81 protein-coding genes, 2 tRNA genes, 1 pseudogene and 1 riboswitch (1 of these 85 running past the window's edge) are annotated in these 95,382 nt (G+C 57.2%); of the genes and pseudogenes, 58 read left to right on the top strand and 26 right to left on the bottom strand.

The features are described 5' to 3' along the window. The first annotated feature begins 116 nt into the window (after positions 1-116). Entirely contained in the window at positions 117-1,046 is a 930-nt protein-coding gene (gene csb2 / locus BW950_RS08405; protein WP_076488842.1) for a type I-G CRISPR-associated protein Csb2, read from the top strand. Positions 1,047-1,106: 60 nt separating this feature from the next. Further along, positions 1,107-2,990, top strand: coding sequence for a methyl-accepting chemotaxis protein (locus BW950_RS08400; RefSeq protein ID WP_076488841.1), 1,884 nt, complete (start codon positions 1,107-1,109; stop codon positions 2,988-2,990). Here the strand turns inward: BW950_RS08400 and BW950_RS08395 are convergent. Continuing rightward, entirely contained in the window at positions 2,981-4,294 is a 1,314-nt protein-coding gene (locus BW950_RS08395) for a helix-turn-helix transcriptional regulator (protein WP_076488840.1), read from the bottom strand. The genes BW950_RS08400 and BW950_RS08395 overlap by 10 nt on opposite strands. Before the next feature lie 245 nt (positions 4,295-4,539). Here BW950_RS08395 and BW950_RS08385 point away from each other — a divergent pair, with 245 nt between their 5' ends. The 28 genes from BW950_RS08385 to BW950_RS08250 all read left to right on the top strand — a co-directional run bounded on the left by BW950_RS08385 (position 4,540) and on the right by BW950_RS08250 (position 31,395). Continuing rightward, positions 4,540-6,447, top strand: a complete 1,908-nt coding sequence (locus BW950_RS08385; protein WP_076488838.1) for a histidine kinase dimerization/phosphoacceptor domain -containing protein — start codon at positions 4,540-4,542, stop codon at positions 6,445-6,447. 77 nt (positions 6,448-6,524) lie between these two features. After that, on the top strand, positions 6,525-7,967 hold the full coding sequence (locus BW950_RS08380) for a nitronate monooxygenase (RefSeq protein WP_076488837.1): 1,443 nt from the start codon (positions 6,525-6,527) through the stop codon (positions 7,965-7,967). A 19-nt stretch (positions 7,968-7,986) separates the two neighbouring features. Continuing rightward, a complete protein-coding gene (locus tag BW950_RS08375) occupies positions 7,987-8,415 on the top strand; it encodes a hypothetical protein (protein ID WP_234969063.1) in 429 nt (142 codons plus the stop codon). Then, positions 8,412-8,867, top strand: coding sequence for a PTS sugar transporter subunit IIA (locus BW950_RS08370; protein ID WP_076488836.1), 456 nt, complete (start codon positions 8,412-8,414; stop codon positions 8,865-8,867). Before BW950_RS08375 ends, BW950_RS08370 begins: the two co-directional genes overlap by 4 nt. A gap of 10 nt (positions 8,868-8,877) precedes the next feature. Beyond that, positions 8,878-9,390, top strand: coding sequence for a Na+/H+ antiporter subunit E (locus tag BW950_RS08365; RefSeq protein WP_076488835.1), 513 nt, complete (start codon positions 8,878-8,880; stop codon positions 9,388-9,390). A 4-nt stretch (positions 9,391-9,394) separates the two neighbouring features. Beyond that, positions 9,395-9,658: an MrpF/PhaF family protein gene (locus BW950_RS08360; protein ID WP_076488857.1), complete on the top strand. Its 264-nt coding sequence runs from the start codon at positions 9,395-9,397 to the stop codon at positions 9,656-9,658. After that, positions 9,655-9,957: a cation:proton antiporter gene (locus BW950_RS08355; protein ID WP_076488834.1), complete on the top strand. Its 303-nt coding sequence runs from the start codon at positions 9,655-9,657 to the stop codon at positions 9,955-9,957. The genes BW950_RS08360 and BW950_RS08355 overlap by 4 nt, the downstream gene beginning before the upstream one ends. Next, positions 9,954-10,193 (top strand): Na(+)/H(+) antiporter subunit B, encoded by a 240-nt coding sequence (locus BW950_RS08350; RefSeq protein WP_076488833.1) that lies wholly within the window; start codon positions 9,954-9,956, stop codon positions 10,191-10,193. Before BW950_RS08355 ends, BW950_RS08350 begins: the two co-directional genes overlap by 4 nt. Further along, positions 10,190-10,471, top strand: a complete 282-nt coding sequence (mbhE, locus tag BW950_RS08345) for a hydrogen gas-evolving membrane-bound hydrogenase subunit E (RefSeq protein ID WP_076488832.1) — start codon at positions 10,190-10,192, stop codon at positions 10,469-10,471. The genes BW950_RS08350 and mbhE overlap by 4 nt, the downstream gene beginning before the upstream one ends. Then, positions 10,468-10,902: an MnhB domain-containing protein gene (locus BW950_RS08340; protein ID WP_076488831.1), complete on the top strand. Its 435-nt coding sequence runs from the start codon at positions 10,468-10,470 to the stop codon at positions 10,900-10,902. Before mbhE ends, BW950_RS08340 begins: the two co-directional genes overlap by 4 nt. Continuing rightward, positions 10,902-11,318, top strand: a complete 417-nt coding sequence (locus BW950_RS08335; RefSeq protein ID WP_083943860.1) for a sodium:proton antiporter — start codon at positions 10,902-10,904, stop codon at positions 11,316-11,318. Before BW950_RS08340 ends, BW950_RS08335 begins: the two co-directional genes overlap by 1 nt. Then, positions 11,308-12,969 carry a complex I subunit 5 family protein gene (locus tag BW950_RS08330; protein ID WP_076488830.1) on the top strand — a complete coding sequence of 554 codons (1,662 nt, stop codon included), beginning with the start codon at positions 11,308-11,310 and terminating at the stop codon, positions 12,967-12,969. Before BW950_RS08335 ends, BW950_RS08330 begins: the two co-directional genes overlap by 11 nt. 358 nt (positions 12,970-13,327) lie before the next feature. Continuing rightward, positions 13,328-14,671 carry a sn-glycerol-3-phosphate ABC transporter substrate-binding protein UgpB gene (gene ugpB, locus BW950_RS08325; protein ID WP_076488829.1) on the top strand — a complete coding sequence of 448 codons (1,344 nt, stop codon included), beginning with the start codon at positions 13,328-13,330 and terminating at the stop codon, positions 14,669-14,671. Positions 14,672-14,840: 169 nt separating this feature from the next. Beyond that, positions 14,841-15,725 (top strand): sn-glycerol-3-phosphate ABC transporter permease UgpA, encoded by an 885-nt coding sequence (ugpA, locus tag BW950_RS08320; protein ID WP_200796806.1) that lies wholly within the window; start codon positions 14,841-14,843, stop codon positions 15,723-15,725. Positions 15,726-15,736: 11 nt separating this feature from the next. Continuing rightward, the gene (gene ugpE / locus BW950_RS08315; protein WP_076488828.1) at positions 15,737-16,594 is read left to right on the top strand and encodes a sn-glycerol-3-phosphate ABC transporter permease UgpE; all 858 of its coding nucleotides are present in this window, start codon (positions 15,737-15,739) and stop codon (positions 16,592-16,594) included. Between the two features lie 28 nt (positions 16,595-16,622). Then, positions 16,623-17,921, top strand: coding sequence for an MFS transporter (locus BW950_RS08310; protein WP_076488827.1), 1,299 nt, complete (start codon positions 16,623-16,625; stop codon positions 17,919-17,921). Positions 17,922-18,009: 88 nt separating this feature from the next. Further along, positions 18,010-18,981, top strand: coding sequence for an ABC transporter substrate-binding protein (locus BW950_RS08305; protein ID WP_076488826.1), 972 nt, complete (start codon positions 18,010-18,012; stop codon positions 18,979-18,981). Then, positions 18,971-19,567 carry a hypothetical protein gene (locus BW950_RS08300; protein ID WP_143559177.1) on the top strand — a complete coding sequence of 199 codons (597 nt, stop codon included), beginning with the start codon at positions 18,971-18,973 and terminating at the stop codon, positions 19,565-19,567. The genes BW950_RS08305 and BW950_RS08300 overlap by 11 nt, the downstream gene beginning before the upstream one ends. After that, on the top strand, positions 19,564-20,343 hold the full coding sequence (locus BW950_RS08295) for an ABC transporter permease (protein WP_076488824.1): 780 nt from the start codon (positions 19,564-19,566) through the stop codon (positions 20,341-20,343). Before BW950_RS08300 ends, BW950_RS08295 begins: the two co-directional genes overlap by 4 nt. Then, positions 20,340-21,125 (top strand): ABC transporter ATP-binding protein, encoded by a 786-nt coding sequence (locus tag BW950_RS08290; protein ID WP_076488823.1) that lies wholly within the window; start codon positions 20,340-20,342, stop codon positions 21,123-21,125. The genes BW950_RS08295 and BW950_RS08290 overlap by 4 nt, the downstream gene beginning before the upstream one ends. Before the next feature lie 85 nt (positions 21,126-21,210). Further along, positions 21,211-23,127, top strand: coding sequence for a GGDEF domain-containing protein (locus BW950_RS08285; RefSeq protein ID WP_076488822.1), 1,917 nt, complete (start codon positions 21,211-21,213; stop codon positions 23,125-23,127). Then, positions 23,117-23,980 carry a carboxylating nicotinate-nucleotide diphosphorylase gene (nadC, locus tag BW950_RS08280; protein ID WP_076488821.1) on the top strand — a complete coding sequence of 288 codons (864 nt, stop codon included), beginning with the start codon at positions 23,117-23,119 and terminating at the stop codon, positions 23,978-23,980. The genes BW950_RS08285 and nadC overlap by 11 nt, the downstream gene beginning before the upstream one ends. A gap of 63 nt (positions 23,981-24,043) precedes the next feature. Then, positions 24,044-25,114 (top strand): quinolinate synthase NadA, encoded by a 1,071-nt coding sequence (locus BW950_RS08275; RefSeq protein ID WP_159438761.1) that lies wholly within the window; start codon positions 24,044-24,046, stop codon positions 25,112-25,114. An 18-nt stretch (positions 25,115-25,132) separates the two neighbouring features. Continuing rightward, positions 25,133-26,698 carry an L-aspartate oxidase gene (gene nadB / locus BW950_RS08270; protein ID WP_076488820.1) on the top strand — a complete coding sequence of 522 codons (1,566 nt, stop codon included), beginning with the start codon at positions 25,133-25,135 and terminating at the stop codon, positions 26,696-26,698. 74 nt (positions 26,699-26,772) lie between these two features. Further along, entirely contained in the window at positions 26,773-27,972 is a 1,200-nt protein-coding gene (locus BW950_RS08265; protein ID WP_076488819.1) for an ABC transporter substrate-binding protein, read from the top strand. Continuing rightward, positions 27,969-29,657 (top strand): sensor histidine kinase, encoded by a 1,689-nt coding sequence (locus tag BW950_RS08260; RefSeq protein WP_076488818.1) that lies wholly within the window; start codon positions 27,969-27,971, stop codon positions 29,655-29,657. The genes BW950_RS08265 and BW950_RS08260 overlap by 4 nt, the downstream gene beginning before the upstream one ends. Before the next feature lie 140 nt (positions 29,658-29,797). Next, on the top strand, positions 29,798-30,292 hold the full coding sequence (gene purE, locus BW950_RS08255; protein ID WP_076488817.1) for a 5-(carboxyamino)imidazole ribonucleotide mutase: 495 nt from the start codon (positions 29,798-29,800) through the stop codon (positions 30,290-30,292). After that, positions 30,289-31,395, top strand: a complete 1,107-nt coding sequence (locus BW950_RS08250) for a 5-(carboxyamino)imidazole ribonucleotide synthase (protein WP_076488816.1) — start codon at positions 30,289-30,291, stop codon at positions 31,393-31,395. Before purE ends, BW950_RS08250 begins: the two co-directional genes overlap by 4 nt. 120 nt (positions 31,396-31,515) lie before the next feature. On the opposite strand, the gene BW950_RS08245 is transcribed toward BW950_RS08250, so the two are convergent. Together BW950_RS08245 and BW950_RS08240 are read right to left on the bottom strand one after the other, a co-directional pair. After that, complete coding sequence (locus BW950_RS08245; RefSeq protein ID WP_076488815.1) at positions 31,516-33,762, bottom strand: methyl-accepting chemotaxis protein; 2,247 nt, start codon at positions 33,760-33,762, stop codon at positions 31,516-31,518. 80 nt (positions 33,763-33,842) lie between these two features. Beyond that, positions 33,843-35,024 carry a BaiN/RdsA family NAD(P)/FAD-dependent oxidoreductase gene (locus tag BW950_RS08240; RefSeq protein WP_076488814.1) on the bottom strand — a complete coding sequence of 394 codons (1,182 nt, stop codon included), beginning with the start codon at positions 35,022-35,024 and terminating at the stop codon, positions 33,843-33,845. A 144-nt stretch (positions 35,025-35,168) separates the two neighbouring features. On the opposite strand from BW950_RS08240, the gene BW950_RS08235 reads away from it, so the two are divergent. Next, positions 35,169-36,824 (top strand): EAL domain-containing protein, encoded by a 1,656-nt coding sequence (locus BW950_RS08235; RefSeq protein ID WP_076488813.1) that lies wholly within the window; start codon positions 35,169-35,171, stop codon positions 36,822-36,824. On the opposite strand, the gene BW950_RS08230 is transcribed toward BW950_RS08235, so the two are convergent. Next, a complete protein-coding gene (locus tag BW950_RS08230; RefSeq protein ID WP_076488812.1) occupies positions 36,779-38,782 on the bottom strand; it encodes a YgiQ family radical SAM protein in 2,004 nt (667 codons plus the stop codon). The genes BW950_RS08235 and BW950_RS08230 overlap by 46 nt on opposite strands. 76 nt (positions 38,783-38,858) lie before the next feature. Between BW950_RS08230 and BW950_RS08225 the strand changes: the two genes are divergently transcribed. Both BW950_RS08225 and BW950_RS08220 read left to right on the top strand, forming a co-directional pair. Continuing rightward, positions 38,859-40,157 (top strand): L-serine ammonia-lyase, encoded by a 1,299-nt coding sequence (locus BW950_RS08225; RefSeq protein WP_083943858.1) that lies wholly within the window; start codon positions 38,859-38,861, stop codon positions 40,155-40,157. A gap of 177 nt (positions 40,158-40,334) precedes the next feature. Continuing rightward, a pseudogene (locus BW950_RS08220) lies at positions 40,335-42,371 on the top strand (methyl-accepting chemotaxis protein); the annotation flags it as partial. A 21-nt stretch (positions 42,372-42,392) separates the two neighbouring features. Here the strand turns inward: BW950_RS08220 and sppA are convergent. After that, positions 42,393-44,891, bottom strand: coding sequence for a signal peptide peptidase SppA (sppA, locus tag BW950_RS08215; protein WP_076488810.1), 2,499 nt, complete (start codon positions 44,889-44,891; stop codon positions 42,393-42,395). A 137-nt stretch (positions 44,892-45,028) separates the two neighbouring features. On the opposite strand from sppA, the gene trpD reads away from it, so the two are divergent. Next, positions 45,029-46,267, top strand: a complete 1,239-nt coding sequence (gene trpD / locus BW950_RS08210) for an anthranilate phosphoribosyltransferase (protein ID WP_083943857.1) — start codon at positions 45,029-45,031, stop codon at positions 46,265-46,267. Next, positions 46,264-48,369, top strand: coding sequence for a nicotinate-nucleotide--dimethylbenzimidazole phosphoribosyltransferase (cobT, locus tag BW950_RS08205; protein ID WP_076488809.1), 2,106 nt, complete (start codon positions 46,264-46,266; stop codon positions 48,367-48,369). Before trpD ends, cobT begins: the two co-directional genes overlap by 4 nt. 33 nt (positions 48,370-48,402) lie before the next feature. Here cobT and BW950_RS08200 read toward each other — a convergent pair whose 3' ends face one another. Beyond that, positions 48,403-49,299, bottom strand: coding sequence for a GNAT family N-acetyltransferase (locus BW950_RS08200; RefSeq protein WP_083943856.1), 897 nt, complete (start codon positions 49,297-49,299; stop codon positions 48,403-48,405). A 247-nt stretch (positions 49,300-49,546) separates the two neighbouring features. On the opposite strand from BW950_RS08200, the gene BW950_RS08195 reads away from it, so the two are divergent. Then, positions 49,547-50,704: a 1-propanol dehydrogenase PduQ gene (locus tag BW950_RS08195; protein WP_076488807.1), complete on the top strand. Its 1,158-nt coding sequence runs from the start codon at positions 49,547-49,549 to the stop codon at positions 50,702-50,704. Here BW950_RS08195 and BW950_RS08190 read toward each other — a convergent pair. Further along, positions 50,652-52,043 (bottom strand): MATE family efflux transporter, encoded by a 1,392-nt coding sequence (locus BW950_RS08190; RefSeq protein WP_076488806.1) that lies wholly within the window; start codon positions 52,041-52,043, stop codon positions 50,652-50,654. The two genes, BW950_RS08195 and BW950_RS08190, sit on opposite strands and share 53 nt — an antisense overlap. A 111-nt stretch (positions 52,044-52,154) precedes the next feature. On the opposite strand from BW950_RS08190, the gene BW950_RS08185 reads away from it, so the two are divergent. Further along, positions 52,155-52,967, top strand: a complete 813-nt coding sequence (locus BW950_RS08185; RefSeq protein ID WP_076488805.1) for a MerR family transcriptional regulator — start codon at positions 52,155-52,157, stop codon at positions 52,965-52,967. Between the two features lie 56 nt (positions 52,968-53,023). Here the strand turns inward: BW950_RS08185 and BW950_RS08180 are convergent, their stop codons facing one another. Both BW950_RS08180 and BW950_RS08175 read right to left on the bottom strand, forming a co-directional pair. Beyond that, entirely contained in the window at positions 53,024-54,568 is a 1,545-nt protein-coding gene (locus BW950_RS08180; RefSeq protein WP_076488804.1) for a bifunctional metallophosphatase/5'-nucleotidase, read from the bottom strand. A gap of 107 nt (positions 54,569-54,675) precedes the next feature. Next, positions 54,676-56,004: a radical SAM protein gene (locus tag BW950_RS08175; RefSeq protein WP_076488803.1), complete on the bottom strand. Its 1,329-nt coding sequence runs from the start codon at positions 56,002-56,004 to the stop codon at positions 54,676-54,678. A gap of 47 nt (positions 56,005-56,051) precedes the next feature. Between BW950_RS08175 and BW950_RS08170 the strand changes: the two genes are divergently transcribed. Together BW950_RS08170 and BW950_RS08165 are read left to right on the top strand one after the other, a co-directional pair. Next, a complete protein-coding gene (locus BW950_RS08170; RefSeq protein ID WP_076488802.1) occupies positions 56,052-56,906 on the top strand; it encodes an MBL fold metallo-hydrolase in 855 nt (284 codons plus the stop codon). A 152-nt stretch (positions 56,907-57,058) separates the two neighbouring features. Beyond that, on the top strand, positions 57,059-57,502 hold the full coding sequence (locus BW950_RS08165; RefSeq protein ID WP_143559176.1) for a hypothetical protein: 444 nt from the start codon (positions 57,059-57,061) through the stop codon (positions 57,500-57,502). Positions 57,503-57,567: 65 nt separating this feature from the next. On the opposite strand, the gene mgtE is transcribed toward BW950_RS08165, so the two are convergent. The 4 genes from mgtE to BW950_RS08145 form a co-directional block, all read right to left on the bottom strand. Beyond that, positions 57,568-58,950, bottom strand: a complete 1,383-nt coding sequence (mgtE, locus tag BW950_RS08160; RefSeq protein ID WP_076488800.1) for a magnesium transporter — start codon at positions 58,948-58,950, stop codon at positions 57,568-57,570. Positions 58,951-59,051: 101 nt separating this feature from the next. Continuing rightward, entirely contained in the window at positions 59,052-59,735 is a 684-nt protein-coding gene (locus tag BW950_RS08155) for an MgtC/SapB family protein (protein WP_076488799.1), read from the bottom strand. A gap of 323 nt (positions 59,736-60,058) precedes the next feature. Next, positions 60,059-60,238: riboswitch (M-box (ykoK) riboswitch) on the bottom strand. A gap of 101 nt (positions 60,239-60,339) precedes the next feature. Continuing rightward, positions 60,340-61,467: an alanine dehydrogenase gene (ald, locus tag BW950_RS08150; protein ID WP_076488798.1), complete on the bottom strand. Its 1,128-nt coding sequence runs from the start codon at positions 61,465-61,467 to the stop codon at positions 60,340-60,342. A 98-nt stretch (positions 61,468-61,565) separates the two neighbouring features. Then, positions 61,566-61,650 (bottom strand) — tRNA-Leu (locus tag BW950_RS08145). Positions 61,651-61,751: 101 nt separating this feature from the next. On the opposite strand from BW950_RS08145, the gene BW950_RS08140 reads away from it, so the two are divergent. Further along, positions 61,752-62,231, top strand: coding sequence for a peptidylprolyl isomerase (locus tag BW950_RS08140; protein WP_076488797.1), 480 nt, complete (start codon positions 61,752-61,754; stop codon positions 62,229-62,231). A 36-nt stretch (positions 62,232-62,267) separates the two neighbouring features. Here the strand turns inward: BW950_RS08140 and BW950_RS08135 are convergent, their stop codons facing one another. Further along, entirely contained in the window at positions 62,268-64,349 is a 2,082-nt protein-coding gene (locus tag BW950_RS08135) for an ATP-dependent helicase (RefSeq protein WP_076488796.1), read from the bottom strand. A 157-nt stretch (positions 64,350-64,506) separates the two neighbouring features. Here BW950_RS08135 and BW950_RS08130 point away from each other — a divergent pair, with 157 nt between their 5' ends. Next, positions 64,507-65,157 (top strand): ABC transporter ATP-binding protein, encoded by a 651-nt coding sequence (locus BW950_RS08130; protein ID WP_076488852.1) that lies wholly within the window; start codon positions 64,507-64,509, stop codon positions 65,155-65,157. Continuing rightward, positions 65,154-65,987: an ABC transporter permease gene (locus tag BW950_RS08125; protein WP_076488795.1), complete on the top strand. Its 834-nt coding sequence runs from the start codon at positions 65,154-65,156 to the stop codon at positions 65,985-65,987. Before BW950_RS08130 ends, BW950_RS08125 begins: the two co-directional genes overlap by 4 nt. On the opposite strand, the gene BW950_RS08120 is transcribed toward BW950_RS08125, so the two are convergent. Further along, positions 65,933-66,748, bottom strand: a complete 816-nt coding sequence (locus BW950_RS08120; protein WP_076488794.1) for an RsmB/NOP family class I SAM-dependent RNA methyltransferase — start codon at positions 66,746-66,748, stop codon at positions 65,933-65,935. The genes BW950_RS08125 and BW950_RS08120 overlap by 55 nt on opposite strands. Positions 66,749-66,789: 41 nt before the next feature. Between BW950_RS08120 and BW950_RS08115 the strand changes: the two genes are divergently transcribed. The 7 genes from BW950_RS08115 (at position 66,790) to BW950_RS08085 (ending at position 74,553) form a co-directional block, all read left to right on the top strand. Then, a complete protein-coding gene (locus BW950_RS08115) occupies positions 66,790-67,467 on the top strand; it encodes an HAD family hydrolase (protein WP_076488793.1) in 678 nt (225 codons plus the stop codon). Then, the gene (locus BW950_RS08110) at positions 67,467-69,242 is read left to right on the top strand and encodes a phospho-sugar mutase (protein ID WP_076488792.1); all 1,776 of its coding nucleotides are present in this window, start codon (positions 67,467-67,469) and stop codon (positions 69,240-69,242) included. The genes BW950_RS08115 and BW950_RS08110 overlap by 1 nt, the downstream gene beginning before the upstream one ends. Then, positions 69,239-69,811, top strand: coding sequence for a 3'-5' exonuclease (locus tag BW950_RS08105; RefSeq protein ID WP_076488791.1), 573 nt, complete (start codon positions 69,239-69,241; stop codon positions 69,809-69,811). Before BW950_RS08110 ends, BW950_RS08105 begins: the two co-directional genes overlap by 4 nt. A gap of 12 nt (positions 69,812-69,823) precedes the next feature. Beyond that, positions 69,824-70,651 carry an MlaE family ABC transporter permease gene (locus BW950_RS08100; protein WP_234969062.1) on the top strand — a complete coding sequence of 276 codons (828 nt, stop codon included), beginning with the start codon at positions 69,824-69,826 and terminating at the stop codon, positions 70,649-70,651. A 149-nt stretch (positions 70,652-70,800) separates the two neighbouring features. Continuing rightward, complete coding sequence (locus BW950_RS08095; protein ID WP_076488790.1) at positions 70,801-71,592, top strand: ABC transporter ATP-binding protein; 792 nt, start codon at positions 70,801-70,803, stop codon at positions 71,590-71,592. Continuing rightward, a complete protein-coding gene (locus BW950_RS08090) occupies positions 71,577-73,088 on the top strand; it encodes an MlaD family protein (RefSeq protein ID WP_076488789.1) in 1,512 nt (503 codons plus the stop codon). The genes BW950_RS08095 and BW950_RS08090 overlap by 16 nt, the downstream gene beginning before the upstream one ends. 46 nt (positions 73,089-73,134) lie before the next feature. After that, positions 73,135-74,553 (top strand): GGDEF domain-containing protein, encoded by a 1,419-nt coding sequence (locus tag BW950_RS08085; RefSeq protein ID WP_076488788.1) that lies wholly within the window; start codon positions 73,135-73,137, stop codon positions 74,551-74,553. Here BW950_RS08085 and BW950_RS08080 read toward each other — a convergent pair. The 4 genes from BW950_RS08080 to BW950_RS08065 all read right to left on the bottom strand — a co-directional run bounded on the left by BW950_RS08080 (position 74,536) and on the right by BW950_RS08065 (position 76,812). Continuing rightward, on the bottom strand, positions 74,536-75,099 hold the full coding sequence (locus BW950_RS08080; RefSeq protein WP_076488787.1) for a DUF2284 domain-containing protein: 564 nt from the start codon (positions 75,097-75,099) through the stop codon (positions 74,536-74,538). The genes BW950_RS08085 and BW950_RS08080 overlap by 18 nt on opposite strands. A 116-nt stretch (positions 75,100-75,215) precedes the next feature. Continuing rightward, positions 75,216-75,632 carry an FMN-binding protein gene (locus BW950_RS08075; RefSeq protein ID WP_083943853.1) on the bottom strand — a complete coding sequence of 139 codons (417 nt, stop codon included), beginning with the start codon at positions 75,630-75,632 and terminating at the stop codon, positions 75,216-75,218. A 121-nt stretch (positions 75,633-75,753) separates the two neighbouring features. Then, positions 75,754-75,827 (bottom strand) — tRNA-Ile (locus tag BW950_RS08070). Positions 75,828-75,999: 172 nt separating this feature from the next. Next, entirely contained in the window at positions 76,000-76,812 is an 813-nt protein-coding gene (locus BW950_RS08065) for a septal ring lytic transglycosylase RlpA family protein (protein ID WP_076488785.1), read from the bottom strand. A 63-nt stretch (positions 76,813-76,875) separates the two neighbouring features. Between BW950_RS08065 and lysS the strand changes: the two genes are divergently transcribed. Further along, the gene (gene lysS / locus BW950_RS08060) at positions 76,876-78,492 is read left to right on the top strand and encodes a lysine--tRNA ligase (RefSeq protein ID WP_076488850.1); all 1,617 of its coding nucleotides are present in this window, start codon (positions 76,876-76,878) and stop codon (positions 78,490-78,492) included. A 23-nt stretch (positions 78,493-78,515) separates the two neighbouring features. Further along, entirely contained in the window at positions 78,516-80,270 is a 1,755-nt protein-coding gene (locus BW950_RS08055; RefSeq protein WP_076488784.1) for a sensor histidine kinase, read from the top strand. On the opposite strand, the gene BW950_RS08050 is transcribed toward BW950_RS08055, so the two are convergent. Continuing rightward, entirely contained in the window at positions 80,203-81,897 is a 1,695-nt protein-coding gene (locus BW950_RS08050) for a sigma-54 interaction domain-containing protein (protein WP_076488783.1), read from the bottom strand. The genes BW950_RS08055 and BW950_RS08050 overlap by 68 nt on opposite strands. 196 nt (positions 81,898-82,093) lie before the next feature. On the opposite strand from BW950_RS08050, the gene BW950_RS08045 reads away from it, so the two are divergent. The 5 genes from BW950_RS08045 (at position 82,094) to BW950_RS08025 (ending at position 86,582) form a co-directional block, all read left to right on the top strand. After that, positions 82,094-83,197: a sulfate ABC transporter substrate-binding protein gene (locus tag BW950_RS08045; protein WP_076488782.1), complete on the top strand. Its 1,104-nt coding sequence runs from the start codon at positions 82,094-82,096 to the stop codon at positions 83,195-83,197. A gap of 2 nt (positions 83,198-83,199) precedes the next feature. After that, complete coding sequence (gene cysT, locus BW950_RS08040; RefSeq protein WP_076488781.1) at positions 83,200-84,033, top strand: sulfate ABC transporter permease subunit CysT; 834 nt, start codon at positions 83,200-83,202, stop codon at positions 84,031-84,033. 82 nt (positions 84,034-84,115) lie between these two features. Further along, the gene (gene cysW / locus BW950_RS08035) at positions 84,116-84,970 is read left to right on the top strand and encodes a sulfate ABC transporter permease subunit CysW (protein WP_076488780.1); all 855 of its coding nucleotides are present in this window, start codon (positions 84,116-84,118) and stop codon (positions 84,968-84,970) included. Further along, positions 84,960-86,060 carry a sulfate/molybdate ABC transporter ATP-binding protein gene (locus tag BW950_RS08030; RefSeq protein WP_076488779.1) on the top strand — a complete coding sequence of 367 codons (1,101 nt, stop codon included), beginning with the start codon at positions 84,960-84,962 and terminating at the stop codon, positions 86,058-86,060. Before cysW ends, BW950_RS08030 begins: the two co-directional genes overlap by 11 nt. 153 nt (positions 86,061-86,213) lie before the next feature. After that, the gene (locus BW950_RS08025) at positions 86,214-86,582 is read left to right on the top strand and encodes a hypothetical protein (RefSeq protein ID WP_076488778.1); all 369 of its coding nucleotides are present in this window, start codon (positions 86,214-86,216) and stop codon (positions 86,580-86,582) included. An 18-nt stretch (positions 86,583-86,600) separates the two neighbouring features. On the opposite strand, the gene BW950_RS08020 is transcribed toward BW950_RS08025, so the two are convergent. Both BW950_RS08020 and BW950_RS08015 read right to left on the bottom strand, forming a co-directional pair. Further along, entirely contained in the window at positions 86,601-87,029 is a 429-nt protein-coding gene (locus tag BW950_RS08020) for a GNAT family N-acetyltransferase (protein WP_076488777.1), read from the bottom strand. A gap of 4 nt (positions 87,030-87,033) precedes the next feature. Further along, positions 87,034-88,488, bottom strand: a complete 1,455-nt coding sequence (locus tag BW950_RS08015; RefSeq protein WP_076488776.1) for an FAD-dependent oxidoreductase — start codon at positions 88,486-88,488, stop codon at positions 87,034-87,036. Between the two features lie 168 nt (positions 88,489-88,656). Here BW950_RS08015 and BW950_RS08010 point away from each other — a divergent pair, with 168 nt between their 5' ends. Next, positions 88,657-89,979, top strand: a complete 1,323-nt coding sequence (locus BW950_RS08010; RefSeq protein ID WP_076488775.1) for an alpha/beta hydrolase family protein — start codon at positions 88,657-88,659, stop codon at positions 89,977-89,979. Positions 89,980-90,132: 153 nt separating this feature from the next. After that, the gene (locus BW950_RS08005; RefSeq protein WP_076488774.1) at positions 90,133-91,587 is read left to right on the top strand and encodes an MATE family efflux transporter; all 1,455 of its coding nucleotides are present in this window, start codon (positions 90,133-90,135) and stop codon (positions 91,585-91,587) included. A gap of 68 nt (positions 91,588-91,655) precedes the next feature. On the opposite strand, the gene BW950_RS08000 is transcribed toward BW950_RS08005, so the two are convergent. The 4 genes in view from BW950_RS08000 to BW950_RS07985 are tightly spaced (at most 4 nt apart) and all read right to left on the bottom strand, a layout consistent with a single transcriptional unit that may run on beyond the window. Further along, positions 91,656-92,885, bottom strand: a complete 1,230-nt coding sequence (locus tag BW950_RS08000) for a CaiB/BaiF CoA transferase family protein (protein WP_076488773.1) — start codon at positions 92,883-92,885, stop codon at positions 91,656-91,658. Beyond that, positions 92,882-94,054, bottom strand: coding sequence for a YkvI family membrane protein (locus BW950_RS07995; protein WP_076488772.1), 1,173 nt, complete (start codon positions 94,052-94,054; stop codon positions 92,882-92,884). The genes BW950_RS08000 and BW950_RS07995 overlap by 4 nt, the downstream gene beginning before the upstream one ends. Before the next feature lie 2 nt (positions 94,055-94,056). Continuing rightward, complete coding sequence (locus BW950_RS07990) at positions 94,057-95,217, bottom strand: 2-hydroxyacyl-CoA dehydratase subunit D (protein ID WP_076488771.1); 1,161 nt, start codon at positions 95,215-95,217, stop codon at positions 94,057-94,059. 4 nt (positions 95,218-95,221) lie between these two features. Further along, on the bottom strand, positions 95,222-95,382 hold the 3' end of the coding sequence (locus tag BW950_RS07985; protein WP_076488770.1) for a 2-hydroxyacyl-CoA dehydratase subunit D. It continues 1,075 nt past the right edge of the window; 161 of the gene's 1,236 nt are visible here — the last part of the coding sequence; its start codon lies beyond the right edge, outside the window; its stop codon occupies positions 95,222-95,224.

Raw genomic sequence — 95,382 nt, 5'->3', positions numbered from 1 at the left:
GGTTCCGACGAGATCCAGCAGGCCGTGACCGCCGTGGAGCAGATGAGCGGCAAGAACGGTGAGGGCATTGCCCGGGTCAAGGGCATTGTGGACCGCTTTATTGTGGAGTAAGTACTGTGGCTTTTTCGTATCATCCCGAAACACTTCTTGAAAGAGATTCCTCCCGATCCATCGCGGAGGCCCGATTCCCTGGCGGGTTTTCTGTCCCCGAAGAAGCACTCACCATCGAAACTGCGGGCACTGTTTTCTCTCCACGGATAATTTCACTGACCAAGACCTACGGGAAGGATCTTCAATTGTCCCAGACAACCCTTCTTTCCCAGGCGTTGCGGGCAACCCTCATCCCTCTGGCGGAAGAGCGTTCCCAACGGGCCCGGGAACTGGCATCGGGCCATGCAAAAGGCGGAGAGCCTCTGCGGGAGACCCACGTGGCCTACGCTCCTTTATGCGAGCCCCGAGGACGTGCGGGGTCTCTTGCTGTGACTGGCGCTGCCGTGGTGTTGCCCAGGGGGCTCGCTCCGGCGGAGGAAGAGGAACTCCGGCAGATTCTGGATTCTGCAGCTCAGGGGGAACGGGGAATCGTACTGACTCTGGGGAGGCTCGGTCTGTTCGGACTCAAACCTCTCCCGGCAGGTGAAATCTTCCTTTCCTCTGGAGGGGGGAGTGACCGCATTGATGGTATTAGCGAATTTGATGAACCGGAGGATTTCACCGGACCATCCCAGGTTTGGGACAGTATTACCCCCGTTGTAATGGACAGAAGGCAGCGAAACCGCCAGGTGGACGCCGATGAATGGGCTCGAAAGCAAGTGTCGCTGCTCTGTACAAAAATCGGACTCCCCGAGCCGGAGCAGGTTCTTGTCGATTCAGTGCCCTTCCACCCGGGATCGCTTGCGGTAAAGCGGTTTCCCCCAATTCGCCTGAAAGACGGAAGCAGCCGGAGAATGGTTCACGTGCGGTGCGTTTTTCGGAGAATGGTGCAGGGGCCGCTTCTCTTGGGGTCCGGGCGGTTTCGGGGTTACGGGCTGTGCAAGCCCCGGAAGTAATACGCAGTAGAAAGTAGTAATAAATGGCTCGAACAATTCGTTCAGAAGGAGATTGACGTTATGTATCGGTTCAGGTCCCTCCAGGGACGCATGATCGCCTGTTTTGGAGGAGCTGCGGTTCTCCTCCTCTCTCTTATGGGAGGGCTTCTCTTGTGGCAAATGATGAGGATTCAAAGTGAAACTATCCGGGATATGTCCCGGGAAATTGTCTCGGCCCGGGGGGCTGAGACTGGTCGATGGCTTGAAGGGAACATCGACCTGGTTCAGCAGTATTCCCTGCAACCCGTGATTCGCCAGGGAGACCTTGAGGAGATCCGGTCGTACCTGCTGGATCTTCACTATTATCTGCCGGGACACCTTGAAAATCTGAGCTTTGTCGATACTCAGGGAAACCTTATCACCAGCCAGGACGTGAGAGGAAATCTTCTTGATCGAGGATATATTCAGGATATCTATTCCCGAGGGTACCGGTACGCTGTCAGTAACGGCCTGATCAGCAGAAGTACTGGTAACCCCTTTGTGGCCATTGCCCACGAGGTCCGGGATCATCAGGGGGATCTGGTTGGGGCGGTAATCGCTTCGGTTGCCCTCGAAGATCTGAGCGTGATAACCCGGGACATGCACTTTGGTCAGGAAGGGTTTGGCGCGGTTGTGGATGGCCAGGGAATAGTCATCGCCCATCCAGACCCCGACATCGTCATGGAACTTAATGTTATGGACGCTCCCGGATATGTGAACCTGGATCGAGTGGGAGAGAGAATCCTTCAGGGAGACTCGGGGAGAGAAGATTTTGCCCGTCCCGACGGTACCCGGATGCAGGCCATTTTCTCGGCAATTCCCGGATCTTCCAACTGGGGAATGGTTTATCTCCTTCCTTTTCGCGATCTCCACGCGCCGATCTACCGGATGATAGCGGCAATTATACCCCTGGTACTGTTTGCTCTGGTTGGAATCATGGTGGTGGGTCGTCTTCTTGCCGGGTGGGTGGGCAACCATGTCCACGAAGCAGCTGATTTCATGGATCTTCTGGCTTCGGGGGACCTGACCCAGGACGTTGAAGAGCAGGATTTGGCGTTACGTGACGAGATCGGTACGATGGCCCACGCCTTTGACCGGATGAACCGAACCTTGCGGGAAGTGGTGGCGGGAATCCAAAGCTGTTCCCTGAAGGTCTCCTCCGGGAGCGAGGCCCTGCTCGGGATCGGTCAGGACACAGCCCAGGGATCCCGCCAGATGGCGGCCATTGCCGAGCAGTTGTCGCAAGGAGCATCGGAGCAGGCCGCATCGGTGGAGGAGGTTTCAGCCTCGATGGAGCAGATAGCTGCCAATATTCGCCAGAGTTCCGATAACGCCGAAATGACGGAAAAAATTGCTCTGGAATCTGCCCGGAGAGCCCGGGATGGCGGGGTCGCGGTCCAGGCTACGGTGGAAGCCATGAAGCAAATCGCCGAAAGAATTTCTGTTATCGAAGATATCGCACGAGAAACCAATATGCTTTCCCTGAATGCGGCCATAGAAGCTGCCCGGGCAGGGGAGAACGGGAAGGGCTTTGCCGTGGTGGCTTCCCAGGTGAAAAAACTTGCCGAGAACTCGGCCAGTGCGGCCCGGGAGATTCGTACAGTGAGTACCGATTCCGTGGCTACTGCCGAGGGTGCCCGACAGGTTCTGGATGCTATGGTTCCAAACATTCGCCGTACGGCCGATCTGGTGCAGGAAATAAGCTCCTCCAGTAAAGAGATGAGTCAGGGGGCAACTTCGGTGAGCGAGGCCCTGGTTCAGTTGGATCAGATGGTTCAGCAGACAGCCTCGGCCTCGGAAGAAGTGGCTGCTACCAGCGAAGAACAGTCAGGCCAGACCGCTACCTTGGCCTCGGCGGCGCAGGATTTGCAAACCCAGGCGGAGCACCTGAAGGAACTGGTCTCCCGGTTTCGTGTTCATTCATGAGAGGGGCTGGAGTGGTCACTTCGTGACGGACCAGGTGAAACTGCGGATTTTTTTCGAAACTCCGAGGGTGTGCATCCGTAGCAGCTCCTGAAGGTTGCGTTGAAGCAGGATTTTGAACGAAATCCAGACATCCGGGCTATTTCTGTGAGAGGAGTAGCCCCGTGCGAGGAGGAAATAAGTAACCGTCGGGCGTATTCTGCGCGATAGCCGTTCATGTAGTGGGAAAAGCGCTGACCCAGTACGTTGTTTATCGCATGGGAGAGATTGTGGGGGTGGACATCCATCTCCTGGGCCAGATCTCCGGGAGAGAGGGCGGGGTCCAAAAAGGCCAGGGTCCTCCGGATATGCTCGTCGGCCTGGCGGGCAAGCGCCTGAGCTGCAGAGTCGGAAAGGTCGAAATGCTCCTTCGAGTCCTGGGGTGCGTCGGCTGCGGTGGCACCTCCGGTATTATCAGCCTGGCTCGCTTCTTCTGTCTGGGACCGATCCAGCCCTCGTCTTTGGGGAGTTTCTGAAGGAGCCAGGAGTGTTCCGTACCGGATGCCCTGATAGGCCAGGAGATGGATTGCGACAAAGAGAAGCGCTTCGTTCATTCTGCGCGTGAAGAGAATGATCTCCGGCGATGCCCCCAGGATGAAGGCACCGGTCATAAAGGTAAAGATTCCCAGGACCACCGCCACCGCCACAAGGATGTTGCTCAGCCACGACAGTTCCTCTCTGCGGGATGAGGGGGCGCGAAGACCGGCCGTGGGGTTCCAGACGGTCAGGGGGGGACGGGTTGATCGCTGGATAACTGCCAGGGTGCAAATCATGTAAACAAGAAGGTGAACAATCTGAAGGATGATCGCCATCGAGTAGAACTGTGAGATCCACCTTGTCTGTTCCCAGAACAGTATTTTTTCGCCTCCGCTACGCCCCATAAGGGGCACGAGGAGGACCAGGTGTACGTAAAACGGAGTCAGATGCAGGGCTGTTCTGAATCGGGAAGGGGTGGAGTGCCCCAAAAGCGCCCAGGAAAAGCCGAAGATGAGCGGTCCATAGAGCAGGCGGAACGAAAAGGTGAAGGGCAGAAGATGCGGAGCGATCCGGTAGGAAAGACTGTCCTGATACCAGGCCGAGGCGAATCCGGCAGAGAGCGCCAGGAAAAGGGCCAGAAGCCAGGGAGCTGCGTTATAATGGGGAGTTCCCCGGGGATGTTTCCGGTAGGTTTTCCAGGAAAGCAGGCCAAAGATGAGGCAGTTGGTGCTTCCCAGCAGGGAGACAACGCTGAAAGCAATCAAGCCGGGTTGTGTAGCGGGATGTGTCATGGGATAATTCCTGAAGATCGTCCGAAAGAGGTTTCCGGGATGTGTCCGGAGAAGACCGATCGCCTTTCGTTGAGTAGTATTGTGCGGGATATGATGGCGGGAACGTCCAAAACAAGCGTCCTGAATTGTCGGCGCGGACGCCTCCGGAAGGAATATTCGCTTTTCCTGGTCGACAAGGCAGGACATGATCTTTCTGCCGGGTTAATAATGGTCCTCCGTATCAGTTCCATTGTACAGGAGGTTTTGTGATAAAGGGCTGGAACATTCGCTGGATCACCAGCGTTCCTTTCTTCTCGCTCATTGCCCTGGGATTTGTTACTGGCTGGGCGCTCTATCTGGCAGGGTCCCGCGCCGTTGTTCGTGATCTGGTGCAGGAGCTCTCTCGCGAGACAGCGCTCTCCGTAACAAGAGAGCTCTCGTCCTTTCTGGAGTCGGCGCAGAACGTTTCCGAGGTGAATGCAACGTATCTGGAGAACCTTCCCGATGAATGGCCGCTGGAGGAGCAGATTCATGGGGTGTTTCTGGATCAGTTGGAGCGTTGCCCGGCCCTGGCGATTATCTCGGTGGGGTATCTCGACGGCGAATACTACGAAGCGCAACGCCAGTCCGGGGGGGATATCCGCTTCGGCTACGCCGGAGATAGTTCGGGCGGGGTCCTCACCTTCTGGCCGTCCCGGTCTCCTTCGTCTGATTCTGCATCCCCTGTCCCCGGGGCCGCCTCCGGTTCCCTGGGAATCGATCCGGCCCGCTACGATCCGCGAGATCGCCCCTGGTTCCAGGGAGCGCGTGCAGCCGATGGACCGCTCTGGTCCGAGGTGTATCCTCTTTGGTCTGATGGAGATCTGGTGATTACCTCGGCGGTGCCCTTCGGGGGATTTCCCGGAGGGGTGACCTCGGTGGTGGTCACGCTGGGTCAAGTCGGTGCCTATTTGAGCTCCCAGATCGCTCCCGAACGGGGTGTGCTTGTCGTTTTCGACGAGCACCAGAGGGTTGTCGCCGCATCGCGGGATCATGCCGCGCTTCAGCCCCTTTCGGGGAGTGGTGATCCTCTTCTCGAAGAGATCGCGTCCTTCCTGAAAAACGGGAGATTGTTGCAGGAGGGCCGGTCTTCTCCGGGATTGCCTCCTCTGGTGGTGGATGTTCAAGGTGAGCGTCTTCATGGCGCGATTCTTCCTCTGGCCAATCCCTCTCTGAAAGGAAATGATGCCCCCCGCTGGAAGGTTGCCGTTTTTATCCAGGAAGGGTATTTCACCGCTCCGCTGGTCGAGGCAGACCGGTTTGCCCTGTACGTGATGGGGATACTCTTTTGCTTTTTCTTCCTTCTGGCCTTTGCCGTCGCCAAGATAATCACGAGCCCCCTCCAGCGGTTGCAGGTTCTGGCCGAGCAGATGGATCTCCGGAATCCTCTGCCCTCGAAAGAGCTGGAGCAGCTGGGGCTGTTCCGTAACGAGGTGGGCGCGCTGGCACGGAGCCTCCTGGCCATGAGTTCCCGGCTCCATGAAGATTACTCCATAATCAGAACCAGTCTGCACGAAAAGGAGAGTCTCCTCCGTGAGGTCCACCACCGGGTGAAGAATAATTTGCAGATCGTCTCCAGCCTTCTGAGCCTCCAGGCCTCCCGGGCTGATCAGGATGCGGAGCTGCAACAGCTTCTGGAGACCTGTCAAAACCGTCTTCACGTAATGGCCTCGGTTCACGAGATGGCCTGTGGGGCCGAAGATGTCTCTGCCATCGAGATGGAAGAGTACCTCACCAGGGTGGCCGCTTCCTGCGGTGCCTTCCGGCAGGGGGTGGCCTTGGATATCCGGGTTCGGGGGGTCTTTTTGCCTCTGGGGGACGCTCTTCCCTGCGGCTTGATCGCCCATGAGCTGGTGGAAAACGCCTTTCGCTACGCCTTTCCCGGGAAGCGATCAGGGCAGGTCTCCCTCGAGATGTATCGACGTAACGGGAACTGCGTCCTCTCGGTCCGTGATGACGGTGTGGGGATTCCCCCTGAAAAAGCCCCCTCTTTTCCCCGTGAGGGGCTTGGCTTTGCCCTGGTGAACGTCCTGGCTGAGCAGCTCGGTGCGGTTCTGCAGCGGGAGACCGACCAAGGGGTGGCCGTGACAGTCTCCTTCGAGCCATCGTCTTTTTTGTCGGCCGTTGACCGATAAGGATTCTCCCGGTATTATGGGGGCAGTAGTACGAAGACCGCATTTTCGACGATCGCAGAGCGCTGAGGGAGGAAACGATGGAGCATCCAAGGATTATACAGGGCGGCATGGGAGTAGGTGTTTCCGACTGGAGGCTTGCTCGTGCTGTAGCACTTGAGGGGGAAATGGGGGTTGTCTCGGGGACCGCCCTGGACATACTTCTGACCCGTCGGCTTCAGCAGGGAGATCCCGGAGGGCATATGCGGCGCGGTCTTGCGGCCTTTCCCGACCAGGAGGTGGCCCAGCGTATTCTGGCCCGCTATTATCGGGAAGAAGGGACTCCCGATTTCCACCGGTTTGAAAATCCTCCAATGATTACGGTGGAACCCTCTCGTGAGGTAGAGGAACTCCTGGTGGCGGCTAACTTTGTTGAGGTGTATCTTGCAAAGGAAGGGCACTCGGGAGCGGTGGGGGTGAACTTTCTGGAAAAGATCCAGCTGCCCAACCCTGCGGCGATCTATGGCGTTATGCTGGCCGGTGTTGATTACGTTCTTATGGGGGCGGGTATTCCTCTGGAGATACCAGGGTTGCTCGACGCCTACGCCCGGGGCGAGGCAGGCTCGATCACTCTGGCCCTGGAAGGAGCAGAAAAAGGTGAAACGCTCCTGCGCCACTTTGATCCCGCCCGGGTTCTCTCGTCACCTCCTGCACAGTTGAAGCGACCAGCTTTTCTCTCCATCGTTTCTTCGAACGTCCTGGCTCAGACGATGGTCTCCCGGGCTTCGGGAAAGGTGGATGGAATCATTGTGGAAGATCACACGGCAGGGGGGCATAACGCGCCTCCCCGGGGACCCTTGCATCTGACCGACCAGGGAGAGCCCGTCTATGGTCCCAAGGATCAGGTTGATACCCTGCGGATGACAAAAATGGATGTGCCCTTCTGGATGGCCGGGTCCTGTAGCGATGAGAATTCGCTGGAGCGCTCCGAAAAGGCGGGAGCCTGGGGGATTCAGGTGGGGACGCTCTTTGCCTTTTGCCGGGAGTCGGGTTTTCTCCCGGAGCTGAAAAAGAAGTTTCTCCAGGCTGTAGAGGCGGGGAAAATGCGCGTCTTCACCCATCCTGGAGCTTCTCCCACGGGGTATCCCATAAAGATGGCCCTCATGGAGGGGACTATAGCCGAGGAGGCTCTCTTCGCTCAGCGAAAACGGGTCTGCAATCTTGGGCTTCTCCGGCATCTGTACAAGAAAGAAGATGGCGTCATCGGGTATCGCTGTCCTGCCGAGAGTCCTGAGCTCTTTATCCGCAAGGGCGGTGATCCCGAAACACCCCAGGATGCCCGGTGCCTGTGTAACGCCCTCATGGCGGCGGTTGGAGCGGCCATGGAATATGCCGGCGGGTATCTGGAAAAGCCCCTGCTGGTTCCGGGAGAGTACCTGGATTCGTTGCGGGTGCTGATTCGAAAAATTGGTCTGGATTATACCGCTGCCGATGTGATCCGCTTCCTCGATTCGAGCCGGGGTGAGGAGACCTGTTCCTCCTGACCTGCCCCGATGAGGCTCTGTGGCGGGAGTGCCTCCCACAGAGCCTTTGGCGGCGGTAGCAACAAAACCTGATCTTGGCTATGCTTGCTCCGTGAAATTAGTTGTCTTTATCCTGAACAATGAGGATCTTCTGGAGCGAGTTCTGGAGGCCTACGTCGAGGCGGGTATTCAGGGCGCCACAATTCTCGATTCCGAGGGTATGGGGCGCTTTCTCTCCTACGAAGTGCCGCTCTTCGCCGAGTTTCGCCGCTTCATGAAGGGCAATAAACCCTACAACAAGACGATTATCTCGGTTGTCCCCAATGTTGAGGCTATCCCCCGGCTGGAATCGCTCCTGGACCAGGTGGTGGGGGGGCTCTCTTCGGGGGGGACAGGGATATTTTTCACCGTTCCCGTGGACTACGCTGCGGGCCTTATCGATCATTCCCGGGAGGGAACAGAATCATGATGATTTCCTCGCTCCTTGAGGTCCGGACGATTGAGCTTGATTTTGCGAAACGCCGGCGACAGCACATTGTTGAGCGCCTTGTGGAGCTTGTTGCAGGAGTTCACCCTCTGGAGGATCAGGGGCGGCTGGTTCGGGAGATCCTGCAACGGGACAGCGAGGTCAGCACGGCTATCGGCGACGGTGTGGCGATTCCCCACAAGCTGACCCCGCTGGTATCGCAGCCTCAGGTTGCCTTTCTCCAGACCCGAAAGGGGGGGCATTTTTCATCGCCCGATGGAATACCGGTGCGGCTCTTTTTTCTGTTGCTGGCGCCGGAGGGATCTGTGAACGAACATCTGCGGACTCTGAGCAAGCTTGCACGCCTTCTCCATGATGCCCGGTTCAGGGAAGAGCTTCTGGAAGCAACCGTCCCGCAGGCAGTGGTGGAGATGATCCGTTCCCGTGAGGGATAAGTGCTGAGCAATGAGAAGTTCCACAAAATGGGCCGTTGTCCGGGTATGTATTACCACGTGCTATCTCTTTGCAGGGTGGTTGCTTTTTACCGGAAGCCTTGACCGGGAATCGCTTGTTCTGGGCGGACTTTGCTCCTTTCTGGTGGCTCTCTTGACCTTCGACTCCTTCATTGCAGAGACCGAGGTTGCCTGGCGAAGCCTCGTCCCGCGGATGCACTGGGGAATCTGCTATCTTTTGCTGCTTCTCTGGAAGATCTACCAGTCCAGTTTTGTCATGGCCTGGATCATGCTGAGCGGCTCCTTTCGCCCCCGGGTGGTTCATTTCCGGACACGCCTGCGTAGCGATATTGCCCGGGCAATGCTGGCCACATCGATCACCCTGACCCCCGGCACGGTAGCTTTGGAGATGGACGAAGACCACCTGGTGGTGCACTGGATGAGTGCTTCAACCTCGCACAGCCGCCATGCTGGTGTGTTGATCATGGGAGGGTTTGAAAAGCTTTTAAGGCGCTTGTGGGGGTAGCGTGATGGATCCTGTGCGATTTCTGATTTATGTCTTTTCTGCAACCACGGCGCTCTCCATGGTTCGTGTCGTTTTGGGTCCTTCCGTAGCGGACCGGATGGTGGGGCTCACCGTGGTGGCTTCGCAGGTCCTGGGGTTGCTGGTGCTCATCGCCGTTGACCAGGGCCTCACCTTCTATCTCGATGTGGCGCTGGTTTACGATATCTTCGGCTTCATCGGGATTCTTGCGATCACACGCTATGTGGGAAACAGGGAGGAGCAGCCATGATTGTCGCTGGATTAGGCTGGTTCTTTTTCATTCTGGCAGCTTTTTTCGCGATCCTCGGAACGCTGGGAGTTCTTTTCATGCCCGATGTCTACAGCCGCCTTCAAGCGGGTGCTTTGAGTGGAACCACGGCGGTTGTTTCGCTTCTGATCGGCTCAATTTTCTGGGTTGATCCGGGCCCCTTCACAGGGCGGCTTGTGGTGCTTCTCCTCTTTTTCCTCGTTTCGAGCCCCACGGCAACGCATATTATCGGCCGCTACGCCTGGCGGGAGCGCATTATACCCTGGCGGGGGTCGCGATGATCGAACTTCTTCTGACGATCCAGCTGATCCTGTCCCTTCTTGCAGTGACCGCCCGGAAGGAGCTGGTGGGCGTTCTGGCGCTGGGGCTCTTTAGTCTGGTGAGTACCGTTCTGTTTTATTTGATGGACGCTCCCGATGTGGCGCTCACCGAGGCGGCCGTGGGGGCTGGTGTTACCACGTTGATTTTCGTGTGGGTTCTTCGTCATACCAGATCGGTATCAGGGAGGGCTCAATGAGAGAGGTTGCGCGACACCTCCTGGTTCTGACCCTGGTGGGTCTTCTTGGCTGGGTCCTCCTGGGTGCGCTGGTCCCTTCCCCGGGCGAGGAGGCTGTCGGGGCGGGGCGGGCAGGGTTCCTCACGGCCAGCGAAGAAGAAACGGGAGCGATCAATGTGGTGAGTGCCATCTACCTTGCCTTTCGCGCCTACGATACCATGGGTGAGGCGATCGTGCTGATGCTTGCCGTGGCGGGCGTCAGCTTCTTTGCGGGTTCCGGGTCCGGGGGAAAGAAATGAATCGACGAACGGAGCTTCTCGATGTGATTTCCCGAAAACTGGCACCCTTCGTGATGGTCTTCGGGTTGTACCTGATTGCCTACGCTCACCGGTCTCCCGGAGGCGGGTTTCAGGGCGGGGTTGTGATTGCCTCGGCGGTGATCTTGCTGGCCCTGGGCCGGGATATTTACGACGTGGAGCGGCTTTTTCCTCTGAGGGCGCTTCATTTTGTCGAAGTTTTTGCCTTTTTTCTGGTCCTGCTGGTTGCTCTGGGAGGGGTTTTTTTCTGGGGAGGCCTCTTTTCCTATCCCCCGGCGGCCGGTAGCGACCGGTTCTGGCTCCCCCCACGGCTGGTTCTCTCGACGTTGAATGCTCTCATCGGGGTCAAGGTAGGAAGCGGTGTGACCCTTCTGGCTCTTACGCTCTTTGAAGACGACCGGAGGCGTCCCTGATGATTCTGGCAGAGATCTTCCCGGTCAGACTCATCCCGCTCGACGTGGTTTCGGCTGGAGGTCTGGCGTGGTATCTGGCGGGAGCGATCTTTCTGGTAGGGCTGGCGGGGCTCCTTCTTAACCGCCGGGCTGTGACCAAGGTGATCGCCCTGAACGTACTCAATAGCGCTTTGGTGCTCATCTTCATACTTCAGGGAAAACGGGCGGGCCAGGATGCTCCCATTCTTTTTCGGGGAGACGAGATTCCCGTTGACCCTCTGGTGCAGGCTCTGATGCTCACGGCGATTGTGGTGGGGGTCTGTGTTACGGCCCTCCTTCTGGTTCTGATTCAATGTATCTTTGATGCCACGGGAACTACCGATATCCCGAAAATCGAGATGTTTTTCCGCCGGAAGGGGGGGGGTCGTGGGAAGTGATCAGGCACTGCTTTTTCCGGTTCTGCTTCCCCTGGCGGGAGCTGTCCTGGGGCTTCTAGCTGAAACCTGGCACGCCCGGCGGGTGGGGTGGGCCTGTGCCCTGACGGGAATCGCCTCGGGTTTTGCGGTCTTTCTGATCCTGGCGCTCCGGGGCTGGTCTTCGGGCGCGCTCCCTCTGGAGGGGGTGGTCGGGGGCTGGGCTCCGGAGGTGGGTATCCTCCTGATTCTTGATTTTCCGGCGGCTGTCTTTGGGCCTCTATTGTATGGGGTCAGCTTTTTTATTCTCCTTTTTGCTTCCGGAGATCGTTCCCTGGGGTGTCTCTTCGCTGCTGTCTTTTCCATCGCCGTGGCCGGTGTTGGCGGGGTGGTGCTGGCGGGGGACCTCTTTAACATCTTTGTTTTTTTCGAGGTCCTTTCGCTCTGTGCGGTTATTCTCATCGCCTTTCAGGGTCGAGCCAGTGCGATGTACGCGGCCTTCCGCTATCTGGTGGTGGGGGCAGTATCTATCGCCTTTTATCTGTTGGGGCTTTTCTTTCTCTATCGTGCTACGGGCGAGCTGGCGTTGCGTCCTTTGCTGGCGCATATTTCCAGCGCCGGCGAGCTGTCTTCGTCGCTTCGCCTGGGTCTGGCCTGCATGATCGGGAGCGTTGCCATGCGGGTTGCTCTGGTGCCTTTTCATGGCTGGTTGCCCTCGGCTCATGGCGAAGCGCCCACGGCTGTGTCGGCCTTTCTTTCGGGAGTGCTTCTGAAAACGGGGGTGGTGGTTCTCTATCGGTTGCTGTTATTGATCCAGGCTGGCGCCGAGTATCCCCTGGTGCAGGCTTTGCTCTGGATGGGGGTGGTATCGGCCTTTCTGGGGGCCTTTGCGGCCTTTTTTCAAAGCGATGTGAAACGCCTTTTGGCGTATAGTTCCATCTCTCAGTTGGGGTATGTCGCGGCAGCCCTCGCTGCGGGCGCTCTGGGAGCTGCTTTGTTTCATGGTGTAGCCCACGCTCTTTTCAAGAGTCTGCTCTTTCTTCTGGTGGGGCGTCTTGCTGAAGGGTTGGGTACGCACGATTTCAGGATGCTTCGCAGCAAAGGAGGAATGCGGTGCTCCTCCTTTCTGGAGGGGGTGGCTTTTCTTGTTGCCGTGGCAGCCGTTATGGGGTTGCCCGGGTTTAGTGGATTTGCAGGAAAGCAGCTGGTGTTGGCCGGTGTCGCCGCGATAGAAGTTGGTCCCGCTGGAAAGGTGGCATATTGGGTGCTGAAAGCGGCAGCTTTGGGTACGGCGGCCTCCTTTGGGACCCTTTTTTTGCTGATGATCGCTCCTGGGACAAAGGAGCGGGTGGTGCGTGTCTCGCCCCGGGAGCAGATAGCTCTTCTGGTTCTTCTGGCGGGGGTCCTGTTTCAGGGGGTTGTGCGGGTTGATCTTGTTCGCTTGGGATCTTCGCTGGAGGCTTTGGGGTTTCTGATTGCCGGTGGGTTCCTTGTGGCCCTGCGCCAGCATGTTCTTCTGCGCCCGAGCAGGGAGATGACCTCCGGGGAGGGGTGCAGTACTTGCCGTCTTTCGGGGTGTTCCGATTCGTTCGGGCGTCTGGGGCATGCCCTGGGAAGTCTTGATGGGCTTATCCTGGCAATGCTGGCGGGCTTTCTGGTCCTGTTTCACCTCTGATCACGATCTCTTTTTTGTCATTTTTCTCCAGGATCAGATTAGCCTTTTACGTGAAAACCTTTTTTCCTTGACGTCCTGTTATTCCTGATTTAACATTTGATCAAGGAGGCGGCGCTGGTTTTTGATAATTGCCGCCGAAAGGAATAAAAAAGTCCAATGGCAAGCATTTCTTTCCACGGGCAACGAGGGAAGAGGCGGAGAGATGGTTGCTTACAGCGTTTAGTTTCTTAATAGGAAGAAATAAAAACCGCCTGGATTCTCATTTTGCGCTAACAGAAGTGCTTCAAATTAAGGGTATCGATTGCCGGAAAAGGCGTCATGGGGACGTGCTGCCGGAGATTCTGACAAGGAGGAACGCATGATACGAAAGCTGTTGTTTGTTGGTGTTTGTCTTGCAGGTGTGGCTGCCATGGCCTTTGCAGGAGGAGCAAAAGAAGAAGCTCGCCCCGACTATCCGATGGAACTTGAGATGTGGATCGGTCTGGGTGGAGATCTGGGACAGCGTATAGAGGAAATGGCTGCCGATTTTAACAGCCGCCAGGACAAATACGTGATCAACGTGGTGGAGCAGGGCGATTACGAAGAGGCCATGACCAGCGCGATTGCTGCGTACCGTGCGGGTAATCAACCCCACATTCTGCAGGTCTACGAGGTTGGAACCGGCACGTTCATGGGAAGCCGCCAGGTCATCAAGCCTGTCTACGAGCTCATGGCCGATGCAGGTATGCCCATGAACAAGGACGAGTATCTCTCTCAGGTTACCGCTTACTATTCGGACCTGGAAGGAAACATGCTCTCTTTTCCCTTTAACAGTTCCACGCCGATCTTCTACTACAACATCGATGCCTTTCGGGAAGCGGGACTGGATCCTCACGATCCTCCCTCAACCTGGCCGGAAGTAGCCGAAGCAGCCGAAAAGCTGATGGCGACGGGTAACTATTCTGCAGGATTTACCTTCCAGTGGCCTTCGTGGACACAGATGGAAAACTTTTCCGCTTGGCATGATGTTCCCCTTGGAACCAGGGCAAACGGAATGCTCGGGTGGGACGCTGAACTGGTCTTCAACGATGAAGTGCGTGTGCGCCATTTGCAGCAGTTGGTAGACTGGCAGAAAAATGGTGTCTTTCAGTACGGTGGACGCCGTGGTGATGCAACACCGCTTTTCACTTCCGGTGACGTTCCCATGTACATCGCCTCCTCGGCTGCCTACGCAGGGATCGCCCGCACCGCCAATTTCGAGTTCAGCGCCGGCTTTCTCCCCTACTGGCCCGATGTAGCAGGAGCCCCCCAGAACTCCATCATCGGTGGCGGGTCTCTCTGGGTTATGGGCGGTCACAGCGATGCGGAATACCAGGGGATTGCCGAGTTCTTCGCCTACCTGAGTTCTGCCGAGGTTCAGGCCGAATGGCATCAGTTCAGCGGGTATCTTCCCGTGACCTACGCCGCCTGGGAACTTTCTCGGGAGCAGGGGTTTTACGACAAGATCCCCATTCACAACACCGCTATCTCCCAGATCACTCTGAATCCTCCCACGGACAACTCCCGGGGGCTCCGGTTCGGAATGTTTCCCCAGGTTCGCAACGTGATCCTGGACGGGATGGAAGCGGCTCTGACCGGCGAGATGACCGCCCAGCGGGCTCTGGACCAGGCCGTATCACGGGGCAACGCCCTGCTTCGGGAGTTTGAGCGGACCGTCCAATAATCTGAGGCCCGCATTATGATGCCGGGTGAGGCCGCCTTGGGCGCGTGCACCCGGCAAGCGAAGATTCAACACGAGGACGGGTTTCGTCCTACCATTTCTGCGCCGGGGTCCCCAGGACCGTGGGGGCCCCGGCATCTTTATCTCTGAGAGTACGGAGGAATCAATCCCCATGATGGGCAAAAGAGTTATTTTCAAAGAGAAGGGGCTGCCCTACCTGCTCATAGCTCCGGAAGTTATTTTGGTGCTGGCCTTCTTCATATTTCCGGCCGCCCAGGCTTTGTTGCAGTCGGTTTTTCGGGAGGATGCCTTCGGGATCTCCCGGGTTTTTGTCGGGTTTGAAAACTTTCAGCGCGTTTTGTCGGAGCCGCTTTATGTCAGGGCTATCTGGACAACCCTGGGTTTTGCCTTTTCTGTGGCAGCCTCCACTATGGCGATCGCCTTGTTTCTGTCGGCCCTGTCAACGGGAATAGGGAAAAGAGCCATTGTTTACCGGACAGTTATTATTGCCCCCTACGCAGTTGCTCCGCTTGTGGCGGGTGTTATGTGGTTCTTCCTCTTCAGTCCTTCCGTCGGTTTGATATCCTACGGGTTGCGCATGGTTGGAGTCCGCTGGAATCACACGATCATCCCCGGCCAGGCCTTTTTCCTGGTGGTCCTGGCGGCATCATGGCAGAGAATTGCCTACAATTTTCTCTTTTATTTGGGTGGCATGCAGAGCATACCGGACTCGCTCATTGAGAGCGCCGCAATTGATGGTGCTTCGCCGGCAGTGCGGTTCTGGAAGATTACCTTCCCGTTGCTTTCACCCACGACCTTTTTTCTGGTGATCATGAACTTTATCTACACCTTTTTTGAAACCTTTCCGGTCATTCATCAGCTTACGCAGGGAGGGCCCAGCAACGCCACAGCTACCATGGTATACCGGATTTACCGTGACGGTTTCCGTGGCCTTGATTTTGGAGGATCGGCGGCACAGTCGGTGATTCTCATGGCCTTTGTGGTAACCGTGGTTGCCTTGCAGTTCCGCTTTGCGGAACGAAAAGTTGTCTACTAGGAGATGAGGCGATGATTACTGATCCTTTGCGAACAAGGGTGTTCCGGCACACCTTTCTTTTAATTGGTTGTCTGGTGGTAATGTTCCCGATCTACATTACCTTTGTTGCCTCTACGCTGCGGCTGGAAGAGATCTTTCAGCGACCCATGCCCTTTTTCCCGGGGCGGGAGTTGTTCAACAACTACTATAACGCGTTCTTTGTCGGGGGACGGGGATTAGGCGGAGCTCAGGGAATTGGTGCGATGGTTATGGTTCAGAACAGTGCGATCATGGCGCTGGGAATTACCATTTCCAAGATAATTATCTCGCTCCTTTCTTCCTTTGGTATCGTCTTTTTCCGTTTCCCTGGCCGGGGAATCGCCTTCTGGCTGGTGCTCTTTACCCTCATGCTCCCCGTGGAGGTTCGTATTGTACCCACCTACCAGATGGTCTCCGACATGGGCTTGCTCAACAGTTATCCGGGATTGATCATGCCTCTGGCGGTTTCGGCGACAGCTACGTTCCTTTTCCGCCAGTACTTCATGACCATACCCGACGAGCTGATAGAGGCGGCAAAAATGGACGGGGCGAGCCCCATGAGGTTTTTTCGATCCATCCTGGTGCCCATGTCGCGAACTCCCATCGCGACGCTGGTGGTAATTCAGTTCGTCTATGGCTGGAATCAGTATCTCTGGCCTCTGATCGCCACGACGGAGCGGCGTTTCTGGACGCTCATGATCGGACTGAGCCGCATGCTGGCCACGGCCGACCACCAGGCGGATTGGCATATTGTGATGGCTATAACCATCATTGCCATGATTCCCACGATTGTTATCGTTCTGAGTATGCAGAAGCTTTTTGTGAAGGGGTTGACGGAGTCGGAAAAATAGCCCAAGACATTTCCTGGGGCAGGAATCGATGAAGAACAATGATATCAGGGCCGGGGAGATGTCTTCCCGGCGAATGTACCGCCGCTCCCTTGTGATAGGGAGCGGTTTTTTTACAGTGGCTCTCATTGAGCCCATGTACAGTGCCTACATCCCTCTTATGCTTGCCGATTATCTCTCCACATCGGCGTCGGTTGGGGTTGTTCTGAGCCTTCTTAATCTGATCGCTCCCCTGGTGATCCCGCTTTTTTCAACTCTCTCGGATCGCACGGAGACTGTCCTGGGAAAACGCATGCCCTACATTCTCTTCTTTCTTCCCCTGGCGGCACTTTCCCTGGCAGTAGTTCCCCTGGCTGCCCACCGGAGCTTTGCCGTTCTTGTGGGGGCTCTGGCGGCGATGAACTTCTTCCGCCACGCTGCCCGGGGTCCCATTGTCTCGCTTATGCCCGACCTGGTTCCTCCCCGGCATCGATCGCAGTCAAACGGAGTGATCAACATGATGGCGGGGGTGGCGGGTATAACGTCCACGGTGCTTCTGGCCCCTCTCATCGCCGTGGTTGTGATAGTTCCTGGAGTGGGAGCGCTTCGAAGGGTTCTTCCCTTCTGGATCATCGCAGTCCTTATCCTCTTCTCTACGGCCTTCCTCTTCCTGAATGTTAAAGAAAGGAAAGATGCTCTCCCCGGCGATGGACACGCCGATGACGGGCGCCCTGGCGTGAGGGAATCACTTCGGGAGATTCTCGCCTCCGGATCCGGAGGATCCCTGCCGGTTTTCGGGGCGGTGTTGTGCTGGTTTTTTGCCTGGATGCTGGTGGTTCCCTTTCTTACCATGTACGCCAGGGACCATCTGGGCGCAGGGGAGGCTGGCGCAACTCTCTCCTACGGCATGCTTGCGGTCTCGCAAACGCTTTTTGCGATACCCGGGGGAATCCTGGCAGCCCGATGGGGGCGGCGGAGAATGATGACCCTCGCCCTGGTGCTGCTTGTGCTGGTTGGTTTGGGGGCCTGTCTGAACGCCCGGGCGGCTGAAGCGGGATCCGGGGTGGCTCTTTTTATCTTTTGGGGGCTTCTGTTTCTGCTGGGTGCGGCCTGGGTGATTCTGACCACGAACTGTTTGCCCCTGCTCTGGGACATGGGTGGTTCCCGGCGGGTCGGGTTGTATACCGGTCTCTATTACGCAGCCTCCCAGACAGCCCTTGTCGCGGGGCCTGCGGCAGGGGGGGGCTTGGTGGATAATGCGGGGTTCCAGGGGCTGTTTTTGGCGTTCTCGTTTCTCATGGGCACGGCAGCGGTGTTTCTGAGAATTTCCAGGCCCGGAAGTTCTTGTTAGGTTGAGCGAATAATGTTATTGACGCGCAACGATGTTTTGATTATAACCCTAGTCATCAATTCTGAAGAATAGACGAAAGGGGTTTCCCATGAAGCGGTCCTACACCGTATCTGTTTCTGCACTTCTTCTGGTGCTGGCAAGTCTTGTTCTCTTTGTCTCGGCCGGACGCAAGGAGGCGCAGGTTCCCTCGGAGATCAATGTTTCCTACGTAACCTCGCCCTTTAATCTGCCCATTATCATCATGCGCGAAAAGGGCCTTCTGGAGGAGGAGTTTGCTCCCCAGGGCATCACCATCAACTGGCACGAGATCACCTCGGGAGCGCATCAGGCAACAGCCATGGCTGCCGGAAGTCTCGATATCGCCTCGGTGATCAATAGCACATCGGTGATCCTCTCCAACGCTGCCGGAAATGAGGTAATCATTGCAGCTGGTTTCAGCAGGCCCCAGCAGACCTTCGGGATTATGGCTGGCCCTGATGGCCCCTCTTCGGTGGCCGATCTGCGGGGAGCCCGCGTGGCTGGTCCCAAGGGAACGGTTCTTCACCAGATTCTGGTCTCGGCCCTGGATGCCCACGGCATGAGCGAAGAAGACATCGAGTTCTTCTCCATGGGGCTTCCCCAGGCCCGGATGGCTCTGCTGGCGGGAGAGGTCGATGCAGCGCTGCAGGCAGCGAGCCTTATTATTCGCAATCAGGAGGCGGGCTATTCCTTGATCGCCACGGCCGAGGGGTACGTTGTGCCGAAGCTTGTGGTGGGTGTGCGGCCCCGGTTTCTGGAGCACCACCCCGATCTGGTGGAGCGCTATCGCCAGGTCCAGGAGCGGGCTCTTGCCTTTATCGAGGAGAATCTCGAGGAGGCAATCGCTATCGGCGCCGCCGAGCACGAGATCTCTCTGGAAGATGCCTGGAAGCTCTACGAATGGGGCGATTTCATGATGCACCTTTCCCCGGATGATCTGGCAAGTCTCTCCGAGGATGTGGAATTTCTTCTTGCCCAGGGAATGATCGAAACAACCCTGGATGCGCTATCCTTTGTGGATGAGGCAGCTCTTGCCCGCTGAAATCGTCTCCGGTGTGCCTCCCTTGATCCTCCTGGACGAGGGATATGAGGTATCTTTTACGTGGGAGCAGGTCTTCTCGTTCCTGGGGTATCGGAACATTATCGCCTCTGCCATCATGACCCGGCTCTTTTCCCGGGCCTTCCGTGAGTTGTCGCCCGATGCTCCCCCCGACCGTGAGGAGCTGGCGCTCCTCACGGCTTTCCCCGGTGAGGGCATTCTCGAGGCGCTTGAGTTGGTGACCCGTGTGCCCACGCGGCATCCGGAACGGCTGGTGATTAACCCCTTGGCGGGGCCAGACGAGGCTCCCCGTGTTCCCGGGGGGCGCTTTTATCTTGAGATCCAGGTTGGCCAGCAGCGGAGAGGCTACTGGCCCTCGACGGACCTTATCAATGATCGCTTTCGGGATCAGGTTGAGCGCTTTCAGGAAGGGGCCGGAACACCCCGGGAGCAGGAACAGTACCGACGGTACAAGGAGGAAACGGCCCGTCATATCCTGCATCTGGAAGAGGATGAGCTGTTTACGTCTCGTCCTCCTTCGTCCCTTGTTTCTTTCTCTCGCGATGTCCCGGGGGCCAGCGCGACGTGAAGCGGTCTGTGGTGCTGCTCCTGCGGAGGCTTTGGGTTCCGGGGCTCCTCTTCTGTCTCTGGTGGTTTCTCAGCTGGGCCGGCATGGTCCACCCCTACCTGATTCCCTCACCCTGGCGGGTGTGGCAGGCTGCCCGGGGACTCGTGCAAACGGGAGTGCTTTTTCGTCATGTCTCGGTGAGTCTCGGCAGGGTTTTTTTGGGCTATGCCTTTACCGTGGCAGCGGCGTTGCCCCTGGCTTTAGTATTTCATCACTGGCCCAGGTGGTCGCAACGGTTCTCCCTCATTCTTGCTTTTTTTCGGGCAACTCCTCCCCTTGCGCTCATTCCCATGCTGATCCTCTGGTTTGGTATCGGTGAGGCTTCCAAGATCGCCGTGATCGTGATGGCCAGTTTTTTTCCCATCTTTCTGAACGCCTACGACGGACTGGAGCGTGTGGAAGGTCGGTGGCACGAACTGGCGCTGTCTCTGGAGCTGCGGTACTGGGAACGTCTTCTCTTTGTGCTCTTTCCCGGAGCGCTCCCCTACATTATAACAGGTTTGCGTATCGGTTTTGGCTACGCCTGGAGGGCTCTGGTGGGGGCCGAGCTCTTTGCAGCCTCTGCCGGGTTGGGATACCTCATCCTGGATTCCCAGGAAATGGCCCGGACCGATCGGGTTGTGCTGGGAATACTCACTATCGGTGTGCTGGGGCTTCTTTTTGATTCGCTTCTTCATTGGGTCGCTCAAAGGCTTACTCCCTGGTCAGACCCGAAATCGCAGGAGGCTGAGGTATGATCTCTCTTGAAGTCCACAACCTTTCATGTCAGTACACCACCCGGGACCGATCGGTCCTGGCTGTGGATCGCCTGGATCTGAAAGTTCATTCCGGAACCTTCACAGCGATTGTTGGTGCCAGCGGGTGCGGCAAGACCACCTTGCTGAGGCTCATAGCGGGGTTGCGCAGGGCCGACCAGGGAAGTATCTCCTTTGGCGGTGCTGCGGACCCTGATCGCCGCCATCACGCTGCCCTTGTTTTCCAGGATGACCGGCTGCTCCCGTGGCTTACGGTTCGGCAGAATCTTTTGCTGGCCCTTCGCAGGGAAGCCCTTGGGGCTCCCGAGAGAGAGGAACGGCTTCGGGCAGCTTTGGAACTTGTGAAAATGGAACGCTGGGGGTCAGCGTACCCCTATCAGCTCTCGGGGGGCATGGCCCAGCGAGTGAACCTGGCTCGAGCTCTCTGTCAGCGACGGTCCCTGTGGCTCCTGGATGAACCCTTCAGCGCGCTCGATGCAATCACACGACTCCAGCTTCAGCAGGAGCTCTCCCGACTCTGGGCGGCGGAGGAGCCCACGGTCCTTCTTGTGACGCACGATATCAGTGAGGCTGTTCTTCTGGCGGATCGGGTTCTCACCATGGGCGAAGGGGTGATCCTCCATGACCGGTCGCTCGAGCTGCCCCGTCCCCGCCGGAGAAGCGACCCCGCTTTTATCGCTACTGTCTCGGCTATCGAGGAATCGCTTCTGGGAACACCCGGGGAAGAAGCTCCTCGCCAGGACAAAAAAGAGGCAACCCCGTAGGGCAGACTGCAGACAGAGGCGAATCAGGTAACCCCAACCAGGTAACCCCCTCAAGGGGCGCGACCTGTGGTAGTATTATCTGCTCATGATGCGTGGTCCCGGGGATTTCTGTCGCAACTTTTTTCCTTTTATCTCGCTTCTTCTTGGGGCTCTTTTTCTGGTGCTCTGTCTGACCCTTTCGGGGTGGTCCTTTCGAGCACGGCCTCTGGCAGAGTATCGCAGCGGTCAGGGAGGAGGAGTGTTTCTTTTTCCCGAAGAGGCTTCGGTTGCACCCTTTCTTCTGACGGGAGAATGGGCGGTCATGCCAGGCGAGTACCGGCCTCCGGGTACGCATCCGCCGGATCCAGCCGATCAGCGACTCCTGAATGTTCCGCCTCCCCGGGGGCGATTTTATCTTCCTTCGGGGGATCGCTATATTTCCGGTCCCATTACCTATCGGGCTGTATTGCGCCAGATTCCCCGCGAGGGTCTTTCGGGGATCACGATCCCCTTTGTTCAGGGAGGGCTTCAGGTCTGGGGAAACGGCAGGCTTCTTTTTTCTACAGCTTCGCTTGGGCCATCTCCCGGAGTTCGCCCCGGGATGGCCCGGGGTCTCGGGTTTTTTTTGGGTGCCCCGGGAGCCTCTTTTCGTATGGAGCGGAGTCTCCTGATTCCTCTGCTACCTGATCAGGCCGGGGATCTTGATCTGGTGCTGGCCTTTGATAATATCTTTCAGCCCTATGGAGGGTTTACCTTGGCAGCCCCCGTGGCAGGAGATCTGGGATCGCTTCAGCGCATTCGTTCGGCGCGGATCTTTCGCGATGGTTTTCTGACGGGGGCGTTGCTTCTGGTTGGGGTGTTTCACCTTCTCCTCTTTCCCGCTTCCCGCAGAGACTGGAGTCATCCCTGTTTTTCCCTGGTCTGCGTGACAGCTGCGCTCTTTCTTGGAACCCTTCAGGGTGAGATGGTTCTTGCCACGCTGGGGATGCTGAAGGGGCTGCTCCTGGTGCACCTTCAGGGAGTCTTGCTGTTTGGCTTCCCTCTGCTCTACCTGGTGTTTCTCCAGCGGCTTTTTCCCCGGGAGTTGACGTTGAGGGAGGTCCGCTGGCCCCTGGCGGGGTTGATGATTCTTCTGGGAGCTTCCCTTGTGGCGCCTTTGCGCTGGAAACTTGATCTGGCCGTGCTCGGTATTCCCTGGGCCACCTGGGGGGCTGTGGTGCTGGTGCGAACCCTCTGGCGGGCCCGTCGAATACCCCGGGGGGGATCATCCCTGATAGCCGGAGGAGTTATGGTGTGGACCCTTTTCGGCCTCTTCGACGGCCTCCACCTTCTCCGGGGCAGCCAGCCCCTTCTGTGGTTGAGTCAGTACGGAACGGTGCTCTTCGTGCTCGCCAACTCCCTGGCTCTTTCCTGGCGTGTTGTGGATTATCGGCTCTCCCTGGCTCTGTTACAGGATGAAGCCCATCATGACGGTCTTACAGAGTTATGGAACCGCCGGAATCTCGACCTTCATCTGCGTGAAGAGTGGGGGCAACACCTCCGAAAAGGAGCTTCCCTGGCTGTTGTCATTGTGGATATCGACCATTTCAAGCGCTATAACGACACCCTCGGCCACCAGGCCGGGGATCGGGCGCTCAAAGAAGTGTCCCGCTTGCTCCGCGATGAAGCAAGCCGTCGCAAGGACTATCTTGCCCGCTATGGAGGGGAGGAGTTCGTTCTGCTCCTTCCTGATACCACCTCGGAAGGAGCTTATCAGGTCGCTCTTCGGGCCTGCGAGCGGGTCCGGGCTGCGGAAATACCTCATCCCCAGGGAATTGGTGGAGTTTTGACCATCAGCCTGGGTGTCGCTGCAACGATTCCTGGCAACAAGGAAGATGAAGCAGGACCGGGACACTTGCTCTTCCAGGCCGATCAGGCTCTGTACCGGGCAAAAAAACGGGGTCGCAATACCGTGGAGGCCGGAGGACCTCTTGCGACGCCTCGGGAGGAGCGATATTCTAGGTGGATAGCTCATGAAAACTGAACAGGATTATCAGAAAGGACTGCCCGAGCTGATTGACCGGGCTCTGGAAGAGGATCTGGGCGGCCTCCCGCCCAAGGGGCTCGACATCACCTCGGAGGCGATTTTCAGCGACGAGACCGGTCAATTTTCTCTCATAGCAAAAGAATCGGGGGTCCTCTGCGGAAAAGAGGTCGTTTCGGCGGTTGTCGCTCGGGTTGACCCCTCGGTGAGGGTGAGCTGGAGGTATAACGACGGCGATTCTTTCTCCGGTGGGGCAGTGATAGCCTCACTGGACGGATCGGTTCGAACGATTCTTCAGGCTGAACGGACTGCCCTGAACTTTCTTTCTCACCTCTCGGGCATAGCAACCCGGACTGCCGAGTTCGTTCATGCCCTGGGGGGGCGGTCAGTACTTTTGGATACCCGCAAGACCGTGCCGGGCTATCGGCTTCTTCAAAAGTATGCTGTTCGGTGTGGCGGGGGGGAGAATCATAGGACCGGACTCTACGATATGGTGATGATCAAAGACAACCACATTGATGCAGCGGGAGGAATCATGGCTGCTGTGGAGCGCGTCCGGACGCGCTGGGGTGATCGCTACAAGATTGAGGTGGAAGCGCGAACGCTGAAAGAGGTGGAAGATGCCCTGGCCTGCGGAGTTGACCGAATCATGCTCGATAACATGAGTGACCACGAGATGAGCCAGGCCGTAAAGCTGGTAGCCGGCAGGGCAGAAACCGAGGCCTCCGGGACGATGACACGAGAGCGAATAGCCCGGGTTGCCCCGACAGGGGTTGATTATATATCATTCGGGATGCTGACGCACACGGTAATACCTGTCGACTTTAGCCTGCGCACACACCGCGAGGGCTGATACAGGGTCTTTTCAGGTTCTGCGGTGTGCGCACGAACCATCCAATACCCCCAGGCGGTACCAGTGGAACGAATAGAAAACGAGGGGGCATCCCTCTTTGACATCCTTGATGTGAAGGAACGTCTTGGGTCGAGGCTGTTGATTCCTGCCCATTTTTACGTTGCCAGCGATGTAGTGGATCTTGCAGATTGCGTTGGTGACTCCTATAAACTCGCTGTGGATGTGAGCAGAAACGATGCAGAGTTCATTGTTTTTTGCGGAGTGCGTTTTATGGCCGAAGGAGCACGGGTTCTCGCCCGGGATCACCAGCGGGTTCTGATGCCCGAAAGGGCTGCGGGGTGCCCCATGGCGGACATGATCGATGCCGCAACGGCTCGGGACGTTCTGACTCTTCTTCAGAGGGCTTCCTCCCGACCTGTTGTCCCCGTGGTGTACATGAACTCCGATACTGCCACAAAGAGTCTCTGCGGTCAGGAAGGCGGTGCCGTTTGTACCAGTTCCAACGCCACGGCGATACTTCAATACTATTTTGATCAAGGGAAGAACGTCTTTTTCTTTCCCGATTATCACCTGGGCAGTAATGTGGCCAGGGCTCTTGGAATTCCCCCAGAGCAGACTCTGCGGGTTTCCCGCGAAACCCGAAGCCATGATTTCTCCAATCGGGATGAGCCGAGGTTGTTTCTCTGGGATGGACACTGCCCCGTCCACGTGGGTTTTACTCCTCGGGACGTGGAACGTCTCCGGGGTGAGCATCCTGATGCCCAGGTGATGGTGCACCCCGAGTGCGAGGCCTCCGTGGTAGATATGGCTGATTCCTGGGGGTCAACCCGGGAGATCCGTGATGCCGTGGCCGGCTCTCCTCCGGGAACCTCCTGGATCATCGGGACGGAGTTGAACTTTGTGAAGACCCTGGCGCGGGATAATCCTGACAAAAAGGTGCTCCCCCTCAAGGCCTCGTTGTGCCGCAACATGGCAAAGGTCACTGTGGCGAACACAGCCCGGGCGGTGCGCTCTGTTGAGGATTTTCTCCAGGGACGAGGTGATCTGTTTCAGGAGGTTCAGGTGGATCCGTTTCTTGCCCGGGACGCCCGGCAGGCCCTGCACAAGATGATTTCCATCGTGGAACAGGGTTAGGGCGGTTTCGAGGGGGCTATGGAACACGTCTATGATGCCCTCATTGTGGGGTGCGGTATTGCAGGTCTTTCCTGCGCAATCCGTCTGAAAGAGACGGGTTGTTCTGTGGTGGTAATCACCAAAGCAGACACTCTTCTGGAGACGAACACCCGCTACGCCCAGGGAGGGGTTGTTTCAGCCTGCCCCGATGACTCAGCGGAGCTTCTCGGGGAGGATATTATCCGGGCCGGCGGTGGCTATAACCGGAGAGATGCCGTAGAGATCTTTGCCCGGGAGGCTCCGGAGCTGGTGCAGAATTTTCTGGTCGATCGGGTCGGGGCCAAACTGGTAAAGACCGCCGAGGGTACGCTCCATTACACCGGCGAGGCTGCCCACAGCGTGCGAAGAGTTGCCCACGACAACGATCGCACGGGAAAGACACTCCAGCAGGCTCTCCTCGCCCGCGCTCAGGCTCTTGGAATTCCTCTCGTGACGGGGCGTACCGCTGTAGATATCATTACCAACGATCATCATTCCGACGATGTCCAGGAGGTTTTTGCTGACCGCGAGGTGATGGGCCTCTATGTGCTGGATAACGCCTCCGGCACGGTCGAGACCTGGTGCGCCCATGCTGTGGTCCTTGCAACCGGGGGTGGCGGCAATCTTTTTCACCATACCACGAACCCCGCTCTTGCCACGGGTGATGGTATCAGCATGGCCCATCGGGCGGGTGCCGAGACAATCCACATGGAGTTTGTCCAGTTTCACCCGACCTGTTTTTTCCATAGCGACATCAAGAGATTCTTGATATCCGAGGCCCTGCGGGGTGAGGGAGGGAGAATCGTTGACCACCGGGGGAGGCCGTTCATGAAAGAATACTCACCCCTGGCTGATCTGGCCCCCCGCGATGTGGTTTCCCGGGCAATCTATGACCGCATGGCCAGGAGCGGCAGGGAATGCATGTTTCTGGATCTCTCCACCTACTATTCCGGCAGGGAATCTATCCGGGAACGGTTTCCCACAATTTATGAAACCTGCCTGCAGGGCGGGGTTGATATCTCTTGTGAACCGATCCCGATTGTTCCGGCAGCGCATTACCTCTGCGGCGGAGTGAAGGCCGATCTCTTTGGCCGGGCATCGGTAAAAAATCTCTACGCCCTGGGGGAGGTTGCCTGTACGGGACTCCACGGGGCAAACCGTTTGGCCTCGACATCCCTGCTTGAGGGGGTCTTCTGGGGGCTCCGCGCAGCCGATGATATCGCGTCCCGGGAACAGGCAATAAAACTGTCCCGTCTTGAAGCTCTTCGCGAGTGGGAGGCTCCATCTTCTTCGGAAGAAGTTGATCCGCTCCTGGTTGATCAAGACATGAAGCTCATTCAGCTTACCATGTGGAACTACGCGGGTATTATTCGCACCGAGCGGGGGTTGCGTCGGGCCGATGCAGACCTGGCGTACCACACTCACCGAATCATGAAGTTCTATCGTCAGGCCCGGGTAAACCGCAGAATTCTGGAACTTCGAAACGCCGTGGTGAGCGCATCTCTTATTGTGAAGGGAGCCTTGCGAAACAAAGCATCCGCAGGGTGTCACCACCGCATGTCCTGACTTCACGATCCTCAGGCGCATCCATTGACCTGTCTTCCCCGGAGTCTTACCATTAAGGAAGGTGGGGGGGGCTAATGGCGCAATTTTTCGAGCATTCCCGGCAGAACCGTTGGTGCAAGGGGCGGAGGAGTCCCTGGTCATTCGTCAGGATACTCCTGCTGATCCTCATTGTTTCTCTGGCTCCTCTTTTTTCTGGTTGCGCCAGGCAGGATACGATCACTATCGGGTTTTTGGGAAGCCTCACGGGGAGCCTCTCCGATCTGGGCAGGGCGGGGCGCAACGCGGTGATCCTGGCTGTGGAAGAACAGAATGCCCGGGGCGGCATCAAGGGACGGTCTCTGGAGGTCCTCGCCAGGGATACGAAGCAGAATCGCGAAACGGCGATCGCGCGCATGCACGCCCTGGCCGATGCGGGCGTGGTAGCGGTGATTGGCCCCATGACAACAGAAATTGCTCTGGCCCTCCAGGACCCATCCCGGCAACGCGGCCTGGTTCTGATCTCTCCCACCGTAAGTGGTGATGCTCTCACAGGGGTGGATGATTTTTTCTTCCGCGTCATGGAGACGAACGTTAAAGAAGCCCTGTCTCTGGCGGAACACAGTTATGACGCAGAAGGATTCCGGAGAGCCGCCGTGATCTATGACGAGGCGAACGAGGGCTACGCTGAACCTTTTTACCAGAAAGTGAGGGATCATTTCGAGACTCTGGGTGGAGAGATAATCCTTGTCGAATCCTATCGCTCGGGATCGGGGACGCGCTTCTCGGGGGTTGTGGAACGCCTTGTGGAGTCTGGCGTCGATGGAATCTTCCTGATAACGGGCGCACACGATGCAGCCCGAATCTCCCAGCAGGTTCGTCTTAAGGCTCCGCAGGTGCCGCTTCTTTCCAGCAGTTGGGCAATGACCGAGGAGTTGATTGCCCACGGGGGAAATGCTGTGGAAGGGATGGTCTTCTTTAACCGCTACATGCCGGACCCTTCAAGCGCGGAAGGAGCCCGGTTCCGCGAGGCCTATCGCCAGCGGTTTTCCGAGGAGCCCAGTTTTGCCGCAACCTTCTCCTATGAAGCGGCCCGGGTGCTGATTTCCCTTCTGGAGGATACCCGAAAACGGGAGGAGATCAAACCTGCCCTTCTGGCCCGTCGGGAGTTTCCGGGGGTTCTGGGTCCCATTGTGTTTGATTCCTATGGCGATGTATTGCGCCAGTTGTACCGCATTAAGGTCAGGGACGGGGCTTTCCGGATCGTGGGATTTTCCAGCGATGAGGAGAAGGAGTGAAGATTTTCTCCAGCCTGAAGCAGATCCTCCTGTTTCTATATCTCTTTTCCACGGTGATTCCTTTGCTCTTCCTGGGAGGGGTGAGTTATTCAACCTTGCGCGGGGTCCTCGAAGAGGAGGTTGTGGCGACGCAACATCTTCTCTCGCGGGAGATGGCAAGCCGGGTTTCGCGGGTGGCCTTCGAAGCGGAGAGTGTCCTGAACTACGCCCGGGCTATTTTGCGGGACGCTGCAGGGAAACAGTCTTCCCGGGAGGTTCAGAATCTTCTGGCACGTCTGGTTGAGAACTACGATTTCTTCAAGCGACTGACGCTTCTTGACGAAACCGGAAGAGTGACCCTCTCCGTCCCTGCAAGCCCCGAGCAGATGGGCCTGGATATGTCCCGGCAGCAGTTTTTTCTGGAACGGGGAAAGGGAGATCTTCCGCTCTGGTCGCGAGCCTTTGTGTCCCTCGAGACGGGATCTCCCACGGCGACCCTCTCGGTGCCCCTGGGGGAGTCCGTCCTGGTGGGGTTTCTTGATCTTTCGGTTCTGGGATCCATTGTTTCGGGAATCCGCCTGGGAGAGACGGGGTTCGCCCTGATCAGGGATCAGGTTCAGACCGTTATCGCTCATCCTGACCCCCGGTATGTTCAGGAAATGAGGAACATGACCCAACTACCTGACCCCGGTGATCCCGGAGACGGCTATGGTGAAACCCGGCAGTTTTATCTGGATGGGCGGGCATATCAGGGGCTGTCGGTTTCTGTGGAACCTTCGGGCTGGTCTCTTTCCCTTCTTCAGGAGAGGGCTGAAGCGCTTGCTCCGGTAAGGACGATTCTGACGACGATCCTGGTCGTTCTTGCCTGTGTCCTCCTTTTGGGGACTCTGATCTCTTTTTCCTTGTACTGGCGCATTCTGAAACCAGTGAAACGTCTGGTGGAACAGACGGGACAGATCAGTTCGGGAGTTTATCGGTTCGGGGAGACCGAAGCCAGTTTTCGGGAGGTTGAGGCGCTCCACCACGCCTTTGTCGCCATGGGGGGAGTTCTGGAGGCCCGGGAAGGAGCGTTGCGGGACTCTCTGCGGGAAAAGGAGGTTCTTCTCCAGGAAGTACACCATCGGGTGAAGAATAACTTTCAAATGATTATCAGCCTCCTGAATCTTCAAATGCTTCAGACTCCCCAGGAGGATGCGCAGGAGGCCTTTATTGAAGCAGAAGGGCGAATACGCTCCATGGCGCTGGTTCATGAAAAAATTTACCGTTCCGATAGTCTCTCCCGCATTGATTTCGGGAGTTACATCGGTGATATCCTGGAGGAACTCTATTTGGCCTACTCGGCGCAGGACCAGGGAATCTCCCTGGATTCTCACGTGGAAGAGGTAGACCTTTCAATCAACGAAGCGATTCCCTGCGGACTCATCCTGAACGAACTCGTCACGAATGTTCTCAAACACGCCTACCCACCGGGGTTCACAGGAGAAAAATCTCTGGGAATCCGCTTCCACAGAGTCCGGAAACAGGAGGCCGAGCTTGTTGTGTGGGATCGGGGAGTAGGGGCCTCGCTGTCGGAGCAGGGCGAGTTCTCCCTGGGCAAGACTCTGGTGCAGCAACTGGCCCGGCAATTGAAAGGAGATCTCTCTGTCACATCTTCGGAAGGAACCGTAACAACGCTTCGATTTCCTCTGACAGCGGCCTCGTCCTGAGATCCTGTACCGGGCTCTGTTCTGAAGAGGCGCGATCTTCCCCCATTCCCCTGGAACGGTCTATAATCGTGAAAATTCTTGTAGATGGTTCACCCTGACCGGTGGGTGGAACAAGAGGGTGATTCGGCCGAGGAGGAGCTATGAAGCCGTTGGTGGGACTGATAATGGGGTCGCGTTCTGATTGGGATACTCTCCGTCACACGGCAGAGACTCTGGAAACGCTGAATGTTCCCTGCGAGGTGGAGGTGGTCTCGGCACACCGGACACCGGACAAGCTGTTTCGCTACGCCGAAGAAGCCGAAGGAAGAGGGATCAAGGTGATCATCGCCGGTGCCGGTGGTGCTGCCCATCTTCCCGGCATGACCGCAGCCAAGACAGCTCTTCCCGTGCTGGGTGTTCCTGTTCAGTCCAGAACGCTCCAGGGGGTGGATTCCCTGCTCTCGATCGTTCAGATGCCCGCAGGAATTCCCGTGGGGACCATGGCGATTGGTCGGGCTGGAGCGGTGAACGCAGCGCTCCTGGCTGCTTCAATTCTGGCGATCGGCAATCCCCAGATTCGTGCTTCGCTGGAAGAGTTCCGTCTCCGCCAGACCGAGCAGGTTCTGGCTCACCCCGACCCCCGGGATGAGTCATGAAGGTCGGTATTCTCGGCGGGGGCCAGCTGGCCAGAATGCTCGCTCTGGCCGGCCATCCCCTGGGAATCGAGTGCGTTGTGCTGGATCCTTCCCCCGATGCCTGCGCGCAGGTGGCAACCTCCCACATCATTGGCTCCTACGAAGATAACGCATCCCTGGAGCGGCTGGTCCGGTCGACACAGGTAGTAACCTATGAGTTCGAGAACGTTCCCTCGCAGAGCGTCCGCTTTCTTGAAGAGCAGATCCCTGTATATCCTCCTGCCGAGGCACTTGCCCTCTCCCGGGACCGACTCACCGAGAAAGGGCTCTTTCGGGATCTGGGGATTCCAACAGTTCCCTTTGCAGCGGTGGATTCCCGTGAAGCCCTCGTGGAGGCTGTGGAATCTCTGGGGCTCCCGGCCCTGGTGAAAACACGCTGCCTGGGGTACGACGGCAAAGGGCAAGTGCTGATACGATCCCGGAAAGATATTTCTCGGGCCTGGGAATCCCTGGGAGGTGTTCCCTGCATACTTGAGGGTTTTGCGGAATTCTCCCGGGAGGTCTCGATTGTTGCGGTTCGTTCACGATCAGGGGAGATCGCCTGTTATCCCCTGAGCGAGAATACCCACCAGGGAGGTATTCTCCATTATTCCTGCAGCTGTGAGGCTGATCCGCTCCAGCAGGAGGCCGAAGCGATGGCAGGATTGCTTTTGGAACGGCTTTGCTACGTGGGGACCCTGGCGCTGGAGCTCTTTGTAACACCCCAAGGGCTGGTGGCCAACGAGATGGCTCCCCGTGTCCACAACACAGGCCACTGGACGATCGAGGGGGCCGGGGTCAGCCAGTTTGAGAATCATCTTCGCGCGGTGGCCGGGTTTCCCCTGGGTGACACCTCCCGGAGGGGGCACTCCGCCATGGTAAACTTCATCGGAGCTGCTCCGGCGCAGGAGGCCGTGCTGAAGATACCCCATTCACATTACCACAGTTACGGGAAATCCCCCCGGCCGGGGCGGAAAATCGGCCACGGAACGATCTGCGCTCCCTCAAAAGAGGAGATGCTCAGGGGCCTGGAGCACCTTCTGGCGCTGGCCCCGCTGGCCCCGCTGGCCCCGCTGGTGCGCTAGACCCCGTCGAGCAAAAGGAGTCTGCCGGGGCGTTCTGGCCGGCAGACTCCTGATGTGTACAGGCCGTAAGGATGTTCCGTGCTGGAAGACGCCCCCGGGGGCGCACCGCATCAAAAGACGCTAGATGTGAAACTGACCGAAGCCTTCCTTGACTTTTCCGATTACTTCGGAGAGCTTCTTCGAAAGTTCCACGATCTCCTGAATCGCCAGGACAATCTCGTCGGTGCCAATCTTGACCTCTGCTACGCCTCCCGTAACCTCTGTAGAGATTGTCTGAACCCTGGCTGCTACAGCGAGTGATTGCTCGGCCCCCTGGCTGATCTCACGGCTCCCTTCGCGAATCTGGATGGTTATCTCGTTGATCTCCTCGCTCGCCTCCAGGACCTGCCGCCCCCCTGTGTTCAGCTCGCTGATAGAGTGATTGATCTCGCTAAAGGCGTTCACCGTGTCACGCGCATCCTGGGATATGGCGTCCAGCACGGTGGTGGTATTACTGACGGTCTCGCTGGTACGCTGGACGGCGCCGGTGATTTCCTGAATCAACTTGCTTATCCTGGTGGAGGACTCGGCGCTGGATTCCGCAAGCTTGCGGATCTCCTCGGCTACCACGGAAAACCCCCGGCCGGCCTCTCCCGCATGGGCCGCCTCAATCGCGGCATTCATGGAGAGCAGGTTTGTCTGGCTGGAGATATTGTTTATCGTCTCGGCCATTTCCTGGATCGAGCCGATGTGGACCACCACGCTCTGGAAGATCGAGGCGGTTTCCTCGATGCTGGCGCGGCCGATCTCGGTTTGTTGGGCCAGGTTTTCGGTGCTCTTGAGCTTGGTCTGGGTGATTTGAGCCACGTTCCCCAAAGAGGCTATCATCTGGGTTATGGCAGCGGTGCTCTGTTCCACCATGGCCGCCTGATCGGTGATCCGCTCATCCATGTTCTGCAGGTTGGTGTTGATCAGTTTCATCGATGAGGCTGATTGGTCCACCTGGTTGTCCATCTCCTGGATTTGGCGCGAAATATTTGTCATGGTGGCGCTGATCTCTTCGATAGCCGACGAGGTCTCTTCGGTGGAACTCCCCATGGTGGATTCGATACGTTCCGTCTCGTCCACGGCGGTCCGGACATCGGCAACAAGATTCCGCAGTTTCCCCAGGAAGAGGTTGAACTCCCGGGCGAGCAGACCGATCTCGTCCCGGGATTCGATGGCCAGTCCCCGGGTGAGATCGGCGTCGCCCTGGGCGAGCTCCCCCATGGCCCGGGTGGCCTGGAGAATGTTTCGGGCCAGTACTCGGGAGGAGATGAAATAGGCAATCCCGAAGGCTGCCAGAAGGAAAAGCGTGCTGATAAGGATAATTCTTCTCACGATCGCGTTGGCCGTAATATAGAACTCTGCTTCTTCGATAAAGACAACAAACTGCACGGGGAACTGCCGGTTATCCGAGGCACGAACCCGTATCCAGTAGTTAGACCCCTCCTCCAGGGAAGCTGAGAAGGGCTCTTCATCGATCGAACCAAAATCGGCAAACCGGGGAATCTCCAGCCGCGAGATGTGTTCTCCTGCCAGCTCGGGTCTGTGGGGGTGGGCCAGAATATTCCCCTCTCTGTCGGTGATCGCCACATAGCCCGATTGACCGATGCGAATATTGCTGACCATGTCAGAGAGATCCCGCAAATCGATGTCGATGCTCAAAACTCCGACAAAATGATCATTCTGATCGTGGACGGCCCGTACCACGAAAATAACCAGTTCGCCCGTAGAGGTTGTGTAGGCGTTCGAAAATGATACCTCCCGGCGGTTTGCTGCAGCCTGGCGATACCAGGAACGGGTCCGGGCATCGTAGCCGTCTCCCCGGTTTCGAGCAGGGTACTGCACGAAACCGCCGTGCTCCTCTACGCCCAGGCTTGCCGTGAATACCGCCGGGTGGGCCGTGACAAAGGTCTCGAAGATCCGGTACAGATCGGCCTGGTAGGGGTCTCCCTCCAGGGGAAGCATGGGAATGCTCCCTCCAGGCCCTGTCTTGTCCACGTAGGAAGTTATCCGGGTGTCCGCCTGACGGACCAGGGGAAGCGAGGCCATCATTTCGGTGTTGTAGCTGATGTTATTGATATAATTGTTCAACGCCTGGTTTGTGATACCCAGTTGCTGCTCCACCATTTCCTGGTAGTCGTTGCGGGTTTGCGATATGACACGCAGCGCCACGGAGCCTCCTATCACAACCGACGACAAGAACGTAAGAGAGACAAAGGCAAGAACAAGTCGTGTCTTGATGCTGTGAAGGGGATGCACCCGCTGGTGATCCCGGGCAAGGTCCTGGGGAGAACCCTGATGGGGGTTCTCGGGGGAGGGACGAGCTTTCTTTTGACCAAACATGAATAAATCCTAAGATATGGCTTGGGAGATTTCCAGGGAAGAATGGAAAAAACCGGACTGTTTTACTTTCCTTCTTGATGCTAGCAGCATTGCCCTGCAGCCCAGCCGGAACTCCAGGCCCATTGCAGGTTATATCCGCCCAGTTGCCCTGTTACATCTACCACTTCACCGATAAAGTAGAGGCCTTGTCTTCCCGCTGCTTCCATGGTCTTCGACGAGAGGGCTTCAGTGCTGACGCCGCCCCGGGTTGCCTCGGCGGTGCGGTACCCTTCAGTTCCCTGGGGCGTGAACCGAAAGGACTGGATCTCTTCGGTGAGTTGTTTTGCCTGTTTTGGGGAAACGTCCTTGACCGGGACCGATGCCAGGCCGCTCCTCTCAAGGAGCGTTTCAGCCAGGCGCCGGGGGAGGTGCAGGGCCAGAGTGTTCAGAGCGGTTTTCCCCGGGTTTTTTCTTTGGGCCGTTTCAAGAAGGTGCCCCATGTTTTTTCGGGGCAGAAAATCAAGAATAACCTCCCGCCCCTGCTCCCAGTAGGTAGATAGTTGCAGGGCTACGGGACCGCTTACACCTCGGTGCGTGAAGAGCAGATCCCCCGTGAATGATACGTCTCCACAGTGGGCGGTAACGAGGATGGAGATGCCGCTGAGTGGCAGAAAGAGCGATTTTTCTTTTGTTTGCCATGTGAGGGGAACCAGGGCCGGGGCCGGAGGGACCAGTGGAAGGCCAAAGTGTTCGGCAATCCGGAAGCCCAAGGGCGATACTCCGGCAGTCGGAAGGGAAATCCCTCCCGTAGCCACCACCACCGAATCAGCGCTGAAAGTCTCCGAAGAAGTCTCCACACGGTACCGACTCTCCTGACTTGAAACCGTCCGGACCGTTTGGTTCATGCGTGTTACCGCGCCTCCTGCTCGAGCCTCCTGGAGAAGCATGTCCAGAATATCTCTCGAGGAATGATCGCAGAAAAGTTGCCCCTCCTGTCGCTCGTGGTAGGGAATGCCGTAGCGCTCCACCAGATCGATAAAATCAAACTGGGTATAGCGGCTCAAGGAGGACTTGCAAAAATGGGGGTTGTGGGAGATATAGTTGCTTGAATCAATCCGAAGGTTCGTGAAATTGCAGGCCCCGCCGCCGGCAATGAGAATTTTCCGTCCCGGTCTCTTGCCTGCATCGAGAACAAGGACCGATCTTCCCCGCTGACCCGCCTGGGCGGCACACATGAGGCCCGATGCTCCGGCACCGATGATAATTACGTCCCAGTCTTTCATGGTCCATGAGTCTACCGCAAAAGGCGAGATTGATCTTTACCCCTGGGTTCACCGGTTTGTTCCGGGAGTTTCTTCCCTCGGGGTGATTGCTCTGGTCATTTGCTCTGGCGCACGGTCCTGACCTTGGATTACTCTATAAGAGTTATGTCGCGTTCCGCAAAACAGGTTGTGCTTGTTGTTGATGATAGTAAATCGTCGCGATCTCTCCTGGTAGATATGCTAAGGGATCTCTCCGTCGAGGTGATTGAGGCGGAAAATGGTCAAGAGGGGGCCGATGCAGCCCTGGAGCATGTTCCCGACCTGATCCTCATGGATTACAGAATGCCTGTTATGGAAGGTCCCGAAGCGGTGGAGGTGATCCGCCAGCATCCACTGGCAGCGCGAATCCCGATTCTCATGATCACCGGGGAGACGGCTCCTGAAAAAATGCTCTCCTCTTTTCAATCGGGAGTTCTGGATTTCATACACAAACCCTTTGATCCGGTGCAGCTAAAGGCCCAGGTTGCAAGCTATCTCCGCCTGGCCGAGATAAACCGGCGGTTTGTTCTTGCCACCATAGATCGCGTGACGGAGCGGCCTAACGTGATGGCCCTCCAGGAGGATGTGGAGAATGAGGACGGAGCAAACCCGCTTCTGTTCATCCGGTCTCGTCAGGTGGTAGAGGTCCGTCATCTTTACGGTGCAGGAATAGGGGATAAACTGGAACGGGCACTCTGCGCCCGGATCGAGAAAATAGCCCGGTCAATTTTCAAGGTGGAGTGTTGTTTATACGTGATCGACAGGGGGGAACTGGTTCTCCGTTTCCTGGACGCCGAAAATTACATTGATAGCGAATCTGCTCCCATGATCATGAGGGCCTTTGAGCGCTACCTGGTGGCAGAAGAGTTTGAGGTGGAGAATCTTCTTTTTACCTGCGAGTTTCGCCTTGTGGTGAGTTTGCCGGGGGAAGGTGTTCTGGACGATGGTCTGATCGCGTTTTCAGATAGCCAGGCCCCCGGAACGGCCCCCACCCTGGTCTTTGCCGGAGAGGTAGTGGCCCAGCACCGTGAGGTGATCAGAAGCAATCTCCAGACTCTCACGTCTATCAGAAACTCTCTCCGGGAAGACCAGGTCGCGGCCTACGCCCAGCCTCTGGTTGATCTCAAGACGGAGGCCGTCATTGGCTATGAGTGTCTCATGCGCATCAGGGACTCGGCCGGCCAGATCCTTCTGCCTGGATCGTTCCTGAAGGTAGCAAAAAGCAGCCGCTATTATCCTGAACTGACCATGGCCATGCTTGATCAGGTGTACAGCGCCTTCCGGGCTCATCCCAGTCTCTATTCCTTGAACTTTTCAAGCGTCGATATTGAGAATCCCCAGGTGGTGAAACACACCTTGAAGATCCTTTCCGAGGATACCGCCTTTGCCCGGAATCTGGTAATCGAACTTGTCGAGCAGGAGGAGGGGAGCGACTTCTCCCAGATCAGACGTTTTCTTGAGAATATCAGTTCCTGCGGAGCCCGGGCTGCTATCGACGATTTCGGTAGCGGCTATTCCAACTTGCGGAGGTTAAGCGAACTGGATTTTCATTTCGTCAAGATTGATGGCACGCTGGTGCGCGATATTGTCGTGAGTGATCGGGCCCGGCGGCTTGTGGATTGGGTTGTGAGCTTTGCCGATCAGGCCAGGGTGGAGCTGATCGCCGAGTTTGTAGAAACGGCGGAACATCGGGACCAGCTTCTAAAGATGGGGGTTGGTATTGGCCAGGGGTTTTACTACGGCCGTCCCCGCCCCCTGGAAGAGCTTCTGCGGGGGGAGTGAGTCTTTTTTGCCTTGCCTTTTTGGGTTGGCTCAGGGCCTGGTTTAGTGCGCCTTCCTTGCCCGGGCGGAGAGCTTCCTCCCGGGGGCTTGCCCGTTCTCTGGTTTTTTCCTGGCGGCTCGGGCGGAATGAGACAGTGTTTTTTCCATCCGATCAGGTCTTCCCGGTGCGCTTCCTGGAGTGCTTCCCGGACGCGGTGCCAGTTTTTGGGGTCCCGGTACTGCAGCAGGGCCCGTTGCATCGCCTTCTCCCGGGGAGTTTTTGCTGAAGGAACTTTCTTGCCTGTGCGGGGGTCTATGCCTGTGTAGTACATGCAGGTTGCCGGGGTGCCCGGGGTGGGGTAAAAATCCTGGACTTGCTCGGGAGATATCCGGGATGCATGGAAGTACTCCGCCAGCTCGACGGCGTCAGCCAAAGATGTTCCGGGGTGACTCGAGATAAAGTAGGGGATCAGCTGTTGGGGAAGCCCCAGAGAACGATTGATCTCCCGGTAGCGCTCCTGAAATCGCTGATACACGGCTGCTCCCGGTTTTCCCATAGCTTCCAGGGCGTGGGCTGATATGTGCTCCGGCGCAACTTTCAGTCGGCCGCTGATGTGGCTGGAGCAGAGTTCTTTCAGGAATGTCTCATCCCGGTCAAGCAGGACATAATCAAAGCGGAGGCCCGAGCGGACAAAGACCTTTTTTACACCCGCCACCGCTCTGAGCGCGCGTAATACCTCCAGGTAATCCCGGTGATCGGCCCGGAGCTCCCGGCAGGGTTTTGGTACCAGGCACTGCCGATCCTTGCAAACTCCCCGGTGGAGCTGCTTCTCGCAGGCAGGGCGGAAAAAGTTTGCCGTCGGGCCTCCTACATCGTGAATATACCCTTTGAAACCGGGCAGGCTGGTGAGCAGGCGGGCTTCTCTTAAAAGACTGGCGGTGCTTCGGGATTGTATGCGCCGTCCCTGATGGTAGGTAAGGGCACAGAAGGTGCACCCGCCAAAACATCCCCGGTTGGAAACCAGGCTGAATCGGACCTCTTCAATGGCAGGAACGCCTCCCTGGTCCAGATAATCGGGGTGGAACGTTCGTGTGTAGGGCAGTTCGTAGAGCCGGTCAAAGGATTCTTCTTCCAGGGGGAGAGCAGGAGGGTTCTGAATCACCCTCCAGGGGCCGTAACTCTCAGCAAGAATGTCCGCGTTGAGCGCATCGGTATTCCGGTGCTGCTCCCGGAAGGACCTGGCGTAGGCCTCTGTGCCCATCGCGGAATCTTTCAGATCATCCCAGGAGGGCAAATCGTGCAAGGCTCTGCCGGGAAAGGCCTTCAGGTGCTCCTGCAGGTCCGTATTGGTGGTGCGGTATTTCCAGGCTGTTCCCGCCACGTTGGTGATATTGCGGGCCCGTGTTCCCCGGTCCAGTTGCCGGGCAACTTCCAGAAGAGCCCGTTCCCCCATCCCGTAAAGCAGCAGATCTGCCTTGGAATCGATCAAGATGGAGCGTCTCAATGAATCAGACCAGTAGTCGTAATGGGCAAATCGGCGTAGCGATGCCTCGATCCCGCCCAGAATAATATCTATATCCTTGAAAGCCTCTCTCAATCGGGTGCAGTAGACCAGGGTTGCCCGGTCGGGCCGCTTTCCCCCGACTCCGCTGGGGCTATAGGCATCCTGACGGCGGGGTTTCCCCGTGACGGTATAGTTGGCCACAAGAGAATCCATATTGCCGGCGCTCACCAGAAAGGCCAGGCGGGGACGCCCCAGGCGACGGAAGTCATCGCAGGAATGCCAGTCGGGTTGTGCAAGCACGCCCACGCGGTATCCCTGGTCTTCCAGAAGTCGTCCCAGCAGAGCTGGCCCGAAGGAGGGGTGGTCCACGTAGGCGTCACCGGTGACAAAAATAAAATCAAACTGTTTTCCCGGGAGATGATCTACCGAGAGAAAACGGTCTCGTGGAGCTTTATAGTCGATGAGGTTTGTCATGAAGTGGTATAATCCGATTCCAGAAGGGCCTCAGGCTCTCTCCCGGCTTCAGGGGTCTCCTTCAGAAAGGGAAAGGATGCAATCACTACGAGAACTATACCGGATCGGCTACGGGCCGTCCAGCAGTCACACCATGGGGCCCCGGTCGGCGGCGGAGAGCTTTTGTCTCGAAGGGGCCCCTCGTGAGCGGTACCGGGTAACGCTCTACGGAAGTCTGGCGGCCACGGGAAAGGGGCATATGACCGATGCTGCAATCCTGGATGCTCTCGGGCGGGAACGAACAGAACTTCTTTGGAAACCCCAGGTTGTCCTGGCACAACACCCCAACGGGATGACCCTGGAGGCGCTTTCGCCTCAGGGAGACCTTCTGAGAACGCGGACTGTCTTCAGCATCGGTGGCGGAGCTGTGGTCGAAGACCCCGGCTCTGCTCATGAAGCAAATCCTTCTGTTCCGGTCTATCCTTTCTTGTCCATGGAAGAGGTCCTGGCTATGGCGGATCAGGAAGGGGCCCAGCTGTGGGAATACGTGGATCGTCATGAGGAGAGCGGAATCCGCGACCATTTGGCTCGGGTCTGGCAGGTGATGCAGGAGGCGATCCGCCGGGGTCTTGAAACGGAGGGGCCCCTTCCGGGAGGACTCAGGCTTCCGCGAAAAGCCGCAGCCTATTACGCTCGCGCCCAAAGCGCCAAGGGTTACCTGAATGTCACAGGGCAGCTTTTTGCCTATGCCCTTGCTGTCTCCGAGGAGAACGCTGCCTGTAGCCAGATCGTCACTGCCCCCACCTGCGGCTCGGCGGGAGTTCTTCCGGCGGTCCTCTACTATCTGAAGAAACAAAACCGCCTGAGCGATGAACGTATCCTGAACGCCCTCGCAACGGCAGGGATTATCGGTAACATCGTAAAACAAAACGCCTCAATCTCGGGGGCTGAAGTAGGGTGCCAGGGTGAGGTCGGTACAGCCTGCGCTATGGCAGCTGGAGCGGCAGCGCAATTGCTGGGAGGCACGCCTCACCAGATTGAGTACGCCGCCGAGATGGGGATGGAGCACCATCTGGGGCTGACTTGTGATCCTGTGGCAGGGCTTGTCCAGATCCCCTGCATAGAGCGGAATGCGATCGCCTCGGTTCGGGCGCTGGATTGTGCTTCTTACGTGCTTCTCTCCGACGGGCGTCACCGGATTACCTTCGACGAGGTGGTGCAGACCATGGCCCAGACTGGTCGGGATATGAACGAACGCTACCGAGAGACCTCCCAGGGAGGCCTCTCTTTTTTCCACGGTCGCTGTCATGCAGGAGGGCTCCGTCCTCGCAAAGAACCGTCTGTGGAAGATTCCGAAAATCCTTCGGAACCATCTCCGGGGAAGGGGCTTGATTAGTAATGGGTTAGAAAGAATTTGAGTTTTTTGCCTGTGAAACGCTCCATATGTTGCACTATTGGAGTAATTCGACGACACTGTTCAGGTACAATCGCATTGTCTCTGCATCTGCATGTAATATCCTGACTTCTGGTGCCTGGCGAGGCAAGAGGCAACCAATAAAGGAGGACAGAGACTATGGTGATCTGGAAAAATATGGGCATTGGCAGGAAGCTTGTTCTTTCTGGCGTGGTCACGACGGTTCTCACGGCCCTGTCCATCGGTGGCGTTGCACTTTGGCAGGCCGCAGAGGTGGAAGGGATTGCCCAGGAGGAGACCTTCCGGCTGGCTCAGGAGGGACAGGAAGCCATCGTATCCGGGGTCATTGCCATGCTTGCCACCCAGCAGGAAGTTCTGGAGGAAAAAGTCTCCTACGACCTGAACGTGGCTCGCGATATTCTTGCACAGGCCGGGGAGGTTCATTTTGCTGAGGAAACCGTGACATGGCAGGCCAGCAACCAGCTTGCCCGGGCACAGTCCATCGAGATTCTTCCAAAAATGATGGTCGGTGATGTCTGGTTGGGCCAGAACGCCGACATTGCCAGACTTTCGCCTGTGGTGGACCGGGTGCGTGAGCTCGTGGGGGGGACCTGTACCATCTTTCAGCGGATGAACGAAAGGGGCGATATGTTGCGTGTCGCCACCAACGTGGAAACCCTGGAGAACAAGCGAGCTATTGGCACCTATATTCCTGCTATTGGTCCTGACGGGGTGCAGAACCCTGTTCTGGCCGCAGTCCTGGCCGGAGAACCCTATACTGGCCGGGCCTTCGTGGTTAACAGGTGGTATGTGACCGCCTATGAGCCTATCCTGGATAGTACCGGAGACGTGATCGGTGTCCTCTATGTCGGGGTACCGGAGGAGAGCGCAGCAAGTCTGCGCAGAGAGATCATGGACATCACCGTCGGCGAGACGGGCTACGTCTTTGTCATTGATCCCCAGGGCACCTACGTTATCTCTCATAACGGAGAGCGAGACGGCGAGAATCTCTGGGAAGCCAGGGATGCCGAGGGAAACTTTTTCATCCAGGACATGGTCCGAAGCAGTCTGGGTCTGGATCCAGGGGATTTTACGCAGGCCCATTATCCCTGGCAGAATCCGGGAGATCCCCACCCCCGGCAGAAAACAGTAAGCCTTGGATTCTTTGAGCCCTGGCAGTGGATAATCGGCGCAGGAACCTGGGACGACGAGTTCCTGAAGAGCGTTCACGCAATTCAGGCGGCCAACGCCAGGAGTCGATCTGTGATGGTCCTGGTGCTGGCTCTGTCTATGGCTGGCGTGACCCTCATCTGGTTTGTCCTTTCCCACGGTATCGTACAGCCTATCGGCCGAACTGTAGAAATTCTCAAGGATATCTCTTCGGGTGGAGGGGATCTGACCAGGAGGCTCCTTGCAACGAGTGGCGATGAAACCGGGGAAATGGCAAGGCACTTTAATATTTTTGTCGGGAAATTGCAGACCCTTATCAGCGCAATTTTTACCAACGCCGAGGGGATAGCCTCGGCCAGCACGCAGATGAGCGCTGTTGCGGACCAGACCTCTCGGGGTGCCACAGAACAGGCTGCGTCGGTGGAGGAAGTTTCTGCTTCCATCGCGGAGATGACCTCCCTTATCAGGAAAAACGCCGAAAGTGCACGAAAAACCGAAGAGGCCGCAGTCAATTCTGCAGACCTCGCCCGGGAGGGTGCTGCTTCGGTGCGGGAGACCGTTGGAGCCATGCGGAGCATTGCCGAAAAAATAATGATCATCCAGGAGATTGCCCGCCAGACCAATCTGCTTGCTTTGAATGCAGCTATCGAGGCAGCCCGGGCAGGCGATATGGGTAAAGGATTCGCCGTGGTGGCATCGGAAGTCCGAAAGCTGGCAGAGCGAAGCCAGAACGCAGCGGGCGAGATCACCGACCTGGCAAGGGTCTCGGTGGATGTTGCAGAACGGGCCGGTGCAATGCTTGAGCAGATGCTGCCTGATATCCTGCAGACTTCGGAACTGGTCCAGGGGATCAGTACGGCATCAGCAGAACAGGATAGCGGGGCGGCCCAGATCGCCAGGACGATCCGGGATCTGGACCTGGTGGTTCAGAAGAACGCCGCCACGGCCGAAGAAAGCGCCGCCGCATCGGAAGAGCTCAACGCCCAGGCCGAGCAACTTCGGGCCATGGTCAGGCAGTTCAAGATCAGGTGATGCTACCCGGCACACCTAGCGCGGTGATGTGACCCCTGGCACACCGTAGGGCATGAGATACAGGGGTGCCCCCTCCAGGGCTGCCAGTAATTGCAGCTCCGCCAGTGTCTCGGCCAGCTCTCTCGAGAGCGGGCGGCCAGGTCCCAGTCGGACTGGTGGTATGCGTGCCGGGCTCAACCCTGCCAGGCTGTTTCGTCCAAGACTGGAGGACCCGCCTCCTCCGGCGACGCCCAGGGCCTGGTTGAGATCAAACCGGGTGTTTCCCGGGACGGTGTGAATGCTCCGCAGGGGCAGGGACGAGTCCAGAAGTTGGGCCATGACCCGCTCCGCCTGGGAGAGCCCCCCCAGGGAATCGACCAACCCTTGATCCAGAGCCTGGCGTCCCGTCCAGACTTTTCCTTGGGCAACCTGGTGAACCTCCTCCCGTGAAAGGGGGCGCGAATCAGCTACAATATCGATAAAGCGTTGGTAGCCGTCGTCGATGTAGGCCCGCCAGAGGTCTTGCTCCTCCGGTGAGGGAGCCCGCAGGATCGAACCGAAATCAGCCTTTGGAGCAGTACGTACCGTGCCGGTTCCAATTGCAAAGCGCTCCAGGAGAGCTTCCATGTCGGCTTGTATCGCCACAACGCCGATAGATCCGGTGATGGTAGCGGGGTTCGCCACGATATGCGATGCCGGGGCCGAGATGTAATAGCCCCCCGAGGCGGCAATGCTTCCCATGGATACCACCACGGGCTTTCCTGCGGCACGGGCCAGGGAAACCTCCCGGGCAATTTGATCCGAGGCAGTAATCGCGCCCCCTCCTGTCTCAATGCGGAGAATAATACCCTGAACAAAAGGGTTCTCCCGGGCCTCACGAATCGCCCGGGAGAATGATTCTCCTCCGATGGACTCTCCCGCAATTGCCTCTCCCGGAATGATAGGCCCCACACCGTGAATGACCTGGATAAGAGCACCGCCCTCTGGGCCCCAAGCCAGGGGGGGGCGGCGAGTTCTGTCCGGCTTTCGCCATCGCTCTGTTCCCGGCGCGGCCAGAAAAATTGTTTCCTGCAATTGGTCGGGATAGAGTATCCCGTCGATCAATCCCGCCTCGAGGGCTCCCTGAGCCGTGAGATAGGGGCCGTCCGCAACAATTTCCTCCGCATCCTTCGGAAGGTGTGGTTTTCGTGCCGCCGCCAGAAGTTCGTTGTACATATCTGCCAGGTCTTCCAGGAGAATTTCCCAACCCTCGCGTTCTGCTTCTGTCATGGCCGCTTCGCTGAGGCTATCTCCGGCTGTTTTGTGCTCGTGACTGCGATAGTTGTAAATCTGGATGCCGTAATTTTGCAAAAACTGTCCCAGGTAGACGCCGCTGTAGGCAAAACCTCGCAGATCCAGCACTGCCGTGGGGTGAAAAAAGACCTGATCCGACACTGCCGCAGCAAGAAGATAGGCCACGGGATCGGCCCAGTCAAAGTAGAAGAAAATCTGCGTGCCCTGGAGGCGCAGTCGGTTGAACGCCTCCAGCAATTCGCTCACATAGGCCAGAGGAGCCTGAAGATAGGTGCCGTTCACAAGAATTGCCCCCACGGAAGGATCATCCCGGAACCGTTCAAGATCGTTTATGAGAGTCTCCAGAGGCAGATGGGGCTGGGAGAAACGGTGGACCCGGGGATGGGAAGTGATTGTGCCTGTTCGGTCGTATTCGATCACCTCGGAACCCCTTCTCTCCAGGACGGTGTGGCGCCGGGTTGCGCGAAAGAAACCGTAACCCATACTGTTCGAGAGTTCCTTCCCGGAGTTCTTCACGGCAGCAGAGGTTCCGGTCTCGCTTTGGCGAAGGTTGAAGCGGGCCCCCAGCGAAAGGGTCTCTTCCTGGTGGTCGTAACCGGCCGAGAGCCGCAGACCGTCAAGAACCTCCACCGTGATGGATGCTGTTGAGACGTCAAAGTCACTCTGGTCCGGAATCCACCGGATATTCCCATCCAGGGTAAGGCGTGTACCCCAGTGATCGTTGAACCAGAGAGGGCGGAACCCCAGCCCCGCTTCCAGAAGTGGATCATCGGGGAGATCCCGGTAGACCGCACCCAGCGAGAGGGCCTTGCCCGGGCGCAGGAGCATCCCTGCCTGGTAATGACCGTCGGTGAACGAGGACTCTTCCCAGGACCAGGAATAGCCCAGAGAGAGGTAGGGCCCCAGAGGGAGGGCTCCCGAGATTAGATGGGTAAAGGTTGAATCCTGGTAGCCCAGGGCATAACCTCCGAAGGACGCATTCAGAAGCAGGTGGTACTCTTCTCCGAAGTCTTTCTGCCCCGGAGCATCATTCTCGTTCAGGGGCAGGGCGAAGCCGAATCCGCTGGCCTTGCCCTGTGCCAGGGCAGCGGGATTTATCAGTGGCGTAAAGAGTTCATCCTGAAGGGCTGGCCCGCCCCAGGCTGGATTATAGAGAGAATAGCCCGGGGATGCCGGGGCCACCCAGGGGAAAAAAACTGTCAGCCCCAGAAGAAGGGCCAGGGTGGGTGCAACCTGTTTCATACCGGAAGATTATCACTCATTCCCGGGGTGGACAATCTGTCGTGACGTCGGCCGTGTTTTCGAGGAGGATCTTCTGGCCTTCTTGGGGTTTATCCACTACAGTGTCAACCCGGGGAGTCAGCTATGGAGAAGCAGCCATGGAGAAGATAGAAGGGCCGATGGAGTCGGCCATGACAGATGTAATCAAGATGTCGGAGGGTCTCGAGGGTCTGGAGGGTGCACCCATGGGAGACCGGGCCTTTGGAGCGCTCGTCTCCCGGTTGATCGGCCGGGAAGATCTGGACTTCGGGACGGCCCGGGAGGCCTTTCGGGAAGTCCTCTCTTCCCGGGTGACCGAGATGCATCAAGGCGCTTTTCTTGGTGCCCTGGCGGCCAAGGGAGAGGCTTTGCAGGAGTTGGCGGCGGCCTGGCAGGTTATCTACGAACTGGATACGGTAAAGCCCCTGGAGAAAGAGCCTCCTGACGTTCAGCAGCATTTCCTCAGCCTGAAGGTGGTAGAGAACTGCGGTACGGGAATGGATTCCTTCAAGACGTTCAACATCAGTACGGCCGCCTCAGTAGTGGCTGCCGCCTGTGGAGTTTCTCTGGCCCGCCACGGCGCGCGGTCCATTACCTCCCGTTGCGGAACGGTAGATATCGCCGAAGCCTTGGGGGTCGATCCCGATGTGCCTGTTTCGATGGTCCTCCGTAGTGTCACCACAGCCGGCATTGGCCTCTTTAACGGAATGAGCCCCGCCATACACCCCCAGGCGCTGGGGAGGATTCTCTCGCAAATTTCCTTCGGTTCTTGCCTGAACATTGCGGCGTCCCTCTGTAACCCCGTGATGCCGAAAATCGGGGTGCGCGGTGTCTACGCCCGGGAACTGGTGGAACCCGTGGCCGAGCTGATGCGGCAAATCGGATATCACCGGGGGATGGTTCTATACGGAGAAATCGATAACTCTTTTCACGGCATGGACGAGGCCTCGGTGTGTGGAACAACCTGGTGTGCCGAGTTCAGTGACCAGGGCCCCCTGAAGGTCTATTCCTTTCGGCCCGGAGATGCTGGCCTGGCCGTGCACGACCCCCGGGAGATTGCTCCCTCGGGGGACCTTTCCCAGGAGGCGGGCCGCTTTGTTCGAACCATTCTGGGAGTCGATGTTTCAGCCAGAATTGAAGCAGTTCTTCTGAACGCCTCGTGCCTTCTCTACGTTGCCGGAAAAGCCCGGGATCTTTCGAAAGGAGTCATACTGGCCCGGGAGGCGATCGAGTCCGGAGCTGCCTTCGATCGGCTTGATTCCTGGGTCCGCGCCCAGAACAGCGATCCTCAGAGGGGTGCTGCCAGACTCCGAAGACTTCGCACCTTGGCAGGCCTTGCTTCGGGAGAAAGACCATGAGACTTGTCATGACGGGGATCGGTCAGGCCGAGATGGACGAGTGCCCTCAGGGTGCCCTGGAAGTGGAGTACTGCGGTGTTTGCCGTACCGATGGAAAACTCTACCTCGAGGGACAGCGTGATCTTCACCTGCCTCGCGTGCCAGGCCACGAAGCGGTGGTGCGGGACCGGGAAGGGGGGCAACGCTTTGTACTTTGGCCGGGTATCGCCTGCGGCAACTGCCGGGACTGCCGTCAGGGAAAGGAGCAGCGGTGCCGGACGATCAGGATCATGGGGTTCCACTTCGACGGTGCTTTCGCATCCTCTCTTGACCCTCCCCGGGGGTCATCGTTTATCACGATCCCGGTTCCTCCCACGGAGCATCCCGAGCTCTATACGTTTGCAGAACCTCTGGGGTGTATCTTCCACGCCTTTGATAATCTGAGGGGGGATGAGCGAAGCGTGCTGGTCTACGGTGCGGGAACGCTGGGTCTCATGGCCTGGCGCCTGGCTCGGGATCGAGGTATTCCAGCGGTGATTCTGGAACGAAGCCAGGAAAAGATAGATCTGGTGGCCCGACGGTTTCCTGCGGTGCCGGTGCGAAAGGAGCTGCAGAATAGCCGGTACGGGGCAGTAGTGTGTGCCTGTTCCGACTATCAGGCGTTCTGTTCGGGGATCACCAAGCTTGCGAAAGGAGGAATTCTCCTCCATTTTAGCGGAATAACAAAGAACGAGACAGTTTCCACAAATCTGCTCAATATCATCCACTACAAAGAGCTTGCTCTGGCGGGAACTTACGGATTGCACCCCCGGGATATGGAACGGGCCGTGGCGTTTATTGCCCGGGAGGAAGAGTTTTTTGCCCTCCTGGTGGAAGAGGTGATTTCCCCGGAGGATTTTCCGCGACTCGCCCGGGATGTGTACCAGGGAACGAGGCTCAAGTACATTCTTCAGCCTGGCCGGGCACGTTGTGGGGATTCTTTCTCCGATCCCCCGGTTGGCCCGATATCCTGTGAAGGTTCGCCGGAGCAACGCCCGGGCGCGCGGGATATTTTGGAGGGGCAGAAAATCTTCCCCGTGTCTGCGTCGATCCGAAGTGCTGCACGGCACCGCATGGACCGCAAGGCCAAGCCCCTGGGGGCTCTGGGAGACCTGGAAGATCTGGCGGTCCAGCTCTGCGCGGTTCAGAATACCTTGGACCCCCAGGTCAGACGGAAAGTTATGGTGATCTTTGCTGCCGATCACGGTGTGGCCGAGGAGGGCGTTTCGGCGTATCCGCCCGAGGTGACCGCTCGAATGGTAGATACCTTCGCCCGGGGCGGGGCCGCTATCAACGTTCTCTCCCGCCTTCATGGCCTTGATCTGACCGTGGTCGACATGGGTGTAAGGGGAGCAGTCGCCTCTCACAGGAAAATCATGAACAAATGGATCGGCCCGGGCACCAGAAACAGCGCTCTCCAGCCAGCCATGACCTCCCGGCAGGCCATGGAATCGCTCAAGCGGGGCCGGGAGGTCTTTTTGGAACTGATGGACCGTCATGGACCGATAGATCTGGCAGGATTCGGGGAGATGGGAATCGGCAACACCACGGCGGCCTCGGCGATTATCGCCCTGGCCACGGGGAAAACTGCCCAGGAGGTGGCAGGCCGTGGTACCGGTCTGGACGACGAAGGACTGCGGCGAAAGATCGAGGTTCTGGAAAAAATTATAGCGCTCCACCGAGGAGGCCAGGAGGAGGGCCCGGATGGTCTTGATATCCTCCGTTCTGTGGGAGGATTCGAGATCGGTGGAATCGCCGGAGCTCTTCTTGCGGCAGCTTCCGCACGAACTCTGGTGGTTCTGGACGGGCTTATCTCGACTGCCGCCGGTATAATAGCCGCCATGATCGAACCGGCAGTGAAGGACTATATTATTGTATCCCACGCTTCGGTGGAGCCGGGCCACAGGGCGGCGTGTGGTTTTCTCGGGGTGAAGCCTCTGGTCGATCTCTCCCTGCGCCTTGGTGAAGGATCAGGAGCTGCCCTGGCAATGCCTCTGATAGAGAGCGCTGCTGCCGTCATGAGAGACATGGCTTCCCTGGAGGAGGCGGGAGTGGTTCCGCCGGGAGATCGCGCCCGATCCTGAAGGTTTTCCATGAAAGTTCCGGCTGGGAGCGCATCACTCCCAGGGGGGATTCATCTTCACCCACGAGACGGTCCGGTCCGGAAGAAACCCGATTTTTTCCACCAGCTTCATGGATGCCTGGTTCCGGGGCTCCACATTCAGGAAGGGAGTCTCTCCCCGAGCACACCGTTTTCGTACCAGGTCTCGCAGAACCCCTTCGGCCAGACCCTGGCGGCGGCAGGATGAAAGAACGTGAAGAAATCCCAGGGATCGGTCATCGTGGGTGAGTCCCCAGGCGACCAGTTCGCCCTGCCGGAGTATCCCCGACGAAATATCTTCTTCAAGCCGCTCCTGGATATATTCCGTCGAGGTGTACTCCTTATAATCGGAGTTGTCCTGGATAAACCGGGCTTTCCCGGGATCTATCGAGGGGAGCAGCCCCGTCAGGCCGGAGGGATCTTCTCCCTGCCAGGATCCTGTCTTCCAGGGATCGCTCTGATGAACGATGTCTCCAGAGGCCGGTTCCCGAGAGGAGAAGGGGAAATAGAGTCTCCGGGTGTCCATTTTCCATTCAAAGGATCCTGAAGCTGCAAGAACGTTCGCCATCCAGGGCTGCACATTTGCAAAATAGGGTGTTATCCTCCGACACTCCCGGAGAAGTTCCGTCAGTTCTTCTTTTCCGGCCTTCTGGTGTGTTTCGGGAAGGGCCGTTGCCGGGGTAGTGGTTGCACCCGGCGAGACTGACCAAGGCGTGGAAACTGCAGGCTCCGCAGAATAGAGGTATCCCCAGAGATAGTCGCTTTTGCCGAAAAGAACCAGGGAGTTCCCCTGGCGAAGGACATGCCTGATCGGCCTGGTTGCAAAAAACCCCCGGATCGGCAAGGCCTGGAGCGGATCGATCTCCAGGAGGCGGCTGATTTCTTCGGTGATCATGGCCCGCAAGAATAGCATTTTTTCTGATCCTGATCAGGCCTTCTCCCGGGTGAAGGAGGGGGCGTATTATCAGTGCTCAATCATTGTAACATTGTAAGATCCGCGATTTTTCCTGCATGAAAGATCGTGGATGGAAGGTCTTGCCTGAGGGAAGGGGTGATGCGATAATCAAAACTGGGCATTCGGAGAAATTCAGCGATTCTGGTATATGCTGGAGTGCGGAACAATCCAGGAAACGCCTCATTGAACTTCGTCAGGAGGGGCCATGACTACCTTTACCTTGGGAACAAAAATTCTGTCGGGTTCGGAGAGCCTGAACTACCTTCGAGACCTGAAAGCCGATACAGTCTGTGTAGTCACCGACGCTACCATGGTTTCCCTGGGGATCACGGAGCTGGTAACAACTCTGCTTGACGAAGAAGGTATCTCATACCGGGTCTTTGATTCGGTCGAGGCAGATCCGAGCCTCGAAACGGTTCAGACCGGTCTTTCCCATATTATCGAGACCAAGCCTGATGCTGTGATCGCCGTGGGTGGCGGATCAGTGATCGATGCTGCCAAGGCAATCATGTATTTCTGCATCAAAACCAAGGAACGGCTCCTGCACAAGACGGAGATCTTCAAACCCCATTTTGTGGCCATCCCCACAACCAGTGGAACGGGATCGGAGGTAACCTCCTTTTCGGTTGTCACAGACACGGCAAGACAGACCAAAATTGCCCTGACTGATCCTCTGATGGTGCCCGATGTGGCGATCCTGGATGCCCGATTTACCATGAGCGTTCCTCCTGCCGTCACGGCCGACACCGGCGTTGATGTGATAACCCACGCCTTCGAAGCCTACGTTTCAACCGAAGCCAGTACCTTTAGCGACATCCTGGCGCAGCAGGCCCTGGAGATCGCCTTTCATAACCTCCAGCAGGCCTTCCGGGACGGCCAGTGCCGTGAGGCTCGGCAGTTCATGCACGAAGCCTCCTGTCTGGCGGGTATCGCCTTTACCAACGCTGGTCTGGGGATCAATCACAGCCTGGCCCACGCTGTGGGGGGGCGCTTCAAGATCAGCCACGGCCGGACCAACGCGATCCTTCTGCCCCTGGTGATCGCCTTCAACTCGGGAGCTCTCGACGGCCGGGAAGAGGAGTTCGGGCACAAATATGATCGCCTGACACATCTCTTCCGCCTCGATCTGCCAACATCTGCCGAACGGCTGCGGGCGCTGGTGACGCTGGTGCAGCGCTTCAACCAGGCCCTGAAAATTCCTCCTTCCTTTGCGGCCCTGGGCATCCAGGAGGATGCCTTTCGTCAGGCCCTTCCCGTGCTGGCAGCCAAGGCGATGGAGGATGTCTGTACCACCACAAACCCCCGGCCCGTTAATGTTCAAGAGCTGGAGTGCCTCTTGGAGCAGGCCTGGCAGGGCCTCTAGCGGGCTTTTCCCTGTGGTGAGCTCTGGCGTATTGGGCATACAGGCCAAGCGCGGCCACAAGGGTGATGGCCTCGTAGACCACAGGAGCCATCCAGATGCCGGGCTCGCCCAGGAGGGGCGGGAGAGCCAGAAGCACCAGTGCTATCAACAGATATCCCCGAAGCAGACAGATCACCGTGGCCCGCAGCGTCTCTTTAAGAGCGGTAAAGTATCCTGCCAGGATTACGTTAAACCCGCAGAGGAGAAACCCCAGACTGAACATCCTGAGTCCCCGTAGAGAAAGAGCAAAGACCTCGCTGTTCCGGGGGTCAAGAAAGAGTGCCACCAGAAATCCCGGCGCCAGTTGGGCTATAGCCAGAAAGGCCAGGGAAAAGAATACCGCAGTACGATTCCCCAGGGAGAGAATCCTGCGAAAGTTCCAGGGTTCCTGCCGGCCGTTGTAATAGCTTACCAGAGGCTGCATTCCCTGATTGATTCCGATCATCGTCATGAGAACCAGGTTGTTCAGGTACATGATGACACCAAAGGCGGCAAGGCCGTAGGCCCCCAGGGTTCTCACGATCGTCAAGTTGAAGAAAAATATACAGAACGCTGCCGAGAGTTCTGTCAGGGCCTCGGGGAATCCTATGACGAACATCCTTTTGAGGGCGTGCCAGTCCCAGCGGGGTCGTACAAGCTTAAGATTCGATTTTCTCCCGAGAAAATGCACCAGGCAGCCCACGCAGGCCACGGCTTGGGACATGCCGGTTGCTATGGCCGCCCCCCGTACTCCAAGGGGAAAGAGAATGACCAGGAAGTAGTCCAGGACGATGTTTGTCACCGCTGCCACCACCACGAAGACTGTGGAATAGACAGGAAAGCCATCAGCCTTCACCAGGACCTCCAGGGAGTAGGCCACCATGAAGAAGGTGCTGAAGATGATGATTATCCTGAGATAGTCCTTCACATCCTGCATCGTCTCGGGGGTTGCCCCCAGAAAGAGGGCGATCTCATTCAGGAACAGGAGCGAGAGGCCCGTGATGACCACGCCCAGGACGGTGAGAACCACCACGTTCAGGGTGAAGTAGTGGTTGCACCGATCCCATTCTTCTCGGCCCATGGCAAAGGTGATCATTGTAGAGGACCCCACTGCAGCCAGGAGTGACACAGCAAAGATGGTGTTGATATAGGGCATGGCGGTATTTACTGCTGCCAGTGCCAGGGGCCCCACACCGCGGCCCACAAAGATTCCGTCGATCATTGTATAAATAGAGAAAAACCACATGGCGCTCACCGACGGCACCAAGTATCGTAAAAATTGCCGGGTTACCGGCGAAAGAGATGAAAAAACGTTACGCATACCAATACTCCTGAAATGTGCGAGTTTTGCCCGGTCTTGCCGGGAAAAACAACCTTGAGAAGGACTCTAAACCTTGGTACAATGCCAAGGTCAAGGAAGGCTGGACAAAAAATGAAAAAAGAATACCGGATTGGCGAGATCTGTGCGCTTTACCGAATCGGCCCCGACTCGTTGCGCTACTACGAGCGAAAGGGCTTGATCTCTCCAAAGAGGAGGGAGAACGGCTACAGGGTCTACACCCTCGATGATATCTGGCGCCTCAATATCATCAAGGATCTTCGCAAACTTGACTTTTCAGTTGATCAGATAAAAGGCTATCTCCAGAAGCGTTCTATTGGAACAACGATTGATCTGATGCGGCAGGAGCTCGACCTGATCGAGCGGGAAATCATGCCCCTGGCGGCACTGCGGGACCGCCTCTCCGAGAGAATTCAGGTCCTGGAGCGTTTTTCAACCGAGGCGGTGCGTGAAGAGATCTCCCTTCAGGAGCTTCCCGATCGGCCCGTGCTCTTTCTGGAAGACACCCTCTCCACCGATCAGGAGGTCGACCTGGCCTTTCGGACACTCCAGGGTCAGGATGATGAAACCCTGTTTCTCTTTGCAAATAATGATATGGGCGTGGTTGTCCCCGAGGAGGGGCTTCGGCAGGGTGTCTATACACGGTATCAAAAGGCATTTTTCTTTGTCGATTCCCGGGATTTCCCTCGGGCCGGGACGATTCCCGGCGGCACCTATGCAATCCTGGTATACAGGGGAAGCTACCGGAAAAGCCCGGACTGTTTCGAGAGGATTCTGAAGTTCATGGGGGATCGCGATCTGGAGATTGGGGGGAGCGCGCTGGAGATCTACCGACTGGATATCCACGGCACATCTCGCGAGGAAGAGTTTATCACCGAGATCCAGATCCCTGTCAGAGAGAAATAAGCCGGGGGCCAGGACAGCCCCCGGCAGGGCACCTTTAGGGTGCCCCGGGAGTAGCGTTATTCACCGATCACGGTGATGCGGCCTTCGATTTCGGGGGCCACGGGGCTCCGCTCACCGATGTAATTGGCAAAGACCTCATCCATGCTTCCAAAGGTCGAGTAATCGAGCTCGGGCAACATATCCAGACCATCACCTCCGGCGTGGAGGAAATCGTTGGTGGCAACGCTGTAGGTTGCGGCGAGGTCCAGAGAATTGCCGTTCACACGGACATCGGCAGGATCAACACGCTCTCCGGCGGGCCGGGAAGGATCATAGGAGAAGGTCAGGCCCGACCAGTGCATGAAAGCGCCGGCTGCTTCGGGGTAGGCTGCTACACCAATTTCGATAACCTCGAGTACCTGCGCTCCCGTGAGCTCCACCGATACAACCTGGTTGCCAAACGGCATGACCTGGATTGTCTGACCACGGGTGATCTCTCCCACAGGGATCGATGCCCGGATTCCCCCGCCGTTGCTGAAAGCAAGATCGGAGTCGGCCACGTCTCTCATGGAGTCTATCACCAGGTTTGCAAAAGCCGTTTCCCGAACCCGCACGCTTTCGCGTTCGCCGTCCAGAAAGACCGCTGTCTCTCCCACAATCTCGTTCAGAATGTCGCCCTGGCGCTCCTTGATTGTCTCAATCAGGGCCACAACCCCGGGATGAGGTTCCACGTTCTGGGCCTCTTCTTTGGTGATCAGCGAGGCGGTGGCGCTCACCACAACACCGTCTTCTACCACGATATCAACCACGCCCAGGTTTTTGTTGTATTCCTCGGTCTGGACGATCAGGGTATTGCCCACGCGGTATCCCTCGGGGAGGAGGGTATGGGAATGGCCGTCCACGATGATATCGATTCCCGGCACAGCCTCGGCCACGAGTCGGCTGTCGTAGTCGCCCTCGAACCCCAGGTGAGCCAAGGCAACGATCACGTCGGCACGGCCCTGGAGATGATCCACCATTCGCTGCGATGCCTCGATGGGATGGCCGAAGGCAAGCCCCTGGGTGCCGCCGGGATGGCTTTTCCAGAGCGTTTCCGGTGTAGCCAGGCCAAAGATCGCCACGGTGACTCCGCCCGATTCCTTGATCACGTATTCCGGCAGGAGCGATGATCCGTCGGCTTCGACGGTGACGTTTGCTGCCAGGATCGGAAACTCTGCCAGTTCAGCCAGTTCCAGAAGACGGTCCTGGCCGTAGTTGAACTCGTGGTTTCCCGCTACCATGGCGTCGTAGCCGATAAGGTTCATAACCTCTACCATGCTTGCTCCGCGTTCAATGTTGGTTATGGGAAGGCCGTGAACGGTATCGCCGGCATCAAGAAGCAGGACGGCTCCTTTTTCCTGTCGCTGGGCTTCTATGAGCGCAGCCAGGCGGTCCGTGCCCATGCCGTCAAACCGGCCTTCCTCAATGCGGCCGTGCATGTCGTTGGTGTGCAGAATGGTAAAGGATCCGCTTGCGGGTTCTCGGGGTTCTGGTGCTGTTCCGCACATTGCCAGGGAGAAAGCCGTGGCCAGCACAAGGCCAAGAGTGAGTAGCTGGGCTACAATCGTCTGTCGTCGTATCATATATTCACCTCCTGAGTGGAATAGAAATCCCACTATACCACATCAAACACAAGCAGAAAAGCTTTTCACGGATTTTCTTGAGATAAATGAGGTGGTTTTTGGAGATTTTAATCAAGCCAGGGTTCAAAGGCTCGGTCTTCCTCCAGGAGCCGGTGAAGGAAGTGAACAAGCCGGGGATTTTCCAGGATCTGGCTTAAACGATCTTCCCGGAGCGCATCGCTGATCGCCTGGTCTCCATCAAAGGAGGAAGATCGTCTTTCAGTTTTCAGCCAGTTCTGGTAGGCCGTGATTGCCCGGTCCAGGCGCTGTGTGGAAACCCCCTCCTGCTGATACCACTGGAGCATCTGGTGGAGGACCAGATAGATTTCGTCGGCCCGGGTTACATACTGTCGGTAGATACGGTGAGGAATAAACGGGGGAAGGCGGTATTCCCGGGCGACCCTGCGAAAGCGCTGGAAGAGATCGTTCCCGTAGGAGGTTTTGACTGTTCCTGCCGGAGAATTCCTGCCGTAGAGATCGTGGTAGAGCTCCTGCAGGTCCAGGGGGCTTCTGATGGCCGACTTGCCTGGACCATTCGGATCGACCGGGTTGTCCGGGTTAGTCAGGGGGGACAGGTTAGTCAGGGGGGACAGTCTGGAGAGGAAAAAATCTTTCTGTCGCCCCGGGCGCAGGGTGAGTCCTCCCGGAATGAGGCATTGGGCGCCGGTGTCCCCCACGGTTCGGGCAAGGGCCCCCAGGGCCCGGGATGAGTCGGTCAGTTCCGGCAGAAGGGGCATGGCAAGAACGCCCGTGGCAAAACCGGCCCGGGAGAATCGTTCCAGGGTTTTGAGGCGCTGGGTAGAGGAGGGCGCCCCTGGCTCGAGGATAGCTGCTGTCCCGTCGTTCAGGGTAGTGATCGTCATGAGCAGCAAAAAGCCTGCTTCCTCATTCAGCTTTTTCCAGAGGTCTATATCCCGCTCTATCAGAGTTGATTTTGTCATGATCATCACGGGAAACCGGTAATAGCCCAGAAGGTCAGCACACCGCCTGGTCAGGAGGAGTTCTTTCTCCAAGGGCTGGTAGCAGTCGGTGATTCCGCTTCCTATGGAGATGATTCCCTTTTCCCGTAGCCGTGGCAGCTCTTTCTCAAGAAGATCGGGGGTGTTCTCCTTCACAATGATATCCCGGGAAAAGTCGCCCTCCACGTGATATCGTTCGGCGCGACCGTCGCAGTAGATGCATCCATGACTGCAACCCTGATAGGGCGAAAAGCGGTACCGTGCCATGGAAAAGGTGCTGGGCAGAGGAGACGTAACCAGGGCCTTGCGGCCGCGACGCAGGCAGGGGCGAGGCGAGAGATCCTGATCATTGGAAAGCCCCGCCCGGTCAGCGGAAATCCTCGTGAGACCGGAGGATTCCTCGGGAGGTTCAGAAGACTCGGAAAAAGGTTTTCCCATCGCGCTTTGAAGTGTATCATGGAGACCATCTTCTGCCAGGGGGCTTCATGGATATCAGGTTTCTTGGAACGGCGGCATCACCGGCGATGCCCCTCCCGTTTTGTGTGTGTGCCGGTTGCAAGACAGCCCGGAAAGAGGGGGGCAAGAATGTCCGTCGCCGTTCAGCCTGTCTGGTCAACACCGATCTTCTGCTGGATCTCGGGCCGGACGTTCCCTCGGCAGCTGCCTCCCGGGGCTGGTCCCTCACCAGGGTAGAACTCTGCCTTCAGACTCATCCCCACGCCGACCATTTTGACCCGGAGCTGCTCATATCCCGCCACCCCGAGTGGGGAGGGGCCGTGCGGGCCCCCCTGGTCTTTGCCGGGTCCCGCAAGACGCTGGAAGCGCTGGATGCGGTTTTTCAGCGACAGTGCGACTACGGATCGCTTCTGGAGAAGCCTGTGCAGGAGGTGCTTTCGCTCGAAATCACAGAGCTGGAGCCCTTCCGGGAAATATCCCGGGGACGATATTCGATTATTCCCTACCCGGCGAACCATGCCCGCGAGTTTGATTCCCTGGTCTACGCCGTTTCCGACGGGGAAAAAAGTCTGTTCTACGGAACCGATACCGCCGGGATCGACAGCGAGGTCTGGGACCATATGGTTGCCAGGGGCAGGGCCTTCGATGCGGTGGTCCTGGACCAGACCTACGGCTTGGGGTTTCCTTCATCGGATCATTTGTCGGCCGAAGGAACCGCTGCCGCCGTGAGCCGCTTCAGAGAGCTTGGTCTTCTTGCTCCCGGAAGCTGTGTTTTCGCCACTCATCTTTCGCACGAGGGAATTCTGGAGCACAACCAGATGGAGCGGTGGGCTCTGGAGAGGGGGTACAACATCGCCTATGACGGCTTGATGCTCACTTTGTAACCGTCGACGATCTCGCGCCTGGGGGCGCCTGGTGCGTATTTTGCTCTTTTGTTGAATTGCTGTTTCCAGAAAGCGATAATTCAGGGTGGAGGGCGCGATGAGTTTCAGGAAAGGTTCTGTTTTGTTCCTTCTCCTGATTTGTGGGGGGGGGATTGTTTGGTGAGACCTCGGGATACCGGTCGTTGCGCCTGATCCTCGGTCCCGAGAGCCGGGATTACTCCCTGAACTCCAAGGTGTCTACCGGTGTGGGTGATTTCCACTTGGGGTCTTCCAGTGCTTCCTGGGATTCTGCCTGGGCCATTCTGAACCGTCCCGAAGTGGCTGTCGAGGTTCTTCCCTTTATCGGGGTCGGTCACAGTCGTCTTTCCTTCGAGGCAGGATCGCTCTCTACCACAATGGAGGGCTACGTTGTCGAGGCAGGAGGATATCTGAACATTCTCTACCGGGGATTATCCCCTTTGGACATCGGGTTTGGTCTGGGATTCATCTCCCGTCAGAACCGGTTCAGCGAGGGTCTGGCAGGAGGGAGTACCCTGGATGTCGATATCGATGCAACGGTGATCCGGATCTTTTGCATCGCCGGATTCCGCCTGTAGTGACCCGGGTGCCCACAGGGGACACCCGGGCCATGATCTCCAGGAGACCCGGTTCCGGCCCGGTCCTAGAGAACCTGGGGCAGGAAGATCGTTACGGCCGTGAAGTAGATCATCAGTCCACTGACATCCTTGATCGTGGTGATGATGGGGTCTGCACCTGCAGCCTGATCAAAGCCGAGTTTCACCAAGATCCAGGGAACGATAAAGCCCAATCCCACAGCAATTGAGATGGTCAAGGCCAGCGAGATGCCTACGGCGACTCCCAAGGCTGGTATTCCCATCCAGAGACCCGCGATGATCCCGCCGCAGATTCCCAGGGCGATGCCCATTCCCACGCCGTTTCTGAGCTCTTTCAGCCACTGGCGGAAGAAGTTCCCCATGCTGATCTGTCCCAGTACCAGGCCACGGGTGAAGATCGTGGACGATTGAGTCCCTACGTTCCCTCCCATATCCATGATGACCGGGATGAAGATAGCCGTGGCAGCCACCGCCTCAAGAAGCTCTTCGAATACCCCGATCACCGCTCCGGCAAGCATTCCACCGGCCAGGGTTATGAGCAGAAAGGGCAGGCGGACCCGCAGGACGTGGCCAAAACTGCCGTTGATCATGTTATGGCTTCGGTCCGATTCCCTCTTGGTGATATCAATCAATCCCACCTTGTCGTACATATCGTCGGTTGTCTCTTCCCTGATAACATCCATGGCGTCATCGGCGGTCAGAACGCCTACCAGACGATTCTCCCGATCCACCACGGGGAGTTCAAACGCATCGGCCCGTTGAAGAAAACGGGCCGCATCCTCCTGGTCATCGCTGGTGTTGAGCACGTCCAGATCGTAGCTGCCCAGCAGTTGGGAAATCTCTGTGGCCGGGTCTGCCACCACCAGTCTGCTCACAGGAATCATCCCCTCGATATGCCGTGTTTCATCGGTCACGTAGAGCATGGTCACGGGAAAGTCGATCTCTTTTTTCTTCATTCGCAGTCTGTTGAGTGCTTCCTCCACGGTCATGGCTTTGGTTACCTGAAAATGGACCGGTGACATGATTCGTCCCACCGTGCCATCGGCGTAGCCCATTAGCTGCGATGCCGCCTGACGCTGCTCCCTGGGAAGGCCTTCCATGAGCCGCTTGGCCACTTTTGCCGGAAGCTCATCCAGAAAGCGAACCTGATCGTCGGGGTCAAGCTCCGTGAGAAGCTGGAGTGTTTCTTCCTTTGTGAAGGACACCACCAGGTCTTTTTGCATCACCGGGTCCATCATTTCGAAAACATCGATGGCCACGTTTTTGTCGAGAAGCCTGAATACCACAGCCCGGTCGTGTTCTTCACAGTCCTGGAGTCCGTAGAGTAGTTCCGCAGGCGTCATGCCCTGCATTTCTGCCTTCAGCGGTTCAAGATTTTGGGACTTTATGTGGTCATGTGCAAAATCTGCAAAGTTGTCTGTTATGTTCATTCTCTTCTCCCTTTTTTCGGCGGTTCTTCCATTCCTGTGGAAGCAGTTTCCCGCACGCGGTTTGTTGTGAATCTGGTGTGAGCGCTCCATCGCGCTTTCGGTTACGCGGCGTCCCAGTGGATCGCCTGCACCGATTCCTCCAGACCGATTCTGGAAATGATTTGTTCCAGCTTTGCTGCCTCGTTCCTCTTCATCATCACACGAGCTGTAATAGCTATACGGCCATCCTGATCCGACTCTTCCCGGGAAACTCCCCGGAGCGAGATCGCTTCGGCGCTCATCATGGCGTGCAGCACGCTTCGAATGTGGGGTTCTTCGGCGACTCCACAGAGAACCGAGAGCTGATACTCGAGAAATGGTTCTTCCCGGTTCGCTCCGTTCGCTCCGTTCGCCCCAATGGAGAAGCGCAGGACGGTGTTGACCCCCACAATTACGGCAGTCCCCAGAGCTGCCGGAGCCAGAAAGCCAAAGCCGGCCAAAGAGCCGATCGCTGCTGCGGACCAGATCGTTGCGGCGGTGTTCAGTCCGGAGATGGAATACCCTTCCTTGAAGATTACCCCGGCACCAAGGAAACCGATTCCCGAAACAATCTGGGCGGGTATCCGGGTGGGGCTGGTATCACCTTCAACCATCACCGACAGGAGGACAAAAAGAGCTGAGCCTGTTGCCACCAGACCATTGGTCCGGATTCCTGCGGTGCGGTTTCTCCATTGCCGCTCGGCGCCGATCAGTATCCCCAGCAGGAGCGCTGAGATAACTCGTATTGTGAAAATGTGTAGTGCCATGGGCACCCCCTTGTTCATCACCCTCGCGGGTACATGTCCAGGAGATACCTACGGGGAGGTTTTCGGAAGACAGGTACGCTGGAGGATGGTTGTGTGGGCATGTGTGAAATCCCTTAAATCCGGTAAAGGATCGCTGTCCATTCATCCTCCTTCCTGGTGTAATATCGGCGGGGTTTGGTGCCGGCCAGATGAGAACTCGCGAGAGAACCCAGGCACCACCGATAAAAAAAGGCCTTCCCCGGAAAATCCGGGAAGGCCTTTGGTTGCTGCGCACGACCTCTCATGGAGAGACCAGGCGGAGCGCCTTGCCGGATTCCGACAAGACAGGCCTTCCTCGTTGCGGTTTTAGCACTGCGGGGCGTTTGGAAACCTCTCAGGGTTTCGCTTGAGCCGCGTTATGCAGATCCTTAATCCGAATCTGCCTGTTCAACCCCTTGGCGTCTCTCGACATTTCGGGGCAGCGGCGTATATCCACGCAGGAGCCTCACCTCACAAAGGCATGGCCAACATACACAGGCGATTTGTCTGTGTCAAGTTCTTTTCCGGCTCTTTTCCGGCTCTTTTCCGGAAAAGCCTTGCGATTTTTCCTGCCCTGGCGCAGATATCACGAACCTTCTTCGTCAAGGAGTTCCTGGATATCCCGGTGGGGCAGGTCAAAAGCTTGCGCCACGCCCGGGCAGGTCAGGTGATGCCGATAGGTATTCACGCCCAGGGCGATTCCCCGACTCCTTCGGGCGGCCTCTTTCAGGCCCAGGCTGGCGATCTCCAGGCCGTAGGGCAGAGTAACCGCGGTAAGGGCCTGGGTGGAGGTTCGCGAGACCGCCCCCGGCATATTGGCCACACAGTAGTGAAGTACTCCGTCAACTTCATAGACGGGATCATCGTGGGTTGTCGCGCGAGCCGTCTCCACGCACCCTCCCTGGTCAATTGCGACGTCAACAATGACCGCGCCTCGTTTCATGTGCTGCAGGTCACTGCGGGTGATGAGTCGGGGAGCCCGGGCCCCCGTAACTAAAACCGCCCCGATAACGAGATCGCTCTCTCCGAGGACCATCTCCAAGTGTGATCTGTTGCTCGAGAGGGTAGTCAGACGCCCCTGGAAGATATCGTCCAGGTAGCCCAGGCGCTCCATATGCACATCGAGGATGGAAACCTGGGCTCCCAGTCCAAGGGCGATCTTGGCTGCGTTGGTTCCCACCACACCACCGCCCAGGATGGCGATCTTTCCTTTTTCCACACCGGGAATCCCGCCCAGAAGCACTCCTCGTCCTCCCTGGGGGCGCTCCAGAAAGCGGGCTCCTTCCTGAACGCTGAGTCTTCCGGCGATCTCGCTCATGGGTCGCAGAAGCGGGAGCTGGCCCGGCCTGGGTTCTACCGTTTCGTAGGCAACTCCCGATACGCCTTGTTCCAGCAACGCCGAGGTGAGTGTCTCTTCTGCGGCCAGGTGAAGGTAGGTAAAAAGAATTTGCCCGTCCCGCAGCAGAGGGACTTCTGAGGGCATGGGCTCTTTTACTTTCACGATCATCTCGCAGGATGCATAGATTTCTTCAGGGGTGTCACAGATATGTGCGCCGGCCCGGGTGTATTCCTGATCGGTAAAACCGGCTCCCAGGCCTGCTCCTGCCTGAATCAGAACATGGTGTCCCGCCCTGGTGTAGGCCCCTGCACAGCCGGGGGTCATGCCCACCCGGTACTCTTGTCGCTTCACTTCGGTAACAGAACCGATCTTCATCTTCAGCCTCCGGTCATAGGTCTGGGGTCAAAGGATGATTTTACGGCGACCTGAAGAAGAAAGGAACCGGAAAAGAGAAAACTTCCCGGGATTTATTCTGCCGGAGACGGGACTTGAACCCGTACAGCTGCAATAGCCGGGGGATTTTAAGTCCCCTGTGTCTACCAGTTCCACCACTCCGGCAACAGAGGGATTCTATTCCGGCCAGCTTGTGCAGGTCAAGGAAAGAGTTCGAACCAGGCCGAAAAGCTTGTCCGGAACCGTCGAAGCTGGTACGGTACAGCATGAGCATACAACAATGGGACTCTGCTCCCGCGATGACGATCGAAACCGATCGCGTGTACACGGTAACGATGGAAACCAGCAAAGGTTCCATCACCCTGGAACTGTGCCCCGAGCATGCCCCGGTAACGGTGAACAACTTTCTCTTTCTGGCCAGCGAAGGCTTCTATACCGATGTAGCTTTCCACCGGGTGATCAGCAACTTCATGATTCAGGGGGGTGATCCCACCGGTACTGGCCGGGGAGGCCCGGGGTACCGCTTCGCCGATGAGACCAGGGGAAACCCCCTGCGCCACGAGGCAAAGGTAATATCCATGGCGAACGCTGGCCCGAACACAAACGGAAGCCAGTTTTTTATCACCCACGCACCCCAGCCCCACCTGGACGGCAAGCATACCGTCTTTGGAAAGGTCACTGCCGGTGCTGATGTGGTGGACGCTATCGAGCAGGGCGATCGGATTACGGCGCTTTCCGTAAGCTGACGAGAGAACGCGGGGGAGACGATCTCTCCCCTGCATTCAGGCCCCGAACTGGGCTTTCAGGGCCGCAAAGGGGTCTTCGGGTATTTCCATTCCTGCGGCCGGGTCGGCCACAGTTTTTATCATTAATTCTGCCGGGATCTCCTCGATAAAGGGCGACGGCAGGGCCTCGATCATCTCGCCCTGGACCTGGCGCCGACGACAACTGGTCATATAGAGCTGTTGACGGGCCCGGGTGATCGCCACGTAAAAGAGCCTGCGCTCCTCCTCCAGGTTCCCTTCGCTTTCTTCTACGGCCCGCTGGTGAGGAATAATTCCCTCTTCCACTCCTGCCAGAAAGACCACATCGAACTCAAGCCCCTTCGCGGCGTGGATCGTCATGAGGTTCACCTTCCCGGCTGCTTCCTCGGGCGAAAGTTCGTCCCGGGTCTGCAGACTGATCCTGTTCAGGTATCCCTGGAGGGTGGGTTCCAGCACGTCGGGGTTCTGCTCGTAGCGATCGATGGACCGAATAAAAAACCCGATATTTTTCCACTTGGCCTTGGCTGCCCGTTCGCTCTTCTGAAACTCCTGTACCAGGTAGCCCCAGTAATCAACCTCCGTGGCCAGGCGTTCTGTCGTTGCTGCCAGGTGTTTGCTTTCGGAAAACCGTTCCTGGTAGCTTTCAATAAGTTCCAGATACTCCTGAAGGGCACCCAGGGGGCCTTTTCCTATCGTGTGCTCTGCCTCGTTGTGGACCGCCAGGGTAATCGCCGAATAGAGCGATATTTTGCGCTCGTCGGCGATCTGGTGGAGGGCTTCCACAGTGCGCCGGCCGATTCCCCGGCGGGGTGTGTTGATCGTGCGCAGGAGACTCACATCGTCGTCGGGGTTCAGGACGATTCTCAGATATCCCGCGATGTCCTTGATCTCCTTGCGCTGGAAGAAGCTCTGACCGCCGGACATGCGGTAGGGAATGTCAGCCTCCAGGAGGGCTTCCTCGATCACCCGGGCCTGGCTGTTGGTACGGATGAGAATTCCGAAGGAATCGTAGGCAAGGCTCTCCTGATAGGCTGCAAGCTTGATCTTTTCGGCGATGAACGATGCTTCGGCGCCGTCATCGTCGGGGAACGAGAGCTCCAGGGGATTTCCGCCGTCTATCTGGGTCCAGAGAGCTTTTTCCTTGCGGTTTGTGTTATTGGCGATCACGGCGTTGGCTGCCGAGAGGATTCCCCCCGTGGACCGGTAATTACGCTCGAGTTTGATCTCCCGAACCTGGGGAAAGTCCTTCTCGAAGCGCTCTATGTTCGAATAGTCTGCCCCGCGCCAGCTATAGATCGACTGATCGTCGTCACCCACAACACAGACGTTCTTCCACTCCTGGGCAATCTGGTAGAGCAGATTATACTGGGGGGTGCTGGTATCCTGAAACTCGTCCACCAGAACGTACCGATAGAGATCGGCATAGTGGCCGCGTACCTTGGGATGCTCCCGGAAGAGGGTCAGGGGCTGCATGATCAGGTCATCGAAGTCCACGGCATTAAAGGTAATCAGGTGTTCCTGGTAGCTGCGGTACAGATCCTGAAAGGTTGATATTCCCCGGACTCCGGCGGACTTTTCTTCTTTCTCTGAACTTGAGGGGTTCAGCATGGCGTACCAGCGTTCATCCTGCCAGGTTATGCGTTCAGTCTTTACTCCGGAGAAGAGTTGCAGCAGATTGTATATTTCCAGCTCTTCCGGATCTATCCGGAGTTCCCGGGCTGCCTCTTTCAGAAGCGCTACCTGGTCCCCTGTGTCGTAGACGGTGAAGTTGGGGCGGTATCCCAGGAGTCGGCCGTAACGTCGAAGAACGGCCAGTCCGAAGGCGTGAAAGGTGCTGATTGTGAGAGCTGCGGCTGTTTTCCCTCCGTTCCCTCCCAGGAGTTCTTTTATACGCTCCTTCATCTCGCCGGCGGCCTTGTTGGTAAAGGTCATGGCCAGAATCGATTCAGGCGGAATTCCCTGGGAAAGCATATAGGAGATGCGTGTGGTGATAACGCCGGTCTTCCCGCTCCCCGCACCTGCAATGATCAGCAGAGGGCCATCTATGGTGAGTACAGCATCGCGCTGTTGTGGGTTCAGTCGTTCTAATAGGTGATCCATCGGGAGCGCCAGTGTAGCGAAGCGTCTTCGCTGTGGGTAGGGGGAGGGGAAAATTTTTTATTCCACTTCCTCAATTATTGTTGTCCGGCTGGGGGTAATTATGGTTATACGAGGAGCTTCTGGACAGTTTCTGACAGGCTTCGTATTGTATTTATCCATGAAATATTCTTCGGAGTCACAACAGGACCTTTTTCGTCTCCAGGGGGTCCTGGTTCGTGATCTTTTCTCGGTGGAACCGATGAGCATCCCCTGCGAAAGCATTACAGTGCTTCAGGGGCCCAGCGGGTGTGGAAAAACGACCTTCTTGCGCCTTCTGAATCGAATGACACCTGTGGAGGAAGGGGAAATTTCCTACAAGGGACGCCCTCTGAAAGAAAGGGATCCGGTACAACTGCGCCGGGAGGTAGTGATGCTTGCCCAGCGTCCCGTGCTTTTTACGGAGCGTCTGCGCGACGAACTTCTGGCAGGGTGTTTGCTGGCCGATCGTCCCCTGCCCGATGATGGGACTCTGAAGAGGGCTCTGAAAGCGGTGAACCTGGAGAAAAGTTTGACCGATGACCCGCGCAGATTTTCGGGAGGAGAGCAACAGCGTCTCGCCTTGGCACGGATTGCTCTTATGGATGCTTCTGCGGTCCTTCTGGACGAGCCCTCGGCAGGGCTGGATTCGTCGACGGAGGAGGTAATCTTTTCCATCTTGAGCCAGTGGGCTGCCTCGGGAAAGACGGTGATCCTGGCAACTCACGCCCGGGATCTTTCCAGTCTTGGAGTGGTCCAGACCCGAATCTTTCGCCAGGGGGTGGTATCATGACGGGAGCTGCCGAGATATCCCTGCCTCGTCTTGCTCTTTCGTACGTGCTGGTTCTGGGCGTTCTTGTTCTGGCGGGGCGTCTGGGGCACCGGAGCCGAAGGGTGGAGATATTCCTGGCCACCCTTCGGATGACTGTGCAACTCGTTGCGGCCGGGTACATTCTGGAGATGCTCTTCGCGAAGCCCTCCTGGGTGTTTACCCTTCTGGTCTTTCTGATAATGGAGGGCTTTGCCGTCGGAAATATCTTTTCCCGGGTGGGAGTGCCGCTCTCTCCCGAACTGCGCCGGGTCATCACGGCGGGGCTCTGTGCCGGAACGGTCACGGTGGTGATATTTTTCATGGTCCTCATCCTTGGGGTTGATCCCTGGTACGCACCGCGCTATTTCATTCCGATTGCAGGGATGCTTGTGGGAAACGCCATGACCGGGATCACCTTGGGGGTCGAACGCCTGGTGACAGGAATCAGCTCCAACGCGGAACGAATCGAGGGAGCCCTCATGCTGGGCGCCTCACCGGGTGCTGCCGGTCAGCGCTATGCCCGGGAAGCCTTTGGAGCCGCCCTGGTTCCCACCATAAACTCCATGGTTGGCATGGGTATTGTTTTTCTTCCCGGCATGATGACGGGGCAGATCCTCTCGGGGAGTGCTCCTGCCCAGGCAATCCGGTACCAGATCGCAATAATGCTGGGGATCCTGGCCTCGGTGGCCATAACGGTCTATGTGGTTACCGATGCAGGGTATCGCACCTTTTTTACAGCCGACAAGCGGCTTGTGATCTATTCCGGCACGTCTGCCGAGGATGGTTGGCGACGCCGTAGCAACGAGCAGTAAAGCGGGCCTGCCCCGTTGCAGCGGTCCGGCAGGATGTGTAGCCCCCAGGTGGTCTTCTCGGCACCTCTGATCCCTTCCCTGGCCAGCGATTCCGGATCAAGCGGCAAGACTTCCACCCGATGGCCCCGTCGGGCAAGAGTTCGTTCCAGAAGGAGGTCATTCTCCCGGTTTGCAAGCGCGCAGGTAACATAAAGGACGTACCCTCCCGGTTTGGCGCTGTCGATCGCTGCTGCCAGGATGGCAAATTGGGTGATGGCAATTCTGTCTATGCGCCGAGGGTTCCAGCGGGCAAGTTCTGTCGGGTCCGCCAGGACGTGCCGTTCCGATGAACAGGGCACGTCGGCCAGGATTGCGTCGTATTGGTCCGGTTCGTGGAGCCCCCAGCGCCGGGCGTCGTGGCTGGTTACGCGCAGACGCTGCTGCACGTCCCGAGGCAGATGCTCTTTCAGAACTCGTCGGAGCCGATCCCGACGGGCCTGGGAACGCTCGTTGGCTGTCAGTGTGGCCTGTTCTTCAAGCCGCCCTGCCAGAACAAGGGTTTTTCCCCCGGGAGCAGCGCAAAGATCAAGGTTTCTTTGTCCCAGCGGGAGAAGACGGGCCACCGCTGCCGAGGCAGGGTCCAGGTAATAGGGGGGATCGTTCACGGGAATTCGCAGAGCTTCTCCCTCCAGGGCCTGCTGGAGCGCAGGCCAGCGATCACCAAAGAGATCCTGGTAATACCCGTGAAAGAGGGCTTCTCCTCGAGGTTGTTTTGAGGGCACCGCATTGACCTTTCTGCCTCCCGCCGATACCGTCCTGTGGTATGGGCCAAAAAGCTGTAATCTTTGATCTTGATGGAACCCTTCTGGATTCCCTGGCTGATATCGCCGATGCCCTGAATCGAGTCCTGGCTCATCACGGGTACGCTCCGCTTTCGATTGAACAATGCCGTCGCCGTGTGGGCTGGGGCATGCGGGAACTGGTTCGCCGCAGTCTGGAAGAAGGGGCCGATGATGCCCTGATTGACCGGATGACCCAGGCCGTGGAGGCTGAGTATCAGCGACGTCCCGTGGTCAAAACCGCACCGTATCCCGGTGTGCCTGCATTGATCAGAGACATGAGAGACGCTACAATAAAAATGGCTGTCTTGTCCAACAAGCCCGACCCCCTGGTTCAGGTTATTGTGGAGCAAACGCTTGGAAGAAACTGGTTCGGTCGTGTTCTGGGCAACCGGCCTGGCGTGGCGCACAAGCCGAATCCTCAGAGCACCCGGGAGATTCTTCTCTCTCTGGAGGTGCAACCCGAGGAATGCCTGTTTGTGGGAGATTCCGAGGTGGACATGGAAACTGCCCGTAGCGCCGGATGTGTCCCTGTAGGGGTGTCCTGGGGATTTCGCGATGAAAAGACCCTTCGGCAAGCGGGGGCTCTTCAGATTTGCCACAGTGTCGAGAGCCTTCGAGAGTTCGTGGGGCTTCAGGAAAGAAGAAGGGAGAAAACGTGATGACGCAGAACGAGATAAAAGCCGCGGCCCGGACCTACATTGATGCAGAGCAGGATGCCGTCTTTGCCAGGGAAGTAGAAGTTCTCCTTGAAACGGGAAAATGGGAGGAGCTCTCCGACCGCTTCTATACAGATCTTGAGTTTGGCACCGGAGGGTTGCGCGGTGTGATTGGCGGAGGGTTCAATCGGATGAACCCCTTTGTGATAGCCCGGGCAACGACGGGTCTGGCCCGATATACCGCCCAGGCGGGCTCCCTTCGCAACGATGGAACCCGGGCTGCTGTTATTTCCCACGATAACCGCCGCTATTCCCGGGAGTTTGCACTCTCGGCAGCGCTGGTGTTTGCTGCTCACGGCATCAAGGCCTATCTGGTAGATGATCTGCGGCCCACGCCGCTTCTCTCCTTTGCCGTGCGTTACTATAAGGCGTCGGTGGGAATAATGGTCACGGCAAGTCATAACCCGCCTCAATACAACGGCTACAAGGTCTACTGGGACGACGGCGCCCAGGTGGTCTCGCCGGACGATACAAACATTATCCAGGAGGTGATGGCTGTAAAACCCGGGGAGATTCGCCTCCTGGAGAAGGATGATGCCCTGCGCCAGGGGCTGCTGGAGTATATCGGTGCCGACATAGACGATGCCTTTGTTGCTATGGTAAAGCGTCAGTCGGTGCAGCCCGAACTACTCCGCGAGAAAGGCGGTGAGGTGAAGGCTGTTTTTACGCCCCTCCATGGCACGGGTGCTCCCCTGGTGGAGCGCGTTCTGGGCGAGCTGGGTGTCCAGGTCATTACCGTTCCCGAGCAACGCGCCCCGGACACGGAGTTCCCCACCGTGGCGTTTCCAAATCCCGAAGAGGCAAGCGCGCTGGAGATGGCTCTTGCCCTGGGTCGGCGGGAGAGTGCCGATATCGTGATTGGCACCGATCCCGACGCCGATCGCCTGGGTATTGCTGTCCCCGATGGCGACGATCTGACTCTCGTTACGGGCAACCAGTTGGGAGTTCTTCTGGCCGATTATGTTCTTGGTCAGCGCCAGGCCCTGGGCACGCTTCCCCAGGAGCCGGTCTTCGTGACAACCATCGTCACCACGGCCCTGCAGCGTGCCGTGGCAGAGCATTACGGGGCACAGGTCTACGAGACCCTCACAGGCTTCAAGCACATCGCATCGATCATGCGGGATCTTGAAAAAGACCCCGCCGGTCCCCAGTTTGTTCTGGGCGATGAAGAGAGCTATGGCTATCTGATCGGCACGGAAGTTCGCGACAAGGATGCCATAACGGCCACGATGCTCACCGTGGAAATGGCCCTGCACTGGCGAAACCAGGGGATCTCCGTGATGGACCGGCTACGCCAGATCTGGCAGAATTTCGGTTATTACGAAGAGCAGACAATCTCGAAATATTTCGAAGGCCAGGCGGGAAAGGCCACCATGGACGGTTTGATGCAACAGCTCCGGACGGCTCCGCCCGCTTCTCTGGGAGGCACAGCGGTAGAGCGGATCTACGACGTCAAAACCGATCAGATTTTCTATCCGGCCCGGGGGTCCAGTGAGGCCGGGCCGGGACTGGGTTCATCGAACGTGATCCAGTTCTTCCTTGCCGATGGAACACGAGTGAGCGCCCGCCCTTCGGGGACAGAGCCCAAGATCAAGTTCTACATAAGCGCCTGCAGTGAGCCCTCGCGTGATCTTCCGGCTCTTCAGAAAGCTGTAAGTGGCCGCATCGCTGCAATAGAAGAGGATATTCTCGCCATCATCCAGGAGGCTTCCCGATGATAATAGATCCCACCCTCTCCGTTTCCTCCTGTACCTTCGTGGCTTTCGATTTCGAGACCACGGGGCTGTATCCCGCTGTAGACCGGGTGGTAGAGTTTGGCGCGGTGCGGTTCATGCCAGGGAAGGAGATTGCTGATTTCAATGAACTCTGCAACCCGGAGATGGCGATCCATCCCGAGGCGTCCCGGGTAAGTGGAATCACCGACGCCATGGTGGCCGACAAGCCCCTGGCAGCGGTGATCCTGCCCCGGTTCATGGATTTTGTGGGGGAATCGATACTTGTTGCTCACAATGCCGGGTTTGATACGGCCTTTCTCCGGGCGGAGCTGCAGCGGGCCGGGATGCCCACGGTGCCGAACCTCATTATTGATACCCAGGTTCTGGCAAAGCGGGCCTTCCCCGGAAAGAAAAGCTACGCCTTGCAAAACCTGGTGGAGATGCTTGGTATCCCCGCGAACACAGCGCACCGGGCCCGGGACGATGCCCGGCAGTGCGCGCGCCTCTTTGAACACTGCGTCGGCGCCCTGAGCTTTATGGGTGATCTTGAGCTCTCGGAGGTCCTTACGTGACCAGGAGGCCCGGTGCAGGACCCTCGTGAGGATATCCGGGAGCAGAACACGCCCCTGGTGTTGCTCCCGATAGAAAACCTGGGAAGACGGGTGGTTCAGAACCTGGAGGAGCTGGGCCGCTTCTATGTTTTCCTGGGGCACACGTTACGGGGGCTTTTCATGCCTCCTGTCCGGTGGCGTCTCTACGCAGAGCAAATGGAGCGGATCGGGGTTCGCTCTGTAGCTATCATTGCACTTTCAAGCGCTGCCATCGGTATGATCTTTTCCTTGCAAATGACCATGGTAATGGCCATGTTTCAGGCCGAGGCCATGGTTGGGGCCGCTGTGGGCCTTACTCTGGCCAGGGAGCTGGCGCCGGTTGTGACCACCCTGATGCTTATTGCAAAGAACGGTTCTTCCATGACCGCCGAGCTGGGAACGATGCGCGTGACCGAACAGATCGATGCTATGGAAACCATGTCGGTGGATCCAATCCACTACCTGGTGGTTCCCCGGCTCGTGGCCAGCGTTATCGTTTTTCCCATCCTTACCGGACTGGCGAACCTCGTGGGGATTCTGGGGGCCTACCTTGTGGCGGTGGAAATGCTGGGAGTTGATCCTGGGGGGTTTGTAGAACAGCTGTACTCCCTGGTAAATCCCATCGATGTGATTTCGGGGCTCATTAAGGCCGCTGTTATGGGCTTCATGATGAGCGTGATCTGCGCCTACTACGGGTTTTATTCCGCCGGTGGTTCCAAGGGGGTGGGCGAGTCTGCAACCCGGGCGGTGGTGGCCTCGTCGGTGGGTATTCTTATTGCCGATTACATTATGGCCGATCTCATGCTCCAGTTTCTCTATTAACCTGTCACCTTGCGTGTTGGCTGGCCTGTGGGACTGGCGGGAAACGATGAATCCCGTGGAGAGGCCGTGCAGAGCCCTGCAAAGGAGCGGTTGATTTTTTCCTCCTGACGTGTATCTTTTTCCCATATCGGGTAGGATCATCGGATAGGATGAGAATAGTGGATAGAACGATCGTCTCGGTTCATGACATGCACAAGCGTTTCGGCGAGAACAAGGTCTTGCAAGGCGCTACCATCTCCTTCCCGAAGGGAAAGATCACTGCGATCATCGGCCAGAGCGGAACCGGCAAAAGCGTCCTCATCAAGACAATCATCGGAGTGCTCACCGCCGACCGGGGACAAATTTTCTACGAAGGTGAAGAGATCACCGCAGCCCCGCCGGAGCGGAGACGCTTGATCCGGCGAAACTTCGGGTACCTTTTCCAGGATTCGGCCCTTTTCGATTCCATGAATGTCTATGACAACATAGCCTTCCCCCTGGTGGAAACACTCCGCATGAAGGACAAGCGCAAGATACGCACTATCGTGGAGGAGAAGCTCGAGTGGATAGGGTTGCCCGGGATAGAGCGAAAATTGCCGTCGGAGCTTTCGGGGGGGATGCGCAAGCGTGTGGGGCTGGCCCGGACACTCGCGCTGCAACCATCGGTGCTTCTCTTTGATGAACCCACCACCGGCCTTGATCCGGTCCTTGCCGAGAGCATCAACGACCTTATTGTGCGGGTCAATCAGGAGTTTGGGATCACCTGCATCCTCATCACCCACGATATCCAGGCCACCTTTCGCATCTCCGATTACATAGGATTTCTCTACGACGGCGTTATTCAGGAGCAAGGCGTTCCCGCAGACCTTGTCAACACGGATCACCCCGTGCTAAAGAAGTTTATCGATAATTCCTTTTCCACACCCCTGGAGGTTGAGGTCACCCCATGTCCAGATATCTGAGCATCGGCCTTTTTGTCACCCTTATCGCCACAGCCACCGTTTTTTACGTGCTCCGAACATCGAGCACCATCGGCCTGGGCGAAACCTACACCGTCTACGCCTATGTGGACGACGCCAGCGGGCTTCTGGTGGACTCGGTGGTGCGCCTCGCCGGGGTCGATGTAGGACGCCTTGCATCAATCGAGCTCGACGGTAACCAGGCTCGCCTTGCCTTGCGGATACGCCGGGGCGTCCAGTTGTACGAGGATGCTGTGGTCTCGAAAGCAACCGAGAGCATTCTTGGTACAGCCACGGTCTCGATCAATGCCGGAAGCGGCCAGGGAGCTCTTTTGCAGGATGGTCATCAGGTTCAGCACGTGCGCCAGATGGCAAACGTGGCCGATGCCGTGGAGAGCGCCAACCAGCTCGCCACCAGTGCAACCCGTCTGGTCGACGAGTTCCACACATTCTTGCAAGATGGGGAAACCGTGGACGCTCTGAACGATATCGTAGCCGTTGCCAGGGAAACTGCCTTTTCCGTGAGCATGCTACTGCAGGAAAACCTCACCATCGCCCGCGACACCCTGCTCACGATCCAGTCCATGACCGGTCGGGTTGATGCCGGGGCCGACGACAAACTGGCGATGGTGCAGCAGATCCTGGAGTCTACCGCGCAACTCACAGCGCGGCTGGACCGGATGGTGGGAGAAAACGAAAGCGGCATTGTTCGAAGCATCGAAGAGGTTGAGGCAAACCTGGTGGCACTTCGGGACGTCATCGCCTCTGTGCAAGGAAGCGCTGACAACGTCTCGCATATCACCGGGGTGGTTCGCGACGGCGAAGGCAACCTGGGTCAGCTCATTCACGATGACGAGCTCTATACCCGGGCTGTGCGAATTACCGAAAAGGCCGAGGAGTTCCTCGACGCTACCGTGGGCATGGGTGTTCAGGTTGACTTCCGATCGGAGTTGCTCATGGATCAGGTGGAGACCAAAGATCGTTTTGATCTTCGGCTGGTCCCCCGCACGGGAGACCGCTATTATACCTTTGGTCTGATCAATACTCCTGTTCCCGTCACAACCGAGAAGACCGTTGAGCGCGATGTCACCGGAACTGGCGGAACATCCCCCGAACAGACGGTAACGCGCACGGTAAAACAGGAAGACGAGATGAAGTTTAACCTTCAGATGGCCCGGGTCTGGGGGCCTCTGACGATCCGCGCCGGGGTAATGGAGAGCACCCCCGGAATCGGAATCGATATATCGCCGGTGAAACGGGTGATGCTCAGCGGCGAGGCCTTCGATTTTGGCGCCGACGATGGTATCTATTTACGCGCCTTCGGGCAGTTTTATCCGTTCTATGATCCCGAAAGCAACAATCCCCTGCAGTGGCTCTATTTTACTGGCGGGGTGGACGATGCCATGGACGTATATCACCGGGATTTTTTCCTTGGAGCGGGAGTTCGTTTCACCGATCACGATCTGCGGGGACTTGTGGGATTCATTCCGGTGCAATAAGGCTCCAGGGTGGTTTTTCCTGTCAGGGGTGTTATATTGTGAGATCATGAATGGTTTTCGGGAAAACCAGGCCGACACGCTGGCACTTTCCCGCTCGACTCTGGCCCGAATGGGGCTCTTTGTAAAAAATCAGGCTGGTACTCCTCTCTTTGTGAGCCGCTTCTGGGCAGATCTTGGCTACGGCGAGGAAGATCTCCAGGGAGACTCCTGGATAGATTGCCTTCACCCCGACGATCAGGAAGAGGCCCGACTTCTTCAGGCTGATCTTCTGGCGGGCAAGCGCGATCATGGCCGTCTGATCTGTCGGGTACGCTCCGCCCGGGGAGAGTGGCGGTGGTGTGTCGCCTCGGCCATGCTTGATGGCGACTTCCCCGCAGGAGAGATCCTTTATGTAGGCCATGTCCAGGATGTAACCTATCTAAAAGAACTGCAACGGGAAGCTGAGGAGGCCCGGGCCCTTGCAGAAGAGCGTGCTTCCGAGGCGGAGTCTTTGCGCTATGCCGGAGCAATCATCGCGGCCAGCCTGGACAAGCGGGAAATGGTCTTGCGGGTGGCTCACCAGCTTCGAAGGCTTATCCCCCTGGAGTATTCCATCGTCTTTGAGCGGTCAGGACGGGAGTTGAGTGCCCTGGTCGATCGGGAAACAACGCTTCTTCCGTTAGCGTTCTTTGAGCGGGGTGCCGGTTACGACGCGCTCCTGCGATGCCTGCGATCGGCCCTGCCGGAACAGTTTCGGGATACAGAGACCGAGTCACGCTCCTGGCTTGCCGTTCCGCTGGTGATCCGGGGTGGCCTGGAGGGGGTATGCGCCCTCAGCCGAAGGGACGGTGAGATCTTCTCCGAGGCCGAGATACGAAAAGCCCTGGGGATTGCCGATTTCCTTGCCCTGGCGCTCAATAATGGCCGGCTCTATGAAGGCATGAGCGTTCTGGCAACGACCGATCAGTTAAGCGGCCTTGCAAACCGCCATGCCTTCTTTCTTGAAGCGCAGATCATGCTGGATGAGTCCTGGCGACGTGGTCAGACTCTGAGTTGCCTTCTGATAGATCTGGATTTCTTCAAGGAAATCAACGATACCTGGGGGCATCTGGCTGGCGATCAGGCGCTTCGGGAGGTGGCTGGAGCGATCAAATCCTGCCTCAGGGATGACGATTTGATAGGTCGTTACGGTGGAGAAGAGTTTTCGGCTCTTCTCCCCGGCGCCGGAGAAGAGGCCTGTCGTGCTGCAGCAGAGCGGGTTCGCCAGAAGGTGCGCGAACTCCAGATATCCTCAATTGGCCGCAGGATAACCTGTAGCGTGGGCGTTGCAGTCATCCCGGGTGATCCGGCTCAGGACTGCCCCGGGCTGGATGTGGTCTTGTCATTGGCTGACGAGGCCCTCTATGAGGCGAAAAAATCCGGCCGGGACCGGGTGGTCCTGGCTGACACCCCCTGGGCGTGCGGCAATTCACAGAAGCTCTCGTAAAACCTCGCCATCCTTTGCCACCACAAGTGCCACGGCGACAAGAGCGGCCGGTTCCTGGCCTTGGGAGGGCCATTCCAGAGGAAGGGCCAGCTTCTCCTGAATCATGTCGGAAACGAGAAACCCCAGCGATTCAAGGGAGTATCTTCTTTTTTCGGGAAACCGGCAGGGCTGACCCTCTTCGCGGCTACACCGCGGGCAGTGGTAGCAGTTCCCGGCAATGAGAACCTCCAGGTTTTCTTTTCCTTCGACGAAGATCCGCAGTTCCTCTCCCAGGAGGCGACGCGCTTCCTGAAAGATTTCCTCCAGAGTGCGTGTTGCCGGAACAGCAGGGTTGCGGGTGATCCGCTCTGCCAGTAAAAGAGCCTGTGAAAAGGGGCTCAGGTAGGCCCTTCCCGAGAAGGGGTGCGGCGGGCAGGACCAGAACCGTCCGTACAAGGGACACTCTCGACAGTATCCTTCCACCCGGTGGGGAGCGTAATACCTGAAGAGCTCTTCCGGGGAAGTAAGATGGACATGGCGTTGGGTTATGTAGTCACGGTCACTCATCTTCGGTCTTCTCCAGAAAGGTCATGTTCCTGCTGTCCTTGTTGAACCCATGAAGGAGAACAATCGCCGGGGCTGTCTGCTTGTCGGGGTGCCGGGGTGACTCCAGGGGCATGGCGCTATCTGGACGGAGAAGAGGGGCGTCGCCCGCTGCCAAGAGCATCAGCGACTGCGATCAGATATCCCTTGCTGGTCATGGTTGCTCCCGAGACAGCATCAAAGAGGGGCTGTTCCTGTGCGATCAGGTTCCTGTTGATTTTTGACGTTATATCGTCGGGAAGATTCGAACGACTCGTATCGAGCACCTGAATCTCGACTATCTGATGGTTCCTGACCATGACCGCTACGTCGACGGCCCATCGGTGGATGGAGCTTGAGCCGTAGTGTGTTCCGTCTTCTACCAGAGTCATATCGATTTCGGCGATCTCGTGGGAACGCATTTCTCTCATCCCCCTGGTGCCCCCGACAAAAAAGAGGAGTGCCAGGAGAAAAAATGCTCCCGATGTTATCAAGATCAATTTTGGTGCTCTTCGCATTGATGTTCCTCTGCCAGGAAAGGATGCATGCTCGCTGGGGAGATGTGTGGCGTGACGCCGGGGAGCAGTCCCCGGCACCAGCAACAGGTCCGGGCAAGGTGTTGCCGGGAAGATCCGGGTATGGGCCCATTCGGACTTGAACCGAAGACCCGCGGATTATGAGTCCGCTGCTCTAACCAACTGAGCTATGGGCCCGAAAGAGGCCTGAACACACGGAGACCAGCTGTGATGAAAAACGGCGCGTGTTCAAGCCTACAAAGTTATTGGAGCTGATAATGCCATGGCGGACGTTCTGCGTCAAGCCCCAGGCCAATCTGTGTCGACTCGCGCCGGTATCCATCGGGCGTCAGGTTTTACTGGCCGGGTATTACGATTGGGGCCTGTGACGGCGTATGAGGACGTTCTGATGGCCGATTGAGGCAAGGCGTCGACGGACTTCGGGAAGTTCCTCCTCGGGTACGGAGGGGATGATTACCCGATACACGCTTTGATTCGGAACATCCTCGATTGCGGGTGAGAGTCCGGCCCGGGCCAGGGTGTCGTGAAGGGATCGGGCGCCCGCGCGGGTCGAGAAGGATGCTATCTGCACCGTCCGGAGGGTGCACTCCGGCTCATAGTGGATTATTTCGAGTGTCACCGGGGCGATTCCTGCCGAGGTCATATCAATGGCATCGGCAGCGGCCCGGGAAAGATCGATAACCCGGTTGTCAACAAAGGGGCCGCGATCGTTGATTCGAACATCGACACTTCTCTGGTTCCTTTGGTTTGTCACCCGCACGATGGTGCCAAAGGGCAGTTCCCGATGGGCTGCGCTGATCTGGTGGGTGTCGAAAACCTCGCCGTTCGCCGTGAGCCGCCCCTGGAACTTTCCTCCGTACCAGGAAGCAATCCCCTCAAGCTGATACTCTCTGGAAGGTTCGGGGGAAGAACTATCGGGCAGGGCAAGATCGGGGCTCTCATCGCGGGATTCTTCCTGGGAAGCTGTGGTCAGGGGCGTCGTCTGAGGTGTTCCGGAAGAAGCCGCCCCTGGTTCTCTTGCTCCAGGAGCGACAAAAGAGGGGAGGGGCGGTATCCCGTAGACATCACCTTGAGGATCCGCACCGGCACCGAGGGGCGGAAGCGAAAGGCCCGCCACGGCAAGGGCCGCGATTATTGCTGCACGAGAAGTATATCGCTTCATGAGGACTGTATCGGCCCGTCGGCGTTGTCAATTTACCTCGCTCCCGAGTATAGTATGCGTTCTATGGGACATTCTACGGGACACACACAACCAGCAAGCACACATTGGGCGGACATCAACGCTGCCAGGATTATACGCGAGAAGGGCGAAAAAGATCGCTATACCTGTGCCTCGGGCATAACTCCCTCGGGGACCGTCCACGTGGGCAATTTTCGGGAGATCATCTCGGTGGACCTGGTGGTTCGAGCCCTGCGGGATCTGGGGAAGAACGTTCGCTTTCTTTACTCCTGGGATGATTACGACGTCTTCCGAAAAGTGCCCGGGAACGTTCCGGATCCCCAGGGGTGGCAGCAGTACCTGCGCCAGCCAATAACCAGCGTGCCCGATCCGGCAGGGACCGAAGCGAGCTATGCCCGGGCTAACGAGGCGGAGCTTGAGGGACAGCTGGAGCGCGTAGGCATAGAGCCGGAATACATCTATCAGGCCGGGCAGTACCAGGCATCCCGCTACGCTCCGGGAATGCGCACCGCCCTGGAGCGACGTGAAGAGATCAGGGATGCTCTGAACCGCTTTCGTACCACACCGCTGCCACAGGATTGGTGGCCCCTGAGCGTCTTCAGCCGCTTTACCAACCGTGATACCACGACAATTCTCGGATGGGACGGAGAATGGGCTGTAACGTATCGCTGCGACGAGACAAGCCAGGAAGACACTGTTGATCTTCGTGAGACGGGATGCGCAAAGTTGCCCTGGCGAATCGATTGGCCCATGCGCTGGAGCGTAGAAGGCGTCGATTTCGAGCCCGCAGGGAAGGATCATCACAGCGAGGGGGGCAGCTTTGACACGGCCCGTCTGGTCTCGAAGGAGATCTACGGCTTTGATCCTCCCGTGACCTTTCAGTACGACTTTATCAGTATCAAGGGCCGTGGCGGGAAGATGTCCAGTTCCTCGGGCGAGGTTATCAGTCTGCGCGATGTTCTGCAGGTCTATCAACCCGAAGTTGTGCGCTATCTCTTTGCCGGCACCCGGCCAAACTCGGAGTTTGCCATCTCCTTCGACCTCGACGTGATCAAGATCTACGAGGATTACGACCGGTGCGAGCGCATCTATTTTGGCCAGGATCAGGTAAACGAGAAACGGGCCGAGAAGGAACGCAGAATCTACGAGTTGTCCCAGGTGCAATCGGTGCCCCGGGAACTTCCTGGTCAGGTCCCGTTTCGGCATCTCTGCAACCTCCTTCTCATTCATGACGGTCTCCTGGAGGCTGCCCTGGGTGCGATGCCCGGGTACGAAGGGTTCGACGAGGAACTGCGCCGCCGGGCACGACAGCGGGCCCAGTGCGCCTGGGAGTGGATCACCACCTTCGCCCCCGAGGAGTTCCGTTTTTCCGTGGTGGATCCTCACCGTGATCAGGCCATCGACCTCCCGTCTGCCGAGAGAACTGCCGTGGCAGGCCTGCGAAATCTTGTGGCAGAGCGGCTTGATATCCTTGATGAAAAGGGTGTTCAGGACGAGATCTATCAGATTGCCCGAGATGCCGGGCTCGAGCCGAAGGATTTCTTTGCAGTCCTCTACCGGATACTGATCAGAAAAGAAAAGGGTCCCCGTCTGGGAGGGTTCCTGAAAACCCTGGGGCAGCGACGGCTTCTGGATATCCTGGAATTTTATGGGCCCGGATGATATAACAGGGTAGGGAGGTTCCGGTGAACCGGTTTTTCTCGTTGCGCGCCAGGATGGTTCTTGCCTTTGGCGGTGTGTCGACGTTGCTCTTGATTGCAGCCGGAGGGATCTCCCTGTTTGAAACGGGGAGGCTTCAACGGGAAACGGTTGATGCCATGGCCCGCCAGATTGTTGAGGCCCGGAGTGCCGAGGTAGGGCGCTGGCTTGAGGGGCACCGGAACGAGGTCAGGATACTGAGTCGCTTTGAGGTATTCAGAACCGGTTCGCTGGCAGAGATATCGGCCCACCTGCAGGAGCATCATGCCGAGATAAACCCGGAACAGGAAAACATTTTTTTTGTTGACCTTGACGGCAACTTTATTACCAGCGACGCCCGCAGCGGGAGTTTGCTGAAGCGCCAGTACATTCGGGATATCCTCACGGGCCGGCAATCTGCTACTGTCAGCGACGGTCTTCTGAGCCTGGGAACGGGAAATCCGATTGTGGCCGTGGCTCGGGAGATTCTGACCCCCTCCGGCGAGAGAAGGGGGATCATCGGCGCTTCGGTCACACTTCAAGCCTTCAGTCAGCTTACCCGGAGCATGGAGTTCGGCACAGAAGGGTACGGCGCGATCGTTGATGGCCAGGGACTGGTTGTCGGGCATCCCGATCCTGCCCTGGTAATGCGTATGGACACCCTCAATGCCCCCGACTGGAAGGGGGTAAGGGAGTTGGGTATCCGAATGATTGCTGGCGAGGCAGGCTCCCACGATTATCGAACTCCCCAGGGAATCCGGCGCCACGCAATTTTCGCTCCTGTCCCGGACTCTCCCAACTGGAGCGTGGCCTATCTTATGCCTCAGTCGGACATTGTGGGTCCGGTCTGGCGGATTGTGGGTACTTCCATGGTCTTTGTCTTGGTGGCAATTTTGGGAGTGGTGACCACAGCGGTGGTCTCGGCGAACTACATAGCCGCGCCCATTCTTGGTCTTCACCGGGCCGTGGCTGCCATTGATCTGAACGACCCCGTGATCTCTGAATCCTTTGCTCCTCTGGTGCGGCAACGTAATGAGATCGGTCTTCTTGCGCAGGCTGTGCTCGGGATGAACGAGCGAATCCTCCATGATTATCGGCACATTCAAGACGCGCTTCGCGAAAAGGATCTCCTGCTCAAGGAGGTTCACCATCGCGTAAAAAATAACCTGCAAATCGTCTCGAGTATACTCAGTCTGCAGGGGGACACTCTGGTTGATCCGATGGCCCGCGAAGCCTTGCGGGAGTGCGAGAACCGAATCCATGCGATCGCGGCGGTTCACGAATGTTCGTACAAGTCGTCGGACTTTTCCCGGGTTCCCATGGATAACTACCTCCAGGAATTGTGCGCTTCTCTCCAGAGCGGGCTCCTGGAAACCTCTGATGCGGCAGAGGTCTCGGTGAGTGCGGCCGGGCTCTCCCTGCCCCTGGAGCAAGCGATCTCCTGTGGTTTCATTGTGACCGAAGTGGTGACAAACTCGCTGAAATACGCTTTTCCCCGGGAACGGTCGAAGTTGGGAAAACCGGCAGTCAGGATACACATGGGCCTTCGCGAAGATCAGTGTATCCTTCTGATAAGCGACAACGGAGTCGGTCTGGGAGCGGCCGATTCCCGGAGTCAGGGGCTCGGGACGGAACTGGTAATGGCCTTTGCATCGCAGTTGAAAGGGAGCTTGCGGGTAACCGGCGAGGCAGGCGTTACGGTGGAGGTGGTGTTCCCCCCCGATCGGGGAGCGTCTGGCCCGGGCGATACTCGTTCCAGTTGATTCCCTGGCGCCGCATGCGCGCGCGCAGCGTATGAGGGTTGACTGCCAGAAGTCGGGCTGCTCCTCCCGGCCCCTCAATCTTTCCGGATGTCCTGCGTAGTGCCCTTCGGATGTGCTCCTCGATCGCTTCGTCGAGCGTAAAAAAACAGAGAGGCTCCGTGTGGCATCCTCCGGAGGAGGGGTTGATATTGTGCGACGGCTCGGGCCCCAAGGGGACGATTCGCTCCAGAGCTTTGTGAAAGTCCAGGGATCCGCCCTCGCTCAAGAGAACAGCCCGGTCCATTACCGATGCAAGCTCGCGGATGTTTCCCGGCCATTGATAGGCACGCAAGATATCCACATCGCCCTCAGTTATGGACTGTGTTTTTATCCCGAATCTTCGGGAAGAGCGCTGACAGAAGTGATGCGCCAGGGCGGGAATATCCTGTTGTCGCTCGCGCAAGGGTGGTATCACGATGGGGTATCCGCTGAGCCGATACCAGAGATCTTCCCTGAAGGCTCCTTGCTGAATCATTCCGGGAAGATCCCGGTGGGTCGCAGCAATGATGCGCACGTCTACAGAAATCTCCTCCTCACCTCCGACACGCTCGAAAGTTCCTTCCTGGAGGACTCGCAAAAGCCGTACCTGAGCGGGCAGGGGAAGATCGCCAACCTCGTCGAGAAGCAACGTTCCCCCGTGGGCACGCTCGAACCAGCCACGCTTTCGTTTGATCGCGCCTGTAAAAGCCCCTCGTTCATGACCAAAAAGTTCTGAATCGATCAATTCCGGAGCGATCGCACCACAGTTTATTCGAATGAAGGGTTTCTCATGGCGGGGCGAGAGGTGGTGAATTCTCCTGGCTATTACCTCTTTCCCGGTGCCGCTTTCCCCCAGGAGAAGGACGGGGAGGGAAGAAGGGACAACCGATTCTATTCGATCTAGGACGTTTCGAAGGCCTCCCCGGGTGCCCACAAGGGTCTCGGCCTGATCGTTCTGTTCCTGGGGGTTCCGGGGCTTGCTGTGAGAGGTAACGATGCGGGGTGGGCGATGGGCATGGCGATAAATCCGGGCGTTTTCAAGTAGCCCCGCGAAGGGGGGCGCCAAGGTTGCTTCGATATAGCTCTTCAGCTTTTTCCTGTGGTCGGTATCGGTATCGGTATCGGTTTTCGTCTCGCGTGTTCCGGCAGGAATAACCAGAAGTGCCCCCAGAAGTGTCTCCTCCGGGGTGTCTCCGGTGGACCCCGTTAGTGGGATGAGAATCCCTTGGGACCACGATGGGTATCCTGGCAGATATGACAGGGTCCGAGCGATTCGTCCCTCCAGGTGTGCTCCCTCGATTATCAGCAGGGCTTCAGGGCCCTTGGAAGTTGTGATTTCCACTTCCGGGGAGGGTGTGTTCCGGGATATCCGGTAGATCTGAATCCCCTCGCTGCCGTGACGGAACTCCTTTCCGGACGGGAAGAGTATCAGCGCGAGCTCTGTGCAGGAAAAATTTTTCTGAATCCCGGGAAGGTTTTCCCGAGCAATCTTTGAGAAGGTGTTGAAGAGCAAGGATTCAAGGGCTTTTTCTTCTCCCTGGGGAAAGGAGCTGCTCCGGCAAGCTTCCTCCCACAGATCTGTAAGGATTGACGGGGGTGTCTGGTTCATGGCTGTATTATATAACGGGTTTCCGTGAAATGCCATGGTTTATTGATGTTTATCTGTCTTATATGACGGGATATAGCAGGAGCTTTGATTCATCCGCGTCATGGATGATTCCTCAAATCATTACAGGTTATTTACCTACCTTCTTTGGTGGTTTTTGGCACGGAAATTGCTTACTACATGTGGAGGTATATGAAACATGAAGCATTCCTTGAGAAGCAGGATTAGTCCTGCGGCAACTTCGATAATCCTGACGGGGATCCTGACAACGCTCGCCCTGACACTTGGTTCGTGCGGACAGCAGGAAGATTCACGAAGGACAATTCTGAACGTTTCCTACGATCCTACCCGGGAATTTTACCGGGAATATAACGAGCGATTTGTCGAACACTGGAAAGAGACCACCGGCGAGGACGTGGCTATCACCATGTCCCACGGGGGATCAGGAAGCCAGGCTAGGGCAGTCATCGATGGTCTTGAGGCCGATGTGGTTACCCTGGCCTTGGCCCACGATATAGATGCCATCGCTTTGCACGGCCAACTGCTCTCTCAGGACTGGATCGGGACCCTGCCCAACAATAACGCCCCCTATGTATCGGCCCTAGCCTTTTTAGTGCGAAAAGGGAATCCCAAAAACATAACAGATTGGGACGATCTTGTCCGCGAAGGGGTATCGGTTATCACTCCGAATCCCAAGACGTCGGGTGTGGCTCGCTGGAACTACCTTGCTGCCTGGGGTTATTCCCTCCGCAAGGATCTGGGACCGGATTTTGTGGAGATCCTTCGACACCCAGAACGAAAAGAAGAAGCCGGGAGGGCTCAGGAAAGAGCCTTTGATTTTGTCCATGCCCTGTACAGAAACGTTCCTGTCCTGGATAGAGCAGCTCGAGCTGCAACGAACACATTCATTCAGCGAAAGATCGGCGATGTTCTAATCAACTGGGAAAATGAAATACTTCTGGGTTCTCGGGAACTCGATGAAGCAGGACTTGAGGTGGTTATTCCTTCTGTGAGTATTCTGGCGGAGCCCACAGTGGCGGTGGTTCGCAAGAACTCGGATCGCCGGGGGGGTTCGGATCTGGCTGAGGCGTATCTTCGCTACCTGTACGACCATGAGAGTCAGGAAATCATAGCCCGTAATTACTATCGACCTTGGGATCAAAATATTCTGGAGCGTCATCGGCAGACCTTTCCTGATCTTGAGTTATTTACCATCGCCGATGTTTTTGGAGGCTGGGGAGAGGCAAATCGCCTTCATTTTGTGGATGGCGGAACCTTCGATCAGCTCTATTTGGAACAATAGTGATGGTCTTGAAGAACGTTTCTTCCTCCCCCCTTCCTGGATTTGGCTTGTCTCTGGGAATCTCCTTAACCTATTTGGGCCTTGTCGTGATGATCCCTCTGGGAGGACTCGTGATTTCAGCCTTTCAGATGAGTTTCAGGGACTTTCTGGCTGCAGCGGTTCAGGATCCCCGAGTCCTTGCTTCCTATCGTCTGAGTTTTGGTTCGGCCCTGATCGCTGCCCTGATCAATGCCTTTTTCGGGTTCATCGTGGCTTGGGTACTTGTGCGCTATCAGTTTCCCGGCCGACGATTTCTTGATGCCCTGGTGGATATTCCTTTTGCGTTGCCCACGGCGGTATCGGGGATTGCCTTGACCACCCTCTATGCGTCAACCGGATGGATCGGCCAGTTTTTGGCCCCCCTGGGAATCCAGATTGCTTACGCCCGTCCCGGAATAGTGTTAGCCCTGATTGTGGTGAGTCTTCCTTTTACGGTAAGGACCCTCCAGCCGGCGCTTCAAGAGCTTGATATGGAAGTCGAAGAGGCTGCTTTGAGCCTCGGAGCGTCCCCCGCCAAGACTTTTTTTAAGGTGACCCTTCCGACGCTTATGCCTGCGGTGCTTACGGGGTTCTCTCTTGCCCTGGCTCGGGGAATAGGTGAGTTCGGTTCAGTCTATTTTATTGCCGGCAACTTGCCAATGAGAACAGAGATAGCTCCTCTTTTAATTGTAATGAAGCTTGAACAGTACGATTACCAGGGGGCTACTGCTATCGGCGTAGTGATGCTGCTGGTTTCGTTTCTCTTGCTTCTGGCCGTGAATATGCTGCAGTGGTTGAGTCGCAGGAGTACATTATGAAGATCCTGAAAATACTAGATACACTAAATCCGGAGGCACTGAGCCAGAGAATGAACTTTCGGGAGAGGGGAGGTCGAGGGATATGAGCGATATAGCAAGGACCCTTGGAGTTTTCCTTCAGGGGATCGACGAAGAAATATGGGTGAAGAGAGGATTGATCGGAGTCACCTGGATTTTTCTCTCGGTCTTTTTGATTCTGCCCGTTATTCTTGTCTTCCGCTACGCCTTCTCTCTTGGACTTGCTGCGTATCTCCAGTCTTTTCTGACCCGAGATGCCCGGTCTGCCCTGGCGCTAAGTGTTTTTACTGCCCTGATCGTGGTGCCGGTCAATGCCGTCTTTGGTATTATCATGGCCTGGGCTATAGCAAAGTTCGAGTTCCGGGGGAAGAATATCCTCCTCACACTTCTGGATGTTCCCTTTGCAGTCTCGCCGGTAATAGCAGGAATGATGTTGCTTCTCCTCTTTGGGTCGCGAGGGTTGTTAGGTCCCTGGCTGCAGGAGACGGGGATACGGATCGTCTTTGCCCGCCCCGGAATTGTTCTAGCCACCCTCTTTGTAACTCTCCCCTTTGTGGCGCGGGAGTTGATTCCCTTGATGCATGCCCAGGGGACGGAAGCGGAGATTTCATCTCTGACGTTGGGAGCCACAGGGTTCCAGACGTTTTTCCGCGTAACCTTGCCCGGCATCAAGTGGGGACTGCTCTACGGGGTGCTGCTCAGCAATGCCCGGTCCTTTGGTGAGTTTGGAGCGGTATCGGTTGTCTCCGGGCATATTCGGGGGCAGACGAACACCATTCCGCTTCATGTAGAGATCCTCTTTAATGATTATCAATTTGCTGCATCCTTTGCCATGGCCTCCCTCCTGGTTTTTCTGGGGCTTCTCACGCTGTTTGTAAAGGGATTTGCAGAGTCAAAGGAGAATTATCGTGAGCATTGAGATACGAAACCTGAACAAGACCTTTGGAACGTTTCCCGCCGTGCGAGATGTCTCGCTCAAGATCGAGACGGGTCAGCTGGTAGCGCTCCTGGGGCCGTCGGGATCGGGAAAGAGCACCCTTCTGCGCATGATTGCAGGTCTGGAAAAGCCTGACAATTCGGATTTGATCCAGCCGGAAGTTCTCTTTGAAGGAGTTCCCGTGGGACACAAGCCTGTGCGAAAACGGGGAGTCGGTTTTGTGTTCCAACATTATTCTCTTTTCCGCCATATGACGGTCTTTGAGAACGTGGCTTTCGGTTTGCGTGTCAGGCCCGGGAAAGTTCGCCCTGCCCGAGGAGAAATCGATAAAAAGGTCCGGACCCTTCTGGAGCTGATTCAGCTCCAGAGTCTGGCTGGCCGGTACCCGCATCAGCTTTCGGGGGGGCAACGGCAACGGGTTGCTCTGGCACGGGCGCTGGCGGTGGAACCCCAAGTGTTGCTTCTGGATGAACCCTTCGGAGCGCTCGATGCCCAAGTGCGGGTAGATTTGCGCACCTGGCTGAGGAAGCTCCACAACGAGATTAATGTAACCAGTGTATTTGTGACCCATGATCAAGAGGAGGCCCTGGAGATCGCTGACCGGGTCATTATTATGAACAAAGGAAGGATCGAGCAAGACGGTACTCCCTACGATGTATTTCATGCTCCGGAAACTCCCTTTGTGATGGGGTTTATTGGAAATGTGAATATTTTCCGGGGGAGTTTGAACGGATCCCGAGGAGTTTTCGGGTCTCTCACGGTTGATCGCCAGAATTTTCCCGGGGGGTATCCGTCCATGGAGGGAAAAGATGTCCCTGCGGAGATGTTTGTTCGTCCCCACGAGATCGAACTGCAGGAAAAAGTCGCCGGGCCTCTCTCGATTCCGGTTCGCATAGTCCGGGTTCAGCCGGCGGGAGCCCTGGTGAGGATAGAGCTCCGTACAGAAAAGGGAGAGCCTTTGATGGCCGAGATATCCCACGACAAGTTCAGGGAAGATATCTTTCGTCCCGACTCTCTGGTATTTGCAGAGCTGAAAAGGGCCAGAGTTTTTTCAAATCTTCTCCACCGTTGAGGCATCCCCTTTCTTGCGAATTTCACGCAGGGGGCCTCCGTGGGCTTTCGGGCATGGGACGGACATAGCAACGAATATTACGAACTTGTAATGATCCCGACAGGGAACGGCAATTGTGAGGTTCTATCCTTCTTGTCCAGGAAGGAGTTCGTCATGTCAGAGAAGAGCAAGAAGATACGCCTGGTGGAGACGGAAGAGGAGATCCTTGTCACCATTACCGATGCCGATGAGGTGCTCCAGTTTTCCGGGGTCCTTCCCCGAAATGAAGCAGGCTTCCAGGGGGCGCAGGGACACTATCATCTGGAACCTTCCCGGGAAGGAGATGAAATGGTTCTGCGTTTCTCTTTTCACGGAGGACTCTCCGATTCATCCATACCGGACGATCAGGATCAGGGGCCTCTGAAACGCTTCGAAGCCTATATCAAGGACCCCCTGATAACTCTCCGCGACGGGGGATTTCTTCTGGAAGGGACCCTGACCGCCTGGGTCGCTTCGATACGAGCCCGGCGGGTTGCGAAATAACAACAGCCACCAGGGTGATCAGGATCTCTCCGCGATGGTTCTGGTCATCCTGATGTGCTGAAGATCGGCCTCGGTAAACTCCGGTCCCTCGGGCTGGAAGCCGTAACTCCTGTAGAAGGAAACCGCCCGTAGCTGAGCGTGGAGATAGACCTGGTCCAGCCCCTGGTGTCGTGCCGCTTCAAGGAGCGCCGTCAGGATCAGACCTCCCGTACCGCGGCCTCGCCAGGCCGGAAGAACGGCCATGCGGCCGATCTTGCCGTCCCGTTGCAGCCGGCCCGTTCCCACGGGGGTTGTGGCATCCTGCATGGCCAGGGCATGGGTGCAAAAACAGTCTTCTCCATCCCAGTCAATATCCCTGGGAACCCCCTGCTCAGAGCCAAAGACCTGGTCCCGGATACTGCGGATCTCCGTCTCAGCTTCTGTGAAGGGAACTATCCGAACCTCCATGGTGTTATTTCCCCTCCAGGGAAGGCCGCCTCTCCAGGGATTTCCCTGCTGCTGCCTCATAATCCAGCCCGATAGCCTTGAGAATCGCTGTGAGGATAAAATTAAAGGGCTTGTTGAAGTGGGGCAAAAAGTAGACATCGGTGAAGGCTATCTCGGGAAGGGCCATCTTCTTCTGGATGGCCAGGGCAAGGAAGTATATAACCTCGGTATGGTTTATCTCGCCGTGGCTCCCAATTTGCGCCCCCAGGAGGCGGAAGGTCTTCTCGTGGTAGACCAGCTTTATGCGGGTTATGCCGTAGTCGTTCATGAACTCCGGGCGGTCAGCGTCTTCAATGTAGCTCGATGCCACGGGGAGGCCCAGTTCCCTGGCGGCAGCCTCGCTTAGCCCGGTCGAGGCGAGGTTGTTTTCAAACACGCAGATTGCGTTTGTTCCTGCCATGCTCTCAACGGTCACGCCGGGAATCCCGTTAATCGAACTGGCGGCGGCGATCCCCGATTTCACAGCGTTTGTGGCCAGTGCTACCTGCTGGTGCCGATCAAGTGCTGCGTGGTACATGGCCACAGAGTCTCCCACGGCCCACACATCGGGAATGCTTGTTTTCATGGCGCCATCTACTATCAAGGCCCCGTTTCCGGTCTTTTCGGCCTCGGACAGGAGATCGGTATTGGGGCGAAACCCCACAGCAGTGATCACCAGATCAGCCGGGTAGTGGCCTTTGTCGGTTATAACCTGCCCCACGTGATCGGGTTTCTGGGGAGATGGCGCAAAATCGATCACTTTTTCTCCCAGAGCCAGGGTTATCCCGGCGCGTCGCATATCGTCCTCCAGAAGTCGGGTAAACTCCGTGTCAAAGTAGCGGGGAATAACCCGGGTCTCGTAATCGATGAGTGTTACGTTTTTGCCCTTCTGGCGGTAGGCCTCGGCCAGTTCGATACCAATATACCCTGCTCCGATCACTGCCACCGAGGAGATTTCCGGCTCGTCTGCCTTTTTTATCAGCTCCTGAGCGTGTTGGTAGAGTTTGCAGAGCATGATGTTCTTCAAGCGTGCTTTTTCAGGGGGGACGCCAGGAATGTCCAGTGGCCAGGATCCGGCGGCATAGACCAGCTTGTCATAGCTATCCTGGAACTCCCTTCCGGTTTTGAGGTCCCGGACCCGGATCGTCTTTTTTTGTGTGTCGATGGCAAGAACGTCGTGTTCCATGAAGACCTTTGCTCCCAGAGCATCAAGCTGGACCTGGTCGCAGTAAAAGAGATCCTCGGGATTTTTTACTGTTCCTCCCACGGCCAGGGCTATTCCGCAGCCGAGAAAGCTGATATTACTGTTTCTGTCGTAGGCGTTGATCTCCAGCTCCGGATCCTGGGCAAGGAGAGTTCGGATCGCCGATGTTCCCGCGTGATTTATGCCTACCACGACGATTTTTTCCGTGGTTTTTTTTCGTGTAGTTTCACTTGTCATGGGGTGTTGCTCCTTCAGATGATGAGGTGTCAGTATCGATAATTTAGGTTTGCAAAAGCGCGAAGTCAAGAAAAAGCAAAGTTCTTTTATCAGTTTTTCCGAAATATCCCTGGGCCCGGTTGACCCTGGGCCGAGGGTGTGTTGCATAGTATCGCCAAGGAGTTTTATGTGGCCTGGTTTGTGAAATGCATTACTCTGCGCGTCTGGGTGAGTCTGGTAATCCTTTGTGTTGTTGCGCTTTTGGCCTTCCTGGTGGCGATGCTGCTCTTTCGTCATGTTGGGAGAGAGATCCCTGGAAGTCAGGAGAGGATGGAAGCCGTTCCGATTGATACGGTGCGGTCCGATGCGCCCGAGCTGGCCCGGCTTCAACGCGGGTTCGTCGGGGTTCGGACTCTGGAGTTCAGCAACCCCGATCAGCTGGATGTAGAGGAGGTGAGCCGGGGAAACATCGGGGAGCGATCGGATCGCATCCTTCCGGTGGAGATCTGGTATCCTGCTGCCAGGAGAGAGGGAAACACCGTGTACGAGGTGACCGGACGAGACGGGGATCCTCTGCTTCTTCGGGGGGCTGCTCATCGTGATGCTCCCGCAGATTATTCCCGAGGGCCGTTTCCTCTGGTGATTCTTTCCCACGGCTATCCGGGAAACCGCTTTCTCATGAGCCATTTTGGGGAGTTTCTCGCGGGCCTTGGCTACGTGGTGGTTTCTATCGACCACAAGGACAGCACCTATACCGATCAGGGAGCTTTCGCAGGAACTCTGCGCAATCGCGCCCTGGATCAGGTTTTTGTTCTCCAGGAAACGGCCAGACTGAGCAAAGAGGGGTCGGGAAGTTTCCTGGAAAGATTAGCCGATCCTGATAGAACGGGTCTCATTGGCTACTCCATGGGTGGCTACGGAGCGCTCAATGCCCTCGGTGCGGGGTTGAGCGATCGTGTTCTGGACGCTGATTTTTCCCTTCCGGGTGTTCTGGACGAGCGGCTGGCCTCTCATCCTGAGTACGCACAGACCATAGACCCCAGAATCCGGGCTGCTGTAGTGATTGCTCCCTGGGGGGCTCAGGCAGGACTCTGGGATGCTCCCTCCTTTGAGAAGATCAGCGTCCCCCTCTTTTTCATGGCAGGCACCAGCGATTCTGTCTCGGGTTATCAGGAGGGGCCCCGGGCTGCGTTTCTGAAAACCAGGGCAACCTCGCGCTATCTTCTCTCCTACGAACTGGCTGGTCACGCTGTGGCTGCCCCCATTCCCGTCCCTGCCTGGGTATGGGCTGGCAGAACCGGATTTGGTCATTACGCTGATCCCGTCTGGGATACGGTCACAATGAACAACATTGCCCAGCATTTTGTGGCAGCTTTCTTCGGCCAGGAGCTGAAGGGTGACGCTTCGATGACCCGCTTTCTTCGGGAACAGCCTGGTGATGATGATCAGGTTGCGTCTTTCCCCGAGGTTCCCCGGGGAACCCGCCTGGAGTTTCTTCAAAGCGGTGAATAGCGACGAGTCCCGATCCCGCTCGCAAGACCCCCGTCTCCAGGGATTCGCTGTGAACGGAGGGCCTCCGGCCACGGCAATCCCTCTTCGGAGACCACTTTTCGGAGCGTAGATATTTATGCGTTCCGGTGATACTGTGCAGGCCGGACAGTAAAGATGATACGCAACAGGATTTTCTATCGCCGATTGGTACCCTGCGGGGGGGCTTTGGCTTCCCCGCAGGGGATCGGCTCGCACGCACGAAAGATAATTCTCCTCGGCGGACCGCTCCTTTTGGGGCAAGTGACGCATTATTTCCATCAAATCGCTGACTCGGCGATGCTGGGCCATTTTGGGGACGACAGCCTGGAACTGGCTGCGGTAGGGATCGCCGGGCTTGCCACGTGGATTCTCATGACCCTCCTCTGGCCTCTTTCCTCGGGAGTTCAGGCTCTTGCCAGCAGGCGCTACGGCAGGGAACGCCGGGAGAGCAAAAACGATCGCTTTCGCACCGGCCAGGTTCTCGATAATGGTCTTGTGGTGACCTTTTGCGCCGGAGCGATCGCAGCCGGAGGAAGCGGTGTCTTCGGGCCAATCCTGAGCCGATTGGTGGATTCTCCCAAGGTTTTGGCCTTGTCTCTTGAGTATATCTCGATCATCCGTTTCGGGTTGCTCCCGATGGGGTTCTTTCTTGTATGCCAGGGATTTCTCGGTGCGATCAACAAAACTCGGGCCGTGATGTATGCCGGGGTTTTGAGCAATCTTTTGAATATTTTTTTGAACTGGCTTTTGATCTTTGGCCGTTTCGGCTTTCCCGCGCTGGGAGTGCGGGGTGCAGCTCTCGGGACGGTCTTTTCTACGGCTATTGCTGCTTTATATCTTATGATCGTCCTTCTGCTCGGGGAGGGGCGCCGTGAATACGGTGTTTTCCGGTTTCGCGTCCTTGATAAAAGGGTCCAGGCGGATATCCTGCGGGTTGCCTGGCCACAGGCGGTGCAGAACGCCGTGGCGCTCCTGATTTTTTTGGTCTTTCAGACCCTGGTAGAGAGTTACGGTGCGGTTTATCTTGCTGCTACGCACAGTATTTTCTCTTTCATGCGCCTGAACAAGACCCTGATCGGAGGGTTTGCCCGAGCTGCATCGATCGCCGTCGGAAATGCCCTGGGCCGGGGCGACAGGGCCGAAGCTCAGGCGGTGATGAGGGCCGCGATTCTGTTGGGAGGGTGCTTTGCCCTGGCGGTGGCTCTCTTCGTATTGGGGGCTCGTGGAACAATCGCTGCATTTTTCACCAACGATCCCGCCACGCAGGATGTTCTCCGCTTGGGGTTGCTCTTTTTTACGGGTTTCTTCTTTCTCGAAGCCCTGGGCTTCACCTTCGAGATTGTCTTTACGGGAAACGGGTTTGGTTCTTATGTCCTGGTGAGCGAGGTTGTCACAAATCTGGTTTTCATTCTGGGAGCAACCCTGGTGGCGCGGTTTTTCTATCCCCACCAGATCCTGTGGGCCTGGTTTTCCTTTGGCCTGTACCAGGTGTTTCATGCCCTCTTTCTTGCAGCAGGCTTTGTGCGCGGCCGCTGGCTTGATGTACGGGTTGAATCCGGTAGTTGTCATCCACGCAAAGAGGCGGTTTGAGGCGGGAGAAGGCAGCCCGTGGCTGACCTTCTCCCTGGTCTCCTGTTACCTGAGGGGTGGGGGGCGGATCAGCTTCGGGATTGAGCCGCTCCTGCCTCGATCATGGCCGATATCTGTTCCCGGGAATATCCCAGCTCTTCCAGAACGGCCCTGGTCTGCTCACCCAGGTAGGGACCCCGGTTGTATTCCGGCAAGGGTGTCTCGGTAAACATTACGGGACTTCGCACCAGGGTCCGTGAATTTCCCGTGGGGTAGGCCATCTCGTGGAAGCAGTTACTCTCCCAGGCCTGCCGGTCCTGGAGCAGTTCGTTCCAGGTCTGGGCTACCGCATAGGGAATATCGGCCTCTTTCAAGGCCTGCACCCATTCGTTCAGATCACGAGTAGCAAAACGCCCCTCGAGTATTTCATAGAACTCTTCCAGGTTGTCCTGGAGCCGGGCCTGGGGAAAGAACCGGTTATCGCCTTTCAGCTCGGGAACTCCCAGGATCTCCATGAAACGATCATAAAAGTAGTCGTACCGGGGCATGGCAATCTGTATCCACCGGCCATCGCGTGTCTTGTGGGCCACGTTCAACGGATTTGCCAGATGTTTTCTGGAGAGAGGAAACTGCGTTGAGGGATGGCCGTATTGCGAGCTCTGCAACATGATGGCGATGTCCCAGATAGCTGTATGGAAGAGACTGACCGTCACCTTCTCGCCGCGACCCGTTTCCCTGGCCCGGTAGAGCGCGGCCAGTACACCCGCTGCCAGATACATCCCTACCTGCTGGTCTCCGAAACCGGGGATGGTGTTCATGGGCACATGGTCCTTGTCGAACATGGTCCCCAGTATTCCTCCCCGAGCGTAGAAGGCTGTGAAGTCAAAACCGGGGAGATCCTTGTCGGGGCCTGTCTCGCCGTAGCCGCTTACGTACCCCATGATCAGGGAGGGGTATTTTTTCTTCAGCCCCTCGTAGTCCAGTCCTGCCCGTTCCAGGGCGCTCTGTCTCCAGTTTGTTATGAAGATGTCGCTCCCGGCAATGAGCTTTTCCAGGGCCTCCCGGCCGTCGGGGCTCTTTGTGTTCAGGGAGACGGAGATCTTGTTGCAGTTCTCCAGGTCAAAGCTGGTGTTCTCCTCTTCGCCTGCCGGACGCCCTTCGTTGACGGCAGTGTAGCGCAGGGGATCTCCCTCGAAGGATTCCACTTTGGTGACCTCGGCTCCCATATCGGCGAGGAAGCGAGCACAGCAAGGAGCTGCGATAAAGGTCGCCAGTTCGACGACCTTCACATTCTCCAGGGGCCTTTGATGATTCTTCATGCCTGTTCCTCTGCCATGACTGCCATGGGTGCGGGTCTGACGGTATCACCCTTTGTCACAACCATATGCACCACGTAGGGGATCATGACGATGGGTATGGTGAGGTATCCCAGGTAGCCGTATCCCTTTGCAACCAGCGCCAGCAGACCAAACTGGGATATCCCCAGGGCGAGCAAGGTAAAGGCCAGGGTTGTCAGGATTGCCATCTTTGTGGGGCGTCCCGAGGTCTCGCTTGCAGAGAACTCTCCGGGCTGGAACTTGTTACATACCCGGGCTGTAACCCCGGCAATCATGTTCACGGCCGTGGAAACGGCCCCCAGAATGATCAGAGTGCTGATGACCGGCGTCAGAATCGGTGCGCCAACCCCCGTCTGGACAAGGAGAAGCACGGGTACAGCCGAGGTGGCGTATTCGGGGAGGTGCAGAACAGCCATAAGTCCCAGGGTGGATAACATGACGATGACGCTGTTCACGCAGAATCCCCAGATCATGCTCTTTCGGGCATCGCTTTGATCCCGGAAGGGCTTTGCGTGCTGCGGCATGAGGCCAATCGAGGCCAGCTGAAAACAGGCGTAGACAAAGCAGGCCCACAAGGCAGGGCCGATCGGAGCTGATGCTGCGGCGGTTACGGAAAGATTCTCCCTGATATTCGACCACTGGGCAAAGATATTTGGGATGAAGATTAACAGGAGTCCCGTGATAATCAGGACCGAGAGAGTTGAGGCAACTTTCCGCACGATATTTGTGCCGAACACAGCCACAATAAAGATGAACCCTCCGATAATGACGGTACATATCCAGTAGGGGATTCCCAGAAGGGCCGTCATCGTGGCGCCACCCGTAGCAAAGGCAACGGAAGGAGCCACGCAGAGCAGCACAAAGTACAGAAGCTCGTAGAGATTGGAAAAAACCGGCGCGAACTTTCCGTAAAAACTGTCGTTAAAGCTCCGGTAATCGTACACCTGGTGGTTGTGGGCGTAGCGGAGTGCGTACCACTGATAGATAGCCCCTATACCTTGGGCAATCACGGGCATGATAAGGCACCAGATTCCATAGTTCAGGAAAAAGGCCTTGAGCTGCGCCCCCGAGGCAAAACCGCCGCCAAACTGCGTGGTGAACCAGACGAAAGCAACCCCGATGACAACGGGAAACTTGTCCTTGGTGATCATAACTACATTCTCCTCTGTTCTATCAATTCTTTAAAGGTTTCCAGAGCCGTTCTGGCCTGGCTAAAGTTCGACATCTGTCTATCAACCTCTATGGAGAGAAAGGGAAGCCCCGCTGCATCGCAGTTCCTCTTGACCGGCACAAGATCAAACTCTTCGGGGTCACAGAATTTGGTCATGAAATAGATCACGCCCCGAGCGTTCTCCCGGGTAGCGAGGTCGGCCAGGTAGGAGGCTCTTCCCTTTCGGGGGTCAAAAAGGACAGAGCAATGCTGCTGATTGCAAAAGCGCTCTACCAGCGCGTTCAGGGGGTCGCCCCCGGCGGGAGCATCGGTCCGGTACTGTCTTGACTCGTGGGCCAGGTCATCGGCCACCAGATGAAACCCCGCCTCGTCCAGAATGGTCAGCAACCGGGGGTGATCAGCCAGTATTCCGGTGGTGATCACTCTGGTTCTGGAGGCGGGGCCATCATCCTTCTGGTCGGGCAAACTCTGGGCTTCCTGGCCGGACAACCCCTCGATGAGTCCCTCAACCAGCTTCAGATGATCCTCTTTTCTCATAAAGTGGGCGCTCTTGAAAATGTTGCTTCTTTCTCGGGCGCTGATCCGGGGATGTTCTCCCAGAATCCTGGAAAGATCCCTCATGGCTTTCCGGTGGCGGTTGTAAAGATCGATCGATTCCGCGAGGGCCTCTTCCGAAAGGGGCGAGCCCCCCAGCCCTTCCAGCTCTGCCGAAATCTGTACAAGACCCGATTTCAGATATTCCTGTGCCGCGGGAATACCCCTGTTCTGGGGGTAACTGGTGACGATAAGGGGAATGGAGGGAACCGCGTGCTTCCAGTTCTGGGTCAGGACTTTCAGGGAATCGCAGAGCGTTGGAATGACCATGGCGCTTATTCCCTCGTAAGCACCCCGGATGCCCAGCTCCACAATGGACTGAGTTATGGAACAGATAAAGGCCGGAAAGAATGCCTTTGCCTCCTGTAGTTCCAGATCTGCTCCCCAGGCACCCATGGGTACAAATCCCTGGGAATGGATGAGCTCCTCCGGAGCATAGACCGGTGCCAGGGCGACTACCTTGCGTCCCTGACTGAGATGATGGTGGAGTTGTTTCTTGGGATTCCCGGCTGCCTCTGCAAAGACCGAGAGTATTTCCTGGTTCGTCATGGTGTCATTCCCCCTTCTTCCGTACTTCCATGAGTTCTGCGAGCCCCTGAACGCGGGTCTCGTACTGAGCCGCCGAGAAGTTTCTGGGATCTGCCTGGTCTCCGTCGAAGGAGACCACCGGAATGTCGCAACTCTCGCCTATCTGCTTGCTCATTTCCTGCATGA

This window comes from Alkalispirochaeta americana (assembly GCF_900156105.1).
Taxonomy (GTDB): Bacteria; Spirochaetota; Spirochaetia; order DSM-27196; family Alkalispirochaetaceae; genus Alkalispirochaeta; species Alkalispirochaeta americana.
Note: the sequence above shows the minus strand (reverse complement) of the source record. Positions and strands in the feature narration are given on the sequence as shown.

What these genes read in the sequence shown, in the direction of transcription:
- BW950_RS08180 (WP_076488804.1), bottom strand. Translation starts at nt 54,568, where the DNA reads ATGATACGACGACAGACGATTGTAGCCCAGCTACTCACTCTTGGCCTT.
- sppA (WP_076488810.1), bottom strand. Translation starts at nt 44,891, where the DNA reads ATGAAACAGGTTGCACCCACCCTGGCCCTTCTTCTGGGGCTGACAGTT.
- BW950_RS08190 (WP_076488806.1), bottom strand. Translation starts at nt 52,043, where the DNA reads ATGCGTAACGTTTTTTCATCTCTTTCGCCGGTAACCCGGCAATTTTTA.
- BW950_RS08005 (WP_076488774.1), top strand. Translation starts at nt 90,133, where the DNA reads ATGATACGCAACAGGATTTTCTATCGCCGATTGGTACCCTGCGGGGGG.
- BW950_RS08350 (WP_076488833.1), top strand. Translation starts at nt 9,954, where the DNA reads ATGATCGAACTTCTTCTGACGATCCAGCTGATCCTGTCCCTTCTTGCA.
- BW950_RS08360 (WP_076488857.1), top strand. Translation starts at nt 9,395, where the DNA reads ATGGATCCTGTGCGATTTCTGATTTATGTCTTTTCTGCAACCACGGCG.
- cysW (WP_076488780.1), top strand. Translation starts at nt 84,116, where the DNA reads ATGAGCGATATAGCAAGGACCCTTGGAGTTTTCCTTCAGGGGATCGAC.
- BW950_RS08095 (WP_076488790.1), top strand. Translation starts at nt 70,801, where the DNA reads ATGAGAATAGTGGATAGAACGATCGTCTCGGTTCATGACATGCACAAG.
- BW950_RS08155 (WP_076488799.1), bottom strand. Translation starts at nt 59,735, where the DNA reads ATGGCACTACACATTTTCACAATACGAGTTATCTCAGCGCTCCTGCTG.
- BW950_RS08020 (WP_076488777.1), bottom strand. Translation starts at nt 87,029, where the DNA reads ATGGAGGTTCGGATAGTTCCCTTCACAGAAGCTGAGACGGAGATCCGC.
- BW950_RS07995 (WP_076488772.1), bottom strand. Translation starts at nt 94,054, where the DNA reads ATGATCACCAAGGACAAGTTTCCCGTTGTCATCGGGGTTGCTTTCGTC.
- BW950_RS08240 (WP_076488814.1), bottom strand. Translation starts at nt 35,024, where the DNA reads ATGAAAGACTGGGACGTAATTATCATCGGTGCCGGAGCATCGGGCCTC.
- BW950_RS08380 (WP_076488837.1), top strand. Translation starts at nt 6,525, where the DNA reads ATGGAGCATCCAAGGATTATACAGGGCGGCATGGGAGTAGGTGTTTCC.
- mgtE (WP_076488800.1), bottom strand. Translation starts at nt 58,950, where the DNA reads ATGAACATAACAGACAACTTTGCAGATTTTGCACATGACCACATAAAG.
- BW950_RS08195 (WP_076488807.1), top strand. Translation starts at nt 49,547, where the DNA reads ATGACTACCTTTACCTTGGGAACAAAAATTCTGTCGGGTTCGGAGAGC.
- lysS (WP_076488850.1), top strand. Translation starts at nt 76,876, where the DNA reads ATGGGACATTCTACGGGACACACACAACCAGCAAGCACACATTGGGCG.
- purE (WP_076488817.1), top strand. Translation starts at nt 29,798, where the DNA reads ATGAAGCCGTTGGTGGGACTGATAATGGGGTCGCGTTCTGATTGGGAT.
- BW950_RS08075 (WP_083943853.1), bottom strand. Translation starts at nt 75,632, where the DNA reads ATGCGAAGAGCACCAAAATTGATCTTGATAACATCGGGAGCATTTTTT.
- BW950_RS07990 (WP_076488771.1), bottom strand. Translation starts at nt 95,217, where the DNA reads ATGACGAACCAGGAAATACTCTCGGTCTTTGCAGAGGCAGCCGGGAAT.
- BW950_RS08065 (WP_076488785.1), bottom strand. Translation starts at nt 76,812, where the DNA reads ATGAAGCGATATACTTCTCGTGCAGCAATAATCGCGGCCCTTGCCGTG.
- BW950_RS08105 (WP_076488791.1), top strand. Translation starts at nt 69,239, where the DNA reads ATGATAATAGATCCCACCCTCTCCGTTTCCTCCTGTACCTTCGTGGCT.
- BW950_RS08305 (WP_076488826.1), top strand. Translation starts at nt 18,010, where the DNA reads ATGAAGCGGTCCTACACCGTATCTGTTTCTGCACTTCTTCTGGTGCTG.
- BW950_RS08025 (WP_076488778.1), top strand. Translation starts at nt 86,214, where the DNA reads ATGTCAGAGAAGAGCAAGAAGATACGCCTGGTGGAGACGGAAGAGGAG.
- BW950_RS08050 (WP_076488783.1), bottom strand. Translation starts at nt 81,897, where the DNA reads ATGAACCAGACACCCCCGTCAATCCTTACAGATCTGTGGGAGGAAGCT.
- BW950_RS08110 (WP_076488792.1), top strand. Translation starts at nt 67,467, where the DNA reads ATGACGCAGAACGAGATAAAAGCCGCGGCCCGGACCTACATTGATGCA.
- BW950_RS08115 (WP_076488793.1), top strand. Translation starts at nt 66,790, where the DNA reads ATGGGCCAAAAAGCTGTAATCTTTGATCTTGATGGAACCCTTCTGGAT.
- BW950_RS08230 (WP_076488812.1), bottom strand. Translation starts at nt 38,782, where the DNA reads ATGACAAACCTCATCGACTATAAAGCTCCACGAGACCGTTTTCTCTCG.
- BW950_RS08400 (WP_076488841.1), top strand. Translation starts at nt 1,107, where the DNA reads ATGTATCGGTTCAGGTCCCTCCAGGGACGCATGATCGCCTGTTTTGGA.
- BW950_RS08365 (WP_076488835.1), top strand. Translation starts at nt 8,878, where the DNA reads ATGAGAAGTTCCACAAAATGGGCCGTTGTCCGGGTATGTATTACCACG.
- BW950_RS08235 (WP_076488813.1), top strand. Translation starts at nt 35,169, where the DNA reads ATGTCGCGTTCCGCAAAACAGGTTGTGCTTGTTGTTGATGATAGTAAA.
- cobT (WP_076488809.1), top strand. Translation starts at nt 46,264, where the DNA reads ATGAGACTTGTCATGACGGGGATCGGTCAGGCCGAGATGGACGAGTGC.
- BW950_RS08090 (WP_076488789.1), top strand. Translation starts at nt 71,577, where the DNA reads ATGTCCAGATATCTGAGCATCGGCCTTTTTGTCACCCTTATCGCCACA.
- trpD (WP_083943857.1), top strand. Translation starts at nt 45,029, where the DNA reads ATGGAGAAGATAGAAGGGCCGATGGAGTCGGCCATGACAGATGTAATC.
- BW950_RS08290 (WP_076488823.1), top strand. Translation starts at nt 20,340, where the DNA reads ATGATCTCTCTTGAAGTCCACAACCTTTCATGTCAGTACACCACCCGG.
- ald (WP_076488798.1), bottom strand. Translation starts at nt 61,467, where the DNA reads ATGAAGATCGGTTCTGTTACCGAAGTGAAGCGACAAGAGTACCGGGTG.
- BW950_RS08125 (WP_076488795.1), top strand. Translation starts at nt 65,154, where the DNA reads ATGACGGGAGCTGCCGAGATATCCCTGCCTCGTCTTGCTCTTTCGTAC.
- BW950_RS08265 (WP_076488819.1), top strand. Translation starts at nt 26,773, where the DNA reads ATGGCGCAATTTTTCGAGCATTCCCGGCAGAACCGTTGGTGCAAGGGG.
- ugpA (WP_200796806.1), top strand. Translation starts at nt 14,841, where the DNA reads ATGATGGGCAAAAGAGTTATTTTCAAAGAGAAGGGGCTGCCCTACCTG.
- BW950_RS08000 (WP_076488773.1), bottom strand. Translation starts at nt 92,885, where the DNA reads ATGAAGAATCATCAAAGGCCCCTGGAGAATGTGAAGGTCGTCGAACTG.
- BW950_RS08085 (WP_076488788.1), top strand. Translation starts at nt 73,135, where the DNA reads ATGAATGGTTTTCGGGAAAACCAGGCCGACACGCTGGCACTTTCCCGC.
- BW950_RS08335 (WP_083943860.1), top strand. Translation starts at nt 10,902, where the DNA reads ATGATTCTGGCAGAGATCTTCCCGGTCAGACTCATCCCGCTCGACGTG.
- nadC (WP_076488821.1), top strand. Translation starts at nt 23,117, where the DNA reads ATGAAAACTGAACAGGATTATCAGAAAGGACTGCCCGAGCTGATTGAC.
- BW950_RS08170 (WP_076488802.1), top strand. Translation starts at nt 56,052, where the DNA reads ATGGATATCAGGTTTCTTGGAACGGCGGCATCACCGGCGATGCCCCTC.
- BW950_RS08135 (WP_076488796.1), bottom strand. Translation starts at nt 64,349, where the DNA reads ATGGATCACCTATTAGAACGACTGAACCCACAACAGCGCGATGCTGTA.
- BW950_RS08140 (WP_076488797.1), top strand. Translation starts at nt 61,752, where the DNA reads ATGAGCATACAACAATGGGACTCTGCTCCCGCGATGACGATCGAAACC.
- ugpB (WP_076488829.1), top strand. Translation starts at nt 13,328, where the DNA reads ATGATACGAAAGCTGTTGTTTGTTGGTGTTTGTCTTGCAGGTGTGGCT.
- cysT (WP_076488781.1), top strand. Translation starts at nt 83,200, where the DNA reads ATGGTCTTGAAGAACGTTTCTTCCTCCCCCCTTCCTGGATTTGGCTTG.
- BW950_RS08310 (WP_076488827.1), top strand. Translation starts at nt 16,623, where the DNA reads ATGAAGAACAATGATATCAGGGCCGGGGAGATGTCTTCCCGGCGAATG.
- BW950_RS08225 (WP_083943858.1), top strand. Translation starts at nt 38,859, where the DNA reads ATGCAATCACTACGAGAACTATACCGGATCGGCTACGGGCCGTCCAGC.
- nadB (WP_076488820.1), top strand. Translation starts at nt 25,133, where the DNA reads ATGGAACACGTCTATGATGCCCTCATTGTGGGGTGCGGTATTGCAGGT.
- BW950_RS08285 (WP_076488822.1), top strand. Translation starts at nt 21,211, where the DNA reads ATGATGCGTGGTCCCGGGGATTTCTGTCGCAACTTTTTTCCTTTTATC.
- BW950_RS08250 (WP_076488816.1), top strand. Translation starts at nt 30,289, where the DNA reads ATGAAGGTCGGTATTCTCGGCGGGGGCCAGCTGGCCAGAATGCTCGCT.
- BW950_RS08340 (WP_076488831.1), top strand. Translation starts at nt 10,468, where the DNA reads ATGAATCGACGAACGGAGCTTCTCGATGTGATTTCCCGAAAACTGGCA.
- BW950_RS08045 (WP_076488782.1), top strand. Translation starts at nt 82,094, where the DNA reads ATGAAGCATTCCTTGAGAAGCAGGATTAGTCCTGCGGCAACTTCGATA.
- BW950_RS08130 (WP_076488852.1), top strand. Translation starts at nt 64,507, where the DNA reads ATGAAATATTCTTCGGAGTCACAACAGGACCTTTTTCGTCTCCAGGGG.
- BW950_RS08395 (WP_076488840.1), bottom strand. Translation starts at nt 4,294, where the DNA reads ATGACACATCCCGCTACACAACCCGGCTTGATTGCTTTCAGCGTTGTC.
- ugpE (WP_076488828.1), top strand. Translation starts at nt 15,737, where the DNA reads ATGATTACTGATCCTTTGCGAACAAGGGTGTTCCGGCACACCTTTCTT.
- BW950_RS08245 (WP_076488815.1), bottom strand. Translation starts at nt 33,762, where the DNA reads ATGTTTGGTCAAAAGAAAGCTCGTCCCTCCCCCGAGAACCCCCATCAG.
- BW950_RS08080 (WP_076488787.1), bottom strand. Translation starts at nt 75,099, where the DNA reads ATGAGTGACCGTGACTACATAACCCAACGCCATGTCCATCTTACTTCC.
- BW950_RS08185 (WP_076488805.1), top strand. Translation starts at nt 52,155, where the DNA reads ATGAAAAAAGAATACCGGATTGGCGAGATCTGTGCGCTTTACCGAATC.
- BW950_RS08200 (WP_083943856.1), bottom strand. Translation starts at nt 49,299, where the DNA reads ATGCTATTCTTGCGGGCCATGATCACCGAAGAAATCAGCCGCCTCCTG.
- BW950_RS08370 (WP_076488836.1), top strand. Translation starts at nt 8,412, where the DNA reads ATGATGATTTCCTCGCTCCTTGAGGTCCGGACGATTGAGCTTGATTTT.
- BW950_RS08355 (WP_076488834.1), top strand. Translation starts at nt 9,655, where the DNA reads ATGATTGTCGCTGGATTAGGCTGGTTCTTTTTCATTCTGGCAGCTTTT.
- mbhE (WP_076488832.1), top strand. Translation starts at nt 10,190, where the DNA reads ATGAGAGAGGTTGCGCGACACCTCCTGGTTCTGACCCTGGTGGGTCTT.
- BW950_RS08175 (WP_076488803.1), bottom strand. Translation starts at nt 56,004, where the DNA reads ATGGGAAAACCTTTTTCCGAGTCTTCTGAACCTCCCGAGGAATCCTCC.
- BW950_RS08015 (WP_076488776.1), bottom strand. Translation starts at nt 88,488, where the DNA reads ATGACAAGTGAAACTACACGAAAAAAAACCACGGAAAAAATCGTCGTG.